Annotated in this window: 84 protein-coding genes, 2 tRNA genes and 1 rRNA gene (1 of these 87 cut by a window edge); 64 read left to right on the forward strand and 23 right to left on the reverse strand. The window is 43.3% G+C overall.

Going from position 1 to position 92,103, the window contains the following annotated elements; translation table 11 throughout:
• The 3 genes from fdhD to yedF form a co-directional block, all read left to right on the forward strand.
• Window positions 1–734, forward strand: the 3' portion of a protein-coding gene (gene fdhD / locus L2747_RS13055) for a formate dehydrogenase accessory sulfurtransferase FdhD (RefSeq protein WP_248999461.1). Its footprint begins 130 nt before the window's first position; only the last 734 of its 864 coding nucleotides appear in the window; its start codon lies off the left edge, out of view; it ends in the stop codon at window positions 732–734.
• Window positions 735–875: 141 nt separating this feature from the next.
• Complete coding sequence (yedE, locus tag L2747_RS13060) at window positions 876–2,126, forward strand: selenium metabolism membrane protein YedE/FdhT (protein ID WP_248999462.1); 1,251 nt, start codon at window positions 876–878, stop codon at window positions 2,124–2,126.
• Between the two features lie 88 nt (window positions 2,127–2,214).
• A complete protein-coding gene (yedF, locus tag L2747_RS13065; RefSeq protein WP_012153712.1) occupies window positions 2,215–2,451 on the forward strand; it encodes a sulfurtransferase-like selenium metabolism protein YedF in 237 nt (78 codons plus the stop codon).
• A 239-nt stretch (window positions 2,452–2,690) separates the two neighbouring features.
• Here the strand turns inward: yedF and L2747_RS13070 are convergent, their stop codons facing one another.
• Window positions 2,691–3,419, reverse strand: coding sequence for a YebC/PmpR family DNA-binding transcriptional regulator (locus L2747_RS13070; RefSeq protein WP_220782043.1), 729 nt, complete (start codon window positions 3,417–3,419; stop codon window positions 2,691–2,693).
• Window positions 3,420–3,583: 164 nt separating this feature from the next.
• Complete coding sequence (locus tag L2747_RS13075) at window positions 3,584–4,516, reverse strand: LysR family transcriptional regulator (protein ID WP_248999463.1); 933 nt, start codon at window positions 4,514–4,516, stop codon at window positions 3,584–3,586.
• Between the two features lie 144 nt (window positions 4,517–4,660).
• On the opposite strand from L2747_RS13075, the gene L2747_RS13080 reads away from it, so the two are divergent.
• Window positions 4,661–5,026 (forward strand): isochorismatase, encoded by a 366-nt coding sequence (locus L2747_RS13080; RefSeq protein WP_248999464.1) that lies wholly within the window; start codon window positions 4,661–4,663, stop codon window positions 5,024–5,026.
• A gap of 458 nt (window positions 5,027–5,484) precedes the next feature.
• Window positions 5,485–7,320, forward strand: coding sequence for a multiheme c-type cytochrome (locus tag L2747_RS13085; RefSeq protein ID WP_248999465.1), 1,836 nt, complete (start codon window positions 5,485–5,487; stop codon window positions 7,318–7,320).
• Between the two features lie 77 nt (window positions 7,321–7,397).
• On the opposite strand, the gene L2747_RS13090 is transcribed toward L2747_RS13085, so the two are convergent.
• A complete protein-coding gene (locus L2747_RS13090) occupies window positions 7,398–8,342 on the reverse strand; it encodes a LysR family transcriptional regulator (protein WP_248999466.1) in 945 nt (314 codons plus the stop codon).
• A 94-nt stretch (window positions 8,343–8,436) separates the two neighbouring features.
• Here L2747_RS13090 and L2747_RS13095 point away from each other — a divergent pair, with 94 nt between their 5' ends.
• From L2747_RS13095 to L2747_RS13105, 3 genes are all read left to right on the forward strand, one after another.
• Complete coding sequence (locus L2747_RS13095; protein WP_248999467.1) at window positions 8,437–9,510, forward strand: HlyD family secretion protein; 1,074 nt, start codon at window positions 8,437–8,439, stop codon at window positions 9,508–9,510.
• A complete protein-coding gene (locus L2747_RS13100; RefSeq protein ID WP_248999468.1) occupies window positions 9,510–11,117 on the forward strand; it encodes a DHA2 family efflux MFS transporter permease subunit in 1,608 nt (535 codons plus the stop codon). Before L2747_RS13095 ends, L2747_RS13100 begins: the two co-directional genes overlap by 1 nt.
• 119 nt (window positions 11,118–11,236) lie before the next feature.
• The gene (locus L2747_RS13105; protein ID WP_248999469.1) at window positions 11,237–11,698 is read left to right on the forward strand and encodes a GNAT family N-acetyltransferase; all 462 of its coding nucleotides are present in this window, start codon (window positions 11,237–11,239) and stop codon (window positions 11,696–11,698) included.
• Window positions 11,699–11,777: 79 nt separating this feature from the next.
• Here L2747_RS13105 and L2747_RS13110 read toward each other — a convergent pair whose 3' ends face one another.
• Complete coding sequence (locus L2747_RS13110; RefSeq protein WP_248999470.1) at window positions 11,778–12,041, reverse strand: hypothetical protein; 264 nt, start codon at window positions 12,039–12,041, stop codon at window positions 11,778–11,780.
• A gap of 145 nt (window positions 12,042–12,186) precedes the next feature.
• On the opposite strand from L2747_RS13110, the gene L2747_RS13115 reads away from it, so the two are divergent.
• Window positions 12,187–13,071, forward strand: coding sequence for a radical SAM protein (locus L2747_RS13115; RefSeq protein WP_248999471.1), 885 nt, complete (start codon window positions 12,187–12,189; stop codon window positions 13,069–13,071).
• Window positions 13,072–13,082: 11 nt separating this feature from the next.
• Here L2747_RS13115 and L2747_RS13120 read toward each other — a convergent pair whose 3' ends face one another.
• The 4 genes from L2747_RS13120 to L2747_RS13135 form a co-directional block, all read right to left on the reverse strand.
• Window positions 13,083–14,021: a LysR family transcriptional regulator gene (locus L2747_RS13120; RefSeq protein WP_248999472.1), complete on the reverse strand. Its 939-nt coding sequence runs from the start codon at window positions 14,019–14,021 to the stop codon at window positions 13,083–13,085.
• Window positions 14,018–14,950 carry a LysR family transcriptional regulator gene (locus tag L2747_RS13125; protein WP_248999473.1) on the reverse strand — a complete coding sequence of 311 codons (933 nt, stop codon included), beginning with the start codon at window positions 14,948–14,950 and terminating at the stop codon, window positions 14,018–14,020. Before L2747_RS13125 ends, L2747_RS13120 begins: the two co-directional genes overlap by 4 nt.
• A 168-nt stretch (window positions 14,951–15,118) precedes the next feature.
• Window positions 15,119–16,159: an outer membrane beta-barrel protein gene (locus L2747_RS13130; protein WP_248999474.1), complete on the reverse strand. Its 1,041-nt coding sequence runs from the start codon at window positions 16,157–16,159 to the stop codon at window positions 15,119–15,121.
• A gap of 238 nt (window positions 16,160–16,397) precedes the next feature.
• Complete coding sequence (locus L2747_RS13135; RefSeq protein WP_248999475.1) at window positions 16,398–17,234, reverse strand: mechanosensitive ion channel family protein; 837 nt, start codon at window positions 17,232–17,234, stop codon at window positions 16,398–16,400.
• A gap of 213 nt (window positions 17,235–17,447) precedes the next feature.
• Here L2747_RS13135 and L2747_RS13140 point away from each other — a divergent pair, with 213 nt between their 5' ends.
• Complete coding sequence (locus L2747_RS13140) at window positions 17,448–17,906, forward strand: hypothetical protein (RefSeq protein WP_248999476.1); 459 nt, start codon at window positions 17,448–17,450, stop codon at window positions 17,904–17,906.
• 64 nt (window positions 17,907–17,970) lie between these two features.
• Here L2747_RS13140 and L2747_RS13145 read toward each other — a convergent pair whose 3' ends face one another.
• Window positions 17,971–18,186: an HP1242/YdcH family protein gene (locus L2747_RS13145; RefSeq protein ID WP_248999477.1), complete on the reverse strand. Its 216-nt coding sequence runs from the start codon at window positions 18,184–18,186 to the stop codon at window positions 17,971–17,973.
• A 491-nt stretch (window positions 18,187–18,677) separates the two neighbouring features.
• On the opposite strand from L2747_RS13145, the gene udp reads away from it, so the two are divergent.
• On the forward strand, window positions 18,678–19,436 hold the full coding sequence (gene udp / locus L2747_RS13150; RefSeq protein ID WP_248999478.1) for a uridine phosphorylase: 759 nt from the start codon (window positions 18,678–18,680) through the stop codon (window positions 19,434–19,436).
• 78 nt (window positions 19,437–19,514) lie between these two features.
• On the opposite strand, the gene L2747_RS13155 is transcribed toward udp, so the two are convergent.
• Window positions 19,515–20,267, reverse strand: a complete 753-nt coding sequence (locus tag L2747_RS13155) for an outer membrane protein OmpK (RefSeq protein ID WP_248999479.1) — start codon at window positions 20,265–20,267, stop codon at window positions 19,515–19,517.
• 395 nt (window positions 20,268–20,662) lie between these two features.
• Between L2747_RS13155 and L2747_RS13160 the strand changes: the two genes are divergently transcribed.
• The 4 genes from L2747_RS13160 (at window position 20,663) to L2747_RS13175 (ending at window position 23,584) form a co-directional block, all read left to right on the forward strand.
• Window positions 20,663–21,145, forward strand: coding sequence for an NfeD family protein (locus L2747_RS13160; RefSeq protein WP_248999480.1), 483 nt, complete (start codon window positions 20,663–20,665; stop codon window positions 21,143–21,145).
• Window positions 21,146–21,173: 28 nt separating this feature from the next.
• Window positions 21,174–22,103 carry an SPFH domain-containing protein gene (locus tag L2747_RS13165; RefSeq protein ID WP_248999481.1) on the forward strand — a complete coding sequence of 310 codons (930 nt, stop codon included), beginning with the start codon at window positions 21,174–21,176 and terminating at the stop codon, window positions 22,101–22,103.
• Window positions 22,103–23,041, forward strand: coding sequence for an SPFH domain-containing protein (locus tag L2747_RS13170; RefSeq protein ID WP_248999482.1), 939 nt, complete (start codon window positions 22,103–22,105; stop codon window positions 23,039–23,041). The genes L2747_RS13165 and L2747_RS13170 overlap by 1 nt, the downstream gene beginning before the upstream one ends.
• 129 nt (window positions 23,042–23,170) lie before the next feature.
• Window positions 23,171–23,584 carry an NUDIX domain-containing protein gene (locus L2747_RS13175; RefSeq protein WP_248999483.1) on the forward strand — a complete coding sequence of 138 codons (414 nt, stop codon included), beginning with the start codon at window positions 23,171–23,173 and terminating at the stop codon, window positions 23,582–23,584.
• A 53-nt stretch (window positions 23,585–23,637) separates the two neighbouring features.
• Here the strand turns inward: L2747_RS13175 and L2747_RS13180 are convergent, their stop codons facing one another.
• Window positions 23,638–25,722: a sensor domain-containing protein gene (locus L2747_RS13180; RefSeq protein WP_248999484.1), complete on the reverse strand. Its 2,085-nt coding sequence runs from the start codon at window positions 25,720–25,722 to the stop codon at window positions 23,638–23,640.
• A gap of 22 nt (window positions 25,723–25,744) precedes the next feature.
• Window positions 25,745–25,939, reverse strand: a complete 195-nt coding sequence (locus L2747_RS13185; protein ID WP_248999485.1) for a hypothetical protein — start codon at window positions 25,937–25,939, stop codon at window positions 25,745–25,747.
• A gap of 215 nt (window positions 25,940–26,154) precedes the next feature.
• Between L2747_RS13185 and L2747_RS13190 the strand changes: the two genes are divergently transcribed.
• The 4 genes from L2747_RS13190 to L2747_RS13205 all read left to right on the forward strand — a co-directional run bounded on the left by L2747_RS13190 (window position 26,155) and on the right by L2747_RS13205 (window position 30,746).
• On the forward strand, window positions 26,155–26,508 hold the full coding sequence (locus L2747_RS13190) for a RidA family protein (protein ID WP_248999486.1): 354 nt from the start codon (window positions 26,155–26,157) through the stop codon (window positions 26,506–26,508).
• 115 nt (window positions 26,509–26,623) lie between these two features.
• Complete coding sequence (gene uvrD / locus L2747_RS13195; RefSeq protein ID WP_248999487.1) at window positions 26,624–28,789, forward strand: DNA helicase II; 2,166 nt, start codon at window positions 26,624–26,626, stop codon at window positions 28,787–28,789.
• A gap of 207 nt (window positions 28,790–28,996) precedes the next feature.
• Entirely contained in the window at window positions 28,997–29,863 is an 867-nt protein-coding gene (gene ubiA / locus L2747_RS13200; protein ID WP_248999488.1) for a 4-hydroxybenzoate octaprenyltransferase, read from the forward strand.
• A gap of 358 nt (window positions 29,864–30,221) precedes the next feature.
• A complete protein-coding gene (locus L2747_RS13205) occupies window positions 30,222–30,746 on the forward strand; it encodes a hypothetical protein (protein WP_248999489.1) in 525 nt (174 codons plus the stop codon).
• A 40-nt stretch (window positions 30,747–30,786) separates the two neighbouring features.
• Here the strand turns inward: L2747_RS13205 and L2747_RS13210 are convergent, their stop codons facing one another.
• Window positions 30,787–31,803, reverse strand: a complete 1,017-nt coding sequence (locus L2747_RS13210; RefSeq protein WP_248999490.1) for an alpha/beta hydrolase — start codon at window positions 31,801–31,803, stop codon at window positions 30,787–30,789.
• A gap of 217 nt (window positions 31,804–32,020) precedes the next feature.
• Here L2747_RS13210 and L2747_RS13215 point away from each other — a divergent pair, with 217 nt between their 5' ends.
• Window positions 32,021–33,097: a hypothetical protein gene (locus L2747_RS13215; protein WP_248999491.1), complete on the forward strand. Its 1,077-nt coding sequence runs from the start codon at window positions 32,021–32,023 to the stop codon at window positions 33,095–33,097.
• Window positions 33,098–33,166: 69 nt separating this feature from the next.
• Here the strand turns inward: L2747_RS13215 and L2747_RS13220 are convergent, their stop codons facing one another.
• Both L2747_RS13220 and L2747_RS13225 read right to left on the reverse strand, forming a co-directional pair.
• Window positions 33,167–33,745 (reverse strand): nucleoside triphosphate pyrophosphohydrolase family protein, encoded by a 579-nt coding sequence (locus L2747_RS13220; protein ID WP_248999492.1) that lies wholly within the window; start codon window positions 33,743–33,745, stop codon window positions 33,167–33,169.
• 160 nt (window positions 33,746–33,905) lie between these two features.
• Window positions 33,906–34,127: a hypothetical protein gene (locus tag L2747_RS13225; RefSeq protein WP_248999493.1), complete on the reverse strand. Its 222-nt coding sequence runs from the start codon at window positions 34,125–34,127 to the stop codon at window positions 33,906–33,908.
• A gap of 406 nt (window positions 34,128–34,533) precedes the next feature.
• Here L2747_RS13225 and nhaC point away from each other — a divergent pair, with 406 nt between their 5' ends.
• On the forward strand, window positions 34,534–36,060 hold the full coding sequence (nhaC, locus tag L2747_RS13230; protein WP_248999494.1) for a Na+/H+ antiporter NhaC: 1,527 nt from the start codon (window positions 34,534–34,536) through the stop codon (window positions 36,058–36,060).
• Window positions 36,061–36,283: 223 nt separating this feature from the next.
• Here nhaC and L2747_RS13235 read toward each other — a convergent pair whose 3' ends face one another.
• The 3 genes from L2747_RS13235 to L2747_RS13245 are packed head-to-tail and all read right to left on the reverse strand — an operon-like array spanning window position 36,284 to window position 39,301.
• Window positions 36,284–36,868 (reverse strand): TlpA family protein disulfide reductase, encoded by a 585-nt coding sequence (locus L2747_RS13235; RefSeq protein WP_248999495.1) that lies wholly within the window; start codon window positions 36,866–36,868, stop codon window positions 36,284–36,286.
• Window positions 36,861–37,319 carry a cytochrome c-type biogenesis protein gene (locus L2747_RS13240; RefSeq protein ID WP_248999496.1) on the reverse strand — a complete coding sequence of 153 codons (459 nt, stop codon included), beginning with the start codon at window positions 37,317–37,319 and terminating at the stop codon, window positions 36,861–36,863. The genes L2747_RS13235 and L2747_RS13240 overlap by 8 nt, the downstream gene beginning before the upstream one ends.
• Window positions 37,316–39,301, reverse strand: a complete 1,986-nt coding sequence (locus L2747_RS13245; RefSeq protein ID WP_248999497.1) for a heme lyase CcmF/NrfE family subunit — start codon at window positions 39,299–39,301, stop codon at window positions 37,316–37,318. Before L2747_RS13245 ends, L2747_RS13240 begins: the two co-directional genes overlap by 4 nt.
• A 557-nt stretch (window positions 39,302–39,858) precedes the next feature.
• On the opposite strand from L2747_RS13245, the gene L2747_RS13250 reads away from it, so the two are divergent.
• The 11 genes from L2747_RS13250 to L2747_RS13300 all read left to right on the forward strand — a co-directional run bounded on the left by L2747_RS13250 (window position 39,859) and on the right by L2747_RS13300 (window position 51,257).
• Window positions 39,859–41,889 (forward strand): multiheme c-type cytochrome, encoded by a 2,031-nt coding sequence (locus L2747_RS13250; RefSeq protein ID WP_248999498.1) that lies wholly within the window; start codon window positions 39,859–39,861, stop codon window positions 41,887–41,889.
• Between the two features lie 66 nt (window positions 41,890–41,955).
• Entirely contained in the window at window positions 41,956–42,384 is a 429-nt protein-coding gene (locus L2747_RS13255; RefSeq protein ID WP_248999499.1) for a rhodanese-like domain-containing protein, read from the forward strand.
• A 37-nt stretch (window positions 42,385–42,421) separates the two neighbouring features.
• Entirely contained in the window at window positions 42,422–43,225 is an 804-nt protein-coding gene (locus tag L2747_RS13260; RefSeq protein ID WP_248999500.1) for an FKBP-type peptidyl-prolyl cis-trans isomerase, read from the forward strand.
• A 31-nt stretch (window positions 43,226–43,256) separates the two neighbouring features.
• On the forward strand, window positions 43,257–43,982 hold the full coding sequence (locus L2747_RS13265) for a tetratricopeptide repeat protein (protein WP_248999501.1): 726 nt from the start codon (window positions 43,257–43,259) through the stop codon (window positions 43,980–43,982).
• Between the two features lie 87 nt (window positions 43,983–44,069).
• Window positions 44,070–44,777, forward strand: a complete 708-nt coding sequence (locus L2747_RS13270; RefSeq protein ID WP_248999502.1) for a 4Fe-4S dicluster domain-containing protein — start codon at window positions 44,070–44,072, stop codon at window positions 44,775–44,777.
• A 2-nt stretch (window positions 44,778–44,779) separates the two neighbouring features.
• Window positions 44,780–45,727 (forward strand): DmsC/YnfH family molybdoenzyme membrane anchor subunit, encoded by a 948-nt coding sequence (locus tag L2747_RS13275; protein WP_248999503.1) that lies wholly within the window; start codon window positions 44,780–44,782, stop codon window positions 45,725–45,727.
• Window positions 45,728–46,060: 333 nt separating this feature from the next.
• Window positions 46,061–46,549 (forward strand): nitrous oxide reductase accessory protein NosL, encoded by a 489-nt coding sequence (locus L2747_RS13280; RefSeq protein ID WP_248999504.1) that lies wholly within the window; start codon window positions 46,061–46,063, stop codon window positions 46,547–46,549.
• Window positions 46,550–46,615: 66 nt separating this feature from the next.
• Entirely contained in the window at window positions 46,616–47,932 is a 1,317-nt protein-coding gene (gene nosD, locus L2747_RS13285) for a nitrous oxide reductase family maturation protein NosD (RefSeq protein ID WP_248999505.1), read from the forward strand.
• A gap of 59 nt (window positions 47,933–47,991) precedes the next feature.
• The gene (locus L2747_RS13290) at window positions 47,992–48,900 is read left to right on the forward strand and encodes an ABC transporter ATP-binding protein (RefSeq protein ID WP_248999540.1); all 909 of its coding nucleotides are present in this window, start codon (window positions 47,992–47,994) and stop codon (window positions 48,898–48,900) included.
• Window position 48,901: 1 nt separating this feature from the next.
• Window positions 48,902–49,747, forward strand: a complete 846-nt coding sequence (locus tag L2747_RS13295; RefSeq protein WP_248999506.1) for an ABC transporter permease — start codon at window positions 48,902–48,904, stop codon at window positions 49,745–49,747.
• A gap of 226 nt (window positions 49,748–49,973) precedes the next feature.
• Window positions 49,974–51,257: a winged helix-turn-helix domain-containing protein gene (locus tag L2747_RS13300; RefSeq protein WP_248999507.1), complete on the forward strand. Its 1,284-nt coding sequence runs from the start codon at window positions 49,974–49,976 to the stop codon at window positions 51,255–51,257.
• A gap of 93 nt (window positions 51,258–51,350) precedes the next feature.
• Here L2747_RS13300 and L2747_RS13305 read toward each other — a convergent pair whose 3' ends face one another.
• On the reverse strand, window positions 51,351–51,548 hold the full coding sequence (locus L2747_RS13305; protein ID WP_248999508.1) for a hypothetical protein: 198 nt from the start codon (window positions 51,546–51,548) through the stop codon (window positions 51,351–51,353).
• A 208-nt stretch (window positions 51,549–51,756) separates the two neighbouring features.
• Here L2747_RS13305 and L2747_RS13310 point away from each other — a divergent pair, with 208 nt between their 5' ends.
• The 24 genes from L2747_RS13310 to L2747_RS13425 all read left to right on the forward strand — a co-directional run bounded on the left by L2747_RS13310 (window position 51,757) and on the right by L2747_RS13425 (window position 80,288).
• Window positions 51,757–52,824 carry a hypothetical protein gene (locus L2747_RS13310; RefSeq protein ID WP_248999509.1) on the forward strand — a complete coding sequence of 356 codons (1,068 nt, stop codon included), beginning with the start codon at window positions 51,757–51,759 and terminating at the stop codon, window positions 52,822–52,824.
• A gap of 766 nt (window positions 52,825–53,590) precedes the next feature.
• Window positions 53,591–54,274, forward strand: a complete 684-nt coding sequence (locus tag L2747_RS13315; RefSeq protein ID WP_248999541.1) for a lysozyme inhibitor LprI family protein — start codon at window positions 53,591–53,593, stop codon at window positions 54,272–54,274.
• Window positions 54,275–54,536: 262 nt separating this feature from the next.
• Window positions 54,537–54,713, forward strand: coding sequence for a DUF6435 family protein (locus tag L2747_RS13320; RefSeq protein WP_248999510.1), 177 nt, complete (start codon window positions 54,537–54,539; stop codon window positions 54,711–54,713).
• 366 nt (window positions 54,714–55,079) lie between these two features.
• Window positions 55,080–56,672: a hypothetical protein gene (locus L2747_RS13325; RefSeq protein ID WP_248999511.1), complete on the forward strand. Its 1,593-nt coding sequence runs from the start codon at window positions 55,080–55,082 to the stop codon at window positions 56,670–56,672.
• Between the two features lie 335 nt (window positions 56,673–57,007).
• Entirely contained in the window at window positions 57,008–59,851 is a 2,844-nt protein-coding gene (locus L2747_RS13330; RefSeq protein WP_248999512.1) for a hypothetical protein, read from the forward strand.
• Between the two features lie 787 nt (window positions 59,852–60,638).
• Window positions 60,639–61,637 carry a DMT family transporter gene (locus L2747_RS13335; RefSeq protein WP_248999513.1) on the forward strand — a complete coding sequence of 333 codons (999 nt, stop codon included), beginning with the start codon at window positions 60,639–60,641 and terminating at the stop codon, window positions 61,635–61,637.
• Between the two features lie 750 nt (window positions 61,638–62,387).
• The gene (locus L2747_RS13340) at window positions 62,388–62,606 is read left to right on the forward strand and encodes a hypothetical protein (RefSeq protein WP_248999514.1); all 219 of its coding nucleotides are present in this window, start codon (window positions 62,388–62,390) and stop codon (window positions 62,604–62,606) included.
• A gap of 205 nt (window positions 62,607–62,811) precedes the next feature.
• Window positions 62,812–64,842 (forward strand): cytochrome c3 family protein, encoded by a 2,031-nt coding sequence (locus L2747_RS13345; RefSeq protein ID WP_248999515.1) that lies wholly within the window; start codon window positions 62,812–62,814, stop codon window positions 64,840–64,842.
• Window positions 64,843–64,915: 73 nt separating this feature from the next.
• On the forward strand, window positions 64,916–65,344 hold the full coding sequence (locus L2747_RS13350) for a rhodanese-like domain-containing protein (RefSeq protein WP_248999542.1): 429 nt from the start codon (window positions 64,916–64,918) through the stop codon (window positions 65,342–65,344).
• Between the two features lie 60 nt (window positions 65,345–65,404).
• Window positions 65,405–66,190, forward strand: coding sequence for an FKBP-type peptidyl-prolyl cis-trans isomerase (locus L2747_RS13355; protein ID WP_248999516.1), 786 nt, complete (start codon window positions 65,405–65,407; stop codon window positions 66,188–66,190).
• Between the two features lie 88 nt (window positions 66,191–66,278).
• Window positions 66,279–66,992 carry a tetratricopeptide repeat protein gene (locus L2747_RS13360; protein ID WP_248999517.1) on the forward strand — a complete coding sequence of 238 codons (714 nt, stop codon included), beginning with the start codon at window positions 66,279–66,281 and terminating at the stop codon, window positions 66,990–66,992.
• Between the two features lie 62 nt (window positions 66,993–67,054).
• Window positions 67,055–67,765, forward strand: coding sequence for a 4Fe-4S dicluster domain-containing protein (locus L2747_RS13365; protein ID WP_248999518.1), 711 nt, complete (start codon window positions 67,055–67,057; stop codon window positions 67,763–67,765).
• A 2-nt stretch (window positions 67,766–67,767) separates the two neighbouring features.
• Entirely contained in the window at window positions 67,768–68,715 is a 948-nt protein-coding gene (nrfD, locus tag L2747_RS13370; RefSeq protein WP_248999519.1) for an NrfD/PsrC family molybdoenzyme membrane anchor subunit, read from the forward strand.
• A 171-nt stretch (window positions 68,716–68,886) separates the two neighbouring features.
• Window positions 68,887–69,375 (forward strand): nitrous oxide reductase accessory protein NosL, encoded by a 489-nt coding sequence (locus L2747_RS13375; protein WP_248999520.1) that lies wholly within the window; start codon window positions 68,887–68,889, stop codon window positions 69,373–69,375.
• A 67-nt stretch (window positions 69,376–69,442) separates the two neighbouring features.
• On the forward strand, window positions 69,443–70,747 hold the full coding sequence (gene nosD, locus L2747_RS13380) for a nitrous oxide reductase family maturation protein NosD (RefSeq protein ID WP_248999521.1): 1,305 nt from the start codon (window positions 69,443–69,445) through the stop codon (window positions 70,745–70,747).
• 45 nt (window positions 70,748–70,792) lie between these two features.
• Window positions 70,793–71,701: an ABC transporter ATP-binding protein gene (locus L2747_RS13385; RefSeq protein WP_248999522.1), complete on the forward strand. Its 909-nt coding sequence runs from the start codon at window positions 70,793–70,795 to the stop codon at window positions 71,699–71,701.
• A 4-nt stretch (window positions 71,702–71,705) separates the two neighbouring features.
• Window positions 71,706–72,533, forward strand: a complete 828-nt coding sequence (locus L2747_RS13390; protein ID WP_248999523.1) for an ABC transporter permease — start codon at window positions 71,706–71,708, stop codon at window positions 72,531–72,533.
• A 274-nt stretch (window positions 72,534–72,807) separates the two neighbouring features.
• Window positions 72,808–74,091, forward strand: a complete 1,284-nt coding sequence (locus L2747_RS13395; RefSeq protein WP_248999524.1) for a winged helix-turn-helix domain-containing protein — start codon at window positions 72,808–72,810, stop codon at window positions 74,089–74,091.
• A gap of 331 nt (window positions 74,092–74,422) precedes the next feature.
• On the forward strand, window positions 74,423–74,842 hold the full coding sequence (gene rbsD, locus L2747_RS13400) for a D-ribose pyranase (RefSeq protein ID WP_248999525.1): 420 nt from the start codon (window positions 74,423–74,425) through the stop codon (window positions 74,840–74,842).
• 17 nt (window positions 74,843–74,859) lie between these two features.
• Complete coding sequence (rbsA, locus tag L2747_RS13405) at window positions 74,860–76,365, forward strand: ribose ABC transporter ATP-binding protein RbsA (RefSeq protein WP_248999526.1); 1,506 nt, start codon at window positions 74,860–74,862, stop codon at window positions 76,363–76,365.
• Window positions 76,362–77,336, forward strand: a complete 975-nt coding sequence (gene rbsC, locus L2747_RS13410) for a ribose ABC transporter permease (RefSeq protein ID WP_248999527.1) — start codon at window positions 76,362–76,364, stop codon at window positions 77,334–77,336. Before rbsA ends, rbsC begins: the two co-directional genes overlap by 4 nt.
• Window positions 77,337–77,399: 63 nt before the next feature.
• Window positions 77,400–78,299: a ribose ABC transporter substrate-binding protein RbsB gene (gene rbsB / locus L2747_RS13415; RefSeq protein ID WP_248999528.1), complete on the forward strand. Its 900-nt coding sequence runs from the start codon at window positions 77,400–77,402 to the stop codon at window positions 78,297–78,299.
• Window positions 78,300–78,423: 124 nt separating this feature from the next.
• Entirely contained in the window at window positions 78,424–79,341 is a 918-nt protein-coding gene (rbsK, locus tag L2747_RS13420; protein WP_248999529.1) for a ribokinase, read from the forward strand.
• A gap of 32 nt (window positions 79,342–79,373) precedes the next feature.
• A complete protein-coding gene (locus tag L2747_RS13425; RefSeq protein ID WP_248999530.1) occupies window positions 79,374–80,288 on the forward strand; it encodes a substrate-binding domain-containing protein in 915 nt (304 codons plus the stop codon).
• A 184-nt stretch (window positions 80,289–80,472) separates the two neighbouring features.
• Here the strand turns inward: L2747_RS13425 and fre are convergent, their stop codons facing one another.
• Both fre and ubiD read right to left on the reverse strand, forming a co-directional pair.
• Complete coding sequence (fre, locus tag L2747_RS13430; protein WP_248999531.1) at window positions 80,473–81,183, reverse strand: NAD(P)H-flavin reductase; 711 nt, start codon at window positions 81,181–81,183, stop codon at window positions 80,473–80,475.
• A 109-nt stretch (window positions 81,184–81,292) separates the two neighbouring features.
• On the reverse strand, window positions 81,293–82,774 hold the full coding sequence (gene ubiD / locus L2747_RS13435) for a 4-hydroxy-3-polyprenylbenzoate decarboxylase (RefSeq protein ID WP_248999532.1): 1,482 nt from the start codon (window positions 82,772–82,774) through the stop codon (window positions 81,293–81,295).
• Between the two features lie 233 nt (window positions 82,775–83,007).
• Between ubiD and L2747_RS13440 the strand changes: the two genes are divergently transcribed.
• Together L2747_RS13440 and L2747_RS13445 are read left to right on the forward strand one after the other, a co-directional pair.
• On the forward strand, window positions 83,008–83,538 hold the full coding sequence (locus L2747_RS13440) for a hypothetical protein (RefSeq protein ID WP_248999533.1): 531 nt from the start codon (window positions 83,008–83,010) through the stop codon (window positions 83,536–83,538).
• Between the two features lie 114 nt (window positions 83,539–83,652).
• On the forward strand, window positions 83,653–84,243 hold the full coding sequence (locus L2747_RS13445; RefSeq protein WP_248999534.1) for a HEPN domain-containing protein: 591 nt from the start codon (window positions 83,653–83,655) through the stop codon (window positions 84,241–84,243).
• Window positions 84,244–84,359: 116 nt separating this feature from the next.
• Here L2747_RS13445 and L2747_RS13450 read toward each other — a convergent pair whose 3' ends face one another.
• Both L2747_RS13450 and L2747_RS13455 read right to left on the reverse strand, forming a co-directional pair.
• A complete protein-coding gene (locus tag L2747_RS13450) occupies window positions 84,360–84,884 on the reverse strand; it encodes a GNAT family N-acetyltransferase (protein WP_248999535.1) in 525 nt (174 codons plus the stop codon).
• Between the two features lie 35 nt (window positions 84,885–84,919).
• Window positions 84,920–85,420, reverse strand: a complete 501-nt coding sequence (locus tag L2747_RS13455) for a TlpA family protein disulfide reductase (RefSeq protein ID WP_248999536.1) — start codon at window positions 85,418–85,420, stop codon at window positions 84,920–84,922.
• A 515-nt stretch (window positions 85,421–85,935) separates the two neighbouring features.
• Between L2747_RS13455 and L2747_RS13460 the strand changes: the two genes are divergently transcribed.
• The 6 genes from L2747_RS13460 to L2747_RS13485 form a co-directional block, all read left to right on the forward strand.
• The gene (locus L2747_RS13460; RefSeq protein ID WP_248999537.1) at window positions 85,936–87,138 is read left to right on the forward strand and encodes an aromatic amino acid transport family protein; all 1,203 of its coding nucleotides are present in this window, start codon (window positions 85,936–85,938) and stop codon (window positions 87,136–87,138) included.
• A 213-nt stretch (window positions 87,139–87,351) separates the two neighbouring features.
• Window positions 87,352–87,442: transfer RNA gene (locus tag L2747_RS13465), tRNA-Ser, on the forward strand.
• A 588-nt stretch (window positions 87,443–88,030) separates the two neighbouring features.
• Window positions 88,031–88,121: transfer RNA gene (locus L2747_RS13470), tRNA-Ser, on the forward strand.
• Between the two features lie 706 nt (window positions 88,122–88,827).
• On the forward strand, window positions 88,828–90,171 hold the full coding sequence (gene gdhA / locus L2747_RS13475) for an NADP-specific glutamate dehydrogenase (RefSeq protein ID WP_346347787.1): 1,344 nt from the start codon (window positions 88,828–88,830) through the stop codon (window positions 90,169–90,171).
• Between the two features lie 144 nt (window positions 90,172–90,315).
• Entirely contained in the window at window positions 90,316–91,014 is a 699-nt protein-coding gene (locus tag L2747_RS13480; protein ID WP_248999538.1) for an aspartate/glutamate racemase family protein, read from the forward strand.
• 985 nt (window positions 91,015–91,999) lie between these two features.
• Window positions 92,000–92,103: ribosomal RNA gene (locus tag L2747_RS13485) — 16S ribosomal RNA — on the forward strand; the annotation flags it as partial.

A 92,103-nucleotide genomic window follows, 5' to 3' on the forward strand; every position in this document is an offset into this window, starting at 1 on the left:
GTATTTCTCATGTGGTAATGATGGCCTGCCCAACGGCATTAAAAGAGTTTGCTATCGGCTTTAGTTTGTCAGAGTCGATTATTGAAAGCGTACGCGATATCCGTTCGATTGAGATAGAAACTATCGCTACTGGAGTCTTGGTGCATATTGAGGTTTCTCAGCGCTGCTTTATGCAGTTAAAAGAGCATCGCCGCAGCCTAGCGGGGCGCACAGGCTGTGGCCTTTGTGGTGTAGAGCAGATAGAGCAAACGGTTAAACCGATTGTAAAAGTCACAGATACTGCAAAGTTCGATTTAAACAGCTTGAAGTTGGCGTTATCTAACCTACATAAGCATCAAAATGCATTTAATTTGACCGGTGCCACACATGCTGCTGCCATGTTGTCAGTAGAAGGTGATATTATGTGCTGCTTCGAAGATGTGGGTCGACATGTCGCACTCGATAAGTTAATTGGTCATATCAGCTGTGAGAATCAGGTTCGCCATTCGGCGTTGTTATTAACCAGTCGAGCCAGTTTTGAAATGGTGCAAAAAGCAGCTGTTGCAAATATTAGTATTATATTTGCAATCTCTTCAGCCACTTCGTTAGCGATTGATATCGCAAATAAATCGAATATTACCTTGGTGGGATTTTGTCGCGAGAATAGAGTGACAATCTATACCCATCCTGAAAGGTTGTATTTATGTAATAAAACGCTAGGTGATGTTGAAAATAATAACTTAGCTGTAATGTAACTAGGTTTATCTTTTTAGACTGAAAAGTTAGTTTCTAGATTTAAGCCTTAATTTTAGTTCTTAACCTAAGCCTTGATGAGTTTGAACTATTCACTCAAAGGTTTAGTTTAAGTATTTAATGAGAGTTGGTAAGTTTTAAATATGTGGTTAACGTTTAAAAATCAGTTTTTTATTAAATTCTGGTCGCCTTTTGCTGCCGTTATTGCGGCGGGAATATTGTCGACCTATTTTTTTGGTCTTACCGGTTCACTTTGGGCGGTAACCGGCGAATTTACCCGCTGGGGTGGCCATGTATTGCAGTGGTTCGGCGCTGAGCCGGAAACTTGGCAGTACTTTAAAATCATTGGTCTTAATGGCACACCGCTGGACCGTGTTGGTGGTGTGATGATTATTGGTATGTTTGGTGGCTGTATGGCGGCGGTGCTGTGGGCAAACAACCTAAAGCTGCGTATGCCGAGTTCTAAAAAGCGTATTGCACAGGCACTGATTGGCGGCATGATTGCCGGCTTTGGTGCGCGTCTTGCTATGGGCTGTAACTTGGCGGCTTTCTTTACCGGTATTCCGCAGTTTACCTTGCATGCGTGGATCTTCGCCTTTGCTGCTGCCGCAGGTACTTATATCGGCGCTAAGATCACCTTGTTACCGTTTTTCCGTTCAACTGCCACGCTAAAAGCTGGCGGCTTGAAAAAAATCGCTAAACCTAATCCGAATCAAGTGCAAAACCGTTTTCGCCTAGGCTGGGTGGTATTTGCGGCTATGATTGGCTTGTCGCTGTATGTGATGCAAAGCTCGGCTAAGCTTGGTATTGCCATGTTTATGGGGATGATGTTTGGTCTATTGATTGAGCGTGCGCAGATCTGCTTTACCTCAGCGTTTAGAGATATGTGGATCACTGGTCGTACTCATATGGCCAAGGCCATTATCTTGGGCATGGCGGTTAGCGTGATCGGTATCTATAGCTATGTGCAGCTAGGTATGACACCGAAAACCCTATGGGCTGGCCCGAATGCGGTGATTGGCGGCTTACTGTTTGGTATCGGTATCGTTATCGCTGGTGGCTGTGAGACAGGCTGGATGTACCGCGCATTAGAAGGCCAAGTACACTTTTGGTGGGTCGGCATTGGTAATATCATTGGCGCGACAATTTTAGCCTATTACTGGGACGTGATTGCTGAGCCTATGGCGACAAGTTGGGATAAAGTGAACCTATTGGATGTATTTGGCCCGCTTGGCGGAGTCGGTGTCACTTATCTACTGCTGGGTTTATCTTTTGTACTGATTTTAATGTGGGAACAGCACTTCTTTAAAAAGCAAAAGGCTGAGCAGCAACAACTCGCGGCAAAGCTTGCTGAATTAAAAGTTGCTCCAGCGGCTACAGCAACACAAGCTTAAAGACCTGTTGTTAGAAGTAACGAATTGATTTATATGTTTTGTATTCGGCTCAAGCGATTTGAGCCAATTTATTGCTGAGGAGCAGTTTATGCCAGCATCTATCGTACCTGATTACAATTTAGAGATTTACGGTGAGCCTTGTCCATACCCAGCGGTTGCCACGCTTGAAGCTATGCAGTCACTGAAAGCGGGTGAAGTGTTGGAAGTGATCACCGATTGCTCGCAGTCGATTAACAACATCCCTAATGATGCTAAGAACCATGGCTATGAAGTATTAGACATCAGCCAGCAAGGCGTGATGCTGCGTTACTTGCTTAAGAAGTAGTTGAAAAAGTAAGTTCAAAGTTAAGCCCAAATGACGCAGCTATCATCAAGAGCAGCACGGCTATGAAGTATTAGACATCAGCCAGCAAGGCGTGATGCTGCGTTATTTGCTTAAGAAGTAGTTGAATAAGTGATTTAACAAATAAGCTCGTTAACGAGCAATAAAAAAGGCACTCAATGAGTGCCTTTTTACTGACTTGCGATGAGCAAGTCAGAAGTCGTTTATCGAAGAACGATTAATTACTGTGGTAGCTCAGCGTTGTGGTAAACGTTCTGAACGTCATCACAATCTTCAAGCGCAGCAAGGAACTTCTCGAATTGCTCAATCTCTTCTGCGTCTGTAAGCTCTGTCATTGTTTGTGGTAAGAAAGTGATTTCTTCCATAACGTAGTCAGTGTCTTCTGGTAGTTCAGCAGCTAATGCCGTCTTCACTTTGAAGAACTCAGTGTGCGGTGCGTAAACGCTGATCATACCGTCTTCTAGCTCAACGTCAGATACATCAACGTCAGCCATCATTAGCATTTCAAGGATTGCATCTTCGTCGTCGCCAGCGAATACGAATACCGCTTGGTGATCGAACATATGGCCAACAGTACCTGGACCGCCTAGCTTGGCATCGTTCTTAACGAATGCTTGACGAACTTCAGTGAAAGTACGTTTTACGTTGTCAGTTAAGCAGTCTGCAATAACCATGCAGCCGCCAGGACCAAAACCTTCATAGCGTGCTGTTTCGTAGTCTTCACCACCGCCGCCACGAGCTTTCTCAATTGCACGTTCAATAACGTGTGCTGGTACCTGGTCTTTCTTTGCCTTGGCAATCATGGTGCGAAGCGCAAGGTTGCCTTCTGGGTCGAAGCCACCATTCTTGGCACAAACGTACAACTCTTTCCCGTAACGAGAATAAATTCTAGTTTTTTGCCCAGCCGTTTTCGCCATGGATTCTTTTTTGTTTTGGTATGCTCTGCCCATCTTGATCTTTCTCACTAAGCCTAAAAAATTGCCAGCAATGTTAGCAGCTTTATCGAAATAAATCAGGTACAGGCCTTTAAAAATGCTAAACGTAGCGATTAATTTTGTTTAATAGCAGCAACTAAAGCCCCGCATTCCTGTGCATAGAGCTTTTGGTTTGCTACTTATGCTTGAAATTGAAAAGACTCAAGCAGCGCATCGATAGTTTTTTTTATAAGAAGTGGCGGTGTATGGCCAAAATCATGTACGGCATAAACGCTATTTAATGGGCATTGGTGAGAGGGGATAAGCTCAATCAGCGATGGCTCTTTTGCAAACATGAACTCAGGCAGTAACGCCACGCCTAAGCCAGCCTTCGCCAGTGACAATACCGCTGACGAGGTGTCGGCGTAACGGTTTGCGTTAAAATGTACGGTTAACTCGTCAGGCAGTTTTACATTCTGATTAGTCGTATGACTAACATGACGAATTGCAGAGCCTTTTATTTGCAGTGAATGCTGCAGGCTTTGGCCTTGCCAAGAGTTAGCGATGTAATCGAGTGCAAGCCAATCATTTGCCTGGATCAAAGCACTGTTTTGGTCAATAAAGCCCTGGCTGGCACAAAGCACATCTCTAAATTGTCCCACTTTTCGCTGCATAAGATTACTGGATGCTAGCTTACCGACACGCACGGCGATATCGATATCTTGCCCGAGCAGGTCGATACGGCGATCTTGCACTTGAATGTGTGGTCTTATCATCGAGTTGTTAGCGCAAAGCTCAGCGATAGCAGGTGCAATAAAGCTGCCGACCAAGGCGTGAGGGGAGCTTATTTTAATTGGCCCTGCGAGTTTATCAGCGGCTTCTCTTGCTTGCTGCCAAGCAAGATTAGATATATCGCCAAGTTCACGGCAGCGTTGATAAAAGTCTTTACCTGCAGGTGTGAGTTGTTGCCTGCGAGTGGTTCTATGCAGTAGCTGTACACCTACTGCAAGCTCTAAAGATTTTAGATGGTGACTGACCACAGACTTAGACAGATCGAGTTTGTCTGCAGCCGCGCTTATCGAGCCGCTATCGACGATTTGTTTAAATATGGCCATATGCCGTAGATGATCCATAGCCGTATACCTCGGTGAATTAATTCTTTATTGTTCTGTTTAATCGAACAGTAATTATTGTTTTACCTAGATTATCAATGTCAATAGTCACTGTAAACTGAGTCTATATTGAGATATTGATTAACAACAAATATGGAGCAAAACATGTCAGATAAATTACTCGATGCGGTAAAGCTAGCTAGCGCCACTTGGATGCAAGGTTTTAACACTCAAAATGCAGCACAGTGCGCGGCACAGTATGCCGCCGATGCACCTATGTTAGCGCGTCCATTTGGTGAGTTTATCGGCACTGAAGCGATACAAGCCTTCTGGCAAAACCTTATCGACCAAGGCTATCGTGATGTTGAATACACTAGCCCTGAGTTTAAAGTGCTAGATGAAAAATCGGTATTGCTGACTACTGCCTGGAAAATGAATAAAGCCCATGGTGTGGTACATAAAGAGATTTGGGTATTGCAAGATGATGGTACTGCCAAGCTTGTAGATGATGAGTTTGAAGTATTAGGTTAGGCGGCATAGCTGCTGTTATAACGACAAGCAAATATTGATATGTATAAGTTTAAGTAAGCGAGCTTGCTTGAACTTATATCAATCAGTATAAAGATTTGATTTACACCCTATTATTTCAGCATTTTATCTTTTGTTTTCTTATCGATTTTTACCGCATGCCACTCGCTTAATTTTTCATTAATTTGTGATTTATCCTTAGCCATTAAGATTGGCTTTTATTAAGTTTTTCTCTTCGTTAGTTATTGTTTGTAAAGCTATTTATGTGGAGGTCTCTCTCAGATGGTAATTAATTGAATCTTAAATTGTTTTTTAGCTATTTTTGTTTTTTTATTTATGTGAGCCATACCTCTAAAGAAGTATGTTGATGAGAATTTAGTCACATAAAAGCCCTAGTTGAAACTTTAAGGTATTGACGGGGGAGTAAAAGGTCACGACTTAATAAAAATTATGGAGTGATGATGAGAAAATTTAATAAATGCAGTGTGGCGTTAATCGTCGCCACCGCTTTCGGTCTAGCAGCCTGTAGCGATGGTAAAGACGGTAATGATGGTGAAGATGGCACTAGCCCGCTACCACCGGTCGTTGAAGTGACCGAAACCACTAATGTTGAAATGCTAAGTCATACCTTAGAAGAAGGTGCGGTGCGCTTTACGTTTGAAGTCACTAATGAAGAAGGCCTGCTGGTGGGGGGGCTTGAAAAAGTGAGTGCAGAAGTCGCTGAACTTACTGATAAAGGTATTGCTCGTAGCCGCCCTGATTTTGAAGGGACGATTGCGGGTGGTAGCGCTTCGAATGAAACCGAAGGCGCGAGTCTGACTATGACTGAAGATGGTCGCTATGAGTTCTTAGCACCTATGCCTGCGGTTAATGCTGGTACCGAGGGAATTATTCGCATCGCTGTGGGTGGCAGCGAAAAAATTGCTAAGTCTGCCTACATTATTGTCGATAAAACAGAAGGTTTACACACAACCTCAACTGCAACCTGTCATGGTTGTCACGTTGATTACGCTGAATCTAGCCTCAAACATCCTAGTTATACTGCGATAAATACAGACGGTGAAACTGACTTAGTTGCCGGCTGTATGATGTGTCACGGTAACGTGGTGCGTGACGAGGGTGGATACGCACGTAATTCCATGCAAAAGATTGGTCATATCAATCATCAGAAGTTTGAAAAAGACTTTGAGCCTGCTAATTGTTACACCTGTCATGCTGAGCCGATCACTAAAGTGAACTCTATGCAGACGTGTACCGATTGTCATGACGCTGCTGGTGTCGGTTCGACCGCAGTTGCAATGACATACAGTGGCTTTAGTGAGTCTGATGATGTGCGTCTATTCCATAAGAAAGTTGCTGAAAAAGCCACGGTACGTGATGAGCATACATCAACGGTATCAGCACCTTATATGAATACGGATGCGGGTTACTGTACTGATATTGCTTTGTTTAAAGGCGAAGAGCAGCTTAATCTTGAAAGCTTATTAGCTGACGGTACAGTGTCTTACCTAGGCGCTTACCTGCATGGTTATGACAATGCCTCTATTGTTGGCCGCGCGGCACGAACTAGCACGACCACATATGATGCTAACGGTACGGCTTCAGTCTGTTTTGCCAGCTTAGATGCGACTTTCCCTGAGTTAATGGCAAGCTCACGCATTACCTTTAATTTTGGTGATGACGCAGGATATGACGGTGTTACCTTGCATGGTTACTCAGATATGATGTCGGGCGAGCTTTACGAGCGTCGCCATAGCGTGACAGTTGATAGCTGTAGCACTTGTCACAACAACGAAACCAATTACCACAAGAACGGTAGCTATGCCGATGGTGGTTTAGGTTGTGTTGCTTGTCATAACAACGGCCAAGATCGTAGCTCGAAGAACTCAGCGCCAGGCTTTGGCCCTATGGTTCACAGCATGCACTGGGGCGTAGGTAGCTCTGCTGTAACGGGTGAGCCAAACTCGGCGACTAAGCTTAATGCTGAAAACTGTGTCGCTTGTCATGCCGAAGGTATCGACTTAAATGCTGTACCTAATCAGTACATGCTTTCGAAAGCCTTTAATGGTGGCACTGCTGGTGTGGCATCAAGCCCAGTAACGGCTAATTGTTTTGCATGTCACGATAGTGACCAAGCGCTTAACCACATGAAGTCGAATGGCGGCGAAATCAATACTCCGGTTGATCATACTGGCGATTGGTTCAGCCAAGGCACTTCAGAGTCGTGCGCTACTTGTCACGCAGAAGGTCGTTCATACGGTATTGAAAAGTACCACGTGTTTGACCGTAAAGAATAAAAAGTAACGGTTAGCTGCTCCCTGCAACTGGCTAACCGGCCACTTTTTTAGGGCTCTATAATAGAGCCCTTTTTTAGCTACTCATCAAAATCAGGTCGCTGGATAAAATCCGGCACATCTAATACTCGGTTTTGCCAATTATCAAATAGCGCTTGATAGAGAAACTCAATAAAGACTTGGTAACGTCTTGGTAAGTAGACTCGCTGAGGAATACTCATCGTCACTAAGCTTTGTTTCATCGGAAAGTCATCTAATATTGTGACTAACTCTTGCCTCTCTAACGCATCATGAGCAATAACCAACGGAATCGCAGCGATGCCCAACCCTTCAATTGCCGCTTCACGCATTAAAGTAATGTTATTCGTTTCCAGCCGAGATTGCGGCTCTACAGTGAGCCACTTTTTACCATTAAACAGCGTCCAGTTACCGTCTATATGTGGTGAACCTAGACGGATACATTGATGTTCAACTAATTGCTCAGGCGTGCTTGGTTCGCCATATTTCTCAATGTACTTAGGGCTAGCCATTAAAATCTTAGGCGTATTAATCAAGGCGTAAGTTTTTAAGCGTTCATCAGTTTGTTCGGTAATTTGAAACAGCATATCTATACCTTCACCAACCACATCAACTTGGCGATTAGTGAGTTCTGCTTCAATGGTTATATCAGGATACAAGGCCAAAAAACGCGCGAAAATACGTCCGAAATACAGCTGACCCATTTCGATAGGGCAGACAATTTTTAAGTGGCCCTTAACGGTTTGCTGCCTAGCGCTGAGCTGGTCTTCTGCGTTAGTGAGATCCACAAGAATACGATTGACTCGATGGTAGTAATCAGCGCCTGCCTCGGTGAGTTTGAGTGCACGGGTTGTGCGATACAGTAGTTGTACGCCAGCATCGGCTTCTAGCTCTGCTACTTTACGGCTTACTGTGGCTTTGGTTAGCCCCAGCACATTAGCAGCTTTAGTGAAGCTACCTTGTTCGACCACTTGAACAAACATTTGGATGCGGTTGAGATCTATCATTGTTACACCTGTGAAACAGTGGGTAATATTTTAGCTATCTAATAACTATGTTGAGACAGTAGTAAACTATGACCCACTAATCAAGGAGTCATTCATGTCAAAAACTAAGTTATATTTCGGGATTCCTGTTGTTCTTATTGCGTTAGTCGCTGGTGGTTACTACTGGTGGAGCCAAGTACGTAATTTTGAATCTACCGATAACGCCTATGTAGAAGCCGATATTTCTCATATTAGCGTTAAAGTCCCGGGCTATGTAACGGCCACATTTGTTACAGATAATCAGCATGTTAAGCAAGGTCAGTTATTGGCTCAGCTTGAAGATAGCCAGTTTGCCGCTAAAGTCGCACAAAGTCAGGCATCACTGTCTAGCGCCAAGGCGCAAGGGCAAACATTAAATGCGCAAGTGGATCTGCAACAGGCGTTAATTTCACAGGCCAAAGCCAGTGTCGTGGCCGCAGAAGCAGAGCAAGTGCGTAGCCAGCAGCAATTAAGTCGCGCATCTAAGCTAAAAGTTAAAAACTACAGCTCGCAAGATGCGGTTGATGAAGCGCAAGCAGGGTTTGAGTCCGCTAGCGCCCATGTTGATGAAGCTAAAGCGGCGCTCGTTGCTAAGCAGCGTGAGCTAAAAGTGCTAACGGCGCAATTAGTTGAGGCGGATTCCAGTGTTGAGCAAGCAAAAGCGGGTTTGGCATTGGCGAAAATTCAACTCGCCGACACGCGAATTACCGCGCCGTTTAGCGGAATTATAGGTAAACGTGGTGCTCAGCAAGGTCAATATGTACAGCCGGGACAGGCTATTTACAGCTTAGTGCCAGATGAAGCTGTGTGGATCACTGCTAACTTTAAAGAAACCCAAATTGCCCACATGCATGCTGGTCAGCCAGTTGCGATTGAGCTAGATGCTTTTTCTGGCAAGCATTTTACTGGGGTAATTGATAGCTTAGCACCCGCTTCTGGCGCTAAATTTAGTTTATTACCTGCTGAAAATGCGACCGGTAACTTTACCAAAATTGTACAACGGATCCCTGTGCGTATCCGGCTTGATAGCGACTCGGCGACTAAACTTGATCACGGCAAAATCGTACCAGGGCTGAGTGCATTGGTGAAGGTGGATACTGCGAGTGATGCGCTGAGCACTGATGTTGTTGCTAACAGAGCGCAATACTAATGTCTGTGGTTAATACAGACCTCAAAGGCACAGATAATTACACGCCACTCAATACGTTTGAGGGAGTGGAGCCCGGTAGCCGTCGTGCTTGGATAGCTGTTTTTGGCGGACTTATCGGCGCATTTATGGCGATTTTGGATATCCAAATCACTAACGCCTCGATGAAAGAGATCCAAGGTGGCTTAGGTGCAACGCTAGAGGAAGGCTCTTGGATCGCGACTGCATATCTCGTCGCAGAGATGATTGCCATTCCACTATCAGGCTGGTTGAGCAAAGGGCTCGATATTCGCCGTTATATGCTGTGGAATTGCGCGATATTTATATTGGCGTCATTGCTTTGTTCAGTTGCTTGGAACCTTGAATCTATGATCGCCTTTAGGGCGATGCAGGGCTTTTTTGGTGGTGCACTCATCCCCATGGCCTTTAGGCTTATTTTAGAATATTTACCCGATAGCAAACGTGCCGTCGGTATGGCGTTATTTGGTATTACAGCAACCTTTGCGCCATCAATAGGCCCTACATTAGGCGGTTGGCTCACTGAGCAATTTAGTTGGCACTATCTGTTTTACATCAATGTGCCACCAGGGCTCGTGGTGATGTCGATGCTGGCCTATGGTTTAGTTAAAAAGCCAATTAATTGGCCAGAGCTTAAAAATGTTGATGTGACCAGTGTGGTGACGATGGCTCTTGGCATGGGCTGCCTAGAAGTGGTGCTTGAAGAGGGTAACCGTAAAGACTGGTTTGGCTCAGATCTTATCCGTAATCTAGCGATTGTAGCGGCGGTAAATATTGCGATTTTCGTTTATCTGCAATTTAAGAAAAAAGATCCATTGGTGAACTTGCGACTACTAGCAAATCGCGACTTTAGCTTATCGACTATTGCGTATTTCTTACTGGGATTAGCACTGTTTTCGTCGATTTATATGGTGCCGCTTTATCTGTCGCAGATCCAAAATTATAACTCATTAGAAATTGGCGAGGTGTTAATGTGGCTTGGCTTTCCGCAGCTACTCATCTTGCCTTTTATGCCTAAGTTAATGCAGCGTTTTGATAATCGTTATTTAGCTGGCTTTGGCTTTTTTATGTTTGGCGTGAGTTATTACATGAACTGCCATATGACAGCAGACTTTGCCGGTCCGCAATTGATAGCCTCTATGGTTGTTCGAGCCATTGGCCAGCCGTTTATTATGGTGCCAATCGGTATGTTGGCGACCTCAAGACTATTAAAATCTGAAAATGCGTCAGCGTCGACGGTATTAAACGTAGTGCGTAACCTCGGTGGTGCAGTGGGTATCGCTTTAGTGTCGACTTTGACCGACAACTTAGGTCGAGTGCATTTAGCGCAGATGAAAGAAACCTTACCGGCAGTTAGCCCGCTTGCTAATGGCTATTTACAGCAAACCGCGGGCATGTTGCAAGCGGCGGGATCGGATCCAATAACCGCAAGCCAACAAGCATCAGCTTTGCTTGGGCAAACCATGCAGCAGCAAGCTATGGTGCAAGCATACAATGATGTATTTTTTATTATGGCAGCTTTGCTGATGGTGGCAGTGGTGTCGGTTTTGTCTATCCGCAAACCTATCGCTCAAGCGTCAGTAAGTCACTAATTGATAAAGTTGCTAAATCTAAATTCAATTTACTCTACTGAGTTTACGATTTAGCGCCTGTTTTTATCATAGTGAAATGCTAGACTGCTGCTCTACTAAGTTGTTTTGGAGCGTTTCCTATGCTTTGGAAATCCTTGTCTTTTTCTGAACTTTCATTGAATGAATTGTACGACCTACTGAAACTACGAGTGGACGTGTTTGTGGTTGAACAAAACTGTCCGTATCCAGAGCTCGATAATAAAGATCGTCACAGCCAGACCCAGCATCTTTTAGGCATCGATGAGCAAGGCGTTATCCAAGCTTATGCGCGTGTGCTAGCGCCCGGTGTGAGTTATCCAGATGCCAGTATTGGCCGTGTTATTGTGGCTGAAGCGGTGCGTGGCGGTGGCGTGGCACATACCTTGATGCAAAAAGCGATTGCGATTTCTAACAAGCGCTGGCCTGAGCATAATATTCAATTAGGCGGTCAAGAGCACTTAAAAGGCTTTTATCAGCAGCAGGGATTTGAGCCGGTGTCAGAGATGTATTTAGAAGACGGTATTCCGCATGTAGACATGCTCTTAACCATCAGCAGGTCTTAATTCAACGTCAAATTCAGCGCGCGAATGTGCGCTTTTTTGTATTTTGCGCATCTCTATTCATATTCCTCATAAATCAAACTTAAGCGAGTAATCGAGTGCTAGAGGTTTGTCTCGTTAGGACTTCTGGGGAATAGTTAACATCACCATTCTTGCTAATGGTTGCCAAGGTATTATGTTGTTTCACAAATGCTTGTGGTCCACTAGGTAGCTGCCTAACGAATAACAAAATAAAGCCAAATTTATTTAAATCATATAGGGCTATTTTCTGCTCGGCAGTCATATTATTCCAGTGTTGCTCATTGCTGCGATCTTGCCTATTCGTCGCAGTTGAAACTATTGGCATCGGTTCATCCTTTTGATATTCGTAGATTACTAATCTAGCGATCTTTTACGCTAAAAAGTGTATTTAGGTTCATCAAATATTTATTTTTATCGTGAAAAATGCTCAACTTGTCTTTCTGTAAGTTCGGCTTGCTTAGGAGTCTGTTGTGCTCAATTATATTGAACCCGTGTTTCGTCCACCGTCAGAGTGGAAATCTCTGATCCTGCAAGTCACTAATGGTTGCAGCTGGAATCAATGTAGCTTTTGCGACATGTACACCGAGCCACAAAAACGCTTTCGAGCGCAAAAGGCCGATAAGATTGAGCAAGATCTTATCGCGGTCGCTAGCTCTAAAGCCCATATCAGCCGAGTATTTTTGGCTGACGGTGATGCGATGACCCTGCCTTTTGCACGCTTAGAAGCCATCTGCTTGTTGATAAAGCAATACTTACCTAACGTGACTCGCATTAGCAGTTACTGCCTACCGCGTAACATCAATAACAAAACGCCAGAGCAGTTGCAGTGCTTAAGAGAACTCGGTCTAAGCTTGCTGTATATCGGTTGTGAAAGTGGCGATGATGAAGTGCTAGCCCACATTAAAAAAGGCGAAACCTACGCATCTTCTCTGGCAGCGCTAGAAAAAATTAAAGCTGCGGGTATTAAGGCTTCAGTAATGATATTAAATGGTTTAGGTGGGGTTGAGTTATCTAAGCAGCATGCTGAAAACTCTGCCAAGTTAATGAATGCAGCTCAGCCTGAGTATTTGTCGACTCTAGTGGTGACTTTGCCTTTAGGCACCGAGCGTATGGACGCTGCATTTGATGGCCATTTTCAGCTACCGAGTCAAGCGCAGTTATTTACTGAGATGCATACTTTGTTGACCCATCTAGAGCTAGATAAAACCGTGTTTCGCTCAGATCACGCATCTAATTATTTAGTACTTAAAGGTATACTGGGCAAAGATAAAGCTAGCCTAGTCGCCCAAGTTGAAGCGGCAATGCACACCCCTGAGCGAATTGATTTACGTCAAGACTGGCAAAGAGGCTTGTAGAGCTAAATCATTTAAACCAGAACGGTTTGCTGTTTTAGTTGGTTAACAATCGCCAGACATTCGTCCTTAAACCATTGTATAAGTGGATCCTTATGCACTCTTGCGTGCCAGTATAAAGTACTTTCAAACGGCACTAACTCTTTAATCTGTACCCCTTTGAGTTTTGATTGCCATATTGGTGAATTCAGCGTTCGCTGGGGCACAAATCCCACGTGTTTACCGGCGAGTAAGCCTTGTAACATGACTTGGAACGAGCCGCTAGAAAAGGTTATTTTACGTTGTAAGTTATGCTGTAGTGCCAGTTGAGTCACTTCTAATTCAACTAAATTAGACGCTGAGTATTCAGCTGTATCATAAGCAAATATTTGTGCAAGAGTAGGCTGTTTTAGTTTGGCCAGCGGGTGGTCAACACTGTAGGCCGCACAATAATCTGTATTGGAAATATGTCGCCCATAGATATTGGCTGGAGGAGTATCAGCCCCCGCTGCCGCGAGATCTATCTCTCCTGATTCTAATAGTGAAAACACATCTTTAGGCTTATGCACAAATTCCAGTTCAATATTGGGCGCAGATAACAAGATCCTGTCTAAAATCATTGGGATCATAGATTGAGTTAAATCATCCATAAAGGCGACACGGATCACCCCATGACTTTCCATAGGGTCGAAAGCCGTTTGCGAGATCAAACGATCGCTTAAGTACAGCCATTCTGTTAGTGAGTTATATAGGCGCAGGGCCTTACTTGTCGCCTTAATGCCTTGGCCGTGTTTAACAAATAATGGGTCATTAAACATTATCCTGAGTTTTTTCAAGTTTTGGCTCATGGCTGGCTGAGAGATATCAAGTCTTTCAGCACTTTTAGAAACACTTTGCTCCTCAATCAAAATAGTAAGACTGAGTAACAAGTTAAGGTCACATTGCTGAATAATTTTTAAATCAGTTAAATTCATAATGCTTTTTCTAAAAGTAGATGCTTATGCAATAGGCTTGTTAGCTGGCGCCTAAACCATTGCAATAGTTCAGGGGTTCTGTGGTGTCGGTCCCAACAGAGCTTTAGATCAAGATTAATTGGTGTGCCCAGCCAATCAAACTCTTTGGATTCATGCTCAGGTAAAATCCTTAAGGCAAAATGGGGTAATAAGGTCGCGGTATTATTGGTTTGTAGTGCATAGAGTAAAGCACTTAATGAGGCGGTAGTGAGCGCATAGGCGGCATCTAAGGCATCAATTTGCTCTAACGACGCTAATGAATGTAGTTGGTTATGCTCTTGAAACTGGTAGCGTAATAATTTAATCGTGTCTTTATCTAAATGACTTAGCTGACTATTACTGGTTCTATGCGTCACCATTTGCCAAGGAGCTTGGCCTATAACTTCGCTTAATAGTGGCGTAGGCACATCATCGTAAAAGCCGATTACCATATCAACTTGGCCACGTCTGAGTAGCTGAAAGCCATTGCTACTTTGCGAAATATACTCAAGTTCAATATTAGGGGCTTGCTCATTCATTAAAGCGATAAGCGGCGTGATAATCAGCTGGGCTGTTATATCACTCATGATTACGCGGATCCGCCCTTGAGCGGTTTTGGGGTTGAAATGATCAGCTTCTAAAATGCGAGCGGTTTTATCGAGTAATGGCGCCAGTTCGAGGGCAATCGCTTGGGCTTTATTAGTAAGCGTCATGCCATTATTGCTTTTAAGCAGTAATGGGTCGGCAAACATTAAGCGTAAGCGCTTCAGCATTTGACTCATGGCTGATTGAGATAGGCCTAACTGCTTAGCAGCGTTAGAGACATGTGCCTCATTGAGCAATACAGCTAAAGCAAGTAATAGATTTAAATCGCAATTCTTTAGGCGTTCAAGGTTGAGCTGGGTCAGCATTACCTACTCCTTTTTAAGAGACTGACTATAAGCGATAAAAATTTTCTTGAATAGGTCTGAGCAGACGTAAAGCCATCCTTGGCTCACTTTATCCTAGTGTATCGTTTCGCTATCCTAGCGGTTTCGGGTCCTTATACTGATTGATACCAGTAGTGATACATTTATACGTTATTGATCCACTAATACTTGCTCTTGGCTAGTCAAAGTCACAACCACTCGGCGCTCAAGAGCACGGTCTTGACGAGTATTTGCTTGTGCATTTTGATCACCTACAGCTTCAGTATCGATACGCTGTACTTCAACCCCGTGGTCTTCTAAGTAAGCTTCTACTTGTTTTACGCGCTTTGCAGAAAGCTTAAGGTTGTATTCGCTGTTACCTTGGTTATCTGACTGACCGCTAAGTAGAAGTACATCTTGTTGTTGCTGCTTAGAAAGGCTAATGACTTCATCAAGTTTGGTTTTCGCATCGCTGTTTAGAGCGACAGAGTCGAAGCCAAATAGTACTGCTACACTGTTGGTTTCAGTGATGATTTCATAGACAGGTTCAGGCTGTGGTTCAGGGCGAGGCATTGGCTTAGTTTGCTTTTCGATAACGGCTGGCAGCACGACGGCCGTAGCTTTTGGCTTAACACCAAAGCGGTAAGTCAGTTGCAGACCGACCGTTTGCGCGTCCATATTAGCTGTGTTCCATGCTGTTTCATCAATGTTAGCGAAGCGGCGGTATTTAGCTGAAATAGCTAAAGAGTCAGTGATGTTGTAGCCAATACCAGCACCAAAATAAGGAGCGGTATCGGTAGCGCTGACATATTTACTAGCGTTCATCTGGTGTGATAGGTGATATTGATAAGCACCGGCTTCACCAGTTAAGAACCACTTTTCATTAAGAGGTAGTGTTCCCACAACGCCAAGAGTAAAACCGTCGACATCGATAGATTGACTGCCGTCTAGACCGCCCCACATATGAGTATCGTCATCAGTGCCGAGATCTTGCCAGCCAGCTTCAAATGCAAGGTATTTGTTTAGTTGATAACCGACTAGCGCGTTCCAGGCTAGATCGCTATCATCGCCTAGGTGGCTAGCGGCAGAAACTGACTCATAATTGCTCTGACCTGCGCCAGCACCAATGTACCAAGTATTATCTATGTCGGCAGCACTGGCATAACCACATGTACCAATTAATGCCAATGCAATTAATGTTTTGTTCATCATGTTATCTCCATTGAGTGTTCATTAGTTTCCTATTTCAATGGAGCGCATTTTGCGGCAACATCTAAATTAGAGCGATAGAGTAAACGCAATAATGATTATTTGATTTGCTTATGAATTATGTTTATTTATGTTCAGAAAATCGCTAAAACCCGCGGTTACATGCTTTTGATATAAGTGATTTGGATGATGAAAAAAACGAATACTTAGCGCTAATAGAAGCCGCTAAGTATCAAACACACTAGTGCTCTTGGATATGGATCTGTTTTACTGGACACGGAATGTCAATATTCGCCTGCTTTAGTGCTTTAAACAGCTCGGCATTGGTTTGGTACTTATCTTGGAAGTAGCTGTCGGTCGGCACCCAGTAGCGAATGCCTATTTCAATACCTATACTGTTAAAGTCGTTTATACCAACCTGAGCTTTATCACCTTCAAATACTCTTGGGCTGTCGGCTAGCACTTTAGTTAGCAAGGCGACGACTTCATCAGTGTTAGCCTGATAGCTGATATTAAACTTGGTTTCGACCAGTTTATTGGCAAATGAATTGTGTAAGATCTCACCGACAATATGTTTATTGGGGATATTAATCTCTTCGCCTTCTTCGTTGGTCAGCACCGTCATGCCTAAATGGATGTCCTTTACTAATCCACCTACGCCTTTGATCTCGATGGTATTGCCGACAATAAAAGGTCGAGTCACAATAATGGTTATACCTGCTGCGTAGTTAGCAAGCATGCCTTGTAGGGCTAAACCTGCACCTAATGAAGCTGCACCGATGGCGGCTACCATAGGCGTGACGCTAATGCCTAACTTACCAAGGGCGATAACACCGACCATGACAATAACTAAGATACGAACAAAGTTACTTGTGAAGTTACTCAGAGTGATGTCGATTTGGTGTTTTTCAAAAATTCTCGTGACTAAGTTAGCGGCTTTAGCGGCAATCCATAAGCCAATCAAAAAGATAATTACGGCCCCAAGAATGCTAAAACTGTACTGCACTAAAAACTCAGTAATAGCAGTATAGGCATTTTGTAATTGCGCGATTTCTTGGTCTAATCCTTGCTCTTCCATTTTTGTATCCCTTTTAACAACGTCTACTAACTAGCTTACTGAATACACTCTACTTTTGTAACTTACAATTTATATATGTATAGCGGAAGACTTGATTCATTTATTACTGAAAAACCTTTGCGTGAAGGGGATCATGCTTTGTCGCTAAGTTTACTGTGACCCTATCAATAATAGGTTATTCTTTCCGCTAATTCTAATTTGTCGAGTCCAATTATGAGAGCACTTATTTTCGCTTTATGTAGCCTGTTTACCACATCTGTTTTGGCTAATACTTATCAGGTTGGCGACCAAATAGCAGAGATTAAATTACAAGATCAGCATGAAGTTACCTACCAAGTTGATAGCAACACCAAACGAGTGCTTTTTAGCCGGAGTATGGATGGTGGGACTTTAATTCAAGAAGCGCTAGAAGCTGAGCCTGAATTAACAAGCGATGCTAGTTTAATCTACGTGGCTGATATCAGTGGTATGCCATCATTGATTGCTCGTTTTGTTGCTTTACCGCAGTTTAAAAAGTTTCCTTATAGAGTTGCGTTAGATAGTGAAGGTGAGCAGACCTTGCCACTGCCGGCGCAAAAAGATCAGGCTACTTTGATAGAACTAGACAATAACAAGGTGACCAATATTTTGTTTTTTGAGACAACAGAAGACTTGTTAGCTGTGTTGAAGTAATTATCAGGCAATAAAAAAAGGACCCTTATGCGTCCTTTTTTATTTTTAGCAGATATAGGTAGGGTTAAGCTGAATGACCTTTGAGAATATCGTAGATTTCTTCTTTTAAATGTAGTTTTTGAACCTTAAGTTCATGCACCTCTGAGGTGTAATCGCTAGCATTACTCTTTTCCAGGTTTTTTATCTCCTCATCGAGTTCATTATGCTTATTAAACTTCTTTTGAAAATGTGTGTCAGATGTTTTTAGTTGGCTGATAAGTTCTCTGTACTCTGGAAACATGCAGGCGTCCTTTTGGCTGTTTTATTGCGGATGGTTCATTTGCTTCAGTTCTAAATTAGCGCGATTCTTAGCCGCTAAATGTGATGTTGATCGAATAATGAACGATTGAATTGAGATGACAGGCCGGAGTTATTTCGCTAGGACTACTTAGCTAAGATGAGGAGATTAATTGGCATACTTTTAGCTAAAGTTTTAATGTGTTACAAGGTTAATTTTGTTGTTAAGTTACTGCTAATATTGGTTTTATACTTCTTTTCTGTAAGCTCAAAATCTGTTGTGTACATCGCCTTAATGCAATATTGAGTGTGGCAGTATAGGTTGTGGCTGCTATATTTGAGCTCAAATATTTTGATTGCTTTAGTAACTATATTACGACAATTCATTTACTCTAGGCGGGTAAAGTGTGATCGGTGTAACCTTTTTACGGTCAATACTAGGTTACAGTCGACTTAAATAGATTTTTAAATTCAAAAATGAAAGGGGTTTTCACGATGTCTGATGTATTTCATTTAGGCTTAACTAAAGAGATGTTAGATGGTGCTAGCTTAGCGATCGTTCCAGGCGATCCAGAGCGTGTTAAACGAATTGCAGAGCTAATGGAAAACGCAACATTCTTAGCTAGTCATCGTGAATATACCAGTTATCTAGCTTATATCGATGGTAAGCCTGTTGTCGTTTGTTCTACTGGTATTGGCGGCCCTTCAACATCGATTGCAATTGAAGAGCTGGCACAATTAGGCGTGCGTACTTTCTTACGTGTTGGTACCACTGGTGCGATTCAGCCACATGTTAACGTGGGTGATGTGATTGTGACTCAAGCGTCTGTGCGTTTAGATGGCGCAAGTCTGCACTTTGCACCAATGGAATACCCGGCAGTAGCTAACTTTGATTGTACAACGGCTATGGTTGCCGCAAGTCGTGATGCAGGTTTAGAACCGCACATTGGTATTACTGCGTCGTCAGATACTTTCTATCCAGGCCAAGAGCGTTATGACACTGTGTCTGGCCGTGTAACACGTCAGTTCAAGGGTTCGATGCAAGAATGGCAAGACTTAGGCGTACTTAACTACGAAATGGAGTCTTCGACGCTATTTACTATGTGTGCCTCACAAGGTTGGCGCGCTGCATGTGTTGCGGGTGTGATTGTTAACCGTACCCAGCAAGAGATCCCTGATGAAGCGACAATGAAAAAGACCGAAGTGAGTGCGGTTTCTATCGTGGTTGCAGCAGCAAAAAAACTATTGGCCTAACTTTTGGTATTCGTATAGTTTTAACCACAAAAAAGGCGCTCTTAGCGCCTTTTTTAATGCTCAATTATTTACTCGAATTTAGAAGTGGTATTTAGCAATAACGGAGTAGGTGTTTTGGTCTATGCCATCAACGCCGTACTTGTTCTGCCAATAATCGTATTCGATACCAACAAACAGCTTGTTCTTCTTATGTTCGCCAAACACCACTGCACCTAAGTCATATTTAAGTTGTGGATTGAAGTGGAAGTTTGTTTCATAAGCAGAGTTGTCGCTGGCAAATATCCAATCAATAAAGCCATCAAATACGATGTTAGAATTACCTACTGGGAAATCCATTCTAAATGAGGGGGTTAACTGCCAACCATCGCTAATATTGTCACTGCTCAATGCGTGTCTGCGGTAAGTGTTTAGCTGAAAGTAGCTAAAGTAAGGTACGTTAATATCCATACCTACACCGTATAAAAAGGTTTTGACTGGGCCTTCACCTTCCTCTAGCGTCAAGGCTAGCGATAGGTCGGTTACTGGACCAAAGCCAACTGACTTACCTAAAATCTTACCGGCACTTAGACGTGTTGAGATCTCGCCGTAAGTCGTATTGTTTTTGCCAGCGTTTGAACCATTGAAGTAAGTAACATCTTGGAATGCAAACCAGTCGCCGTACTTCCAGTCGCCTGCCGTTTCAAAGGTAAGTGTGGTTTGTTTATCTGATGGGGCTAAATCGTAGTTGTCACCGTAAAGCGCAGTAACGCTAGCATCCCACCAATTAATCATATCGTCAGCTAGTGCTTGTGGGCTAATTAACAGGGCAATACAAAGTAGTTGCTTGTTCATGGTCAAACCTTTTATTTTTAAGAGTCGGTAGCTACTGCAAGTGAAAGTAAAAACTTAAACATGCGTTTCAATGGCGGGAATATAATCGTTATAAAAACAATGTCAAAGTGTTTGTAAGTTTTTATTAAATGCTTATCACGTTGAAATTAAGCAATTGCTTGATTTAGTTTGTTATTACTAATATTTATATTTGTGGTTATTATTTCCTCATGCAAACTATCGATTATTGGTGGTTAACTTTTTACTCAAGGTTAAGGTCATGGTAGGGTTGCGGTTAAGCACTTTTGGATAGTTTTGCTTACACTTATTGCGTGATTAACTTTGACATAATATGTCGCGCTAAACAGTCTCTACTGATATAGTCATTACTTGACTCTTACATTTCAGGGGGAAATATGGAGTTTTCAAATCCCATTCTAATTTGGGCATGCATCGGCATTATTCTTATGCTGGCTGAAATCATTTTACCTGGAGGTATTGTGATTCTGTTAGGTGCTGCCTGCCTCGTAGTTGCAGGTGCTTTGACGATAGGTTTGGTTGAAGGTATTAGCCAAAGTCTAACACTTTGGTTTATTGCATCTATGGTTCTTTTACTGGCATTTCGTCAGGTCACACAAAAGCTGGTTGGTGGCGATGCTCATGTCGACAACACCGATGAAGAGCTCGATATTTATAATCAACTAGCAACAGTCAAACAAACTATTGGTCCAGCGCAAGAGCTCGGGCGAATAGAATTTCAAGGCAGTGAATGGCCTGCTTTGGGGGACGGTAGTGAAATTGCTGCTGGCACTCAAGTGAGGATAATTTGCCGCGATAATATTGCCTTAGTGGTTGAGCCAGTGCTGTCTGACGCTGAAGCATTTACCACAGAAAAGTAATTGATTTAAACTAGGAAGGGATCTCAATATGTTTGCATTTACACTCTTTGTCTTATTTGTATTTTTTATTCTCTATAAGTTACTGTTAATTGTGCCCATGCGAGAGGTCAATGTGATCGAACGCCTTGGTAAATTTCGCACTGTATTGCAGCCCGGCTTTCATTTTCTTATTCCATTTTTCGACCGTGTCGCTTATAAGCACGAAATCCGTGAGCAGGTACTCGATGTACCACCACAAAGCTGTATTTCTAAAGATAATACTCAGCTAGAAGTCGATGGTTTAGTGTACCTAAAAGTAATGGACGGTAAGCTTGCCAGTTACGGTATTGAAGATTACCGCCGTGCGGCAGTTAACCTTGCACAAACTACGATGCGCTCAGAGATAGGTAAGCTCAGTCTTAGCCAAACATTTTCAGAGCGAGACAGCCTGAATGAATCGATAGTTCGTGAAATCGACAAGGCTTCGGATCCTTGGGGGATAAAGGTGCTACGTTACGAGATTAAGAATATCACCCCATCACGTAAAGTCATTCATACCCTAGAGAAACAGATGGAAGCTGAGCGCAGTAAACGTGCGGAAATCACCTTAGCCAATGCTGAAAAAGCGGCGATGATTAACCTTTCTGAAGGTGAACGCCAAGAAGCTATTAACTTGTCTGAAGGTGAAAAGCAGCGTCGTATTAACGAAGCGAAAGGTACTGCACAGGAAATTGCAATTATTGCTCGCGCCAAAGCAGAAGGCATGGAATTAGTCTCAGCCGCTTTGGCTAAAGATGGTGGTAATGAAGCAATGAATATGCAGCTAAAAGAGCAGTTTATTGCACAAGTCGGTAAGATCCTTGAGGAAGCTGATGTATCAGTTGTTCCGGCTGAACTGGCTAAAATAGAAGGCTTTTTCGAAGGCATGGAACAAGTCACTAGCGCAGTGGCATCTAATTCAGTGAAAGGAGCACGCTAATGATTGCAGGCATTAATACTGACATGATTGTTATGGCCATTTGGGGCCTTATTTTTGCAATTTTCGTCATTAAACTATTTCAGTCTATTCGCTTAGTGCCAACTAAATCTGCCTATATCGTAGAGCGTTTAGGTAAGTATCACTCGACCTTAGATGCAGGCTTCCATGCTTTAGTGCCTTTTGTCGATAAAGTGGCATATATCCATGACCTAAAGGAAGAGACGATTGATGTGCCACCGCAAGAATGCTTTTCTTGTGATGAGGTTAATGTAGAAGTCGATGGGGTTATCTATATTTCAGTTATTGACCCAGTTAAGGCGAGTTACGGCGTAACTGATTACCGTTATGCAGCAATTCAGTTGGCACAAACTACCACTCGCAGTGTAATTGGTACGTTGGACTTAGACCGTACTTTTGAAGAGCGTGATGTGATTAGTGCTAAGGTGGTTGAAGTGCTGGATCAAGCTGGCGCCATGTGGGGCATTCGCGTACACCGTTACGAGATTAAAAACATCACCCCACCAGAAACGGTTAAAAACGCCATGGAAATGCAGGTAAATGCTGAGCGTGAGCGCCGAGCATTACTGGCCAAAAGTGAGGGTGACAAGCAAAGTAAGATTAATCGTTCTGAAGGTATTAAGGCCGAAACGATTAACCACTCAGAAGGTGAAATGCAGCGCCGTATTAACGAGGCTGAAGGTAAGGGCGAAGAGATTTTAACTATTGCTCGAGCGACGGCTGAGTCAATTGAGCGTATGGCAACCGTGATTGCCGCCCCTGGTGGCAAGAACGTGGTGCGCATGCAGTTGGGTGCGCAGTATCTGAAGCAGCTTGATGGTGTGAGTTCAGGCCAAAGTAAGGTCATTTTGCCAGGCAATATGATGGACTTTGAGTATTGGATGAATAGTATTGGCCTTGAAGAAACGCCAAAACCATAGGTAATCTTAGGTAGGATGCTTATAGTAAACAGCTTGGAAAATGCTAGCAGCGGATGTGCTAGCATTTTTTTTACTTATTGGCTAAGCAAATAGCAGCGTAAGACTAATTAGTACCAACAAGGTGGAACAATGGCATTTGACGATAAATTTCGCTTAAGCAGCCATGCTGTAATTATTAGGCAAGGTGTTACAGGGCCATGTGTGTTGCTACTTAAAGCAACCTATGGTGATTGCGCTTGGGGTTTACCAGGTGGCGCATTAGAGCCTGGAGAAACCATACATGAAGCTTTGCAGCGTGAGTGCATAGAAGAACTAGGTGTTGTAGTGAAGGTAAGCTATTTAACTGGGGTTTATTATCATCAAACTTATGACTCACAAGCTTTTATTTTTTTGTGTGAACTCGAAAATGAAGCTGCTATTAGGCTCAGCGATGAGCATAGTGATTATCAATTTGTGCCACTAGAATCACTTAGCTCTGTACAAAAACAAAGAGTGCAGGACTGCTTAAATTATGACGGGATAGTGTTAAGCCGTAAATTTTAATCCAAAAGCTCTAGAGTATTTAACGTGGAAATAGTAGCGTGAATGTGTCGATGCTAAATCACTGGCACACTATCGGATTCAGCTTTTGCTGCCAGCTTTTGGTGTAGCTCTTTATAGTTTTCGCCAATTAGCAGAAGCTCTTCAAAAGGGGCGGGTTTACTGATTAAAAAGCCTTGGGCGTAATCGCACATCATAAAGCTCAATTCATCCAACTGCTCTTGAGTTTCAACACCTTCAGCAATGACTTGGATCCCAAGTGCATGCGCCATTTCAATCGTCGCAATAATCAACTCATTACTTTTATCGTCTTTGTTCATATCATTGATAAAGCTGCGGTCAATTTTAAGGATTTTGAAAGGGTAAGTGCGTAAGTAGCTTAGAGACGAATAACCAGTACCAAAATCATCCATAGAGATGCAAAAGCCTGCTTTGCTCAGCTGCATGAGTGCATCTAAGGTATAAGCGTGTCCGCTTAGTAACACGCCTTCGGTGATCTCAAGTTCTAAATCAGCAGGCTTCATACCTAGTTCTTGTACTTGGTCTTTAATTGATTGGACTAAATTGGGGTTTCTAAATTGTCTTGGTGATAGGTTAATCGCCACTCTAAAGTGTTCGTCGAAAGTTTTTTGCCAGCTTTGAGCAGCTTCAAGAGCACGTTTTAAAATAAACGCTCCCATGGGCTCAATCACCCCAGTTTGCTCAGCAATAGGAATAAACTCAGCAGGTGAGACACTGCCTAAAGTAGGATTATCCCAACGTAATAGTGCTTCTGCCCCCATAATGCTGCCATCGCGAATATCTAACTGAATTTGATAATGCACCGTTAGCTCATTGCGCTCTAAAGCTCCGTGAATTTGCTCTTCAATCGCTAAGCGGCGTGACACCTCTTTGTTCATGGCGTGGGTAAAGTAAGAATAGGTGTTACGTCCAATACTTTTGGTGTGGTACATGGCAGAATCAGCGTTACGCAGTAACTCAGATGGGGTTTTACCATCATTAGGGTAAATCGCGATGCCAATGCTGGCGGTCAAAATAAGTTGGCGATTATCGATATAAAACGGTTTTCTAAAGCCTGCGATCAGATTCTCAGCGAGTGGTTGAGCATCATTGGCGCTAGAGAGACCATCAAGCAGGATGATAAATTCATCTCCACCTAAGCGGCCCACAGTATCTTCAGCTCTGGTGGCTTTGAGTAAGCGCTCTGATGCGGTGATCAGTAGTTGATCACCAGCTTCGTGCCCAAGTGAATCATTAATCTTTTTAAAGTCATCTAAATCTAGAAAAATCACCGCAATCTTGTTGCCGTTTCTTTCACTGGAGTCAACCAGTTGCTCTAAGCGCTTTAAAGCTAAAAATCGGTTCGGTAAGTCGGTCAGGGTGTCGTAATGAGCTTGGTGACGAATAAGCGCTTCGGCTTCTAAACGTTCACTATTATCGTAAAAAGAGATCACCGCCCCCTTGTCTTGATTGGGGAGGTTTAGTGGCTGTGACTTGTATTCAACAGGGAAACTAGTGCCGTCTGCACGCCAAAAAATATCTTCTTTAATATCGTGTACGGTGAGATCAATATTGCTGGTAGCAGCGTTCTTATCAATTAACTGCTTTAGATTAGAGTTGAGCAGCATCGAAGGGGTAGCGTAGCCCAATAAATAGGCGCATTGCGGATTAGCATAGATACATTTTCCGCGGCTATCTACAGCGTAAACCGCCACAGCTGCGGCGTCTAAAATACTCGATACCAAAGGGCTATTCTCTATGGGCGGTTCTTGTGAGTAAGATGCTGGGATTTCTTTAGTTAAATGCTCGCTGAGTAACTGAAGTTTAGTCTCGAGTTTAGCTAGGGGGTCGTACTTATGAGCGGATTTTTCCGTAGTGGTTTTGTGGCTTGTTGGCTGCACAAAGCTTGAGGCTATATGGCTGACCAAATTAGCCAATCGAGATGATTGATTGCGAAAGTTAAACCAAACAAGGCTAGATATAACAATATTGACGAGCAAAAATATCGGCAGCACCATTTCTACAGAGGGTTGTTTGGCAAAGTGCCCCAGTAACCAAAAAATCCCAGTAACGAGACTGAGTAAAATAGTGATCAGGCAAAGGTGCCCAGGAGTAATTGAAAAATTTTTGCTAACTTGCATCTTGTGGCTCCTAAAATACTGACTAGATTTTTGTTACCGCAAAAGATGGCAATATTCGCTGCTGAGCCAATTGACGATAAATGGGCTGTACGTAAGCTACCGAAAAGTGCTGCAGGATAATAACTAAAAGGTAAATGCGCTGAACATGAGGCACAAGATGAGTAATTGGCTTAAAGTGAGTAAATAGAAGACCGAAGAAGAGGTTGAGATGAATCATATTTAGTCCTTTAAATATTGAGATATCAAATCCGTTGATAACCTATTTGAGTTAAGTATAGGACTTAAATAGGAAAATAGTAAATCATGCTAAGGTATACAAAACATCCATTTGAATCATAAGAATATTTTCACTGGTAAAATATATTTTGCTAGTTAGACTCTTGGCTGAAAAGGTTATTCAGCCAGATTATTCACCAAGTTTAAGAGCATAATATGACCATAGAGAGAATTGAAACCGCAGCACGTATGAGCAGAATAGTTAAGCATAACGGCACTATCTATTTATGCGGTCAGGTGGCGAAAGATGCCGAGCAAGATATTACTGAGCAAACACGGACCATGCTTGAAAAAGTTGATGCTCTACTAGAGCAAGCTGGCAGTGATAGGGAGCATATCTTGTCGGCAACTATCTATATAAAAGACATGCAGTATTTTGCTGAAATGAATGCAGTTTGGGATGCATGGGTACCAACAGGTTTTGCGCCTGCTCGTGCTTGCGTTGCAGCAAAAATGGCTCGTGAAGCCCTATTAGTTGAGATTTCAGTAGTAGCGGCTGAGAAAGTATAATTTCTGCTTGCTGTACAGATAAGAGGTAGCGTACTAAGCGTTATCTCTTTGGCTTATTCTACCCTCTCTTTCTTTGCATCTGTTATACTGCCCGCCTGATTTTTTGGAGGCAATAATGGACGTATCTTCTTTACTCGACGGCCTAAATGATAAGCAGCGCGAAGCTGTTGGTGCACCGCAATCTAGCATGTTAGTGCTGGCAGGTGCGGGTAGTGGTAAAACTCGAGTGTTAACCCACAGAATCGCGTGGTTAATGCAGGTTGAACAGCAAAGCCCATATGCCATTTTGGCGGTAACCTTTACCAATAAAGCGGCAAAGGAGATGCGCGAGCGTGTTGAGAAAGTGGCTGGTGGTAATATGAGCCGCATGTGGATAGGGACTTTCCACGGTTTAGCCCATCGTTTGCTACGCACTCACTATAAAGATGCTAATCTGCCTGAAAGCTTCCAAATTTTAGACTCTGATGATCAGCTGCGTCTAATCAAGCGTATTTTAAAAAGCCTTAACTTGGATGAGAAACAATATCCACCAAGACAAGCGCAAGGCTACATCAATGGTAAGAAAGACTTAGGGCTACGCCCATCACATATTGATGCTGGCGGGTTTCCTATTGAGCAAAATTTACTGAAGATTTATCAAATCTATCAAGATTCATGCGACCGCGCTGGTCTAGTGGATTTTGCTGAGATTTTGCTTCGAGCCCATGAACTGTGGCTTAACAAACCGCATATTCTGGATCATTACCAAGACAGATTTAAGCATATCTTGGTGGACGAGTTCCAAGATACCAACGCCATTCAGTATGCGTGGATCCGAGTACTTGCTGGCTCAACAGCCAATGTGATGATTGTTGGTGATGATGACCAGTCTATTTACGGCTGGCGTGGTGCACAGGTAGAGAATTTGCATAAGTTTTTAGCCGACTTCCCAGCAGCACAAACTATTAGACTAGAGCAGAACTACCGCTCTAGCGGCAATATTCTAAATGCCTCAAATGAGCTGATTGCTAATAACCCAGACCGTATGGGTAAAAAGCTGTGGACCGACGATAAAGACGGTGAGCCAATTGGTCTTTACTGTGCCTTTAATGAGATGGATGAAGCACGCTTTATCGTTGGCCGTATCACCGACTGGCAAGATGAAGGTGGCAAGTTAGAAGATTGTGCTATTTTATATCGTTCTAACGCGCAGTCACGTGTACTGGAAGAAGCCCTATTACATAAAGGTATCGCTTACCGCATCTATGGCGGTCTACGCTTCTTCGAGCGCCAAGAGATTAAAGATGCAATGGGTTATTTGCGTCTAATCAATAACAAGAATGACGATGCGGCTTTTGAGCGTGTGGTGAATACCCCAACCCGTGGTATTGGCGATCGTACCTTAGACATCATTCGCACAACGGCACGTCAGCAAGAAATGACTTTGTGGGAAGCGAGTGTTCGCTTACTCGAAGAGAAAGTCCTCGCAGGTCGTGCTGCAAAAGCTGTACGTGGCTTTATGGATTTGATTATTGCCATGCGTATGGATACTGATGAGCAATCTCTGCACCGCATGACAGATCATGTGATCCAAACGTCAGGTCTAAAGGCCATGTACGAAGCGGAGAAGAGCGAAAAGGCGCGCGCTCGTGTAGAGAACTTAGAAGAGTTAGTGACCGCTGCACGTAGCTTTGTGATGCCAGAAGAAATTGAGGATATGGGCGAGCTGAATGCTTTCTTGTCTCATGCAGCATTAGAAGCCGGCGAAGGTCAGGCGGATGAGTTTACCGATGCGGTACAGCTAATGACACTGCACTCGGCAAAGGGCCTTGAGTTCCCAATGGTATTTATGGCTGGTGTCGAAGAAGGGTTATTCCCAAGCCAAATGGCCATAGATGAAGGTGATCGCCTCGATGAAGAGCGTCGCCTTTGTTATGTGGGTATGACTCGAGCGATGCAAAAGCTGTATATCACTTATGCTGAATCGCGTCGTATCTATGGCCGTGAAAGCTTTGCTAGACCATCGCGTTTTGTTAAAGAGATCCCAGAGCAGTATGTGCAAGAGATCCGTATGCGTACTCAGGTTTCTGCGCCTGCAGTGAGTAGTCGCTTTAGCAAACAAGATGATGCTTTTAATGATTCAGGCTTTAAGATTGGCCAACGTGTGATGCATCCTAAGTTTGGTGAAGGTACTGTGACTAATTACGAAGGCAGCGGTGCACAGGCACGTATTCAGGTTAACTTTTTCGATGTCGGTAGTAAGTGGTTAGTGATCGCTTACGCTCGCTTAGAAAAAGTGTAACTTGGCTAAGCAGATATAGATAACCGCTTGGGTATTATCTGATTAACCCCCTTCAATTTAAGGCTGAGCACTATGCTCGGCCTTATTTTTTAGCACATAAAGCAAGCAGTAATTTTATTTATCTCAATACTGGTTGAATACTGTTACAGCTCAGTCATAATGCGGTTACAAAACTAAAGGCCGAAGACGTTGTAGGAGAGCCTAATCATGAATTTAAGGGATAAACTAGACGTTTATATGCGACTTGCGCGTATGGACCGTCCCATTGGTACCTTGTTATTAATGTGGCCATGTTTGATGGCGCTAACTTTTGCCGCTGGTGGCTTGCCTGATCTTAAAGTGTTTATTATTTTTGTTATCGGCGTATTTGCGATGCGAGCTTGCGGCTGCATTATTAACGACTATGCAGATAGAGATCTTGACGCCCACGTAGAGCGCACTAAAGCCCGGCCGCTAGCTAGCGGTGAGATCTCCAGTAAAGAAGCCTTATTACTGTTTTTAGTTGTCGCCTTGTTTTCATTTGGCCTAGTGCTGATGCTGAACCCGCTAGTGGTACAGTTGTCGGTTGTTGGTATTATTCTTACTATTATTTACCCTTTCACCAAACGCTATACCAATATGCCGCAGATGTTTTTAGGCACAGTATGGAGTTGGTCAATCCCTATGGCTTATGCGGCGCAAACTGGTACTGTTCCGGTTGAGGCTTGGTGGCTATTTGCGGCTAACTGGTGTTGGACGGTGGCGTACGACACCATGTACGCCATGGTTGATAGAGACGATGATTTAAAGGTGGGGATTAAGTCTACTGCGATTCTATTTGGCCGATATGACAGACATATCATCGGCGCATTTCAGCTAGCTGCGTTAGGCTGCTTAATTGCAGCGGGTCTAGTGGCGGGCAGAGGTGAAATTTATGGTTTAGGTATTTTGGCCTTTATCGGTTTCGCTTTGTACCAACAAAAACTCATTTTTTCTAGAGAGAGAGCGGCCTGTTTTAAGGCCTTTCTCAATAATAATTGGGCCGGCTTTGTTTTATTTAGCGCGCTAACTTTAGATTACTTGCTCTTAGGCTAACTTTAAATAATTAGCAGTGAAGTTTGGTTATAAAATACTGAGCCCATTAATTAATTATTTGAAATAATGCTCAAAAAATAAATATAAAACGCCTTCATTGAGAGGCGTTTTTTTATGCCTGCTGCAGTACTTTCGCCTCACATTGTCTGGCGCTCACTCCCGCTTTTATATTCCTGACTATACTTAGTACGACTTAACTTTTTTGCTAACCGTTATTGATATGAAGGATCATGGAAATGACATCTTGGTTAGTTAGTTTATTAAGTATAAGTACCGAAAGGCTGAAGCAAACGCGTCGATTATTGGTCGATAGAGCTTCTATAAGCAACAAATGGATTTGGTCGCTGCGGAGGGATTTATGTCATCATGGAATACGGCTTTTGAAGCCGGACAATGGGCAGATTATGAGTTAGCTTTATTGCTAATGACCACTGCCATCTTACTTATTTGGTTACTAATTTGTCGCTTTAAGCCCCAGGGTTTTATTCGTTGTAGTGTTGCGGTTATCTGCTGCGTGGTGCTAAGTGGTTTGTGTTTAACGAGTCGGGTCGATGCATTGCAATTAAGCTCCATATTGAGCAGGGGGCAGAATATTGAAGTGCTAGACGGTCACTACCGCTATGGCGAGTATCACTTTCCTCATAACTCGGCGCACGGCGTAGATTTTCGTGAAATACACATAGGTAAGCGGATGTTAAAGCTCTACCACAGTGGTTATTTGCAGCATAGCCGATGTTATCGCGATTTTTATAACAGCAACCACTTTGGTGACAATGTTCAATTGCGTTTATACATACATTGGTATGAACACGAATTCGTGCATAGGAGTAACAAGGTCGTGATTAAAACTCCCTGTATATTAAAAATTGAGCAGGCAGTTTAAGCCGTCAGCTGAGTGCCATTTAAGATTAAATAATCCAGATTTAAAACTTTTCCATCGTAGAGCGTGCTTGTTCGGTACGCTTGCTGTTTTGTTTACTATGACTATTCAGACTAATCGTTTTTGGCTGGCTCTTGCCTCTTTGCGTGTTGAATAGCCAGTCCATGCCATGAATTGCTGTAGTGGCAAATGCTGTGGCATGATGAGCTTCATTAATCAGCAAAATCTTACTGTTCAAAGTGCCTGTTTGAGCCTGAGTTAAGCTGCTCAGCAACGAAGAAAACCGCTGCGCATCCCCAACCATATCAAACTCAGAACTGCCGCCTCTGCCGTTGTGCTCTAGTGCGCCAATACCTACAAATACATTGGCATTTAGTTTTGCTAGCTGCTGCTTATTATTTTCAAACTGTTCGAGCAACACCTGTTGCTGCCACCAAAAAGAGGGGCTTCCAAGCAGGTAATTGGTAAATAATGCCGGTTGCTTTAATAAAACATAGGCACCAAAAAGTCCGCCTAACGAGTTGCCTACATAGGTACGTTGAGAGGGATCAGTTCGGTAGTTTTGCTCAATATAAGGGATAACTTTATTTTGTAGAAAACCGAGATGTCTGTCGGCACCACCGGTTACTTTATGCCAACGTTTGTCTACTGTCGGTGTGTAATCTCTCACACGGCTGCTGTCACCTTGCATACCTAATTCCCAAGATATCCCGACGATAATGGTGGGGGCCATCTGTTTTGAGTTCATTGGGAAACGCGTCACTCCTGACATTATCTGAAAGGTATACATCGCATCCGTAAGATACACTACTGGGTAATCAGTCTCGCGATTAGCAGAAGATTTATAGCCTTTAGGAAGTTTGATATACAGCTTATAGGTGCGCTCATTATCCTTGATTTTTACGGTATGACTACGAGGGATATGGAACGGACTATTGTGCTGCACAGTCGCTTCGATAATGTGTTTATTTGCCATGCTTTTGGTAGGAAAAACGCTTGCCAATAAGATGGTGCAAAGCATGATTTTTAGTAAAGAGGCACAGTAATTAAGAGATGTCATAGTCGGCTCTACTTATCCATAAATTATGGAGATATTTTAACCTTAGCTAGGGAGTGATTCCCATATATTTAGTTGCAAAAGCAATCATGTTTTGAATTAAAGTTAGTTGGTTGATTGCACCACTAAGGGCTAAATTTTAGCCTTAGGGCTTGTTTTGTTCCTGTAAGGTCACTATATCTGTTGTTACATAAGCTTAACAAGTCTCAAGGATTAGAGAATGCGCCGGAGTGTTAAATATCGATTATTGTTTCTACTCAGTGCCATAGTCATTTATTGCATAGGTTTTCAATGGTTACCTGAATCAATGCAAGGAGCCAATGCACTAGGGTTAACCATAGCGATAGCCGCTAGTTACTTTGTGCTGCTGCCAGCTATGTACGCATATTGCATCATTTATGTGGGTCAGCAGCACTGGTGGAAGATGCTAGTGGTGTTTAGTTTGAGCAGCTTAATGGCTCGCTTTAGCTTTCCGGCTGAACTCGCCAGTTATTTTGAGTTTATTGCCTGGCTGCGTTATCCGATTATCGCAGTGCTATTACTGTTGCAAGTGACCTTGGTATATCGGGTGATAAAGTCCCTATGGCAGGGGCGTAAGTTACCTGGCGATCCACGACTGCATATTCATGATGCGGTGCAAGGCAAAGTCCTATCGGAAAAAGCGTTGCAAGCCCATGGTGTGGCAATGACGTTGGCAATGGAGGTGGTGAACTGGTTTTATGCGCTCAACCACTTAACTCGACAGCACCCGCAATCATTATGCAAGTTACAGCTTTTATCGGCATCACCTTGGCATTACTTGTTGGCTAACATAGTGATTATATCTTCGGCCGTATTTAGTTATTGGCTGTTGGCATCGTGGAGCATGATTGCCGCTATTTTAGTCTCAAGCTTTATTGGTTACTGCTTAGTGATGGCGCGGGCTAACTACCGATTAGCGCGCTATTACAGTGTATATATACATCAACAATACTTAGTGGTTAACGCCGGAGTCTGGGGCTTTACCATGTTGCCATTGAGCGATATTGAAGAGGTCAATGTTGGGAATTATGGGCGAAATAAGGCTGTGACTAATAAGCACTCCAAAGAGCAGATTAACAATATCCACAAAACTGAAAGTAATAATGAGCAACTGCATTTAGGGCGAGGCGAGAGTAATGTGCAGATAAAGCTTAAATCATTGCAGCGCTATTATGGTGCCATGAGTATGTTGCCAGAGGATATTGAGCAGCTGTACTTACATGTTGATAAGCCAGAGGCTATATCACAGTTAATTAGCGTGAAAGAAGCTGCCTAGTAATAATTAAGTTAAACCAATACAGCAGAGGTGACTTGTTGTATTGGTTTAATCTCAGCGGATATAGGCTTAAGCTTTTACCAACTTTTCTAAATCAGCTGGGCGGTAATAAACAGACTTTAATACCTTACCTTGACGAACAACCTTACCCGCCATTTCAACATCTTTAGCACATTTCGCAATAATGAACTCGCCCTTAGTACTACCGACAATTTCAACGCCTTGTTTAGCGTAGAATTCGATAGTTTCCTTAAGCTCCTGCTCGTTGCGGCATACCTTGCTCATGTTGCTTGAATGTACTTCATCCCAACAGGTAACAAAGTCGATTTCACGGTTTTTGGCTACATGTAACAATAAATCGATAACGTAGCTAATCTCAAGATGGTCATTAACTTGAGTAGCACCTAAATGCACTAGGCGGCCCATTAAAACATAAACAGAATCAACAATAGCGTCAGCTTGTTCTACACGGCTGTCAGCTTCTGCAAGTTCGGTTAGCTCTTCAATGGCTAACGAAGTATGCAGCGTATCGGCTTTATCATCCAAAGTGCGGATATCTTCAATCGGCAAATCAAAAGTTGCGCGGAACTCTCGAATGTCGCGATATAAATGATCGTATAGTGGTTGATCCAAAGCGGATAGTTTCATGGTTAATAGGCCTTTACAGCTAAATAGGTTTAAGAGTCGACATACTAAAGAAACCGACCGCTAAATAAAAGCTTCACGCTAAAATGGTGATAACAAATAACCTAATACTCTGCGGTGTTAAGCAAGTAATATCTGGGCAGACTATTGAATTATGTTTACTTTATATAGATAAGTGGGCGGTAACTTCTGCCTCTAACTGTTTAATCATTTTTTGGCTATTAGGGTGATAAATATCAAGCTCCACCCAACCATCACTACCCATGATCTCAAGCTGGGACACTGTTATACGGTGTTGGTTAGTTTGTTCATTAAGGCTGCTAGTACCTTTAAGCTTTACTATGCCAAGGCTAGTGTTTAATCGGCTAATGCTAAAGTCATTCATTGCATCTCCCTAATCTCCGCTATGGTGTGGCGGTTGATTCAATATTAAAGCCATACCAACTATCCTAGCTAAATTATGCCTTTGTCGAACAACTTGCAATTAGATTTGATTTGTTGCTTTTTTGTGCCGACCCCCTCGTGTCGATGAAATTTTATCATCGGATTTTGGCTATCGGTTTAATCTACATTTACTGCATATTCACCCATTTTATTAGGTGATTATTGAATGACTAATCGGTTGTGGTTTGTTCGGGTGAATGCTTTCTTATGCTTAGGCATGAGCTCGGCTAGACGTTGTTGTTAATTTTATGTAAGGATGTCGCTCCAGCCTAGCGCGGTAAAGCCTGTTCCTAGCTTTTGATTACCGACGAAAGAATAGGTAATAAGAAAAAATAAAAGGACCTAGCATGAGCGAAAATAACCACTCCGAACAGTCAGAGCCGATAGCATTTGAACCATTAGAAGATGACAAGCACACTCCGGCGTCTTTACTCGATGCACTTACTCCTATTATTGCGTTAGTACTAATGCTAACTACGGCTGTTTATCTGTTTTCTTCTGACAGCTCCTATGGTGCTAACCAGATTGCGCTGATCATGGCGGGCTGCATTGCATTAATCATTGGATGGAAAAATGGTTACAGCTGGGCCGAGATGGAGCAGGGGATTGTACGTAGTATTGGCTTTGCCACTGGCGCACTATTGATTCTATTTACCGTTGGTTCGTTAATTGGCACTTGGGTGTTATCCGGAACAGTGCCGACGATGATCTATTACGGCATGCTAGTGCTTAATCCTGAGTATTTTTATGCCGCTTGTTGTTTATTGTGTGCGGTCGTTGCCATCAGTATTGGTAGTTCATGGACTGTGGCGGGGACTTTAGGTATCGCGCTGGTCGGTGTGGCATCAGCTATGGGATTAAATGTTGAAATTACCGCAGGTGCGATTATAAGTGGCGCTTATTTTGGCGACAAGATGTCACCTATGTCAGACACAACTAACTTAGCACCTGCAGTGGCAGGAACGGACATTTTTAGCCATATAAGGCACATGGTTTGGACAACCGCTCCGAGCATTATCATCGCCATGATAGGCTTTTTAATTTTGGGATTTAATAGCCAAGTTACCGTCGATAATAATAATTTTGAAACCACACTGTCTTTAATCGATACCCAGTTCAATCCAGGTGTTCACCTGTTACTGCCACTGCTAGTTGTGCTGGTTTTAGCTTATAAAAAAATGCCAGCCTTTCCGACTGTGATTATAGGAACGATAGCTGGCGCGGTATGTGCTGCATTGTTCCAGTTTGATAACGTGGTTAAGTTTGCTAATGACGACAGCTTAATGCCAATCGTTGCACTGGTTAAAGGCATTTGGGTCGCCATGTTTAATGGTTACACGGCAACGACTGGTGATGAGGTATTAGATAATCTACTGAGCCGTGGCGGTATGAGCAGTATGATGAATACGGTATGGTTGATTCTGTGTGCCATGACTTTTGGTGGCATCATGGAGGTCACTGGTCTGCTAAAGCGTATACTGCAAAGCATTTTAGGCCTAGTGAAATCCAGCGGCAGTTTAATTTTAACTACACTGGCAAGCGGTATTGGCGCTAATTTGATTACCGCTGATCAGTTTATCGCCATTGTACTACCTGGGCGCATGCTCAAAGTTGAGTATGCAAAACGCGGCCTTGCACCAGTTAATTTAAGCCGAGCGTTGGAAGACTCTGCCACCATTACCAGTCCACTTATTCCTTGGAATACTTGTGGTGCCTATATGGCCAGTACCTTAGGTGTCGCTACAATCGCTTACCTACCTTATGCTTTCTTTAATTTAGTGTGTCCGCTAATTAGTGCAGCTTACGCAAAATATGACTTTAAAATCGAGCGTATAGAGCCAGTTGAAGACAAGCCTGCCGCGGCGATAGGTTAGTAAGCGTTAGGCAAAAAAAAGCCTTGTCGGTCAGGGAAGGACAAGGCGTTTGGCATAGTTATTAATTTTGTTATCGATTAGCAATAAACAGCGTAATCAATAGCGTTACCAATAAGCCAAATATCACCATGGAGAAGGTGAAAGTTTTAACCCACCGAAATGGGTGTTTAGCGAGGAAAGCAAGATTAAAATTATCTTAGAACCTAGAACCTAGGGCTTAGGTTTAGCGCTTGGCGTACTTTGCCGTTAGCTTTTCAAGGTACGGCTGCACTTCTTTGTCACCCCAATCGAGGTAACCACGTAAGAAGCCTACAAGGTTGCCTGAACCGTCAAATACATAAGTGGCTGGCACTACATCAGCTGGCATAATTTGGTCGATGGTTTTCTTTGGGTCTAACCAAGTTTGGTAATGCCCTAGATCATGACGATCTAAGAAGGCCTGCACCTTATCACTCTCTTCATCAATTGAGATTGGCACAACAACCAAGTCATTATTTTTATTTACTTGGCGGATGTTCTCCATCTGTGGGATCTCTTTGATACATGGCGCGCACCAAGTTGCCCAAAGGTTTACGAGTACCAGCTTGCCCTTGTATTGCTTTAGGCTAATTTGTTCCCCTTTAGTATCGGTGAACATCACTTCAGGTACTGAGCGAGCTGACTGCATCTCAATAAATCGTGACATAATCAGCGGCTTTTCAATGGCTTTACCTGTGTGATAAACCTTAGTCGATGCAACTTGAGCTTGGACTGGCATAAGTAGAGATGAGAGCACCAATAAGCCGCTCAGTAAGTGTGTTTTATTCATAGGTGGTAGCCTTCATATCTTGATGTTTACGTTGTTCACGGATCCAGATTACTGCAAACGCAATAATGCCAAATAGCAGCAGAATAGGACCAAACCACAGCAGCGCAGTCGCGCCGGAAAAGCTCGGTTGGTAACGAATTTTTTCGCCATAGCGCTGTACTAAAAAGTCGATGATCTCAGCTTTAGATTCGCCTTGTTCTAGCATCAAAAAAATCTGCCCTTTGAGTTCGCTAGCAATGGGGGCTCCTGAATCAAATAGGTTTTGGTTTACCGACATAGGGCAGCGCAGCTCATGGGCGATTTCGAAGCCTAAATCGCGGATTTGATCTGGCGTGTAATGGATCTTGTCGCTAGCCGTTTGTGCTGACGCTTGCACCGAAATACTGATGCACAGCAAAATAACCAAGCCAACTAACAGCTGTATTAGTGTTGAGGTGTAAGCTTTACTCATGCTGGCTCTCCAGCTTTGCGTGTATTAGCAGGGTAGTGCAGTGACTGCGAGTGAGTATTTTCAGTGCGGCGTAGGCGTAATTGATAAAGGCCTGTTACTGCGGCAATAAAACCGCCTAACATCATCATGAGGCCACCAATCCAGATCCAGCAAGCAAGTGGCTTATGGCTAATGCGCACCAAGTACTCTGTTTCACTCAGTTGCTGACCGCTAGAAACATAAAGGTCTCGCACTAAGTTGCGCATAATGCCAGCCTTAGAGACTTCCATGGCATTGGTTTTAAAGGTTTGGCGCTGAGGTGTAATGTAGCCAATAAAGTTATCGTTAATATCGGTAACGCGAATATTAGCTTGAAGTGCTGTGTAGCTGTTAGACTCAACATCAACGGTTTCTTCATAAACAAAGGTGTATCCAGCCACAACTTTACCTTGGCCCGGCCCCATTCTTAATAGCTCTTGAGTTTCAAAATTAGACACGGCCGTTGCGCCAATAATGGTAATGGCTACACCAAAGTGCGCAATTAGCATTGCTGCTTTCTTAGCAATAAAGCCGACGCCCTGTGAGCGTAAACTAAAAACTAAATAACCCAAGGATACGAATACCCAGCTGGCAGCCGTAGCACCTAGCCAAACCCAAGGGTTAAAGCCGTCACGGGTTTGCATTGCTACTAATACGCCAATGATAGCTGAGAATGCGAATAGTCCAGCAAGTGGGTATAGGCGATTTAGCGACTGTTGCTGCCACTTAATCAATGGTGCAGCCCCCATAAGCAATACCGCAACAAACGTTAATGGTACAAAAATGCTATTAAAGTACGGTGCACCGACCGACAAGGTACCTAGATCTAATAGCTCAAACAGTAACGGGTAGAAGGTGCCTAGCAATACAGAGATTGCAGCCACAACTAACACGATATTACCAAGCAGCATTACTGTATCGCGAGAAAGAAGCGCAAAGTCTGACTTAGATTTTATTAAGTGTGCTTTAAGCGCAAACAGCGTTAACGCACCGCATACGAACACGCCGAGTAAAGATAGAATCGACATGCCACGCGTTGGGTCAGAGGCGAAAGCATGCACTGACTGCACGATGCCTGAGCGGACTAAAAAAGTGCCCAATAAACTTAATGAGAAAGCTAATAAACACAGTAATAAGGTGGCGATCTTAAAGCTGCTACGTTGTTGGGTTAGCACGACACTATGCAGCAGAGCGGTAGCTACTAGCCAAGGAATAAACGAGGCATTTTCTACAGGATCCCAGAACCACCAACCGCCCCAGCCAAGCTCGTTATACGCCCACCATGAACCAAACGCATTACCGCCAGTTAAAAATACCCAAGCCATCAGTACCCAAGGACGCAGGTAGCTCGCATGTTGCTGAGTGAACTTACCGCCAAGCAAAGCTGCAATCGCTGCAGCAAAAGTAACAGTCAAGCCAACATAGCCTAAGAACAGCATCGGTGGGTGGAAGATTAACCCTATGTCTTGCAAGATGGGGTTAAGGTCACGGCCCTCAACGGGGAAGTTTGGTAACAGGCGCGCAAAGGGGTTAGAGGTAAACAGCATAAACAAGTTAAAACCAGCAATCACAAATGCCAGTATGGCAATCATGCGGCCGATGAATAGCGGGTCTTGGTAGCGCGACGAGAATGCGATTAAGCAGCCCCAAATCGCAATCGATACTACCCAAAATAGCATTGAGCCTTCGTGGCTGCCCCATACCGCAGCGACTTTATATAAGGTCGCTAACTGGGTATTAGAGTGGTTGGCCACATAAGCGACTGAAAAGTCATCGAGTAAAAACGAAATAAGTAGACATAATATAGAAGCGCTAATCGTGACCGTCATTAATGCTGTTAATGTTTTTACATAACTAAATAAATAATGGTTTTTAGTATATGACGCATAGAGCGGAATAAACGCAAGTAACACAGCTGTGACTGTGCTAATGATAAGGAAAATAAGTCCTAACTCTGGAATCATCTTATTAACTTCTCTATTTATTAACGTTTATAAGTTCAAATATTCTGTATAAAAACTATTCTTTATAATTTAGCTTTTTACTATTTTTTGATTTTGAACTTAGCTACTTATTTAAGTTTTATAGACTACTAATTATTAACCAACGACTAATGTTGATGCTTTAGCTATGGCTGTTTTACGTCATTGAACTCAAGGGTAGGTTATATTAGTGAAGTGTTTTGTGACCTCTCTAGCCTTTATCGTAACCCATCATCTTACTGATATTTTTTCACGTCTAAATGCATTGTTTTTAGATTCTTTTAGATGTCAAAAAACAGCATTACAAGTGAAAAACACATCTTGATAATTGTTGTATGTTATTGTTTTTATTTTATTTTCATCGATTTTTTACTATCTGTGTTTTTCAAGGTCTCATTTCTTGCTGTGATTCATATTTTTTGCAAAAAAGATATGGAAAATAGCTGCAACTCAATTGTTCAGTTGTTCGGCTAAACAAGAGAGTGCCTTAGTTGAATGATGATGAAAATACTATAACTAGGTTATAACTAGGAGTGATGATGAAAAGTTGGAAACTTAAAGCAGTCGCAAGCGTACTGTTTTGTTTCGGCGCAATAGGTAACGCTAGTGCTGCTGGTGATAAGTACAATAGCATCCCAGAAATGGGTGCTTCTGCTAAGAATGCAATTGCAAACTATGCAGGTACTGAAAAAGTGAACGGTGTTAAATCACTGCACGATTATATTGTTCAAGAAGATGAGTTATTTGATTTCTTATTTCAAAACCATCCAATGTTCAAATACCAAGAAGAAGGTAACTTAATTGGTGATTACCATATTAGTGACCGTGGTGAAGAATATTTAGATACCGGCGGAAGCCAGGCATACAGTAAGCGTGTTGGTCGTCCAAGTGCAGTTCAGTACCGTCTAGGTGCTAAATCTACATTAGATTTTCCAAACAACTTCGTAGGTCCAGAGAAGTGTGCTGAATGTCACGCGACTCAATATGAGAAATGGCAACGTTCGCGTCACGCTAACGTAGTTCGTTTCCCAAGTGAAATTACAGATAAAGAAGTACCAAACGGCGACTTAAACGCACCTCTATACGGCAGCGAAGCGTCAATGCTTCCAGACGGTGTTCGTGCTAATGACGTTTACGCAATCATCGGTACGCCACGTACTAAGTATGGTTTCTTAGATTCATGGTTAGTACGCGGTACTTACCACGTTCGTGACGGTCTACTATCTGAAGGTACCGGTAAAATGGTAGCCGGTGGTAACCAGTTCTCACGTGGTTGGGCTGAATGGTTAACGCCAGAAATGGCTAAGAAAATTAATAAAGCAATTCCAGAGTTCCCTGTAACACTTGAAGAATTTGGTGATACAGGTTCGCACAAGTGGGGTATGACTTCATACGGTGCTAAGTACGAAAAAGAGATGCTATTCCAACCTGGTAGCTCTTACTGTGAAATGTGCCACACGTACAAGTTCGACTTCCAAAACCAGCAAGAGTTCTTTGATGCACTTGGCGACGCTAAGAAGCTACAAGAGCACACTATCTCTAAAGGTATTGCTTGTGAAGAATGTCATGGCGCGGGCGGTCACTTAGATGGCGGTACTGGCGGCATGCAGTCTAACTGTGAACGTTGTCACCAGCGTTTCTTCTTCGTTGACGCACTAGCTGATACTGAACAAGCTCAAGAGAAAATGGAATACGCATTCGGCGTATACATGAAGTCTGCTTGTCCATCTTGTGGTACTGAAGGTTCACAGATGTTTGCTTCTGCTCACTACGAGAAAGGCATGCGTTGTACAACTTGTCACGATCCGCATGAAGTAACAGATGGCGATTTCCTATCTGGTTTCTCTACGCCAAAGCTGAAGAAAGACTGTGTTGACTGTCACGAAGCACAAGCAACGATTGCTGACAACACTGACACACACAGCAACCAAACTTGTCAAAGCTGTCACATGCCAAACATGGGTAGCTGTGAGAACTTCGCTGCAATCCAGTTCCCAGACAACGCAGGTTTTGACGCGGTTCGTCGTACTCACATGTGGAAGATTGATATCGACCCAGAGCGTAAGACACTTAACCCACCTGAAGGTCAACCACGTGATTCAAGCGTGAAAGGTTGGACTGTTGCTAAGAACGAAGACGGTCACAACTACTTAGACTTAATGTGGACTTGTGCTCGTACAGCGATTTCTGACAAAGACGTAGTGGATAACAAGGGTTGTCACAGCCCATTCCAGTCTGAGCTAGAAACTGGCCTACATTACGACGACCAGATGGAAATCTACGGCGAAGTAATGAAGATGCAGAAGCCTGTTAAAGAGGTATTCGGTCAAGTTGAACAAGCTCTTGAGCGTATCGACATGCTACTAGAAGTGACTAAGTTGTCTACTGCAGACAAGACTGAAGTCCTAATGCTAGCTGAGAAGGCACAAGAAACGATTGAACTAATCAAAGAAGATGGTTCATGGGGTGTTCATGGTTTCCGTTACAGCCAGAAGCGTCTAGACGCAGCACTAACTTATGTTACCCAAGCTCAAAACATTCTTGACGGTGTTGGTTACAGCGCTAAATAAATGTAATTGAGTTAATACCGACCTCAACCTAGGCATGCTTAGGTTGAGGTAACTAAGAGAGAAATTATGAATAGAGTACTGGGAAGTGTCGTTTTCACCATCTTGTTATCAATGCTATCAGCGGGCAGTTATGCCGGTGGTGGTCAAGAGATGGGCCCGGCTAAATATTATGATGAGCCGCTACAAACGGTGACCATGATGGAAGCGCAAACCTTAGTGGGCAAAGAGGGAGTCTACTTCTTTGATGTCAACACCTTGGAATTATGGGCAGAAGGATTCATTCCAGGCGCTGTTTATTTCAACGTAAAAAATTGGAAAGACTTGCTGCCAAAAAACAAAGATGCACTCATGGTTTTCTACTGTGCAAACCGTCTTTGTAATGCCAGTGAAATTGCTGCTCGACACGTGATGAAGTTGGGATATACCAACGTTCTGCAAATGCCTGATGGGATCTACGGCTGGCGTTTAGCGAATCGAGTAACAGAAAAGCCATAACGGATTATGTAAATTTATTTTTAGTGAGATTAATTGTATGAAAAAGCTTAAAAAAAGTGTATTGGCCGTTGTGTCTTGTCTAACCCTTTCAGTCTCTGTGTCTTGCTTTGCTTCTAGCGACTTGACCACTGACGTTGAAAAGGAATCGTACAGCATAGGCGCTTCATTTGGTCACCATATCTCTAGTCAGGTATATGGCCAATCTCAGTTAGGTGCAGAAGTGGATATGGGTCAAGTGGTAAACGGTTTACTCGATGCTTTGAAAGATGAGACAAAAATGTCTAAAGAGGAAATTGTGACTTACCTAAATCAACGTGCTGAAACGCTTAATGCTGCTAAGCAAGCTAAGTTAGATGCTCTAACGGCTAAGAACTTAGCGGCTGGTGTTGCATTCATGGCTGAAAACGCTAAGAACAGCGACGTTAAGCAAACTGAATCAGGTCTGCAGTATGAAGTGATCACCATGGGTGACGGCGCAATGCCACAAGGCAATGACGTAGTTACTGTGCACTACAAAGGCACCTTGATTGATGGTACTGAGTTCGACAGCACTTATGACCGCGACGAACCTAACCGTTTCTCTTTAGTTACCGTAATTGAAGGCTGGCAAGAAGCCCTTGCTCTTATGCCTCAAGGGTCAAAATTTAAGTTAACAATTCCACCTGCACTTGCTTACGGCGACCGTGTTGTTGGCATGATCCAACCGCACTCAACTTTGGTGTTCGAAGTTGAACTAGTCAAAGTTGAAGCTCCTGGTGAAGGCGCTCACGGCATGGGACTAAGTGGCATGGGTATGGGTGGCATGATGGGCGGCTCTATGGGCGCCAATCCACACAAATAAATTTGATATTAATTATTGATATAGAGCCAAGATGAACACAGTACTTATTAGTATCTCAATTCTTTTATTCTGTTCGACAGCATTCCTTTTTTGTCACCACTTACGGTATGACAGAAAGCTGGCTGAACTTGAATTAGAAGTTGGGCATTTCTTTGGCTCTAATATTAGCATCGACACCAATGATGCTAAGCAAAACAATAATTATTACTTTGGAACCATTGGCTTCTTTCTTATTAGTGTTTCGGTTTTATTTTATTCAACAATCGGCAGTTATCAGAATTTGGATTCAGCTCAGGTTGATTACAACATTGATTATTTGCTGGTTGCCGATATTAACAAAGGCCAGAAGCTCGCGATAGAAAACCCCGGTGATCCACTAGTGCTGTTAGGGCTAGCCCAGTCGTATATTGACGGTGGCTTATACCAAGATGCGCTAGGAACCTTAGACCAACTACTGACGATAGACACCAATAACGCCGAGGCTCTAGGGCTTAAAGCAACATCTATGTATTACCGCGATGACCGGGTTATTAGCATGGAGACTTCTTTAGTGATTGCGAGGGCGCTAACTCTACATCACGAAGAATTAAATACCCGTTTATTAATGGCTAATGATGCTTACCTAAATGGTGATTATCAAAAGGCGATAGATAACTGGAATATTGTTTTAACCAATAAAGTGCAAGTGTTTAATCAAGGTGCAATTCAATTCGCCATTGAAAAGTCAAAGGGTAAATTAACGCAAGTTAAATCCTAGTGAGTCAATAACCTAATAAAACGTACTAGCAAAAATATTAAATAAAAAAATTACGTGTCGGTTTTAAACCGATAATCGGAGGATGCTGTGAGTGAAAATCTAGAGAGACGGAGGTTCCTTAAAGGTCTTGGAGCCAGCTCTTTGATATTAGCACCCCTAGGGTGTAGCTCGGTCAAAGAAAAGGAAGGTGCCTACACGCCGCATTATGTAATGGTTTTTGACCAAAACAAATGTGTTGGTTGTGGTGAGTGTAAGGAAGCTTGTAATAAAGCTAACCACTTACCAGAAGGCAAGTCTCGACTACTAATGGAACAGCAATCAGGCGCAGTTGAAGGACAAGCTTGTCCACACTGCGGCAAAACAACTGGATGTGGTTGTGAGCGTAAGTTCGTACGTGTTTCATGTCAGCAATGTAAAAATGCACCTTGTGTGACTGTTTGTCCTACTGGCGCGGCTCACCGCGACGAGAAGACTGGCATTGTGACTATGGATGCGGCGAAATGTGCTGGTTGTAAGTACTGTATTGGTGCTTGCCCGTACGATGCACGTTTCATCAACAAAGAAACTGATGTTGCCGATAACTGTGACTTCTGTTTACACAGCAAGCTTGCCATTGGCGAGTTACCAGCTTGTGTGCAGCAGTGTCGTTATGACGCGCTAATCTTTGGTGATGCAAACGATCCGACTTCATATGTGAGTAAGTTATTAGCTGTGAAGGACTCGGTACGCATTAAGCCAGGTTTTGGTACAGAGCCTAGCTTACGTTACATACCTATTGTGAAGTTGGGAGTGTAATCATGGACGGTAATATTGAATTTACAATGGGCCTTTCACAAGGCATCGCTTGGCCTTGGCCAATTGCGGTTTACCTGTTCTTCGCTGGTATTTCTGGTGGTGCACTAGCTGTTGCTTTGTTCATTCGTTTCTACAAAAAACAAACTGAAAACACCCCTTTTTTAAAGGCAGCGTCTTTAGTGTCGTTAGTGACGATTGCGCTAGGTATGATCTGTCTGGTTTTAGACTTAACTAATCCGCTGTTCTTCTGGCGTATTTTAGTGTTCTACAACCTAAACTCAGTGATGTCAGTGGGTGTAATTGCACTTTCAGCTTACATTCCTTTAGTTGCATTAGTGACATTGTTCGCGATGGAAGAAGAGATCAAAGCATACAAGCCTTTGAACTTCTTACTACCAATCATCGACAAGTTACGTGGTATTCGCGCGCCATCTGAAAAGCTAGTTCTTGTACTTGCTATGTCAGTGTGTGCTTACACCGGCTTCTTGATCTCTGCACTTATCCGTTTCCCAATTATCAATACTTCAGTATTGCCAGCGCTATTTGTTGCGTCAGGCCTTTCTGCGGGTGCTGCTGCTGCCAAAATGATTGCAGTATCAGTATTCAAAGAAGACTTACACAGCAAAGACATGCACACATTACATGCTATTGAGTGGCCAGTAATGGCTGCTGAAGCTCTGTTCCTATTCATGATTATCATGTCTTTGGCTACAGGTAATGAAGGTGCACAAGCGGCATTCGCTGGTTTCCATACCGGTGTTTGGGCTAACGTGTTCTGGATTGGTGTTGTGGGTATCGGTTTTGTGGGTCCACTACTGCTTAACTTCGCCACAGGTAAAGCCTTTAGCCACTCAGCTAAAGCGTTCTACATGTCTGGTGCGTGTGCAGTTGTAGGCATGATGTGTCTGCGTATGTTTGTTATTTACGCCGGCCAGCTTAATGCCATTTAATCGAATTATGCCGACGGTCTACAAGTTTCCCCGACTTAACTGACCGTCAGTTTGATTTGATGCAAGTGAGTAGTGAGCCTAACAAGTTAGCTCCATACCTAACAGGGTTGGAGTCATCTTGTAGGGCCCAATACTAATAATGTTGGTTGAGATAATTGCAAGGTAAAGAGGCATGTGGTCGTTGGACGCTTTCCCTATGAGTGTCTAGAGCTGTATTCGCTTTAATACTTTAGTTATTTATTAGACCAGCTGTGAGTAAGCTAACCCCCCAATGTCGCCCCTGCAAGGCTATTGGAGGGTTGGCCTGAAAGCAGCAAAAATGATGGAAATGCCATGAAAAAGTTAATCTGTTTGATATTCCTTTTGCCTTTACTCAATGCCTGTAGTGATAGCAGCGCCGATGTGACTCAATATACGGCTGAGGCGATTCATGAACATGACCGCTGCCACCTTTGCGGCATGATGATCACTAAGTATCCAGGTCCAAAAGGCCAAGTGCACCTAAAAGGGCAATCAATTGTGCCTAAGTTTTGCTCAACACGCGATATGTTTAACTTTGCGCTGCAAAGTGAGAACAAACGCCAAATTGAAGCATTATTTGTTCATGACGCAGGTGTGACTAATTGGGAAAAGCCAACAGATGACACTTTTGTTGATGCCAAGACTGCTTGGTATGTTTACGGCACCAGCAAAAAGGCGGTTATGGGCCCTGCTGTGGCAAGTTTTAAGCATAAAGCCGATGCGACAAGATTCGCTGAAGAGTTTGGTGGTGCAGTGTTAGCTTATGACAAGATTACCATTGAGTTATTAGCCGGCGAATAATCGATTTATCCCTATTGAATTACCCCAAAGGTAAGTGAACACTTACCTTTGGGGGTGAAATTACCTATGAATACAGTCATCTCTGGCCCTATTTTTCGTTTGTTTTATCGTACCGCTAAACAGCTCTGTATTGGCGCTGGGATAGGACTGCTGTTATGCCCAGCAAGTTTTGCTGCTAATTATTCCGTGCACGATAGCGACTCACTGACCCAGCAATTAAAAACCGTTATCGCTGGCGATACTATCTCCTTGCAAGCGGGCACTTACTTCGGCCATTTTGAAATCTATCAGCCTATTGAGCTTGTCGGTGAACCGGGTGCCATTATTGATGCTGAGGGCACTGGCAGTGCTATTAGCATTTTCAGCTCCGATGTTAACTTATCCAGTTTGAAGATTAAAAACTGGGGCGCCGATTTATACGAACTCAACGCTGGCATCTTAATTAAAGAGCAGGCGCAGCGAATACGAGTAGAGTCGAGTACATTGCAAGGTGACGGCTTTGGTGTTTACGCCGAAAACACCAGCCATATTACTGTTGCCAATAATGTGATAGTTGGGAATGGCGAACTCTATAAGCTCGACCGAGGCGATGGTGTCTACCTCAAAGGGGTCGATGTTTCCGTTATTCATGACAACAAAATTTCCTATGTGAGAGACGGAGTTTATCTAGAAACTAGCACTAACAGCTTAGTGTTTGATAACCGCTTTCACTCCGCGCAATACGGCATTCATTACATGTACACCAAGCATGATGAAGCTTACGGCAATCAAGTCGATAACGTCGATGGTGGTTACGCCATCATGAGCTCAGAGTTTGTTAATCTGCATCAAAACCAGGCTTCAAACACCCTAGATTTCGGCGTGCTACTTAATATCAGTAATCACTGCATCGTCAGCAATAACCGCATATCGCTGGGGCATAACCCACAGGGTACCGCCGAGCTTGGTAATGAAGGTAAAGGCATTTTTATCTACGGTGCTCGCGACAATGAAGTTACCCATAACCTGTTCTCCACTAATGACATTGGCATCTATATGGCGATGGGGGGGGAGAAGAATAAGGTTTACGGCAACCAATTTGTGAACAACAAAATCCAAGTCAAATACGTTGGCGACTCTCTATTAGAGTGGAGCCATAACGGCCGCGGAAATTATTGGAGCGGTTATATGGGCTGGGATACCAACCACGACGGTATTGCCGATAAAGCTTACCGCCCAAACGACAATCTCGATAAGTTATTTTGGCTCTATCCAGAGGCGCGATTCTTGATGAATAGCCCTGTAGTAGCCGTGCTGCGCTGGGTGCAAGGTCAGTTTGAATTTGGCCCTGCTACCGGCATTGTCGACAGTTTTCCGTTGTTAGCACCAGATAGAGAGCTGTAACCATGGGTCAATACACAGCAGTTAACTTGCCTTTTGAACAAGATAATACAGGAAGTATGATGGTTCCCCCGTCAATAAAGCTAACCGATGTTAGCCTGAAATATAACGACTTTACGGCACTCAATAACGTCAGCTTTGAGGTGAAAGCTGGCCAAACGATGGCTCTGCTAGGTCATAACGGCGCTGGTAAGTCGAGTTTGATTAAAGTGATTCTAGGGCTGATTTCACCCACAAGTGGTAATGCTGAGGTGATGGGGCAGAGTGCTTACGCTAATCACCAACAAAACCGTGTTGATATTGGTTATCTGCCAGAAGATGTGAGCTTTTACGACAAGCTTAGTGGCCGTGAAGTATTAAGCTATTTTGGCGCCCTAAAAGGCGTTAGCCAAAGCCGTATTGAGTCATTACTCGAAGAGTTTGGCTTAGGCTACGCACAGCACCGTCAGTTGAAAACTTATTCAAAAGGCATGAAGCAGCGTTTAGGCGTAGCACAAGCGATTTTGTCAGAACCAAAAATCCTTTTGCTCGACGAGCCAACGGTTGGCCTTGACCCTCTCGCCTCACAATTTCTCTATGGCAAAATAAACCAGCTAAAGCAGGCAGGCTGTGCGGTGGTGATTTCTACTCATGAGCTGTCACTGGTTGAATCGCATTTAGATATTGCGCTGATCATGGCCAAAGGCAAACGCCAAGCACTGGGTAGTTGCAGTGAGCTAAGTAAAGCCAGCGCTTTAAAAGTGACGATTAGCTTTAACGAGTTAGATGAGCGAGTTAAAACTAATGCGTATCTACAAAGCTTCTATCAAGATGGTTTACTGCAATTTGAGTCGGCACGAAAAGCCGACATCGTTAAGCATCTAGTGTCGCAGTGCCAAATTTTTGATTTCGAGATCAAAGAGCCAAGGCTCGAAGATATTTACCACGATTTAATGGGGCAAAGTTTACGCTCCCCAGTGGAGCAGCCGTAATATGTTTATCAATAAACTTACTTCGCCAATTCTGATTATTGCCTACAAAGAGATCTGTGATAGTTCACGTAACCGCTGGCTTGCCTTTATGAGCAGTATGTTTCTCGTGTTGTCGCTGAGCGTGAGCTTTGCCGGTAGTGCGGTGACAGGGAGCTTGTACTTACCAGAACTCGATAGCTTAATGAGCAGCTTATCGACTATTTCAGTGTTTATTATCCCGTTAGCGGCAATTTTACTGAGTTACGATAGCTTTGTTGGTGAAGATGAATCAGGCACCTTGCTGTTGTTACTGTCTTATCCGTTAACCCGCATGCAGATCTTATTTGGTAAGCTGTTAGGCCATGTCACAGTGATGTTTTTAGCCACGGGATTCTCTTTTGGCTTAACCGCAATTCTGCTCATGCTGTTGGGAGAACACTATCAAAAAGCCGAGCTAATTAGCGCCTTTGCACAGTTTGTCGTGAGCAGTAACTTACTGGCGCTAACCTTTATTTTAATTAGCTATATTGTCAGCTTAAAAAGCACAGAGAAGGCCGGAGCGATTGGTGGGCTACTCCTAATTTGGTTCTTGTTTGTACTTATCTACGACTTGTTACTGCTGACGATTCTAGTGTCCGACTTTTCTTTCGCTAATCAATACGTCATTAACGCGTTAATTGCTATGAGCCCAACAGACCTTTATCGCGCCATTAATTTAGTCGCCATAGAAGGTAGTGAAGCTAGCGGCAGTTTAGCCATGATCGCCACTACAGATTGGGGGTTATCAGGTATGTATGGTCTGTTGTTGGTTTGGATCGTTTCATTAGCAGGATTATCGCACCGGATCTTTAAACGTAAGCCGCTATAGCCAACGGCAGCGAGTAAAAAAGAGTGATACTACAGAGTCAGTTATGTATATAACTAAAGAGGTAGTATCACTAAGGTCTAATTTTGTGAACATTAGCAGTAAATGATGTGCATGCTTAGACTATTTTGAGCCGAAAATCACATTCTGCTTAAGTACTTAGCTGTAGAATCCGCCGAAGCCTGAAACTTAATGTACCGATAATGCGAAATACTAGAAGAGGTTAATTGTGTTGAAAATTACTCCTTATTTGGAGTTGGATACTGAAGCTAACCAGTTAGTTGACCATGTGAGTGGCAAAAAAGTGACTCTGACCTTTTCTGAGTCAGCGGTGCTTCATCGACTATTACTGTCTTCAAATCCTGTCTGCTCAAAAGAAGAGTTACTCAGTGCCGGTTGGCCCGACCGCGTAGTGGCTGTCACCTCATTAACTCAATGTATTAGTACTTTGCGTAAAAAACTGGATCCCTATCTAGAGATCCAACTCAAAACGATTGCACGTCGCGGTTATCAACTGCATATATCCACCCAGTCCCACGTAAAAATGCTAGCGGTAAATGATGCCGAGTCGATGAAAGCTGCATTTTTCGACGTGTCGTTAATCGTTAAAATTTCAGGCATTGTGATCGCTCTACTCTTGTTAGTCATGGCTTGGTATTTCAGTGACTATCACAAGATAAAGCAGAATTTATCCCGTTGGACTGCACAAGATAATTTCGAGCTGCAAGTTGGCAGCTTAAAAGGCAGTGGTAAACTGTTATACAAAGATGATGCACCACACCTACACCCATTTATGTGGGAAAAACACCTGCAGCCAGACACTAACTTTTTAACCTGTTACGAAGACTTTTATGCGTTTGCGGCGACCGACGGTGCAAATTATTCGATGGCATTGTGTCCAGGTGAAGATGAAGCGCAGTGTGCTGGTAAGGGGTTGATAAACTTAACTTCAGTCGACTCAGAGCCTGCAGAGCTTAACTTAAAAGAGTTTGTCGAGTTATCGACGGCAATGGAGCAGCGCATTCGCTATAACCGGGTGATGCTGCCTGAGAGTACTGACACTAGCGGTGCTTTCTTAGAGCATAATTACCAAGCCGATGTGTATTTTCCGGTTAAAGATGAGCTGTTAATTCGCGCCGATATCAATATGTCGTTGATCTACGATTCAAGCGACACTGGCGAGTTTTACTCATCAACCTGTATTACCGATGAAGACTGTTTAACTACACCGATTAAGTACAAGCTGCGCGGTAAGTTTAAGCAATACTCAGGCATGATTGATGACTTAAATGTGGATATTTTCCAAGTTAAGGTTGAGCAAAAAGACCTGATAAAGCCAGATAAGTTAAATGACTCAGCGGTGCGTTTTTATCGCGATTTACGTAAGCGCGATATTAAGGATGAAGAGTTGTATTTTATCCGTGTGCATCAGGATCATAAAACCGCGGTGTGGACTATCCCGTTGTTTGGGCAAGTTACGGCTTGGTACCATTATGAGAGATTCGACATCTAGGCTCATATCGAGCTGAGCTTGATGAGGGTCATGGCTTCGCCACCTATCAGGCTGCGCCTGACTTTTAAGTTAGACTGCGTCTAACGGTTAGCATTATGGGACTTCGTCCCACTTGAGATAATCAAGCTGCGCTTGATAAAGGTCGTGAGCTTCCAGCTCACACTCGGGCAAAAGGGGGACAACAGCTTCCCCCTCTTGCATCACCCGAGCCGCCCCGACGAAGTTACATGCATTAGATACGGGCCTCATACTCCAATAAAAATCGCCTAACGGCTCAGATGGGACATCCATGTCCCCCCGAGCCTGAACCATCATCCATGATGGTTCTACGGCATTTTCATTTCCGCATTTCGGCAACTTCGATGGGGGATTGGTGTTTTCTGTGAGTACATGTTCACGCTGATTTCATCAACAAATGAGTAGCTATATAAAGGGCGTAATGATGTATAGCTGCTTAATTGTTTTGAACCATTGTAATATTTTTCATTTGGAGTGATTGATGTTTTTTAGTAGCGAATCGAATATTAGGGCTGTAAATTCTTTCATTCAGCAGGCATCGATATCGATGCTAGAAGATGATGTTTACAAAATAAGACTTGATAGAAGCCTTGAGATCATAAAGTCCATAAATAAAAACCCGGAGGGCTGGAGTGAGCGATGTCGTTTTAATATTCATTGGATTGGTGACAAATTCATCGACGGGTTAAGCTCGTATAGAGCAAACTCGATAGAAGGCATTGATTCTATATATACAAATTGCTATCGCTTTCTTTGTGAATTCGATTTCTTTATTGGTGCTGGAAAAGAGTTGTCATTCGAACTTGGTGCTCTTAAATCAAGTATTCAAAATGATGCATTGAAGCTGGATAGCGCGATTAGTTCTCAAATTGTATACGCTTCATATGTTATGCCTGCCAATTTGATTAAGGAATTCCTAAACAATCAAGATATAGAAGTTATTTCAACATTCAATGAAAAAGTAGAAGAATCTAAACAACTTAAATCCCAATGGGATCTAGAGATCGTAGAAAAGGAAAGCTCAGTAAATGACTTAAAATCTAAACTAGACGAGTACAAAATTGGCTTCAATTTTGTTGGTTTATATAAAGGTTTTAATGAATTGGCTGACAAAAAGGAGATTGAGCGAAAGTTTCTTATAAAGTCATTATTGGGGTTAGGGTTTCTAATACTGTTACCTTTATTGATTCAATTTGGCGTATCTCTATTCCGTCCAAGTCCTCCGGGCACTGCACTATTCGATTTGTTTTCACTTATGCCTTTGATTTCTATAGAAATCATCTTAGTGTACTTTTTCCGAATTGTACTCCATAACTATAAATCAGCTAAAACACAAATTGTTCAGATTGAGCTTAGAAAAACATTATGTCAGTTCATTCAGAGCTATGCACAGTATGCTTCAACGATTAAAAAAAATGACGCAACAGCATTAGAGAAATTTGAGAACCTCATTTTTAGTGGAATTATGCCCGACTCAGAGAAGCTGCCTGCAACCTTTGATGGAATAGATCAGTTGAGTTCATTTTTTAAGAATGTAAAAGGTTCATAACCCAATCATAGACACCCATTACCCATTATAAACGGCGTGTTTTGTAGCCTCTTACTAGGAAAGATGAGATCAGGGAAGATTTTTACTTGGGAGTAATTCAACACGCACGAAAAGTGGGGTCAGAGTAAGATAATTATTCTGAGCTAATTCAACACGCAAAACTTACAGAAAACACCTATTCCCCATCGGAGTTGCCGAGGTCATTGAAGACAAATCGGGTGAGCGAGGCATGGATGCCGAGATAGCCTTAGGTGAGCCATGGATGGCGAATATGAGGCGATAGCGATTTTCGAAAATGACTGAGGATCAACAACTTCGTCGGGGCGGCAGGGGTGATCCAAGAGGGGATTGCTGTTGATCCCCTCTTGGCCGAGTGTGAGCTGGAAGCTCGCGACTTTGGTCAGGCGCAGCCTGATGCATTAGCAATGTTGGGGCGAAGCGTCACACTTTTTTCGGCCGATAGGCCGCATATATAGGCGTAGCTCACTACCTTTATCAAGTAGAGCTTGATTGCTTATCAACTTAGATTATGAGACAACCCCATATTAGATAATAGGATGATAAATATAGGGTTAAACAAGTGATGAACCTCAAGCTAATCACTGTAGTGGTATGTCTGCTCGGGTACTCACGGAAAAGTTGGGTCAGAGTAAACTATTCAAAAACCGACTCTCATAGGCCTTGTTGAGTTGATTGCTTATCAACTGAGATTATGAGACAACCCCATATTAGGTAATAGGATGATAAATATAGGGTTAAACAAGTGATGAACCTTAAGCTAATCACTATCGTTGCATGTCTGCTCGGGTACTCAAGTTTCGGTTATGCAGCCAGTTTCGATTGCACTAAAGCCAAAGCTAACATTGAAAAGCAGATCTGTGCTGATGATGAGCTGAGTAAGCTAGACACCGAGTTAATGGCTGCTTACAAACTGTATCGAGCCCAGCTTGCTGATAATGACAAATTGCAGCTAAAATATTCGCAAAGAACTTGGCTTAAACAGCGCAATAAAGATTGCAGTGATGATACTCCAGCTTGTAAAGATGTTTACCAGCGACGCATTACAGAACTGTTAATGCAAGTGTCTGAAGGTAAACAGCTTTCAGTTAAAGACTATTATCAGCATTTTAATATGCGAACCATTTATAGCTCCTACGGCCAACGCTTAAAGTATTATTGTGAGTCATACCCTAAAGACTTCTTTAAAGCGCCGGGGGTTATCTCTGACACTAAGCTTGAAATGATCGACGGTGATAATATCTGGACAGTTTCAATAGCGCCGGGCAACCACGTTACCATGGGGAATCAAATCACCTCAGGTACTTATCACTCTGTGTCTTCTCACAGACTGTACTTTGATAAAAATAGCAATGACTGGCGCTCGTTAGAGACATTTATCGCCGTGCCTGAAGATTGCGTGACTTATTCATCACAAGGCATATCAAAGTAAAAATGCGAGTAGAGGAAGATAGTGACTCAATGAAGCCGAGCTAGCCTCAGGAACAAGCGGAGTTTGCTTATTTATAAGCTCTAGCGCCGCTTGTTTTAGCTATGTGGTAAATGCCGTCATCTAAATGTCTATTTTAACTGCTAAGTTAATCCTTTCTTACTTCTTCGACGTATAGCTATGGACAAACCACATCGTCCGGTAAGTGTTAACGCAATTGCCTGTCTGATCAATAGACTAAACACCAGAGTTAATGGGGTAACTAATGTTTTCAATATTTAAACGAGATCCTGCCAAGAAACTCAAAAAGCTATATTTTGCCAAGCTTGAGCAAGCGATGTTTGCGCAGCGAAATGGTGATATCAAAACTTACTCTGAACTCACCGCCGAGGCGGATGAAATCGATAAGCAAATATCTAAACTCAACAATTCGCCAAGCTAAGCTCACCACGATAAAGCTCACCACGATAAAGTTCACCACGTTAAAGTTTACTAAGCTAAAGCTCACTAACTTCGCCGAACTGCCAAAATCTCCAGCAAATAACAGATTGATTGAGCATTAATGGAGGCTTATCAAAACTGCTAACATAGGGTCACAGTTTGTCTGAGATTAGCCCCTTTTGTATTTTACGAACTTTTAATTTTTGCAAAGTCATTGATATCTATCAGAGTAATACTTACCCTGATGCGCAATATTATGCTCTGAATAAACCTTGTTTATGCTGGCGAACGGCTGTTGCTGATTCAGGTTCAGGCTGATTGTCTTGAGAAAAACGAAATTCTAGTAAGAAATCCTACAAGGAAAAGTATGCGTTATTACATAGAACAGGCTGTAAGTTCTCCAAGCCCGGGACTGAGGATTATTGAGCGTCACCAAGATGGCAGCGAGACAGTTATCTGGTATTTGCAAACTCAGCATAGTCATCTTATTTTGCAAGAGGTTCAAGGCGAGCATCTGCTGCTGGGGGACTGGGACGGCAAGTTCAGCCGCTTCCATATTCCTAGCCAAAGCTTGACCCACACTCAACAGCTGACGGGTAAGGTAAGCATTGGTGCCGTTCTTTCTCGTGGTGGTTTTACCATTATGGTAACCATGAACAATGAAAATGACTACGGCATCCCGACCTTGGTTCGCTTAGATTGCAATAACCTGTCTATCCTCAGTGACTTTAGATTGCCATTCGAGCTCAACGATGAAGATGACGAAGAGGATGAAGATAGCGAACTAGACACTGACGATGATGAAGAGTTTGAGCCTCAGATAGACTGCTATACCCTCGATGTTTATCGCCCAACAGAACCAATAGCAGGGCAGCTGTGGTTGTATGCATGTAATACCAATTCAAACTGGGAGAACGCCACGGCGCATGAATTTTATCGTTTGGATTTGCTGGCGCAGCAAGAGTCTTTGCTTCCCCTACCTGGAGTAGGTAACGCTAACAATGACTTGTGCATGCCAGCATTGAATTTGACCGCCAATCTTGGTGTCATGCTGAGTTGGGAGGCGGCCCCTGTCATAGCGCAAAGTGCTGAACACAATGGCGAACAAGCGATTCAACTGCAGCTAGAACTGTTTGATATCGAGCTGTGCGAGGTTATTCGTAAACTACCGCTGCGTACATACAGCTTTGAGCAGTTGCAACAGCGTAGTGTCGACATTGATGTATTGCAGGAAGGCCCAGAAGAGGATGCTGAGCAATATTTCGAGGAGTTAGCAGATCTTTATGAAGAGCTTAAAGAGATGTGTTGGCAGGATGATAAGCTGCTGCTGACCTTTGAAGATCAAAGTCTATTACTCGATATTAACGGCCATGCTGAGCTATTTACTGCAGCAAGCAAAGCTGCAAATAGTCATCCAGATATAAAGCGCAGTTACTTGCCTGAGGCAATATTGGCTGAACAGTTGGCAGGTTGTCATCCGATTAAAACTGATGACATTCCACAGGCGATACAGCAAATGCTAGCGCTCTGTAAAGATGTCGGTTCAGCAAGCTATGGCGATCTGTTCTCATTCGCTCTAGTCGACAGCGCAGGCAATAAGGTGGAACCCACACCATTCTACCAACAAGCAGTACAGCAACATGCTGAACTTATGCAGGAAATGGTCGCCAACTATTGTGATTATCTGGACACCACTAGATTAAAAAACAATTTGTGGGAAGGGGATTATTGTACGGGCTCTTTATGCCATGTTGTCTATGCCCTGGCATCCACAGGGGATGTTACTAAGCTGCCGTTAATTAATCGCTTTGTCAGCTTTATTGATACCGACCATGAGAGTTTTGTCAGAGATGATTTACTCCCTAAGTTAGCTGTTGTATTTGATGAAAACTTGCCTTTAGTACAGAACATCAGAGGCTGGTATGAGGACGACTGGGAAGACGATTGGCAAGAAGAGTAAGCGAGTTTTAAAGGGGGTTGTATAAACAGTTAATCATCAACTTTTGGGTTTAAGCTCATTGTTACCTTTAGGCATGGGAAGGGCGTTTACTCTTCCCAAGCTGTAAATCTGATTTTTAACGTATTGATAGCGCATGTGAGTAGCTTTTGACTGACAGCTAGCTAGATAACCCAACTTTTGTTTATCAAAGCTGGTCTTACTCAATAAAGTGCTCTCTCTATTCTTCGTCATGCTCATACTCACGAGAATTATTCGCATTTTTGTGCTTCGCGCGCTAACCTGCGGTCGCTTTATCTATTTGTTTTCTTATTCTATTCAACCGCCAAGGATGTCGTATGGCCCAGTTTGATAAGCATGTTTCTATCGTTGTAGATCCTAAATCCCCTCAAAGTATTACCGCTGCACTTGCTGAGTATCGTCAGCGCTTACAAGACGGCTCAGCGCTGCGCTTAACCATGAATTTGATGCTGAATGTGCGGTTTGTTAAGGCGGATGGCTCTGAGTTAACCTTGGACGATGCCGGTGATAATCGTACTTTGGTAGAGCAGGCGATTAACGCTTGCCGCTTTGATGAGCAACATGCCTTTATTACTGAACCTGTGGTATTTGCCGCGGCGTTAAACTTGCCTGAATTAATGCCAGAGGTGGTTGCTACGCTTGAGGCTTTAGTGGCGTTCTCTCGTAGCCGAAATGACTCTAACGATCTTTGGTTAGATGATTGCAACGCCTTTGGTGTCGAAGCGATTTATATGCTGATTGAGACCGATGTTGCTTATAGCTCAATGCTTACTCGCTTCCTTGTGCCGTATTGGGATACGCAAACCATGACGGCGCCGCTTTGTTTACTGAGTGGTTTAGTTGCTAAGCATGGCTGGACGCGGGATTTAATCAAGGCTTATGTTTACTGTGATAGTGCTGAAGTGCGACGTTATTTTTATGAAGACGCTTTTGTTGAAGAGCAGGGCTGTGACGCCGTGCAAGCAGACTTGTTATCACATCTGAAATCTCACCATGATGACTATCTCTATTTTAAAAGCGAGCTAATAGCGCGGCTGCAATCCACGCCTATTTTACAAATGCCAGATGAGTCTAGCTCACTTGCGCAGTTGCTGGTTGAGTATTACAGCACCATGGGTGCATGGCCAGTGGGATGTGAGCGCTGGGAACTTGAAGATGAGCCAGATGAGTGGAATGACCGAGTTAAGCAACAGCTAATTTGTGGCGTTAAGGTTGAAGATGAAATAACTGCTTTAGCGGCAACGCTTACCGAGGCTCGTGATGAGTCCACATATTTCTCCGTTGCTGAATCGCAGCGTGGCGAAGTCGAGGATAGTTATCAGCTCTGGAGAGATCTTGAAGCAGCAGAGATAGCAGCCACTCCAGTTATTGAAGACCTGATCGCTGATAAACCAGAGCCTGAAATTGAACCAGAGCAAGAACTGCCTGCTATTGCTTGGAATGAAGCAATGGGGCGTAAGATCTTTAGCTGCCTAAACCCAAGAACCGATTTAATTACTCAATCTCGACTTGAGCACCTTAACGCTGAGCTTGGCAATCGTGACGGCCAAGAGCTTATTTACGCACTGCCATTTATGCCCTTGCATTTAGGTAGCAGTACTTATTTAGCTTTACGCCTACACCAAGATCCAACCGATGATGAGCTCATGGCTATTGGCCAGTGGTTTGAGCAACACCTGAGTAAATTGCTGAGTGATTTTGTGCTTAATTTTTGCAGTGTTGCCGATGAAGATAGTGAAGCACTGCGTCAATGGATTTGCGGTGTAGATCTTGATGCTCATCAAGCTGTTTCTGCCGATATTGATGCTAAAATGATTGAACTAGTGCGCAACAGTTTGGCAAAAGATGGTGGTAAGTCGGGACCTGAAATCAGTGCTAAACAAGCAGCCTACTGGAACTTGTTTACTTATGATGCAGGTCAGCGCTGCATGTTAACGATTTTGCTGCTGCAAAGCGCCAGTCGGTTAACTCAATGCCGCAGTTCAGAGCTACTCACTCCATCAGGAGCCGTTGTTCAGCTTGCCAAGCGTCACTGGCAGATGTGGTTAGCTATCGCGCCCCAGCGCACGATTAATCGTATTGTGAAATTTAAAGCTGATTACGGGCTGTATGCGGCGATTAATGATCAAGATGCAGAGGCATCGCTATTTGATTTATTACAGCAATTCGGTATAACAGACCCCATGCTGGAAGCATTCACATTAATGGCAGATCAACAGGTTGCCGATTATCGTCCAGCTGATACACGCTTTGCCCAGCGTTACGCTGCCAAGGTTGAGCAGTATGCCGAGTTAGATCCCGCTGACACAAGTATGATTGGTCGCCAGCAACTCAAGCAGTTCGATGCCTTATTACAAGCGCTTGAGTATTGTCGTGAAGATCAAGTATTGGATTTTTTCCAACATCTTAAAGCACTGAATCCACAGCTTGAACTACCGATAATGCCGATGTTTGAGGCTGCTTTGCTTAATACCTTAAAAGAAGGTTTTGAAGACGATAGCGCGCAAATCTTGTATGACAAACTCATGGCTTACTTAGCTAGTGGCGAAGGCTTAGATAGCTTGAGTCCGCAGGCGCTAAAAATGCCGAAATTGCAGGGTTGGAACCCTTATCCAATGTACCGCGGTAAACTCGGGCCTGCAGATTTTATCTGGATGCTACCAAGCGAGATGGCAGAGCGCTTAGCCCTGTTTTTAGCGCAGTTAGGTAAGCGCGGCTTGCACTGGTTGGGTCGAAGCTCTGTCGAGAACGCTTATGTGGCTAGCCTTATTCAAGCTGGCGACATCGCAATGGCAGAGCGTTGGAGTCATGCTGAGGTAGGCAATGAGCGTCACCGAGACAGTGACATGGGCGATGCGCTCGATATCGCTAAACAAAACTGGGCGCTTAATTGGCTCGATAAAGCTGGCGTGCCTGAGGCGGCATTGGTGTATTTTGCAGTGCATGAGGGTTATGAGCAGCAACAATTTGTGTGTAGGTTAGCCGCTGAAAACCGCTTACCAGATCTGCAAGATTGGTTAACTGCTAGCGAGCGGGTGCAGTTACTGGGGATGCTCCAAGATGCTGAATCATTGCCTGAGGCAACCACGCAGAGCTTTTTACAGGATTGCTCTAATGCTGTGAAACAGTTGGCCAACAAACTATTTGGCAGTCGAGATTAATAACTTACTGCTATTAACCACCGCATGCTATTAATATCAATGAGGGGGCATTGTTACCCCCTCGTTGATATATGAACTCTAGGCTTAACGCTTTGCGTTGTATGTTCAGTGATGAAGCAAAGCACTCCAATGTCGTTAGAGCGTTAAAATAGGCAATTAGCACAAAAGTGCAGCGCATTTCTCTGTTGAATAAGCCCATTGTTAGCAACTGCGTGTCATCCCCACCAAATGTCTTCTATTATTTGTCGCACAAAACTTAATCTATCCTTATCTATTTTAGTTTCTTCCTCCTAAACTCGGCCTAAATCCACTAGAAATTTACGTTTCATTTTGTTGACCACACGCAAGGTGACTTTGGTCACACAAATGCCTGCTTGGTTAACTTTAGTTGACGGTTATGCGGGAGTATTTATTAATTTAGTAACCGTTAAACTTGATTTTGCTATTTTTTAGCATGTTACCCATCCTTGTGAATGGCTGTTTTAGTAGATGTTTGTCACGTAAATGGCTGAAATTAAGATATGTGCAGCATATTCAACTTTATCTTAGCTAGTTTTGTTCAAAAAAATCTACCGCATCGTTTAGGTCACATTTTTTAACTTAGCTATGGGTAAAATGCCCCTCGAAGTAAACAAAACTTAACTGAAATCCGCGAGGCTCTATTCGTTAAGCAAGCAAAACATAATGCTAGCTAATTAAGAGTAGGTAGTCCGTAGCAGATCAAAAGATCCTGATCCCCCCTGAGCCATTGCAATCTGCCCAGACAGGACACTAAAGGTAAAATAAAATGAATATCACCAACAAAGATGTTGTACTAGGATGGACCGCTGCAATCGCAGTGGCTGTGATCTGGGGCGTAACAGGCGTAGTGTCTAAGCCATTATCTATGGCTGTCGATCCAATGACGTTAGTCTTTTTCCGTTACGTTACTGCTGTAATGGGTTTATCGGTTATTTTCTTCTTTACCTCGCGCAGCAAGAGCTTAAGCAAAGATCTTGGTGGCTCACTTAAAATAGATAAAAAAGATATCCTAAAAATCGCCCTTTGCGGCATCATAGGTCAAGGCGCTTTCTCGCTGTTTAACTTCTTATCTTTATCGCACATTGGCGCTACAGAGAACGGCGTTATCCAAGGTATGCAACCATTCGCAACGGTGTTCTTTGGCATGCTATTTATGAACTTCCGCATGAACAAGCTGCAGTGGGGCGCGTTTATCGCATCAGCTTTGTGTATCTACGCCATGAGTGTAGGGCCGACGAATAGTATTGAGGGCGGTACACCGCTATTAGGCTACGTGTTTGTAACTTGTTCTATGTTATCACTTGCTTGGACTGCTCACTTACGTGCTAGCCTGGCAGACAAATACGGTTCGGTAGTGTCTATGCTGTACCAGTACATCTCAGTTGCGGTAATGGGTTTCTTTGTCGTGATGGCAATGGGCCTAGACTTAAGCCAAATCTTTATCATCTTAGACAGTCCACTATTACTAGGTTTACTTATCTTCTTGGGTACGGGGATCTCTGGTGGTAGTTACTTAATTCAGCTTTACTCTTTTAAGCGTATCGGTGTTGAAAAAGCCACTATGGCGCTAAACCTAATGCCACTGGTTGGCTACATGGTAGCGGTATTGACACTAGGCGAGCAGATGGAACTAAGCAAAACCATTATTGTGACGCTAATTGTAGTGGCGCTGTATGTATTCACTAAATGTGAAACTAAAGCTACCCCAGCTGTAATTAATGACGCTGATAAAGAGGCTGTGCCGCTGAAAGCTCAAAAGGCATAAGATTCTCGTTAGTTATTATTCCCCCCAAGTTCCCAACCTTTATCCCCCGTAGGCTAACCACCTAGGGGGATTTTTATTGTGTTAAATAACAAACTATAGCCTTTAGTTAATGCATAGAGCCTATGCACAAAGCTAGGTATTAATAGTCAATATCTATGTAAGTTTGGTGTAGCGCTTAACCCTATCTCCTAAGCTAAGGCTTGAAATAAGCCTAATAGCTAACAGTGCTATAAATTGGTGCTGTTAACTAAGCTTATTCAGTAAAGTGTTTTCAGTTAGTCGCTGATAAATGCACTTTCAATAAAATGCTTGTGACAAAGTACTCTTAATAAAAGACTCGCAACAAAACGCTCTCATTAAGGTGCTCTCTTTTCTATTTTTAGACTTCCTATACTCAGTAATTGGCCATTATGAATCGCTGCTTGGGCGGCTGCTTAATGGCCTGAGCTTGTCGGTTATGATTAACCACAGCCTATATTACTGAGGCTGAGTTCAATTTAAAGTGAGGATAACAGTCGCAGGGCACTTGGTATTAGAGATTGGCGAATATCAACAAGGGTTGAGCTAATGGCTTTATAAATGCCTCTTGGTAACCTTAACGCTTCATTTTACTATCCTATTTAATTATTCATTTTTCTGGCCTTTTAACAGTTTAGTTTTGCTGTTTCATATCCTCTGTTTAGTCATTTTATTTGGCTGCTTTAATTGTCCTTAAAAAACCTTTAAGACCCAATTAAGGTTTTAAGGCGGATGAGTGAGTCTTCCTGTTGCCGTGCATCTGCTTTTACCTACCTCTTTATAGATATTGTTTCGCAAGCCCTTATCCCTACTCGCTTTGCAAGAAATACAAAATTATCGCTGTGTGTTTTATCGGCTGTTTTTGCAATTTTTTTTGGCGTTAAAAAAGCTGAAAGCTGTATTTTTATATCTAAAAAGATCTATCCACTATCTTTTAAGTCTCTGTTTTAAAAGATTAATGTGTTTTTTATATCTAATCGGTTCTGATGGATTTTTAAGTGTGCAGTAGCGCAGATTTTTACTGTTTTTTATATGGAAAATAGGTGTCGCTCAGTTGTTTAGCTCAATCGGTGAACGGTTAGTTTTTAAAAATGTGTGCCGCTATAGGCCCACAAAAAACAGTGAAAAAATAAAATAATATAAGTAGGAGTGAATGATGAGACGGTGGAAACACAAGGTAGCATTAAGCGTGCTGTTTTGTTTTGGTGCCATTGCCAATGCGAACGCTGCTGGAAAATATGACAGCATCCCTCAGATGGGTAAAACCGCTAAAGGGGCTATTTCTGAATATAACGGTATGCAACAAGTTAACGGTGTGAAAACGCTGCAAGACTATATCGTTCAAGAAGAAGAGTTATTCGATTATTTATTTGAGAACCACCCAGTATTCAAATATCAGCAAGCCGGTAACTTGATTGGTGATTACCATATCAGTGACCGTGGTGAAGAGTATTTAGATACTGGCCACAGCCCTAACTATAGTGAGCGTGTTGGCGCACCTCGCGCGGTTCAGTACCGTTTAGGTGCTAAATCAATTCTAGATTATCCAAACAATTTCGTTGGTCCAGAGAAGTGTGCTGAATGTCACGCGACTCAATACGAGAAGTGGCAGCGTTCGCGTCACGCTCAAACAATTCGTTTCCCAGGTGAACACCCTGAAGTGGATAACGACATTGAAAAGACCATGTATAACACTAAAGACACGTCCATTTTGCCAGACGGTATTACACCAGACATGATCTATGCAACTGTTGGTACACCTCGTACTAAATACGGTTTCATCGATGCATGGTTAGTACGTGGTACTTACCACATCAGAGACGGTTTATTACGCGACGGTACCGGTAAAATGGTAGCGGGTGCTAACCAGTTCTCTCGTGGTTGGGCTGAATGGTTAACACCAGAAATGTCTAAGAAAATTAACGATGTTATCCCAGAATTCCCAACAACCTTAGCAGGTTTCGGTGGTTCAGGTTCGCACCAGCAAGGTATGAGTTCATACGGTGCTAAGTACGAAAAAGAGATGTTGTTCCAACCAGCAAGTTCTTACTGTGAAGTTTGTCATACGTTCAAGTTTGACTTCCAAAACAAGCAAGAATTCTTCGATGCGTTAGGTGATCCTAAGAAACTTCAAGAGCACACGATTTCTCGTGGTATCGCTTGTGAAGAGTGTCATGGCGCGGGTGGTCACTTAGATGGCGGTACTGGCGGTATGCAGTCTAACTGTGAACGTTGTCACCAACGATTCCAGTACGACCCAACACTTGCTGACACGCCTCAAGCACAAGAAAAGCGTGAATACGCTTTTGGTGTGAAGATGAAGTCACTATGTCCATCATGTGGTACTGAAGGTTCACAGATGTATAACTCTGTGCACTACGAGAAGGGCATGCGTTGTACTACATGTCACGATCCACACGAAGTGACTGATGGTGATTGGAAGTCAGGCTTCACTACGCCAAAGCTGAAGAAAGACTGTAAAGACTGTCACGAAGCACAGACGTTGATTGCTGAAAATTCAGATACACACAACCAGCAAACTTGTCAAAGCTGTCACATGCCTAACATGGGTAGCTGTGAAAACTTCAAGGCACTGCAGTTCCCTGACCAAGCTGGTTTCGACGCAGTACGTAAGTCACATATGTGGAAGATCCAGGTTGATCCAACACTGAAGACACTAAACCCACCAGAAGGTGAACCACGTACTCAAGGTCCTAAGGCTGGTAAAGGTTGGACTGTTGCTAAGAACGAAGAAGGTCGCTCATACCTAGACTTAATGTGGTCTTGTGCTCGTACCTCTATCTCTGACCACGACGTGGTAGAGAACAAAGGTTGTCACAGCCAGTTCCAGTCTGAACTTGAAAAAGGCCTACATTACGAAGACCAGTTAGAGATCTACGGTGAAGTAATGAAGATGCAAACTCCTGTTAAAGAAGTTTTCGCGAAAGTTGAACAAGCTCTTGTACGTATCGACCAGCTATTAGAAGTGACTAAGTTGTCTACTGAAGACAAGACTCAAGTTCTAATGCTAGCTGAGAAAGCTGCAGAGACTGTTGATCTAATCAAGAAAGACGGTTCTTGGGGTGTGCATGGCTTCCGTTATAGCCAGAAGCGTCTAGATGCTGCACTAACGTATGTTACGCAAGCGCAAAATATTCTAGATGGAACAGGTTACGCAGCTAAATAAGCCGCATAACTAGTTAACCGCCTCGGCATGCATTGCACTGCAATAATTGCCGAGGCAATAGAGAGAAAAGATGATGAAAAAAGCACTGGGTCAAATTCTGTTAAGCCTGACGTTAATTACAAGTTCTGCCAGCTGTCTAGCAGGTGGTGGTTCTGAGATGGCACCTGCTCATCGTTATGAACATCAGCTTGCGACTATCAGCATGATGGAAGCTGAGTCTTTAGTCGGCAAGGAAGGGGTATATTTCTTTGATGTGAATACGCTAGAGCTTTGGGCTGAAGGTTTCATTCCAGGTGCGATTTACTTCAACGTTAAAGAGTGGAAAAAGCTACTGCCAGCTAAGAAAGATGCAGTGATGGTGTTTTATTGCGCCAATCGCCTGTGTAACGCCAGCGAAATTGCTGCGCATGAGGCGATGAAGATGGGTTACACCAATGTTCTGCAGATGCCTGATGGCATTTATGGGTGGCGCTTATCGAACCGAGTAACAGAAAAGCCATAACAGCCGGATGTTGGGTCATAAACGTAATACGTAGCAAATTGATTTAAAGAGATAATTATTATGAAAACATTTACAAAAACTACCCTAGCTGTTGTGACAGGTTTCACCCTGTTTATGTCTGCCAACTCAATGGCCGCAACCGAGCTGACTTCTGATGTACAAAAAGAGTCTTACAGTATCGGTGCTTCTTTAGGTAAATATATCTCTGGCCAAATCTACAGCCAAACAGAGCTTGGTGCAGAAGTAGACGTAGACCTTGTTATTGAAGGTGTGGTGGATGCACTTAAAAACAATCCACAGTTTTCAGATGAAGAAATTCTCACTTTCCTAAACCAGCGCGCAGAGATCCTTAACACGGCTCGTGAAGCCGCTGAGGCTAAAATTGCCCTAGCTAACGTTACTGCCGGTAATGAATATTTAGCTGAAAACAAAAATAAAGATGGCGTAAAAGAGACAGAGTCTGGTCTGCAATACCAAGTGATTTCTGAAGGCGAAGGTCGTAAGCCTAACCCACAAGACGTAGTGACCGTGCATTACAAAGGTTTCTTGATCGACGGTACTGAGTTTGATGACTCTCACAAGCGTAACGAGCCAAACCGCTTTGCATTAATGAGCGTCATTGAAGGCTGGCAAGAAGGCATTCCGTTGATGAACGAAGGCTCAACTTACAAGTTTGCTATTCCTGCTGCTCTTGCCTACGGCGACAAGCAAGTTGGCATTATCCCACCGCAATCAACATTAGTGTTTGAAGTTGAGCTAGTGAAAGTGGAAGCACCAGGTGATAACGCACATGGTATGGGCTTAAGCGGTATGGGTATGGGCGGCATGATGGGCGGCGGTCACTAATTGCTGCACTTAACACGATAGTGTTAAGCAAGTTTTTACAGTTAGTTTTTAAGTCAGTTTTTAAGTTTGTCGTTTGTAGAGAGTCATTATGAATAGTTTAGCTATCGGTATTACTGTCACCCTATGTGCAGTTATCACCTTAATTTGGCGTCATCATCACTCTAGTCAAAAGTATGGTGTAACCCCGATAGCTAACCTTGGCGAAGATGGAATAGATGAGCACTCCGTCAACGTTAAGGCACCAGTGGTGCTATCTGTAGTGCTCTTTACAACGACAATATTAATTTACTCACAATTAGGCCATTTCAATGGTTGGAACAAAGGAGTGGTAGACACCAATATTGATTATCTGATCACCGCAGAAATCAATAAAAACGCAAAGAAAGTAAATGAGCAACCTAGCAATGAAATTGCATTATTAAATTTGGCTCAATCCTACGTGGATGGCGGCCTATATAGCGAGTCAGTGCAAACCCTTAATGACTTACTTACTCTGTCAGGCGATAGCGCTAGCGTACTCGGTATGAAAGCCAATGCTATGTATTACCGCGACAAACGAGAGATGAGTTTAGACGTTAATTTAGTTATCGCCAGAGCATTAGCCTTGGATGAATACGAACCACAGTCTCGGCTATTACTTGCCAACCATGCTTACCTTAATGGCGAGTTTGAATCAGCCATTAAGCAATGGTTGAAGCTACTCGAAAGCGACAATCCAAGCGTAAATCGAGCCTCAATTAATAATGCAATTTTACGAGCCGAGCAAAAAATAGCTAATCGTTCAGTGGCTGCATCTGAGTAAAGTCACGTAAAACCTAATAAGTATAAATATATCAGTAAAATAGCTGATAGCTGGAGGATGCTGTGAGTGAAAATATAGAGAGACGGAGGTTCCTTAAGTGCTTAGGAGCCAGCTCTTTGATAATAGCGCCCTTAGGGTGCAGTTCTGTCAAAGAGGGTGAGTCAGATGCAAGCAAGCCCCATTATGCGATGGTGTTTGATCAAAACAAATGTACTGGCTGCGGCGAGTGTAAAGAAGCCTGTAATTTAGCTAACCACTTGCCTGAAGGTAAGTCGAGACTGCTAATGGAACAGCATTCAGGTGGCGTAGAAGGGCAGCCTTGTCCACACTGCGGTAAAACCACAGAATGTGGCTGTGAACGTAAGTTTGTCCGTGTCTCATGTCAGCAATGTAAGAACGCACCTTGTGTCACCGTTTGCCCAACAGGCGCGGCGCACAGAGATGAGAAGACTGGCATTGTGACTATGGACGCAGCTAAGTGTGCAGGTTGTAAATACTGTATTGCCGCTTGCCCATATGACGCACGTTATATTAATAAAGAAACCGATGTTGCCGACAATTGTGACTTCTGCCTAAACAGTAAACTTGCCATTGGTGAGCTACCTGCTTGCGTACAGAAGTGTCGTTATGACGCACTTGTATTTGGTGATATCAACGACCCGACATCCTATATCAGTAAGTTACTACGAGTAAAAGATTCTGTGCGCATTAAGCCGGGATTTGGTACGGAACCAAGCTTACGTTATATACCTATTGTTAAGCAGGGAGTATAGATATGGACGGTAATATTGAGTTTACCATGGGTCTATCACAGGGCCTTGCTTGGCCTTGGCCTATTGCTGTTTACTTGTTTTTCGCGGGGATATCAGGTGGTGCGCTAGCCACTGCATTATTCTTACGATTCTACAAAAAACAGACGACTAACACGCCATTTTATAAAGCTGCGGCACTGATTTCATTTGTGACCATCAGCTTAGGTATGTTGTGCTTGGTATTGGACTTAACTAACCCATTATTCTTCTGGCGAATTCTGGTTTACTACAACCTAAATTCAGTGATGTCTATCGGTGTTATTGCACTGTCAGTGTATATCCCATTAGTGGCACTAATTTGTTTATTCGCCTTTGAAGAAGAGATCCGTTCAGTACCTGCACTTAAAGTGCTAGTGCCAGTAGTTGAAAAGCTACAAGGGGTCCGTCGTCCATGTGAAGTCACAGTATTGGTACTGGCCCTTGCGGTGTGTGCTTATACCGGTTTCCTTATTTCGGCGCTTATTCGTTTTCCTATCATCAACACTTCTGTACTGCCGGCGCTATTTATTGCCTCTGGTATTTCAGCGGGTGCTGCTGCTGCCAAAATGGTTGCAGTATCGATGTTTAAAGAAGACTTACATAGCCAAGATATGAAGATCCTACACGGCGCTGAATGGCCAATCATGTTTGCTGAAATCCTTTTCATCTTCATGATTGTAACATCACTAATGACAGGTAACGCGGGTGCACAAAGTGCATTTGAAGCTTTCCATACTGGAGAGTGGGCAGCGGTATTCTGGTTTGGTGTTGTTGGTCTAGGTTTCGGTGGCCCACTATTACTGAACTTTGCCACAGGTAAAACTTTTAGCCACAGCGCTAAAGCGTTTTATTTATCAGGTGTATGTGCCGTTGCCGGCATGATGTGTCTGCGTATGTTTATCTTATATGCAGGCCAAAACTTCGCTATCTAGCCTTAGAGCAAGTTAGCAAAGTTGGTGAGTTGTTCACTCCTAATGCGCCGTCCCTGCAAGGTGAGTATTAGGAGTTGAACTCCGCGCTAAACAACTAAGCTCACGCCTTGTCATGCTGTATAACGACAAGGCAGTGAGTGCTCCTCTTCGATACTCCAAATTGGACCTACTATGAAAAAACTGATGCTCATCTTGTTATTTATTCCGCTAATGTATGCTTGTAGTCAAGGTGATGCGGCGTTGCAGTCGACCGAAGCGCAACCAATCCACGACCATGATCGTTGCCACCTTTGCGGTATGATGATCACTAAGTATCCGGGGCCTAAAGGTCAGCTAGGTTTGAAAGGTGAAACCATAGTGCCAAAGTTCTGCTCAACGCGAGATATGTTTAATTTTGCGCTGCAACCTGAGAATAAACGTCAGATCACGCATTTAAAGGTGCATGATATGTCGGTAACAGATTGGGATACTCCCAGTGATAATGCCTTTATCGATGCGACAACAGCTTGGTATGTTTATGGCACAAGTAAAAAAGCGGTAATGGGGCCTGCTGTGGCATCATTCTCTTCTAAGGAAGCTGCAACTCAATTTGCCACAGAGTTTGGCGGTGCTGTATTAGCTTATGACCAAATTACCATTGAGCTACTCGACGGCGAGTAGTGCAAATTAGATGAGCTGGTGTGATTTTTTAAATCGGTACAACAATCTGCTGAGCGGGTATTAATCTATGTACAGATCAGTCTGTAACACCTCACTGCAGCGAACTTGGCAATTAGCCTTATTTATCGCTCTTGGTGTTGGTACTAATAGCCATGCCGAGACCATCACTGTTGCCAGCACTTCAGAATTAACTCAAGTATTAGTCGAGGTTAAGTCCGGCGACCGCATAATTCTTGCTCCTGGGCGTTACCAAGCGCCATTTGAAATTCGTCAGTCCATTACTCTCTCAAGCTTAGGTGACAGTATTATCGATGCCGCTGGTATTGGCAGTGCCATTACCGTGTTTGCGGCTAATGTTGAGATCTCAGGTTTGAGAATTACAAACTGGGGTAATGATCATTACGAGCGTGACGCTGCTATTTTGATTGAGCCCGGTGCTGATGGCGTTAAAATTCATAATAATAATTTGCAAGGAAATGGCTTTGGCGTGCGGGCTGATGAGCTTAATAATATTAAAATCAATAACAACGTGATTGTCGGGAATAACACGCTATACACCTTAGACCGAGGTGATGGGATTCATCTGCAACATGTTATTGGCTCTGAGATCTGGGGCAATACTATCTCTGGTGTACGTGACGGGGTGTATTTAGAGTCCAGTAGCCAAAGTAAAGTTTACGACAACCAACTATTTGATCAGCAATATGGCATTCATTACATGTACACCCATGATGATGAAGCTTTTAATAATCGCAGTTATCAAGTTGATGGTGGTTATGCACTGATGGATTCGAAACGAATTCATTTGTATAGCAACAAAGTATGGGATGCGATTGATTTTGGCATCTTACTCAATATGACTAAAGACTCGTTGGTGGAATTAAACCAAGTTGAGCAAATCGTTAACCGCAACGAAAACCAAATCCAAGGGCAAGAGGGCAAAGGCATCTTTGTCTATGGTGCCCGTGACAATACCATTATTAATAATCACTTTGCTGACAATGACATCGGTTTTTATATGGCGATGGGGGGCGAGGGTAACTTGGTCTATGGCAATCAGTTTATTGATAACTTTAGTCAGGTGAAATATGTCGGTGATTCGCTGCTGGAGTGGAGTCATGAAGGCCGCGGTAACTATTGGAGCGGTTATTTAGGTTGGGATCACAAATCGCAAGGGGTAGGCAATACCGCTTATCAGCCCAATGATAATATCGATAAGTTATTCTGGCTTTATCCTGAAGCTAACTTCTTGATGGATAGCCCGATAGTTGTGGTGCTGCGCTGGGTACAAAATCAGTTTGAAGTCACCAAGCCTAGCGGCATTGTCGACAGTTACCCGTTACTGCAACAAAACCCCGCTTTTAGTTTGTAATACCATAGCTTACCTAAAGAACGTAGCAGCATGTTTGGAGAGTCAATGAATCCTAGTTTAGCGGTATCAGCACATCATATACGGCATCATTTTGGTGAATTCGCTGCGCTTAATGATGTGAGTTTTGAGGTTGAACGGGGCCAGACTATGGCACTGCTTGGGCATAATGGTGCTGGCAAGTCGACCCTGATAAAAATTATGTTGGGACTTATCAAGCCAACAAGTGGTGAGGTAACAGTTTTAGATAAAAACCTGTTTAATCTGACGAATAGAGCTGATTTGAAGATTGGCTATTTACCGGAAAACGTCAGTTTTTATGACAAGTTAACAGGTAAAGAAATCTTAAATTACTTTGCCGCGCTAAAGGGCGTGAAGTCAGTTCGGGTTAAACAGCTGCTACAAGAGTTTGGTTTAGAGTACGCTCAAGATCGCGCATTAAAAACCTATTCAAAGGGCATGAAACAGCGACTTGGGTTTGCACAAGCCATTCTATCTGAGCCGGAATTATTGCTCCTTGATGAGCCGACAGTCGGTCTCGACCCAGTGGCATCCAAGTTTCTGTACGGCAAGATTACTGAGCTTAAACAGCAGGGATGTGGGGTTATTGTGTGTACCCATGAATTGTCATTAATTGAAAACAACATAGATATCGGGCTGATCCTAGCTAAAGGGAAAGCGTTAGCGACGGGCAGTCTCGCTCAGTTGCGCTTAGCGAGCGGATTAAAGACACGTTTGACCTCACCGCAATTGAAGCAGGTTATGGCTATACAGCCAAAGCTTGCCGCTTTATATCGAGATGATGCTTTGTTATTAGATGAACAGGCTAAACCCGAGGTGTTAAAGCTGTTGACTCAAGAGTGTCAAGTTTACGATTTTAGTCTGCAGCAACCTGCGTTGGCCGAGATTTATCATTTTTATATGGGGCAATGCGCTCAAGTTGAAGGAGTGAGCTAAGACTATGCTGATGTCTCCTGTGTATGTTATCGCTAAAAAAGAGATCCAAGATAGTCTGCGTAATCGTTGGGTGTTATTTATCTCGTTAATTTTTTTAATTTTGTCATTAAGTGTGACCTTTGCTGGCAGCGCCGTTGCTGGCCATCTAGCTTTGCCTCAACTTGGCGCACTTATTTCTAGTTTATCGACTATTGCGGTGTTTATTATCCCTCTAGCGGCGATGCTAGTGAGCTACGACGCCTTTGTAGGGGAGGATGAGTCTGGCACTTTATTGTTACTGTTGTCTTACCCGATTACTCGTTTACAGATTCTAATGGGTAAGCTACTCGGTCACAGTTTAATTATGAGTGTGACTATCGGCTTTGCCTTTGGTTTAACCGCATTGCTATTACTGGCGTTTAATGAGGATTATGAAGTTGTTCAAATTGTGAGTCAGTTTGGTCAGTTTATTATCAGTAGTATCTTATTAGCGGTAGCTTTTATTTTGTTCGGTTATATCGTCAGCTTAAAATCAGCAGAAAAAGCCAAAGCCGTAGCGAGTGTTTTATTTGTTTGGTTTGTGTTTGTGCTGATATATGACTTGTTATTATTAACATTATTGGTTGCAGATTTAGCTTTTTTTAATCAGTATATAATCAATGTCTTAATTGCGCTAAACCCAACAGATCTTTACCGGGCGATTAACCTGATTGCTAGTGATGCAGGTAAAGGCAGCTTAGCCATGCTGGCTTCAGTTGCTTGGGGAAAATGGGCTCTTTACGCAGTTATGTTGTTGTGGATTGTCTTGTTAGCGTTTATTGCTAACCAGATATTTAAACGTCGAGTTTTATAATGGTTAATTAGATTTAACTAGTCGAATAATATTTACAAATAAGAATTTGTATATTGATTAAAACGGCATTTAAAATAGAGCAATAGCAGTAACTTAAGGCATTTTAGATTTATTCAACTATTAAAATGTTAGTTATGTGAACATTAACATGCTGATTTTTAGTAGCTGATTTGATATCAGGGCGAAATCACGTTTTTAATAAAATTTTTTAGTAAACTAAGATTAAGTTTTATTAATGCCAGAGTTACAGTGAATTGATTTGTAGAGGTTTAAGGTGCTGAAAATTACTCCATACTTGGAGCTGGATGAAGAAGCTAAGCAATTAGTTGATCATGCGAATAATAAAACCATAACCCTGACGGTGTCAGAGTCTGCGGTTTTGCATCAATTAATACTCGCTGTTAGTTCGGTGTGTACCAAGGAAGACCTATTGGCTGCAGGGTGGCCGGACCGCGTGGTTGCCGCCACGTCGTTAACCCAATGTGTCAGTACTCTTAGAAAGAAGCTTGAAGCCTACCCTGAAGTTATGTTGCGTACTATTGCTGGTCGTGGTTATCAGCTTAATGTCTCAACACGTTCGCATATTAAAATGTTGGCGGTTAACGATCCTGAATCGGTACGTGCCGCGATTGTCGATGTCTCTTTGTTAGTTAAGCTTAGCGGTATTTTTATCGTTGTGCTGATTGTGCTTTGGGTATGGTACTTCAGCGATTATCACGGTGTCGTTAAGGCTAAAAACAGTTGGGATTCTGATAAGAAAATAAGCTTAAACATAGGGGGGACCAAGCAAGACGTACAGCTTATTCATAAAGATAACGTTTCACATTTACACGCTTCTATGTGGCAAAAGCATTTAGCGCCAGAATCGAACCACCTACCAGGGATCAGTAAGTTTAATGGTTTTGCTGTGACTGACGGTAATTACTATTCGATGGCGGTTTGCCCTGATGCGGACAAGCAAAACTGTTCAGGCAAAGGCTTAATCAATATTACAGCGATCGATCTGACTCCAGCGGGTTTGAATATGCAAACCTTTAGAGAGTTAACCCAAAAGATGGAAAATCGCATTCGCTATAACCGTGTGATCATTCCTCATGATGAACCGGGCACTAGTGGCTTTATTGAGCATCACTATCACGCAGACGTATATTTTCCGGTGCAAGGGAATATGTTGGTGCGCTCTGATATCAGTCTATCGTTGATTTACGAAGGTGAAAAAACCGGTAAGTTTTACTCGGCTGCCTGTGTCACCGATGAAGAGTGTAAGACCACACCGATTAAATATAAAATTAAAGGTGATTTTACTCAGTACCGTGAACAGATTAATGACTTAGATGTGGATGTTTTCCATGTCAAAGTAGCGCAAAAAGAGTTGATGAAGCCAGATCAGGTGAGTTCGTCAGCAATGCATTTTTATCGTGAAATTCGTAAGCACGAAATCATCGATAGCGACTTGTATTTTTACCGTATCTATAAGGACTCTGAAACCGCGGTATGGATAGTGCCTATTTTAGGTAACCTAGTGGCTTGGTATGAGTACGATAAGGTGAAGCTTTAACAAAAGAAGGTTCTAGGTTAAAAGTAGGTTCGAGGTCTTAGGTCCTAGGAAAAGCTAAGACGGTATGAGCTGAGACGGTAAAGCACAAGATACAGTGTGGCTTCTTTTGATCGTATAGCAGGGCTTAGCCCGTTCTCGCAGCGAAGCTGCTCTAGGATCTAGCCCCTTCTTTTTTCAAAAAACTATTTTCTTCCTCCATCCCCCCACTGTTTTCGTTAGCTAGATCACAATTAAAAACTGATCACCATGCATGATCGAAACGTTTCGATTACTCTGCTTGAAATCGCCATCGAAACGTTTCGATAGTTGGCAATAATCCTTAGGTTAATAGATGAACAAACACGCCTTACTCAATGCCGATATGAACTACCTAGCCGCAACATTGGGCCATACCGATGAAGTGACTATTTGTGATGCAGGCTTGCCTATTCCTGCGCAAGTTAAGCGTATTGATTTAGCACTGACCCATGGCGTACCAAGCTTTATTGCCACTGTGAAAGTTTGGTTAGCAAGCTCGCAAATCGAAGGCATTGTATTGGCACAAGAGTTTGCCAATGTCAGCCCTGAGTGCCATCAAGCATTGCTGGCTGAAATCGAAGCTGAGCAACAAGCAACTGGGCGTATATTTTCAATTCAATATATTAGCCATGAAGCATTTAAGCAGCGTACAGGCCATAGCCGAGCAGTGATCCGCACTGGTGAATGTACCCCGTATGCCAATGTGATTTTTAAAACTGGTGTTGTATTTTAAGCTTAGCGGAGTCACCCATGACCCAAGCAATATTGCAGTTACAAGCCATTGAAAAGTCTTTTCCCGGGGTTAAAGCCCTAAATAAAGCCAGCTTAAATGTCTACCCAGGCAAAGTGATGGCATTGATGGGAGAAAATGGCGCAGGTAAATCGACCCTGATGAAAGTACTCACAGGGATCTATAACTTAGATGCTGGGCGTATTGTTTATCAAGGTAAGGCACGTCGTTTTGATGGTCCCCGCGACTCACAAGCGGCTGGGATTAGCATCATTCATCAGGAACTAAACCTGCTTCCTGAGCTAACTATCGCAGAAAATATTTTCCTCGGTCGTGAGATTACCTCGCGCTTTGGCCGCATACTTTGGGATGAAATGAATGCCCAAGCATCAGCACTATTAAGCCGTTTATCTCTATCCCATGCACCACAAATATTAGTCGGCCAATTGAGCTTAGGTGAGCAACAGATGGTTGAGATCGCCAAGGCAATTTCGTTCGACTCGAAAGTCATCATTATGGATGAGCCGACTGATGCGCTAACTGACATCGAAACCCAATCTTTATTTAAGGTGATAAACGAACTGCGAGATCAAGGTTGCGGTATCGTTTACATCTCCCATCGTATGCAAGAGATTTTCACTATTTGCGATGCGGTTACGGTATTGCGTGATGGCAGTTTTATTAATGAATCAGCGATTGCCGATATCACTGAAGATCAACTGATAGAACGTATGGTGGGTCGCAAGTTAGCAGACCAATATCCGCGTATCGCGATTACTCATCAAGGTAGCCGTTTAGCGGTGAATCAGATATCGGGTCCGGGGGTAGCCAATGTGAGCTTCAACCTTAACAAAGGCGAAATCCTTGGTTTCTCTGGCTTGATGGGGGCGGGGCGCACAGAGCTAATGAAAATGATCTTTGGCGCAGAGACTAAAACTCAAGGACAGGTCTTACTGAATGGCAGCGATATTAAGATTAATAGTCCGCAACAGGCGCTAGCTGCCGGGATTGCTTATATCTCTGAAGACCGTAAAGGCGATGGTTTACTGCTGGATTTGTCGGTTAAAGAAAATATGTCTATTTGTGCATTGTCTAAGCTCAGTTCGGGGCTGCAACTACGCCACAGTGATGAAATGGCCGAAGTCGACCGTTTTATCGATGCCTTCAATATTAAAACCCCAAGTCGTGATGCGCGCATTGGCAATTTGTCGGGGGGAAATCAGCAAAAAGTGTCTATTGCTAAAGGTTTAATGACCTTGCCACAAGTACTCATATTAGATGAGCCTACTCGCGGTGTAGATGTGGGGGCAAAGAAAGAGATCTACGATTTAATCAATCGTTTCAAGGCGCAAGGAATGAGCATTATTTTAGTATCGTCGGATATGCCGGAGTTACTGGGAATGTCAGACCGCATTTTAGTGATGCACCAAGGCCAGATTAGTGGTGAGTTTGATGCAAGCCAAGCAGATCAAGAAACTATTCTTGCTTGCGCAGTGGGTAAAACATTACATAAGGATATTGCATGAGTCAGTCAATTACAGCGAAGCCGTTTTATAAGCGCATTAATAAAGCGTGGTTAATTGAGAATAAGTCTCTCATCGCCTTGTTTAGCCTTATATTTGTGGTGTCTTTACTGAACCCTAATTTTTTAACCCTTGATAACTTACTCAATATCCTGCGTCAGACTTCGATCAACGCCATTATTGCTGTGGGAATGACCATAGTGATTTTAACCGCGGGGATTGACCTAAGTGTCGGTTCAGTCTTAGCGCTCAGTGGCGCGATTGTAGCGACTTTAATCGGTATGGATGTGCCCGTTGTGGTGGCGTTACCGGTAGCGTTAATTGCTGGTGCAGCACTCGGCGCAATTAGCGGAATTATTGTCGCTAAGGGCAAGGTGCAGGCCTTTATTGCAACGCTAGTGACCATGACACTGCTTCGCGGCGTAACTATGGTTTACACCGACGGTCGCCCTGTGCCAACAGGATTTACTGATACAGCAGACAGCTTTACTTGGTTAGGTACGGGCTATGTACTGGGGATCCCTGTGCCAGTATGGTTAATGGCGATTGTATTTATTGGCGCTTGGTATTTGCTTAATCACACGCGTTTTGGCCGCTATATATATGCGGTCGGTGGTAATGAGTCTGCGGCGAGATTATCGGGTATTGCAGTAGATAAAGTTAAGATTGCTGCTTATGCCATTTGTGGCTCAATGGCGGCGCTAGCTGGCATTATCGTCACGGCGCGTTTATCGTCGGCGCAGCCTACAGCGGGTATGGGTTATGAACTCGATGCGATTGCGGCGGTCGTGTTAGGTGGTACCAGTTTGATGGGCGGTAAAGGCCGGATCATGGGCACCTTAATTGGCGCACTTATCATTGGCTTTTTGAACAATGCCTTAAACCTGCTTGATGTGTCGTCGTATTACCAGATGATTGCTAAAGCCAGCGTGATCTTGCTGGCGGTACTTATCGATACTAAGCAAAAAGCATAACGCGATATGGCAGTGCATTTAGTGTGCTGCCTTTTTGTATTTCCCGAATTGACAAGGTTTACCATGAACCGACTTGCTAATCTTAAAGCCTCTGCTCTGTGCTCGATCGTGCTGTTGTCTGCCTGTGCGCCTTTTAGCGCCAGCGCACAAGATGCGATTGCTATCGTACTGTCGACAATGAATAATCCCTTTTTCGTCACTATGAAAGATGGTGCTGAAGCGCAAGCCAAAGAACTAGGTTATAAGCTGATTGCACTGGACTCGCAAAACGACCCGAGTAAAGAGCTGGCAAACGTTGAAGACTTAACGATGCGCGGCGTTAAAGCGATTTTGATCAACCCGACCGATGCGTTAGCGGTAACCAATGCCATTCGTACCGCTAACCGCGCTAACATTCCAGTGCTGACATTAGATAGAACCGCTGCGCATGGCGATATCGTTAGTCATATAGCGTCTGACAATATCGCTGGTGGTGAGCTTGCGGGGCAGTTTATTGCGCAGCAGTTAGGGCATGACGCTAAAGTAATTCAGTTAGAGGGAATCGCGGGTACCTCTGCTGCTCGTGAGCGCGGTGAAGGTTTTAGCAATGCAGTGATTGCCAATAAGTTACACATGCTATCTAGTCAGCCTGCGGACTTTGACCGCTCAAAAGGCTTAAACGTGATGGAAAATATGTTGGCAGCTAATGGTGATGTGCAGGCGGTATTTGCCCAGAATGATGAAATGGCCTTAGGCGCACTACGGGCAATTGAAGCGGCGGGTAAAGATATTATGGTGATTGGTTTTGACGGTACCGATGAAGGTATTGCAGCCGTTAGACGCCAACAGTTATCGGCCACCATTGCTCAGCAACCTGAGTTACTTGGTGCCACCGGCATTATTATTGCCGATAAGATTTTAAAAGGCCAAGTGGTTGAAAAATCGATACCTGTTGCGTTAAAAATCGTTACTCTAACACAGTAATCTAAGCCGCAATTTGGCAAACTAGTATTTGGCGTCAGTAGAGTTAATATCTAGGCGCATTTTCCTCTGAGCCCAACAACAAGTTAAGTTGGCCGTGAGTCAGAGAACATCAAGGAATATGTAAATGTCTCAGTTAATTGTTTTAGGCAGTGTTAATGCCGATCATGTTTTACAAGTGCCTTCTTTTCCTCGTCCGGGGGAAACTTTACATGGGCGGAATTATCAAATTATTCCAGGTGGCAAAGGTGCTAATCAAGCCGTTGCAGCCGCACGTTTAAATGCCGATATTGGTTTTATTGCTTGTGTGGGTGATGACGGTTTTGGACAAAATATTCGTGGCGTGTTTGCTGACGACGGCATAGATATCTCTGCGGTGCACATGATTGAGAATACGCCTACCGGTATTGCGATGATCCAAGTGAGCGATTGCGGCGAGAACAGTATCTGTATTGCCGCAGCAGCGAACGATGCCTTAACCGCTGAGGTTGTGAACCAACACTGTGCGCAAATTGCTGCGGCTAATTACTTATTGATGCAGCTAGAAACCCCACTTGCAGGTATTGAGTATGCAGCGAGCATAGCTAAAGCGAATGGCACCAAAGTGATTTTAAATCCCGCACCAGCACGTGCTTTACCTGATGCGTTGTTGGCAATGGTTGATATAATCACCCCTAACGAAACAGAAGCCGAAGTGCTAACAGGCGTTGCCGTGACTGACGCTGATAGTGCCGCTAAAGCAGCTCAAGCGTTACACGATAAAGGCATTGCCATTGTGATGATTACTTTAGGTTCTAAGGGCGTTTACATAAGCCAGCAAGGCACAGGTAAAATCATCCCAGGTTTTAAAGTAACAGCCACCGATACAACAGCCGCTGGCGACACTTTTAACGGTGCATTTGTAACGGGTTTACTTGAAGGTAAAGCTATTGAAGATGCAGTGGTATTTGCCCACGGTGCGGCAGCGATTTCAGTCACCCGTTTTGGCGCGCAAACTTCAATTCCATCGCGAGATGAAGTTGAGCAGTTTATTACTGCGCAGTAATTAGTATAAGTGACAAGATAGGAAGCTAATCCATGGCCACCATGAAAGATGTTGCCAAACTTGCCAGCGTATCCACATCAACAGTCAGCCATGTGATGAACGGAACTCGGTTTGTAAGTGATGATATTGCAAAGCGGGTGCAAGATGCTGCGCAGCAGTTAAATTATCATGGCCCTTCAGCCGTGGCTCGTAGCCTTAAACAGAACTGCACTAAAACTATTGGCATGTTGGTGACGACCTCGACTAACCCATTTTACGCTGAGGTTGTGCGCAGCGTTGAGCAAGCCTGTTACCAGCAAGGGTATAACCTTATTCTGTGTAATACAGAGGGGGATGCACAGCGATTAAAGCGCTCGTTAACCACTTTAATTGAGCGCCGTGTCGATGGTTTAATCATGATGTGCGCTATGCTTGAAGGTGAGGATGCATTGCTGTATCGCCGTTTAGGTGGCTTACCTGTTGTGGTAATGGATTGGGGCCAAGTGGATTTTCCTTGCGACAAAATTCAAGGCCACTCGCGCCAAGGCGGCATCTTAGCGACCCAATACCTGATTGATAACGGTCATACGCAAATAGGCTGTATTACCGGTCCGCGTAATCGCCAGCAGGCAGACTTACGATATCAAGGATTTGTTGATGCTATGGCGGAGGCAAACTTACCGATTAATCCAGATTGGGTTATTGAAGCTAACTTTGAAACCGAAGGTGGTAAAGCGGCATTTGCTCAGCTACAAGCTAATGGAAAATTACCGAGCGCGTTATTCGTGTGCAACGACATGATGGCGATTGGTGTATTACATGAAGCCCAGCGCACTGGAGTGCAGATCCCGCAGCAGTTATCGGTAATTGGTTACGATAATATTCAGCTGGCGAAGTTTATGACCCCTGCGCTAACTAGTATTCATCAGTCAAAAGCGCGCTTGGGCGCTTGGGCGCTGCGGCAGTAAATGCATTGATTGCGCGTTTGCATGACCCAAGCTTGCCGCCACAGTTTATGGACATTGAGCCAAGGGTGACTGAGCGCGCCAGTGTAGCAAGCAAGGCATAGTCGAAGCTAAAGTTAAAAGCAAAACGACAAAAAAGGCGAGTGGATTTTGCATCCTCTCGCCTTTGGTTGATCTTACAACTTATTTACTTAATAAACGCGAACGCATCGCCGTAGAGGTGGTCTTCTTCAACACCCATAGTACGGAACACTTCACGCGCAGCACCAACCATATCAAAACGGCCAGCAATATAGATGTCATAGCCTTTTAGACTAGTAAAATCGTCTTTTATCTGCTCAAGCAGATTCGCTTCTTTACCTTTCCAGTCATCGGTTGCTTCTTCAATAACTGGGATAAAGTTAAGCCATGGGTGAGCATCATGCCATTCACGGGCAATGGTTTCATAATACATGGCGTCTTGGTTACGACAGCCCCAGTACAGTGTGGTTTCAATATCTTGGCCAAGAGCAATCTTTTGCTCAACAATACTTTTGATATATGAAAAACCTGTGCCGCCAGCAATCAACAGGCGAGGGCGGACGCTTTCACTTCGTAGGTGAGCATCACCACCAGGTACTTCAATTTCAATGCTATTTCCTGTGGCTAAGCATTCTTTTAAACGCTCTACCACTTGCATAGGGTAGCTTTCGCTAACAGCTGCACCGATATGTAGCTCAATATGTTCTGCATCAGGTGCTGAAGCGATAGAGAATGGACGTTTGTCTTTCTCTCCCATAACTACGCATAGGTATTGGCCCGCTTTAAAGTTGAAAGCGATGCTAGGCTTCAAAATAACCTGAAACACAGCATTATTAAATGGCGCTACTTTTTCAATCGTACAGCTAATAGTGTTCATCTTTAATCCTTGATGAGCTTCTCTTTGGAAGCTTATTCAGTCTAAATTCATTTGCCTGCTAACCCGTAGCAGGCAATATAAACCCTTGCTAATATTTGGCAAGGTAAAGTTATAGGGTTGGTGCGTCATCAATGCCTAGGTCATCCCAGATGGCATCAACTTTTTGTTTTACGGCTTCATCCATTACGATCGGTGTTCCCCATTCGCGGTCGGTTTCGCCTTCCCACTTATTCGTAGCGTCCATACCCATTTTTGAGCCAAGACCTGCAACAGGCGAGGCAAAGTCGAGATAATCGATAGGGGTATTTTCGATCATAACTGTGTCGCGCTTAGGATCCATGCGGGTGGTAATCGCCCAAATTACATCGTTCCAATCACGGCAGTTAACGTCTTCGTCGACCACGACAATAAACTTGGTATACATAAACTGGCGCAGAAACGACCAAGCGCCCATCATCACTCGTTTAGCATGCCCTGGATATTGCTTACGAATCGAGATCACTGCCATACGGTACGAGCAGCCCTCTGGCGGCAGGTAGAAGTCGATGATTTCGGGGTATTGCTTACGCAAAATTGGCACAAATACTTCGTTTAGTGCCACACCTAGCATAGCTGGCTCATCTGGTGGACGGCCGGTGTAGGTGCTGTGGTAAATGGCATCTTTTCTGTGAGTAATGTGAGTTACAGTAAACACTGGGAAGGAGTCGGTTTCGTTGTAATAGCCAGTGTGATCGCCATATGGACCTTCTTCAGCCATCTCTTCTGGGTCAATATAACCTTCTAAGATGATTTCGCTGGTGGCAGGTACTTCTAAATCACAGCTAAGTGCTTTACATACTTCAGTACGTTCACCGCGCAGTAGTCCGGCGAAGGCATATTCGCTCATGGCGTCAGGCACTGGAGTTACCGCACCTAAAATTGTCACCGGATCTGCACCTAAAGCAACGACTACAGGGTAGCGCTCACCTGGATGCTTTTCTTTGAAATCTTTAAAATCTAGCGCGCCGCCGCGATGATCAAGCCAGCGCATAATTAACTTGTCTCTACCGAGTAATTGTTGGCGGTAAATACCCAAGTTTTGGCGCTTTTGGCGTGGCCCTTTTGTGATGGTTAAACCCCAAGTTACTAGTGGCGCAACATCACCCGGCCAGCAGTGTTGAATAGGCAGTTTAGTTAAATCGACCTCGTCACCGGTTTTTACTACTTGTTGGCAAGGAGGATTACGTACGGTTTTTGGCGGCATGTTTAAGGCTTGCTTAAACATAGGGATTTTTGAGATAGCGTCTTTAAAGCCGCGTGGTGGCTCGGGCTCCTTTAGAAAAGCCAGTAGCTCACCCACATCGCGAAGCGCGAGAGGATCTTCTTTACCTAATGCCATAGCTACGCGTTTTGGGGTACCAAACAAATTAGCTAATACGGGCATATCATTGCCGACCGGATTTTCGAATAACAAAGCGGGGCCTTTGGCGCGTAGAACGCGATCGGCTATCTCTGTCATTTCCAAATGAGGATCAACGGGATGACTAATACGCTTCAGCTCACCATTGGTTTCTAGGTGGTCTATAAAGCTGCGCAAATCCTTAAAACTCATAGGGGAATTCTCATCGCTATAAACTGTGATATGGCGCGCACTATAGCATTATTCGAACGTGCGTTAAACGCTTGTTCATCAAAGCGTGTTCTCGATATATTTCAGGCTTTACTGAAGCAATTGCCTTTGTTAGTAATGGCTTAGTTTATGGCATTGGATTAGTGGTTATTTGAGCGTAAACTTAATTAACGCCTTTCATGTTTGTTGAGTTTTTCCAACAGAGGAAAATAGCGATGAGAATACATAAACAGCACTGTTATCTTGCCGTCTTATTAGCTTTAGCTGCAATGCCGCTAACAGCGAAGCCTGTGGCTACATTGGTAACCTCGCAAGTGATAAGTAATGTGAGTGTCGGTTTTGGCTGGAGTAATTATGATTATCGTGACCCTTGGCGCTGGAATGTAGGTGTATCTAACAGTTGGTACGGTTATCCGTATCGTAATGGTTATTACAGGCCTGGCTGGCGCCCAGGTTATAACTGGGGCGTGGGCTCTCGTTGGCGCTATCCTTATGGTTATAACAACCGTTACTACTCGCCTTATCGTTATGACAGGCAAACCTATAAAGCTCCTGAACCTAAGGTGGTTAGGCCACCAGAACGAGTGACCACGAGTGTCAGCTATTCGAGCGGTTTAGCCCGATTACCTGATAATGCTCGAGTGCTCCAAAAAGATGGTCGCACCGTGTATGAGTGGCAAGGCGTTGAGTATGTGTTTGACTGGAATAGCAATACCTATCAACAAGTTTCTAAAAATAAAAACTAGCGGGCTAAAAGTAACTTAATCAAGGTCCATTCGCAGCCTAGGCGAGTTTTATTCTGGTGGAGAATCTTGCTAACCTTAGAGTAAGTTAATGGCATAACATGGAAGGATAGTTAAATGAGCTGGATGCAATTTACCATTGAGCTGCTAGATAAATTGATTTGGCCAGCAGTGCTGATGTTTGCTGTGATTAATTTAAAGCGACCCTTATCTAAGCTGATCCCATTAGCTAAAAAGCTTAAGTTTAAAGATTTAGAGCTTGAGTTTGGTCAAGGTTTAAAAGCGGTCACTCAGCAAGCTCAGGGGGTGTTTCCTGAGTTAAAAACAGATAAGAAAACCTTACTTATTGCGTCGGCAAATAGCCTACCTAATTCAGCGATTCTAGAGGCTTGGGAGCAAGTGGACTTAGCGGCTGAGCAACTGATTAAATCTCACTGTGACAATATCACTCTAGATCAAAACACGCGCTACAAGCATATAGAGAATATCTTGATTAACGAGTCATTGATCAATACTAAGCAGGGGAAGCTATTTAGCGAGTTGCGCCAGTTGCGTAACAAAGTGGCTCATGCTGTAAATTATGAAGTGGGTAGGGCGGAAGCGATTCAATATATTGAGCTGTGCTTTAAGCTTATAGAACATTTACATAGTTTAACGCCATCTGATATTCGCAGCTGCAACACCGTTGTAAAAGAGATCGCGAGTTAACTTGATATGAGTTGCTGGTAAACATCTGATGTTGGATTACAAGCTTAAATCACCTGCAATGACACATAAAAAGCCCTGTGAATGATTAATGATTCAAAGGGCTTTTTTGCTTAAGACTAGGCTTTGCTTTTTAAATACATGTCGTAACGTTGGATCATAAAGCCTAAATTTTGAAATTTTTTATTGAAGCTCATACCCAGCTTTTTTAGCACATTGATTGATGCGTGATTTTTGTCTACAACATCACCGACGATATAGTCTAAATCCATATGGGCTTTAGCATATTCAATACAAGCTTGATTAGCTTCAGTCGCATACCCTTGGCCCCAATACTCAGGTGCAAAACGATAACCAATATCTGTTTCATCAATACGATAATCATTTTTAAAGCCGCAAAAGCCAATAACACTGTTAGTTTCTTTCAAGACTACCGCCCAACGAGCATAGCCAAATTGTAAATATTCATTGAGCCAGATATCGCGAATAATGCGCTCGGCATCAGCGAGTGACTTTACGACTCCTGCGTCGCCTGTATATAGGTTGACTCTTTCATCAGCATTAAAATCATATACGGCTTGTACGTCATCGAGGTTAAACTCTCTGATAATAAGTCTTGGTGTTTCGGTTATGATTTTGCTCATACTCTTCCTTTTGTTTCCTTTGGCACCAATCGCTATTACCACACGACTTCTGTTATTGGGTTGTCTGTTTCACCGATAATCGTTTTAACTACTTTATTATCAGCGTCTAACAAGATCAATCTTGGAATACCTGTATTGGCAAACTGGGAGTAAATTGATCTGTCTGTATCAGCCACTAAAGCAAAGTTCAGCTCATATTCTGCGGCGAACTTATCTAAATTTGCTACGGTTTCTTCGCGGCCAATACCAATGATGTCGATATTTGGACTGAGATGGAGATTTGAGTTTACTAAGTGTTTCATGGTGCGCTGTGAGTCGTGACACCAAGTGGCGAATAAGATAAGTAGCTTATTGTTGTTAGATTGGCTCAAATCTATGCTGTTACCTTGGGTATCGACAAATTGGCTGACGGGAACAGTATCCCCAGGGGAAACAAAGGTAAGGTACTCAGTTTGTTTATTAGTGTTGGCACAGCCACTTACAACAAAAATAAGCAGGCTTAATACGATGGTTTTACAGGCTTGTACTAATGTCATTGTTCTCAGCTGTCCTTTTTTATTATTAACCTGCTACACACGAATAAAGCTCTAATTTAGTCGCTAGGCAAATGCTGTTAAACAGTAATATCTAAATTAATACGGTTAACCTATCAGAGGAGCAAGCGAATGTATAAGCTTGGGTTGCAACAGTATGTAAATGAATTTGAAATGAGTTACTTTTGACTTCAAAGCAGCGTAAAACGGCCGAGGTCTGTTTATTCGAAATTAATCGGATATGTTTGTTGACAGTAGAACGTGGACATCCTATCGTGGAGTCTCATCTAACTTGCTGTTATTTAAGTCGTTGATTAACAGAATTTATTAAGGGTAGTCACGTGTTGTTAACACCTATTCAGGCTTATTACTATCTATAGCCACAATGGCGTAGATAGAGGTTAATTCTCCCCCCTCATGTTTTAAATCACTCCATTGTGGCAATTCCATTTTTCGGAAGTTGGTCACTATTCAAAGCCTGTTCCGAAGCCTCCTCTTATTAATTTGGAACACCATAAATGAACAATAGTAAAATCTTCGGCAGTATGCTTATTATCGCTGGTACCACAATCGGTGCGGGTATGTTGGCACTACCATTAGCTGCATCTGGTCTAGGCTTTGGCGTTGCCTGTATCGTTATGTTTTTTATTTGGTCACTAATGACCTATACCGCATTGTTGATGATTGAAGTACATCAATACGCGCCAGTGGATGCCACCTTACATACTCTGGCCTATAAGCTACTAGGCCGAAAAGGTCAGCTAGTAGCCAGCTTCTCAATGATGTTTCTATTTTATGCACTCTGCTCCGCATACATTGCCGGTGGCGGCGAGCAGATGAATGATAAGCTAGTCAATTGGGCGGGACTCGATTTACCAGAGCAAAGTGGGGCGCTTATTTTTACCTTACTTATCGGTACAGTGGTTGCCATTGGTACCCGTTCAGTAGACATAATAAACCGCAGCTTATTTTCCTTAAAACTTGTTGCGCTGGTGGTGATGTTATTTTTGCTACTGCCTCATGTATCGGTCGATAACTTAGTCGCGTTACCAGTGCATCAAGGGCTTGTGTTAGCTTCACTTCCGGTTATTTTTACCTCTTTTGGCTTTCATGGTTCAATCCCATCAGTGGTGCGTTACTTAGGTAAAGATACTAAAGCGCTACGCTGGATTATCCTTGTTGGGTCAGCATTGCCGCTAATGGTTTACGGTCTTTGGATGCTGGCAAGCCAAGGCGTGTTAACGCAACAGGAGTTGATGGCTAGCCAAAGCCTTAATGGGTTTATAGGTTCATTGAGTAACTTGTTACATAACCCTATGATTGCCAATGCGGTATCTGTGTTTGCAGATTTAGCCTTAGCTACGTCGTTTCTGGGGGTAAGCTTAGGCTTATTCGACTTTATTTCAGACCTACTTAAGCGCAGTGCAACACCTAGCCATAGAGTGCAGGTTGGCTTAGTCACTTTCTTGCCACCGTTAGGCTTTGCATTATTCTACCCACAGGGCTTTATTACTGCATTGGGTTACGCAGCTTTCGCATTGGTGATCTTGGCTGTATTTTTACCTGTGGCAATGGTCGCGACTCAGCGCAAGCAAGCTGGGCTTGGTGGTTACCAAGTTAAAGGTGGCACGCTAGGTTTGGCAATTGCATCGGTAGCTGGGTTACTGATAATCAGTGTGCAGTTGATGCAGATGTTTAATTTGTTCCCTGCAGTAGGCTAATCATCTACTACTTAGCAATAACAGCTAGATGTAATCGTTAATAGGGAGAGCTTGTATAGATGCTAGTATCGCTATTGATGGAAGGTTTTGAGTGAGTTTTGGCTAAAAAATGGCTGAATAAGCATTTATTTTTGTATTTGGTTGGTTTTTTAGTCATTTGAATCAAAATAGACTTTACATTGCCGCGGAGTATCCCTATTATCTGCGGCGTTCGGAGGGATGGCAGAGTGGTCGAATGCACCGGTCTTGAAAACCGGCATGGGTTTATAGCCCATCTAGGGTTCAAATCCCTATCCCTCCGCCACATTTAGAGAAAGGGCTTCCAGTAATGGAAGCCCTTTTTTCGTATGTTCAAATAAAAGCTGAACCCTGGGGTTCCTGTTGTTTAAAATTAGCTCTCCCAGCGCCACATTTAGATGAGGCCCCAGCAGAAATGCTGGGGCCTTTTCGCATTCTGGAAGTAGCACTTTGAACCCTAGGGTTCCCATTGTTTAAAGTCAGCTATTCCCGCGCCACATTTAGAAAGCCCGCTATTTATAGCGGGCTTTTTGCTATCTAAGCTTTTATAAAGCTGAACCCTAGGATTCGTATTGTTTAGACTCTTTACTAGGAGTCGGCTATCCCTCCGCCACATTTAGAGAAAGGGCTTTCATTCTTGTAGTAAAGAGCGGCAGCTCTTTTTCGTATCTGCGATTTATAAAGTTGAACCCTGGAGTTACTGTTTTAGAAGCTGGCATACATTCCAACATATAGGAAGGTCGGCTATCTAGGCTATATTTACAGCTAATATGAATGAAAATGGCTTGGTGCGCTGAGTTTTTGTGCAAACTAGCCATTTGAGTGAAATTAGGCTTTACATTGGCGACGAGTATCCCTATTATCAGCGGCGTTCGGAGGGATGGCAGAGTGGTCGAATGCACCGGTCTTGAAAACCGGCATGGGTTTATAGCCCATCTAGGGTTCAAATCCCTATCCCTCCGCCACATTTAGAGAAAGGGCTTCCAGTAATGGAGGCCCTTTTTCGTATGTTCAAATAAAAGCTGAACCCTAGGGTTCCTGTTGTTTAAAATTAGCTATCCCAGCGCCACATTTAGAAAAGCCCGCTATTTATAGCGGGCTTTTTGCTATCTACGATTTATTAAAGTTGAACCCTAGGGCTCCTATTATTTAAAGCCAGCAATCCCTCCACCACATTCAAGATGAAGGGCTACTCGAAAGAGTAGCCCTTTTTCGTATGTTCAAATAAAAGCTGAACCCTGAGGTTCCTGTTGTTTAGACTCTTTACTAGGAACCGGCTACCCCAGCATCACATTTAGATGAGGTCCTAGCAGAAATGCTGGGGCCTTTTCGCATTAAAGAAGATGCGTTTTGAACTCTTAGCCTTCTATTACCTCTAGACTTGTTATTAACTGCTGTCTATTTTGATGTGACGGTTGAAATTTGCACAATCAAAAGGTGTTCCTCGGCAAGTTTGATGATTTCTCTTTTTAATTGCGGTTTTATTGGTGAATCATCATCAGTGGGGGAGAATGTTTGATTTTCTTGAGGCATCACACAGGTTCAGTAAAGTCTTGTATTCATTAACTATCAAATACTGATATAAACCATTCCACAATATAAGCTGCGGGCATGCCTAGCGCATCCTAAGCAGTAGCTACCTCAATTATTTGTATACCCTGGAGCACCAAAATGAGCTGCGATATGACTCTTGATAGTTTTCTTACTACCGTTGCTGAGCGTAACCCTAATCAACCTGAGTTTTTGCAAGCAGTAAAAGAAGTGCTGACTTCTATTTGGCCTTTTGTAGCAGCGCGTCCTGAATACCTAAACGCTGGTATTTTAGAGCGTTTGGTTGAGCCAGAGCGTTTAATTCAATTTCGTGTTTCTTGGGTAGATGATAGCGGTAAGGTACAAGTTAACCGCGCTTTCCGTATTCAGCACAACTCATCTATTGGTCCATTTAAAGGTGGAATGCGTTTCCATCCGTCTGTGAACCAATCTGTACTTAAGTTTTTAGCATTTGAGCAGACATTCAAAAATGCACTAACGACGTTACCTATGGGCGGCGGCAAAGGTGGTAGTGACTTCGATCCTAAAGGTAAGAGTGAAGGCGAAGTGATGCGTTTTTGTCAGGCATTGATGCTTGAGCTGCACCGTCACTTAGGTGCGGATACTGATGTTCCAGCGGGTGATATTGGTGTGGGCGCACGTGAAGTGGGTTACATGACCGGCATGATGAAGAAGCTAACTAATAGTGCTGAATGCGTATTTACCGGTAAAGGCTTGTCTTTTGGTGGTAGCTTGATCCGTCCTGAAGCCACTGGTTATGGTTTGCTATATTTCGTTGAAGCTATGCTAAAAGCAAAGGGCGAAACATTAGTGGGTAAAACGGTTACTGTATCTGGTTCAGGTAACGTAGCCCAGTATGCAATTGAAAAGGCAATGGAGATGGGCGGTAAAGTGATTACCGCATCAGATTCAAGTGGCGTGGTATTTGATCCTGAAGGTTTTACTACTGAAAAATTGGCTAAATTAATGGAAGTTAAAAATGACCGTCGTGGCCGCGTTGCTGATTACGCCCATGAAATGGGGTTAGAGTATGTCACTGGTGGAACCCCATGGCAGTTTGCTGCAGACGTCGCATTACCTTGCGCAACCCAAAATGAGCTAGATGCTGAACATGCTGAAATGCTGATTGAAAATGGTGTGCAGATTGTTGCTGAGGGCGCGAATATGCCAAGTACTGCTGAAGCTATTGCGTTAATGCACGAAGCCAAAGTATTGTTTGCTCCAGGTAAAGCAGCTAACGCTGGCGGTGTAGCAACCTCTGGTTTAGAGATGAGCCAAAATGCATTACGTTTGAGCTGGAGTCGTGAAGAAGTTGATGTGCGTTTACGTGACATCATGTATTCAATCCACGCGACATGTGAGCAGTATGGTCGTGAAGGTGAGCATATTAACTACGAGCTAGGTGCTAACGTAGCAGGTTTTGTTAAAGTAGCCGATGCCATGAAAGCGCAAGGTGTTTACTAGCTTTTAGAGATAATAACAAAAAAAGGGCCTTTTGGCCCTTTTTTGCTTTTTACTTATGCTGCATTGCCATAATGCGATGTTTTACATAAATTGTTGTGTAGCTGGCGGTGCAAATGTGCATCGAGTAATAATGAGGAAGTAGGCATGAAAACAATCGGTATGCTTGGTGGAATGAGTTGGGAGTCTACAGCGAGTTATTACAGCGCACTCAATCAAGGGGTCAAAGCTGAGCTTGGTGGGCTACATTCGGCAAAGGTAGCTTTATATAGTGTCGATTTTGCAGAAATAGAAAAGCTGCAGCACAAAGGCGAGTGGCAACAAACTGCTGCAATTCTTAGTTCAGCAGCTAAATCAGTTGAAGCCGCTGGCGCTGACTTTCTACTTATATGTACTAACACTATGCACAAAGTCGCAGATGACATACAAGCTAGTATCAATATTCCAATTTTGCATATAGCCGACGCTACAGCGAGTCAGTTGGTTGCTGACGGTATTAAAAAGGTAGGGCTGCTAGGAACTGCTTTTACTATGGAGCAAGACTTCTATAAAAGCCGCTTACAAAACAAGTACGCGATAAACGTGATTGTTCCTAAAGAGGCCGACCGTAAAGTAGTACATAGCATTATTTATGAAGAGCTATGCCGCGGCGTTATTTCGTCAAGCTCTCGTGCACAATACTTAACGATTATCGCAGCATTAGAAGCGCAGGGAGCTGAAGCTGTGATTTTAGGTTGTACTGAAATTGCATTGCTTGTTCAGCAGCAAGATACCCATGTACCTTTATATGACACTACAGAGCTCCATGCAGCGAAAGCGGTTGAGCTGGCTTTAATGGATAGGTAATAAAAGACGGCATCTTATCTCGGGGCCATTACTTAATAGTGTATCAATCATTAAACCGATATTGTCGTGACTAAGGTGCCATCATCGCATCGAGCTTCATTAAGAGTAAGTTAAAGGTAGGGAAGGTAAAGACGGGTCTGTTAAAGTTGAGGGCCGATTTAAATCTGCAGGTTCAACTCGTCAGCTTATATAGAAGCCGCAGTATAAGAGAGCTATAAAGCCGAGGAGATATTGTTTATATGGCGTGCTTGCCAAGCAATATCTACTTAAGCGGTCATAATTAAGTTTATTGCTTACGTATTAGTGAACACAACCTAGCATCAGTAAACATGCTAGAAAGTCGATAAGCTTGATTATATTGGCCTCTAGCGCATATTTTTTATACTTACAAAGGCATTACTGTGCATAACTCTGTGGGTATTTAGTGAGTATGGTGTGCTTAAAAAAGCTTTTTCAAAAAAGAGTAACTTTCTTTAAAAAAGCGCTTGCGCTCTTTTAAAATCTCCCTATAATGCGACCCCACTGACACGGCGAAGCAGGCCACCTACCAAGCGTTAAGCTAGATAGAATGGGACTTGCAGCAGAGTTAGAGAGATTAACTTCTACGGAAATTAGCCTCAGGTGACAATCGCTTTAAGAGCTTCGGGCTTTGACTTCTGATTAAGAAATCATCGCTTGAAAAACTTCTTAAAATAAGCGCTTGACGCCGACACTGGGAAGTGTAGAATACGCCTCCTCAGCCAAACGACCTAAGCGTCTAAGGCGAAGTCTGAAAGACGACTTCACGCTCTTTAACAATATGACAAGCAAATCTGTGTGGACACTCACAGAGATTAAGTTATTCGAAATTGTCCATTCTTTCTAGTAAAGAGTGAGGCAATCAAAAATTACTTAATGAATGAGTGTTCATAGCAATATGTAATACAGAATTCGTTGAGCCGCTGATTTCTCCTTACTTGTAAGGTGGATGAAGCAAACAAAACTTTAATTGAAGAGTTTGATCATGGCTCAGATTGAACGCTGGCGGCAGGCCTAACACATGCAAGTCGAGCGGTAACACAAGGGAGCTTGCTCCTGAGGTGACGAGCG

Source organism: Shewanella marinintestina, assembly GCF_023283845.1.
GTDB classification, from domain to species: domain Bacteria; phylum Pseudomonadota; class Gammaproteobacteria; order Enterobacterales; family Shewanellaceae; genus Shewanella; species Shewanella marinintestina.

Coding starts and splice junctions, on each gene's coding strand:
- yedE (WP_248999462.1), top strand. CDS start 876: ATGTGGTTAACGTTTAAAAATCAGTTTTTTATTAAATTCTGGTCGCCT.
- yedF (WP_012153712.1), top strand. CDS start 2,215: ATGCCAGCATCTATCGTACCTGATTACAATTTAGAGATTTACGGTGAG.
- L2747_RS13070 (WP_220782043.1), bottom strand. CDS start 3,419: ATGGGCAGAGCATACCAAAACAAAAAAGAATCCATGGCGAAAACGGCT.
- L2747_RS13075 (WP_248999463.1), bottom strand. CDS start 4,516: ATGGATCATCTACGGCATATGGCCATATTTAAACAAATCGTCGATAGC.
- L2747_RS13080 (WP_248999464.1), top strand. CDS start 4,661: ATGTCAGATAAATTACTCGATGCGGTAAAGCTAGCTAGCGCCACTTGG.
- L2747_RS13085 (WP_248999465.1), top strand. CDS start 5,485: ATGAGAAAATTTAATAAATGCAGTGTGGCGTTAATCGTCGCCACCGCT.
- L2747_RS13090 (WP_248999466.1), bottom strand. CDS start 8,342: ATGATAGATCTCAACCGCATCCAAATGTTTGTTCAAGTGGTCGAACAA.
- L2747_RS13095 (WP_248999467.1), top strand. CDS start 8,437: ATGTCAAAAACTAAGTTATATTTCGGGATTCCTGTTGTTCTTATTGCG.
- L2747_RS13100 (WP_248999468.1), top strand. CDS start 9,510: ATGTCTGTGGTTAATACAGACCTCAAAGGCACAGATAATTACACGCCA.
- L2747_RS13105 (WP_248999469.1), top strand. CDS start 11,237: ATGCTTTGGAAATCCTTGTCTTTTTCTGAACTTTCATTGAATGAATTG.
- L2747_RS13110 (WP_248999470.1), bottom strand. CDS start 12,041: ATGCCAATAGTTTCAACTGCGACGAATAGGCAAGATCGCAGCAATGAG.
- L2747_RS13120 (WP_248999472.1), bottom strand. CDS start 14,021: ATGAATTTAACTGATTTAAAAATTATTCAGCAATGTGACCTTAACTTG.
- L2747_RS13125 (WP_248999473.1), bottom strand. CDS start 14,950: ATGCTGACCCAGCTCAACCTTGAACGCCTAAAGAATTGCGATTTAAAT.
- L2747_RS13130 (WP_248999474.1), bottom strand. CDS start 16,159: ATGATGAACAAAACATTAATTGCATTGGCATTAATTGGTACATGTGGT.
- L2747_RS13135 (WP_248999475.1), bottom strand. CDS start 17,234: ATGGAAGAGCAAGGATTAGACCAAGAAATCGCGCAATTACAAAATGCC.
- L2747_RS13140 (WP_248999476.1), top strand. CDS start 17,448: ATGAGAGCACTTATTTTCGCTTTATGTAGCCTGTTTACCACATCTGTT.
- L2747_RS13145 (WP_248999477.1), bottom strand. CDS start 18,186: ATGTTTCCAGAGTACAGAGAACTTATCAGCCAACTAAAAACATCTGAC.
- udp (WP_248999478.1), top strand. CDS start 18,678: ATGTCTGATGTATTTCATTTAGGCTTAACTAAAGAGATGTTAGATGGT.
- L2747_RS13155 (WP_248999479.1), bottom strand. CDS start 20,267: ATGAACAAGCAACTACTTTGTATTGCCCTGTTAATTAGCCCACAAGCA.
- L2747_RS13160 (WP_248999480.1), top strand. CDS start 20,663: ATGGAGTTTTCAAATCCCATTCTAATTTGGGCATGCATCGGCATTATT.
- L2747_RS13165 (WP_248999481.1), top strand. CDS start 21,174: ATGTTTGCATTTACACTCTTTGTCTTATTTGTATTTTTTATTCTCTAT.
- L2747_RS13170 (WP_248999482.1), top strand. CDS start 22,103: ATGATTGCAGGCATTAATACTGACATGATTGTTATGGCCATTTGGGGC.
- L2747_RS13175 (WP_248999483.1), top strand. CDS start 23,171: ATGGCATTTGACGATAAATTTCGCTTAAGCAGCCATGCTGTAATTATT.
- L2747_RS13180 (WP_248999484.1), bottom strand. CDS start 25,722: ATGCAAGTTAGCAAAAATTTTTCAATTACTCCTGGGCACCTTTGCCTG.
- L2747_RS13185 (WP_248999485.1), bottom strand. CDS start 25,939: ATGATTCATCTCAACCTCTTCTTCGGTCTTCTATTTACTCACTTTAAG.
- L2747_RS13190 (WP_248999486.1), top strand. CDS start 26,155: ATGACCATAGAGAGAATTGAAACCGCAGCACGTATGAGCAGAATAGTT.
- uvrD (WP_248999487.1), top strand. CDS start 26,624: ATGGACGTATCTTCTTTACTCGACGGCCTAAATGATAAGCAGCGCGAA.
- ubiA (WP_248999488.1), top strand. CDS start 28,997: ATGAATTTAAGGGATAAACTAGACGTTTATATGCGACTTGCGCGTATG.
- L2747_RS13205 (WP_248999489.1), top strand. CDS start 30,222: ATGTCATCATGGAATACGGCTTTTGAAGCCGGACAATGGGCAGATTAT.
- L2747_RS13210 (WP_248999490.1), bottom strand. CDS start 31,803: ATGACATCTCTTAATTACTGTGCCTCTTTACTAAAAATCATGCTTTGC.
- L2747_RS13215 (WP_248999491.1), top strand. CDS start 32,021: ATGCGCCGGAGTGTTAAATATCGATTATTGTTTCTACTCAGTGCCATA.
- L2747_RS13220 (WP_248999492.1), bottom strand. CDS start 33,745: ATGAAACTATCCGCTTTGGATCAACCACTATACGATCATTTATATCGC.
- L2747_RS13225 (WP_248999493.1), bottom strand. CDS start 34,127: ATGAATGACTTTAGCATTAGCCGATTAAACACTAGCCTTGGCATAGTA.
- nhaC (WP_248999494.1), top strand. CDS start 34,534: ATGAGCGAAAATAACCACTCCGAACAGTCAGAGCCGATAGCATTTGAA.
- L2747_RS13235 (WP_248999495.1), bottom strand. CDS start 36,868: ATGAATAAAACACACTTACTGAGCGGCTTATTGGTGCTCTCATCTCTA.
- L2747_RS13240 (WP_248999496.1), bottom strand. CDS start 37,319: ATGAGTAAAGCTTACACCTCAACACTAATACAGCTGTTAGTTGGCTTG.
- L2747_RS13245 (WP_248999497.1), bottom strand. CDS start 39,301: ATGATTCCAGAGTTAGGACTTATTTTCCTTATCATTAGCACAGTCACA.
- L2747_RS13250 (WP_248999498.1), top strand. CDS start 39,859: ATGAAAAGTTGGAAACTTAAAGCAGTCGCAAGCGTACTGTTTTGTTTC.
- L2747_RS13255 (WP_248999499.1), top strand. CDS start 41,956: ATGAATAGAGTACTGGGAAGTGTCGTTTTCACCATCTTGTTATCAATG.
- L2747_RS13260 (WP_248999500.1), top strand. CDS start 42,422: ATGAAAAAGCTTAAAAAAAGTGTATTGGCCGTTGTGTCTTGTCTAACC.
- L2747_RS13265 (WP_248999501.1), top strand. CDS start 43,257: ATGAACACAGTACTTATTAGTATCTCAATTCTTTTATTCTGTTCGACA.
- L2747_RS13275 (WP_248999503.1), top strand. CDS start 44,780: ATGGACGGTAATATTGAATTTACAATGGGCCTTTCACAAGGCATCGCT.
- L2747_RS13280 (WP_248999504.1), top strand. CDS start 46,061: ATGAAAAAGTTAATCTGTTTGATATTCCTTTTGCCTTTACTCAATGCC.
- nosD (WP_248999505.1), top strand. CDS start 46,616: ATGAATACAGTCATCTCTGGCCCTATTTTTCGTTTGTTTTATCGTACC.
- L2747_RS13290 (WP_248999540.1), top strand. CDS start 47,992: ATGGTTCCCCCGTCAATAAAGCTAACCGATGTTAGCCTGAAATATAAC.
- L2747_RS13295 (WP_248999506.1), top strand. CDS start 48,902: ATGTTTATCAATAAACTTACTTCGCCAATTCTGATTATTGCCTACAAA.
- L2747_RS13305 (WP_248999508.1), bottom strand. CDS start 51,548: ATGGATGTCCCATCTGAGCCGTTAGGCGATTTTTATTGGAGTATGAGG.
- L2747_RS13310 (WP_248999509.1), top strand. CDS start 51,757: ATGTTTTTTAGTAGCGAATCGAATATTAGGGCTGTAAATTCTTTCATT.
- L2747_RS13315 (WP_248999541.1), top strand. CDS start 53,591: ATGAACCTTAAGCTAATCACTATCGTTGCATGTCTGCTCGGGTACTCA.
- L2747_RS13320 (WP_248999510.1), top strand. CDS start 54,537: ATGTTTTCAATATTTAAACGAGATCCTGCCAAGAAACTCAAAAAGCTA.
- L2747_RS13325 (WP_248999511.1), top strand. CDS start 55,080: ATGCGTTATTACATAGAACAGGCTGTAAGTTCTCCAAGCCCGGGACTG.
- L2747_RS13330 (WP_248999512.1), top strand. CDS start 57,008: ATGGCCCAGTTTGATAAGCATGTTTCTATCGTTGTAGATCCTAAATCC.
- L2747_RS13335 (WP_248999513.1), top strand. CDS start 60,639: ATGAATATCACCAACAAAGATGTTGTACTAGGATGGACCGCTGCAATC.
- L2747_RS13340 (WP_248999514.1), top strand. CDS start 62,388: ATGAGTGAGTCTTCCTGTTGCCGTGCATCTGCTTTTACCTACCTCTTT.
- L2747_RS13345 (WP_248999515.1), top strand. CDS start 62,812: ATGAGACGGTGGAAACACAAGGTAGCATTAAGCGTGCTGTTTTGTTTT.
- L2747_RS13350 (WP_248999542.1), top strand. CDS start 64,916: ATGAAAAAAGCACTGGGTCAAATTCTGTTAAGCCTGACGTTAATTACA.
- L2747_RS13355 (WP_248999516.1), top strand. CDS start 65,405: ATGAAAACATTTACAAAAACTACCCTAGCTGTTGTGACAGGTTTCACC.
- L2747_RS13360 (WP_248999517.1), top strand. CDS start 66,279: ATGAATAGTTTAGCTATCGGTATTACTGTCACCCTATGTGCAGTTATC.
- nrfD (WP_248999519.1), top strand. CDS start 67,768: ATGGACGGTAATATTGAGTTTACCATGGGTCTATCACAGGGCCTTGCT.
- L2747_RS13375 (WP_248999520.1), top strand. CDS start 68,887: ATGAAAAAACTGATGCTCATCTTGTTATTTATTCCGCTAATGTATGCT.
- nosD (WP_248999521.1), top strand. CDS start 69,443: ATGTACAGATCAGTCTGTAACACCTCACTGCAGCGAACTTGGCAATTA.
- L2747_RS13385 (WP_248999522.1), top strand. CDS start 70,793: ATGAATCCTAGTTTAGCGGTATCAGCACATCATATACGGCATCATTTT.
- L2747_RS13390 (WP_248999523.1), top strand. CDS start 71,706: ATGCTGATGTCTCCTGTGTATGTTATCGCTAAAAAAGAGATCCAAGAT.
- rbsD (WP_248999525.1), top strand. CDS start 74,423: ATGAACAAACACGCCTTACTCAATGCCGATATGAACTACCTAGCCGCA.
- rbsA (WP_248999526.1), top strand. CDS start 74,860: ATGACCCAAGCAATATTGCAGTTACAAGCCATTGAAAAGTCTTTTCCC.
- rbsC (WP_248999527.1), top strand. CDS start 76,362: ATGAGTCAGTCAATTACAGCGAAGCCGTTTTATAAGCGCATTAATAAA.
- rbsB (WP_248999528.1), top strand. CDS start 77,400: ATGAACCGACTTGCTAATCTTAAAGCCTCTGCTCTGTGCTCGATCGTG.
- rbsK (WP_248999529.1), top strand. CDS start 78,424: ATGTCTCAGTTAATTGTTTTAGGCAGTGTTAATGCCGATCATGTTTTA.
- L2747_RS13425 (WP_248999530.1), top strand. CDS start 79,374: ATGGCCACCATGAAAGATGTTGCCAAACTTGCCAGCGTATCCACATCA.
- fre (WP_248999531.1), bottom strand. CDS start 81,183: ATGAACACTATTAGCTGTACGATTGAAAAAGTAGCGCCATTTAATAAT.
- ubiD (WP_248999532.1), bottom strand. CDS start 82,774: ATGAGTTTTAAGGATTTGCGCAGCTTTATAGACCACCTAGAAACCAAT.
- L2747_RS13440 (WP_248999533.1), top strand. CDS start 83,008: ATGAGAATACATAAACAGCACTGTTATCTTGCCGTCTTATTAGCTTTA.
- L2747_RS13445 (WP_248999534.1), top strand. CDS start 83,653: ATGAGCTGGATGCAATTTACCATTGAGCTGCTAGATAAATTGATTTGG.
- L2747_RS13450 (WP_248999535.1), bottom strand. CDS start 84,884: ATGAGCAAAATCATAACCGAAACACCAAGACTTATTATCAGAGAGTTT.
- L2747_RS13455 (WP_248999536.1), bottom strand. CDS start 85,420: ATGACATTAGTACAAGCCTGTAAAACCATCGTATTAAGCCTGCTTATT.
- L2747_RS13460 (WP_248999537.1), top strand. CDS start 85,936: ATGAACAATAGTAAAATCTTCGGCAGTATGCTTATTATCGCTGGTACC.
- gdhA (WP_346347787.1), top strand. CDS start 88,828: ATGAGCTGCGATATGACTCTTGATAGTTTTCTTACTACCGTTGCTGAG.
- L2747_RS13480 (WP_248999538.1), top strand. CDS start 90,316: ATGAAAACAATCGGTATGCTTGGTGGAATGAGTTGGGAGTCTACAGCG.